The sequence below is a fragment of the Mycobacterium sp. IS-836 genome, assembly GCF_001954275.1.
Taxonomy (GTDB): domain Bacteria; phylum Actinomycetota; class Actinomycetes; order Mycobacteriales; family Mycobacteriaceae; genus Mycobacterium.
In genome coordinates, this window is record NZ_MBEU01000056.1 from 1 (window position 1) to 109,303 (window position 109,303).

Below are 109,303 nucleotides of genomic sequence, written 5' to 3' on the forward strand. Positions count from 1 at the left end.
GTCAGTGAGTCCGGGATCACTACCAGCCGCCCACCATGAAGCAACGGGCCCCAGATCTCCCACACCGAGATGTCGAAAGCAAGCGAATGACACTGCGCCCACACCTGTTTCGACTCGGCCAGCAGATCAGCATCCAAGCACCCCAACAGCTGGGTGATGTTGCGGTGAGTGACGGCCACCCCCTTGGGCGCCCCAGTGGTGCCCGAGGTGTAAATCAGATGAGCGATATCCTCAGCACCCGGGCCCGCCGCTAACGCGGTGCTGGGATAGGCATCGAGGGCGGGATCGGTGATGTCGATGACCGCCACGCCCAACCCGTCGAGGCGCCCAGCCAGATCCGCGGTGCTCAACACCGCCACCGGTGCGGCATCGGTGAGCATGAACTCGAGGCGCTCCCGGGGATGGCCCACGTCGATGGGCAGATACGCCGCCCCGGTTTTCAACACAGCGGTGATCGCGGCGATCGCGCGAGCCGAGCGCTCCAGCAACACTCCCACCACACACCCAGCACCCACACCGGCGCCGGCCAACAAATGCGCCAACCGATTAGCCGCCTCATCGAGTTGGCGATAAGTCCAGGACTGCTCACCACAACTGAGCGCCACCGCATCCGGAGTCCGGGACACCTGCGCGGCGAACAACACCGGAACCGACACCGTCGCGCTCACCGACTGGGTCACCGCCGTCGCATGCCCGATCTCCTGCAGCCGGGCATGCTCAGCCGCATCAAGCACATCCAGCGACGACACGCGCCGCCCCGCATCGGCGGTCATCGCCATCAACACCCGCTCGAAGCGGTTGATCAGCGCCTGGATGCTTTCCGGGTCGAATACGTCGGTGCGAAATTCCACCGCCCCACCGATCCCGGCGGGCTCACCAGCCTCGGTGAAACGCTCCCCCAACGAAAACGCCAGATCCATACGCGCGCTATGGGTATCCAACGGAATCGGGCTGACCTCAACACCGTCTAGCACCAAACCCGCCGCCGGATCCTCATGACCGGCGAAGTTCTGCCAGGCCAACATCACCTGAATCAGCGGATGATGGCGCAACGACCGAGCCGGGTTGAGCCGCTCCACCACCACCTCAAAAGGCACATGCTGATGTTCAAACGCCTCCAAACTGCGCGCCCGAACCTGCGCCAACAACTCCGCAAAAGTGGGATCCCCACCCACATCGGTACGCAACACCAAGGTGTTGACGAAAAACCCCACCAACTCATCGAGCGCCGGATCACCCCGACCGGCCACCGCGAAGCCCACGGCCACATCAGAACTGGCGCCGATCTTCGACAACAACACCGCCAACCCGGCCTGCACCACCATGAAACTCGTCGCATTATGCTCACCAGCCACCCGAGCAACCTGGCGCTGCAACCCCGCCGACCACTCCACACCCACACTGGCCCCACGCTGCTCAGCCACCACCGGATAAGGCCGATCAACAGGCAACTCCAAACGCTCCGGCATCCCCGCCAAAACCCGCTCCCAATAAGCCAACTGGCCCGCAACCGCACTACCAGGATCAGACTCCGACCCCAACCACCCCCGCTGCCACAACGCATAATCGGCATACTGCACCCCCAACGGCGCCCACCCCGGCACCCGACCCATCCGCCTCGCCCGATACGCCTGGCCCACATCCCTGACCATCGGCGCGGGTGACCATCCGTCAAAAGCTATGTGGTGCAACACAATCCCCACGACATACTGCTCGCGCCCCACCGAATAGATCTGCGCGCGAATGGGGATCTCGGCCGACAAATCGAATCGATACCCCGCCAGGGCCATCAACTCGCCGCGCACATCGCGCTCGGGCAACGACACCACCGCCGGGCCGCCACGCCGCCACATGCCAGCCTGGGCCGGCAACACCTCTTGAAACGGCACTCCGTCGATTGCGCGAAATATGGTGCGCAGCGATTCGTGGCGGGCGATGACGTCATCCAGGGCCGCACCCAACGCGTCGACATCCAGCGCCCCGTCGATCCGAAACGCGGTCGGCATGTTATAGGTCGCAACCTGGCCCTCGAACTGGTTGAGAAACCACAACCGCTGCTGGGCAAACGACAACGGAACCCGGGCCGGGCGCGGCATCACCCGCAGCGGCGGGACGCCAGGCCCGCCACGATAACGGTGCAGATAGTCGGCGAGCTGGCCGACGGTGGAAGCCTCAAACAGGTACCGCACCGGCACTTCCCTGCCCAACGCCAACTGAAGGCGCGCGGTCACCCGGGTTGCGATCAACGAATCGCCACCGAGGGCGAAGAAATCATCGTCCAGCCCGACCCGGTCCAGGCCCAACACTTCGCTGAATACCTGGGCGACGATTCTTTCGTTCTCGGACTGCGGCGCCCGGAAAGATGCGCCGGCAAATATCGGTGCCGGCAGGGCCCTGCGGTCGATCTTGCCCGAGGAGGTCAACGGGAACTCGTCGAGTGCCATGATCTGGGCCGGCATCATGTAATCGGGCAGCCGCGCGTTCAACCGCTCACGCACCGCGCTGATTTTTATGTTGGTTTGCGGGTCATTGGCATTGGTGCCGCGCCGGTGAGCCGTCGACAGATACAGGTCGGTGAGTGCTGGGGGCTGCGGGTCGATGGGGATGATGAAAACCGCCTCCACAGTGCCGGGTTGGGCACCCCAGGTCACCGCCACGTTGTATCCGCTGGTCTCGCCGAGGCGGTACAACGCTTCGGGCACAACGGCGTCGGCGGCCCCGGCGGTGCCATCGGCCAGCGCGTCGGCCGGAGACCGTCCGGCGGCCAGGGCGGCTTCGAAACGGACGTCGGTGATCAGTCCGGCGCGCGGGATGTCGGTAATGCGAACAGTGGCCGGATGTTGGGATATCAATCGGTCCTGCAACCCGTTCAGGCCTTCGCATTGGGCCCACGTCCAGGTGGGTGCGGTGGCCAGTGAGCGCACCGGGATGGGAGCTTTGTGGACGATGACGTCGTAGCGGTAGCGGTTGAGTTCGTTATCGGCCAATCCGCGTTTGACTTCGATGTCTAGCCCGGCCACGCGTGGATTGTCGGCGGCCCAGCTGGTGAAAAACTCTGGGGCCAATAGCAATTCGGGCTCACTGACCATGGCGCGATAGACGCGTGCCCGGATCTCAGCGGTGTCGGTGGCGGTGGTGCGGGCGAGCGCAACTCCCGTTTGCAATGCGCCTTGCAGCGTGTGGTTGCGTACATCGCCGATGAACAAGCTCCCGCCGGGGGCTAGCAGATCCACGGCATTATCGATGATCTCGGCCAGATAGTCCGCGTTGGGGAAATACTGGACGACCGAGTTGAGAATGATGGTGTCGAAATGGCCCCGCGGCAAACCCTCGGTGACGTGCGCGGGCTGGGTCAGTAGCTCCACCCGGTCACGCCATGGAATCTGCAATTGCTCCAGCACGCGGGCCAGGTTGTCGATGGCGACCGGCGAAATGTCGGTGGCGACATAGTGCTCACACTGAGGGGCGATCTGCGACAAGATCAGCCCGGAGCCCGCGCCGATCTCCAACACGCGTCTGGGCTCCAGTGCCATGATCCGATCCACCGCGGCCGAACGCCACTCGACCATTTCCTCGAGCGGGATCGGGTCGTCTGTGTAGCTGCTGTTCCAGCCCCGGAAATCCTTGCCGAAGTCCCCGACCTCGGCGCCGTAGAGCTGGTCGTTCACGTGTTGCCACTGTTCGACGCTTTCGACGACGTGATCCGCGATCGCGGTGTGGTCGAGGACGACATAGGCGATCAGGTGTGCGCCGGCGGAGTTTTGGTGCACGCTGACGGCGGCCTGGGTGACCTGCGGGCAGGCCAGCAGGGTGTTTTCGATTTCGCCAAGTTCGATGCGCTGTCCGCGCAGTTTGATCTGGGTATCGGGCCGACCGAGGTAATCGAGAGTGCCGGCGGGGGTCCACCGCACCAGGTCGCCCGTGCGATACATCCGTTCGCCACCACCTCCGTGGGGATTGGCCACGAACCGTTCCGAGGTCAACTCCGCGCGGCCCACGTAGCCGTGCGCCAGAGCGGGCCCACCCAGATACAGCTCGCCCACCACCCCGATCGGCGCCGGGTTCAACCGCGCATCGAGAACCAGCGCGCATACCCCCGGAATCGGAGCGCCGATGCTGACCGGCTGCCCCGCGGACAGCGGCGCGGTGGAGGTGGAGCAGATGGTGGATTCGGTGGGACCGTAGCCGTTGAACATCCGCCGGCCCGACGCCCAGGCGGCCACCACTTCCGTGGGGCAGGCCTCTCCCATCGTGATTAGCGTGTCCAGCCCGTCGAGCCGGGTCCGATCCAGGGACGACAGCGCCGTCGGGGTCAATGCCGCCGCGCTGACCCGCTGGTGCTGCATCAACTCGGTTAACGCCTCCCCGGCGTACACGTGCCTAGGCGCGACAACCAATGCCGCCCCGGATCCGACCGCCCACAACCAATCGAAGATCGACGCATCGAAGGTCGGTGCGGCCACCATCAGCACCCGGGCGCCCGCACTCAATCCATATATCGCGCGTTGCGCCGCGGCTAGCCCCAGCAGACCGGCGTGGCTGACCACCACCCCCTTGGGTGCGCCGGTGGACCCCGAGGTGAACATGACGTAGGCGGTGTTATCCACCCCCAGCGGCGCGAGGCGGTCGGCGTCGGTAATCGGATCGGCGGCGCGATCCGACATGTCGCGACGGTCGACGCGCAGCACCGGTCGCGTCCCGCCCCCGGGCACCGTGTCGACGCCACAGGTCAACAAACACACGGCGTCCACCGCGTCCAACACGGCGGCGATGCGATCAGCCGGGTGGCCAAGGCCGACCGGCACGTACACACCGCCGGACTTGACCACGGCCCACCACGCCGCGACCAATTCCGCACCGCGGTCCATCGCAACCCCCACAGCACGCTCGGGACCCACCCCGGCCTCGATCAGCACCCGCGCCAACCGCGTCGACCACTCGTCAAGCTCGCGATACGACAGCTCCCGGGTGCCGTCGATCACGGCCGCCGCATCGGGATCGGCGACGACCGTCGCCGCCAACAACTGCGGCGCCACCCCAATCGGCGCGTCCACCCCGGCACCGGACCATCCCGACAACATCAGCTCGCGCTCACCGCGATCCAGGACCGACACCTCTGCCACGACCAGCGACGCATCCGCCACCAAGAGGCGGTCCAGGAGCATTTCCAGACGCCTTGTGTGCCTACCGATTTCGTCGGGCGTGTAGCGGTCGGGATTCCACATCAACTGAATTCGTGGGGTGCCGTCGCCCAGTCGCGGATAGATGTTGACGGCAATGTCCTGAATGGGATAGATGCTCAATACGTTGTACGTCGTTTCCGACGGCCCGAAACGAAGCGGGGCAACGAAGTCGAGCACGTTGATCGCCGCGCCGAACTCGACGTTCATGTCGACACGGTTTGTACCGGCGACCAGGTCCGGCCAGTGCCGAAATTGTTGGTGGCGCAACGCACCGACCAAAGCCTTGGCGACTCGATCGGTCAGTGCGCCAAAGGTGTCGCGGTCATCGACGCCGATCAGCAGTGGCACCATGTTCGACACCATGCCGGCGCATGTTTTCAGCGCCGCGGTCGTGCGCGCGGAAACCGGCAGTGACAACGAGACATTTTGGCGCCCTGTGGTCTTCGCAATAAACACCGCCATGGCGGCGACGAACCTCGTGACATCGAACTGGTCATGCGGGGACGCCGAGAATCGCTGACCGCACACCAGTTCGTGCACCAGGGGGTGGCGTGGTGGCACCGACCTCCGCGTCCCCCTCAAGTCGATAATGTCCAGAGGTCCGCGCGCGACGCTCTTCCAATACTCGGCATCGGCACGACTGCGTGAGGACTGCTCATATTCCCGGTCCGCGTCGCGCAGCAATGCGAACTCAGAGAAGTCGACTTCGCCGATGTCGGGCGCTGATCCCGAGTACACCTCCGCGATGTGCCGGGCGAAATTGTTGGCGCCGTATCCGTCACAGAGAACGTGGTGGGTGCGCAGGTAGAAGTATGACAGGTTGTCGGTGATCCGCAGCAGTGCGAAATTGGTGAGTCGATCATGCGCCAGATCAATTGGGTGGCGGTAGTCATCGTTCATCCAGCTGCAAGCGGCGGCTATCGGGTCACTCTCCGCGCGCAGATCGATGCAGCGTGTGATCCCCGTCCTCGTAAGGGAGCGGTCGACTATGAAGACCGGCTCGCCGTCATCGAGGGATAGCCGCGCGCATGGCGTGCCGAATCGTGTTGCCGCCGATTCGCATGCGACCGTGAGCCTTTCGGCGTCGACATCGTGATCGATCGCCATAAAAGCGGCAAAGTTGTATGGGACTTCGGGATGGAGTTGTTGGGCAGCCCATATGGACCGCTGCGCGGCGGTTAGCGGCCCGACGAAGTCTGGTTGCGTGCCGTAGTTGAGCATGATGACGGCGAACCCCCTATTTAGGGCCGGCGTGCCCGCGGAATCGCAAGCGCCTTACTGGCTTTCGTGCAATAAGGGTCGTCGTTCGCCTGTCCGACGTCGATCAGCGACGCGTAGTCCTCGAGCAGCCGTACCAGATAACGGCTGCTGACCTTGAAACTCGCGTAAAGTTTCCGGGCCATCTCCCCGAAGGCCTCAAATCCCCGACGCCTGATACACCATTCGACGACCCCGTGCTGGATCTAGTGGTGCGGCGGCCCGGCCCCCCGCACGCCTGCGATGACACTTAATCCCCAACCACGTGTAGACACGAGCGCCCGCGCCTATCGGTTCAATCGAATGTCCGCGCCGCCGACATGTATCGCCGTGCAGCTGCTGCGCGCGTAGCCAGGCGGATGCTGCGCGCGGCGACGTCTGGCACAGATCGCTTGATCGTTGGCACGAAAGCCCGTTGACGACTCGGCTTTTCAGAACGCGGCGAATCCCGTTGTAAATGAACATGTGTACAGCAGCGTCGCGCCGCCGATTCGCCTCTGCTACAGCGGTGCCGTCAGAAATGGCTCAGCCATCGACGAACCGTCACGCCCCGCGCACCTCGGGGTCGGGTTGCGCCTCGCAGTCGGAGTGCGCGTGAGGCTTTCTGGGCCGACGGTTGGCTGCGACGAGCCGCATCAGGAGCGCGGGCTGCAAGAGCCTGGCTGGTGGGTCGACAAAATGCATCACGCGGAGGGTCGCTTCGGCGATCACCGGATCGTTCGCGGCGGCGGCCTGCGCCTTGTCCATTTGCCAATTGATCACGCCCTTGAGCGGCCGACGCCAACCACCTGCCTGCGACACGGTGAAATCGGTGAGCCGGTTTCCCCGCCACACGGGGGCGATCTGCTTGGCGGCCGCCTTGAAGAATCGCCGGCTCAGGTCGCCGTCGCGATCGGCCAGACAGTCTCGAAGCGCCACGGCCTGCAGCGCGGCCATGGTCATGCCCTGCATGTACACCGGGTTGAAGCTGCAGATCGCGTCGCCGATCACCAGCAGCCCCCCGGGGAATCGGCGCAGCTTGTCATAGCGCCGCCAGGTGCTCGCCGGGTACCGCTGCGCGGACAACGCACCGAGCGGCTCGGCCGCCCGCAGCGCATCGATCAGAAAAGCCGGCGCGAATTCCGCGGCGCAGTCGATGACGCCGGGCAGGTCGTCGGGCAGTTCGTAGCCGTCGATGCCGAACAGGGTCAGAATCCAGGTGCCGTGCTCGTAGGCCACCACCACCACGCCGACCGGGCGGTCGGGCGTGTGCCGACCGAGACGCAACTGTTCTCGTCGAGCATGCCTTCGGGAATGCGCAGAAATTGACTGGCGTAGCTCAGCTGCACCGGGTAGCGCTGCTCGACCGGCCGCTCGTAGCCGAGCTTGTCGAGGAACGCCGGCATGCGCGCCGCGCGGCCCGTCGCATCGACCACCATGTCCGCATCCAGCACGGTTTCCGCACCCGTGTCGCGGTTGACCACCCGAACACCGGTCACCCCGTCGGACTGGTCGGCGATCGGCTCGACGACATCATGGCCCTCCAGGAACGTCACCTTCGCCAGCGCGCGCACGCGTCGCCGGACGTGGGACTCCAAAAATGGCCGGCTCGGTTGATACAAGACCAGCGCTTCCGGGTCAACGAATTTGCCCGAGAGATCGAGCTCGTGCCGGCCCAACCGGATATACGCACGCGATGGCTCATTGTCGAGGACATTGGCGCCCCCGGCGACGAGTTCGTCGAGCAAGTCAGGGAATAGCTCGCCCAAGGTTTTCGAGCCCGTGCTCAGCAGGGCATGAAAATGTCGTCCCTGGGGCACGCCGCGCCGCTGTTCGGCGCCGTCGGGCAGCCGGTCGCGCTCGACAAGCGTGACCGTTTCGTAAAAGTCCGACAGCACTCGGGCGGCCAGCAGCCCGGCCATGCTCGCGCCGCAGACAACGGCTCGCTGTCCGCGCTTAATCATCGGCAATCCCCTTACAAGAATCCGATGACAGTGTCGGTCACAATGGCCGCCACCGTATTTATCACGATCCGGACCAGCCGCCGGTTCATTGAGTCCGAGCCGCCGGACGTTAAACTTTGCGCCCATGCGGAAACTGATTGCCGCAGCCGCCGCTGCGCTCACGGTCAGCACCTTCGGTGCCACTATCAGCCCGGCCACCGCGGGGGCCGACAGCATGCAGCCGGCCGGCTCGGTGCCGATTCCCGACGGCCCGGCCCAAACCTGGATCGTGGCCGACCTCGACAGCGGTCAGGTGCTGGCCGGCCGCGACCAGAACGTCGCCCACCCGCCCGCGAGCACCATCAAGGTGCTGTTGGCGTTGGTGGCCCTGGACGAGCTGAGCCTGGATTCCACCGTCGTGGCCGACGTCGCGGATACCCAGGTCGAGTGCAACTGCGTCGGCGTCAAACCCGGCCACAGCTATACCGCGCGCCAACTGCTCGACGGGCTGCTCCTGGTTTCCGGGAACGACGCCGCCAACACGCTGGCGCACCAGCTCGGCGGTGCGGACGTTGCCGTCGGCAAGATGAACGCCAAAGCGGCCTCGCTCGGGGCGACCAACACCCACGCGGCGACCCCGTCGGGGCTGGACGGGCCCGGCGGCTCCGGGGCCTCGACGGCCCACGACCTGGCCGTCATCTTCCGGGCCGCCATGGCCAATCCGGTGTTCGCGCACATCACCGCCGAGCCGTCGGCGATGTTCCCCGGAGATCATGGCGATGAGCCGATCACCAACCAGGACGAACTGCTGCAGCGCTATCCCGGCGCCATCGGCGGCAAGACCGGGTTCACCAACGCGGCCCGCAAGACCTTCGTCGGCGCCGCGGCCCGCGGTGGTCGCCGCTTGGTGATCGCCATGATGTACGGGATGGTGAAGCAGGGCGGGCCCACGTATTGGGATCAGGCGGCAAGCCTGTTCGACTGGGGTTTCGCGCTCAACCCGGAGACCGGTATCGGCGCGCTGTAACCGCTTGTCACACAGTCTCGTTCGGCAACAACCCGGTTATCAGCGCGGTCAGCAGCGCGATCCGGCGCTCCTCCAGATCCGGTTCTGGCAGCACCCCTCGCACGATTGCCGCCCCGTCGAAGACGTTGGTCAGCAATGCCACCAGAACCGGAAAGGTGTCCTCCGGGATGGTTTCCGCCCCGGGCAGGGTGCGCGCGGCGTCGAGAATCTTCGCCGAGTACTGGGCCATCACCTCGGCCAGATGCGCGTTGAGCTTCTCGTCGGTGCGCGCGGCGACCATCAGCTCGTACAGCACCGCGTTGGTCGGGCCGCTGGTGATGTCGCGCAGGATCGTCAGCGCGGCTTCCAGCGCCGGCCGGTCGGCCGGGATCTCGGCGACCTGCTTGGTGAATGACTCCACCTGTCGGCGCAGCACCTCCGATGCCGTGGCCGCCATGAAATCGCCCATCGTCTCGAAGTGCCGGAACAGGGCGCCCACGGAGACCCCGGCGCGCTTGGTGATCACGGCCGCCGAGGCGCGGGCATAGCCGACCTCGATGATGCTGGCGATGCATGCCTCGAGGAGCCGTCCGATGGTCTCCTCGCGGCGTTGCTGCTGCGTCCTGGCCATCTCAGTCGCTCACACCAGCGCGGCCGCGCGCTGCTCGCGCCGCTGCCGCGCACCGGCCCGCAGGTACCGGCCCGACTTCGCGGTCTGGCCGTAGCCGTCGCGGAATTGGCCCTTCTCGAAGACGACGGCGCCGTTGACACCAGTCGCGACGACGGCCTCGTCGTTGCGATTGACCATGCGCCGCAGGCCGCCGTAGAAGGGAACCTCCTCCTCGTAGTAGCCCTCGACCGAGTCGTTCAGGCCGGCCGGGTCGATCACCACGAAGTCCGCGCGGTCGCCCTCCCGCAGCGTGCCGGCGTCGAGGCCGAACCACTCGGCCAGCTCACCGGTCAGCCGGTGCACCGCGTGTTGGGTGGACATGAACGGCGCGCCCGCCCGGTGGGCGTCGCGAGTTCGCTTGAGCAGCTTGATCGGGAAGTTGTAGAAGGCCATGTTGCGCAGGTGCGCACCGGCGTCCGAGAAGCCCATGTGCACGCTTTCCTCCTTGGCGAGCGCGTTGAGCAGCTTGGGCCGGTGGTTGGCCACGATGGTTGTCCATCGCACGTTGCGTTCGCCGTTTTCGACCAGCACATCGAGGAACGCGTCCAGCGGGTGCAGCCCGCGCTCGTCCGCGATCGCGCCAAAGCTCTTGCCGATCAACGACTTATCGGGGCACTCGACGATGACCGCGTCGTGGAAGTCGCGGTGCCACAGCGACGGTCCGAGTTTGATGCGGTCGAACTCTTTCCGGAACTTGCGGCGGTAGTCCCGGTCGGCCAGCAGCTCGTTGCGCTCCAACTGGTCGCGCAGATGCAGGGCGGCCGTTCCGGCGCCGAACTCCTCGAAGACCGGCAGGTCGATCCCGTCGGAGTACAACTCGAACGGCACCGGGAGGTGCTGGAACCGCACGCTCGAGCCCAGCAGCTTGTTCGCCAGGCGAGTCGCCGGCCCGAATACGTAGACGGCGAGCGGGTTCGACTTGGCGTCGGCGGACACCAACAGGCTCATCCGAACTCCCTTGCGGCGTCCGAACATTCGGCTGCTGGTCAGGAAGAACATCAGCGCGGACGCGGGGTTCTCGACGTCGGGCGCGCTCTGCAGGATCCGCCCGCGCTTGCGCAGCACCTTGATCAGCCTGCGCCGTTCCCGCCACGTCGCGAAGGTGGACGGCAGCGCCCGCGACCGGAAGCGTTCGCCGTCGAGCTTGTCGATCGCCGCGTCCATGCCGGACATGCCTAGCATCCCGGCCTCGAGCGCCTCGTCGAGCAAAGTCGCCATCTTCTCCAGTTCGGCGTCGGTGGGCTTGACGGTGGCGTCGGTCGCCCGGTCGAGCCCCAGCACCGTGCTGCGCAGGTCCGAATGACCAAGCAGCGAGCTGACATTCGGCCCGAGCGGCAACGAGTCGACGGCCGCGATGTATTCGGCGGCGGTGGTCCAGGTCCGGTTGCTCTCCAGCGCGCCGTGGACGTACTCACGGGGCACGGCCTCGACCCGGCTAAACAGGTCGGCGGCATCCTCGGAGTCGGCATAGACCGTCGACAGCGAGCACATTCCCAGCAGCACGGTGGTCACACCGTGGCGCACCGACTCCCGCAGCCCGGGGTCCAGCAACACCTCGGCGTCGTAGTGGGTGTGCACGTCGATGAAGCCGGGCATCACCCACTTGCCCGCCGCGTCGATCACCTCGGGGCAACCGGTCTCGTCCAGCGGCCCGTCCGCGACCGTGGCCACCACGCCGTCGCGAATTCCGAGCGTGCGGGTTTGCGGGGCACCGCCGGTGCCGTCGAACCACAATCCATCGCGAATGATCACGTCGTAGGTCACTGTCTTCCTCCGGTTCGTTGGGGTTGCGACGACCGTAACATAGATAGCAAGCACTCGCAATCTTTTATTCGGATTTCTGCATCACCGTGTATACGCGCAGGTCAACCCCGGAACACGGCGCCACGCAGGATCACTAGGTCGGGCCGGTTCAGCACGCCGGGCCCCGTGCGTGGGTCGTCGGTGTAGCACAACAGGTCGGCCGAGGACCCGTGATCCAGACCGGGCCGGCCCAGCCAGCGACGCGCGTCCCAGCAGGCCGCGCCCAACGCCTGCGTCGGGCTCATCCCAATCCCCTTGAGGGCTTCGACCTCGTCGGCGATCCGGCCGTGCGCGATCATGCTGCCGGCATCGCTACCGGCATACATCGGGACACCCGCGTCCAGGGCGGCCGCGACCCGCTCACGGCAGCGGGCGTGCAGGTCGCGCATGTGGGCGGCGTAGGTCGGGTAGCGCTTGGCGTTGTCGGCGATACCCGGAAAGTTCTCGGTGATGTTGATCAGCGTGGGCACTAGTGCCGTCCCATGCTCGAGCATGAGGGCGATGGTGTCGTCGGTGAGCCCGGTGCCGTGTTCGATGCAGTCGATGCCGGCCTTGATCAGGCCGGGCATGGCCTCGTCGCTGAAGACGTGTGCGGTGACCCGGGCGCCGTGGGCGTGCGCGGTGTCGATCGCGGCCGCCAGCACGTCGTCGGACCACAGCGGGGCAAGGTCGCCGACGCCGCGGTCGATCCAGTCGCCGACCAGCTTGACCCAGCCGTCGCCGCGCTTCGCCTCCTCGGCCACCGCCGCCGGCAGCTGGGATTCGTCTTCGAGTTCGACGGAGAAGCCGGCCTGGTAGCGCTTGGGCCGGGCCAGGTGCTTTCCGGCGCGGATGATGCGGGGCAGGTCGTCGTGGTCGTCGAGGCTGCGGGTGTCGGTCGGTGCGCCGCAGTCACGCAGCAGCAGCGCGCCGACGTCGCGTTCGGTCTCGGCCTGGGCGATCGCCTCCTCGATCGGGATCTCGCCGTGGTGACCGAGGCCGACGTGGCAGTGCGCATCCACCAGCCCGGGCACGATCCAGCCGCCGTCGAAAACGGTGTCGGCCCCGGCGACCGGCTCGGCGCTGATGCGGCCGTCGACGATCCACAGCTGGATCTCGGTCTCGTCGGGCAGCCCCAGGCCTCGCACGTGCATCCGCACGGCGCGGCTACTTCCGATGGTGACGACCCGCGTCGCCCGGCTCCGCCGCGCTCGCGCTCGTCACGGTTTCTTGCCCGGGAACTTCAGCTTGGACAGGTCGAAATCGGCCAGCGCGGGCGGCAGCTCGTCGAGGCCCTCGGGCATCTGCGACAGGTCGGGGAACCCCGGGGGCATCCCCGCCATGCCCGGCATGCCGGCGGCCAGCGGGTTGCGGACCTTGGGCGGGGTCGGCCCCCGTCCGCCCTTCTTGCCCTTCTTGCCCTTGGCGCCCTTGCTCTTTCGCGTCGCGGACTTGCGGCCGATACCGGGGATTCCCATCCCGCCGAGCATGGACGACATCATCTTGCGGGCCTCGAAGAAGCGGTCGACCAGCTGGTTGACCTCGGACACCGTCACGCCCGAGCCGTTGGCGATGCGCAGCCGCCGCGAGGCGTTGATGATCTTGGGGTCGGCGCGCTCTTGTGGCGTCATCCCGCGGATGATGGCCTGCAACCGGTCGAGCTGGCGGTCGTCGACTTCCGCCAGCGCCTCCTTCATCTGCCCGGCGCCGGGCAGCATGCCCAGCAGGTTGCCGATCGGGCCCATCTTGCGGATGGCGAGCATCTGCTCCAGGAAATCCTCGAGCGTCAGCTCGCCGGCGCCGATCTTGACCGCGGCGGCCTCGGCCTGCTCGGCGTCGAAGACCTGTTCGGCCTGTTCGATCAGGCTGAGCACGTCGCCCATGCCCAGGATGCGGCTGGCCATGCGATCGGGGTGGAAGACGTCGAAGTCCTCGAGCTTCTCACCGGTGGAGGCGAAAAGGATTGGGACACCGGTGACCTCGCGGACCGACAGCGCGGCGCCACCGCGGGCGTCGCCGTCGAGCTTGGTCAACACCACGCCGGTGAAGCCGACGCCCTCGCGGAACGCCTCCGCGGTGGTGACGGCGTCCTGGCCGATCATCGCGTCGAGGACGAACAGCACCTCGTCGGGGTCGATGGTGTCCCGGATGGCCGCCGCCTGGGCCATCAGCTCGTCGTCGATGCCCAGCCGGCCGGCGGTGTCGACGATGACCACGTCGAAGTGTTTGGCCCGGGCCTCCTCAAGACCCGCGGCCGCGACGGCGACCGGGTCGCCGGGTCCGGACTCCGGGGACTCGCCGGGATGCGGCGCGAACACCGGTACGCCGGCGCGCTCGCCGACGACCTGCAGCTGGTTCACCGCGGCGGGCCGCTGCAGGTCGCAGGCCACCAGCAGCGGCGTGTGCCCCTGCCCGCGCAGCCAGGCGGCCAACTTCCCGGCCAGCGACGTCTTACCGGAACCCTGCAGGCCGGCGAGCATCACCACGGTCGGCGGCGCCTTCGCGAACGCCAGCTGGCGGGTTTCGCCGCCCAGGATGCCGATGAGTTCCTCGTTGACGATCTTGACGACCTGCTGCGCGGGGTTGAGCGCGCCGGACACCTCGGCGCCCCGGGCGCGGTCCTTGATCCGGCCGACGAAGGCCCGCACCACGGGCAGCGAAACGTCCGCTTCCAGCAGCGCGAGCCGGATTTCGCGGGTGGTGGCCTCGATGTCGGCGTCGGTCAGTCGGCCCTTGCCGCGCAGCCCGGCAAGGGCGCCGGTCAATCGGTCGGACAGCGATTCAAACACCCCGTCAGCCTAGCGGCTGGGAAGGTTGGCTCGAGTGTGCGGCCAGCCGCACATTCGACGCCGAGCGTGCGGCCAGCCGCACGTTCGGATGGGTTCTAGACTGCGGATTCATGCTCGAGACGATCGACAAGGGAAGCTGTACCGACGCGCATCCGGTGCCGCTGCTTTTCGTCCACGGCGGCTGGCACGGCGCCTGGTGCTGGGACGACGGCTTCCTGGACTTCTTCGCCGACGCCGGCTATCGCGCGGTCGCGATGAGCCTGCGCGGGCACGGCACCAGCCCCACGGCCAAGCCGCTGCAGCACGTTTCCATCGCCGACTACATCGACGACGTCCGTTCTGTCGCCGACGACCTGGGTGGCGCGCCGGTGCTGATCGGCCATTCCCTGGGCGGCTACACGATCCAGCGCTATCTCGAGGACCGAAACGCACCGGCCGCCGTGCTGGTGGGCTCCCTGCCGCCGCAGGGTGTGCTCGGGGCGGCCCTGCGCGTCTGGCGTCGCCGGCCGTGGATGACCGTGCACTCGTTCCACGACCCCACGTTGGTCAAGTTCCTGCGCACCCAGGCGCTCGCCCGCGAATACCTCTTCTGCGCCGACACGCCCGACGCCGTCGTCGAATCCTGCTGGAAACGCGCCGGGCCCGAGAGCATCCGCGCGGCGATGACCGATCCGATGTTGCGCCGGGTGGATACCGCGCGGGTGACCACCCCGATCCTGGTCCTCGGCGGCCTGCACGACGGCTTCGTCAGCGTGCGCGCGGTGCGTGCGACGGCGCGCGCCTACCGGACCGAGCCGGAGTTCTTCGACATGGGACACAACATGATGCTCGAACCGGGCTGGCCCGACGTCGCCGCACGAATCGACGAGTGGCTGCGAACCCGTGACCTGGCGGGCCACGCCGTCTAGCTCGCGTCGCATCAGCACCGAAAAGCGTTGGCATGCTACATTTCACACCCGCCGCCGCGTCGCGGGCCGGGCGCAAGACTTGTCAGGGCGTGACCAGCTACGGGGGGAAGTTTGTCGGTGCAGCCGGTCGGCGCCCAGGCGTTGCGGGGCTGGCAGCGCCGGGCGTTGGTGAAGTATCTGGCCGCCCAGCCGCGCGACTTTCTCGCCGTGGCCACCCCCGGTTCCGGCAAGACGACGTTCGCGCTGCGGGTGGCCGCCGAATTGCTCGCCCATCGCGCCGTCGAGCAGATCACCGTCGTGGTCCCCACCGAGCACCTGAAGGTCCAGTGGGCGCAGGCCGCGGGGCGCCACGGTCTCGCCCTGGACCCGCGATTCTCCAACACCAACCCGCGGACCTCGCCGGAGTATCACGGCGTGATGGTCACCTACGCCCAGGTCGCCGCGCATCCAACGCTGCACCGGGTGCGCACCGAGCAACGCAAAACGCTGGTCATCTTCGACGAGATCCATCACGGCGGTGATGCCAAGACCTGGGGTGATGCCATTCGCGAAGCCTTCGGCGACGCCACCCGCCGACTTGCCTTGACGGGCACACCTTTTCGCAGCGACGACAGCCCCATCCCGTTCGTCACGTACGAGCCGGGCGCCGACGGGACGCTGCGGTCGCAGGCCGACCACACCTACGGCTACGCCGAAGCGCTCGCCGACGGTGTGGTCCGGCCGGTGGTGTTCCTCGCCTACTCCGGGCAGGCGCGCTGGCGCGACAGCGCCGGCGAGGAGCACGCGGCACGCCTCGGCGAGCCGCTGTCCGCCGAGCAGACCGCCCGGGCGTGGCGCACGGCGCTGGACCCCGCCGGCGAGTGGATGCCCGCGGTGATCGCCGCCGCCGACCAGCGGCTGCGCGGGCTGCGCACCCACGTGCCCGACGCCGGCGGCATGATCATCGCCTCCGATCAGGCCGCGGCGCGCGCGTACGCCGCCCTGCTGAAGAAGCTGACCTCCGAGGCGCCGACGGTGGTGTTGTCCGACGATCCGGGATCCTCGGCCCGCATCACGCAATTCGCCGAAGGCACCGGCCGCTGGCTCGTCGCGGTGCGCATGGTCTCCGAAGGCGTTGACGTGCCCCGGCTTTCGGTCGGGATCTACGCGACGAGCGCCTCGACACCGCTGTTCTTCGCGCAGGCCGTCGGCCGGTTCGTGCGGTCTCGGCGGCCTGGGGAATCCGCGAGCATCTTCGTGCCGTCGGTGCCCAACCTGCTCCAGCTGGCGAGCGAGTTGGAGGCGCAGCGCAACCACGTGCTCGGCCAGCCACACCGCGACAACGGCGACCCGCTCGACGGGGATCCCGCGGTGCGGGCACAAACCGAAAAGACGGAAACCGACCAGGGTTTCACGTCGTTGGGCGCCGACGCGGAACTCGACCAGGTCATCTTCGACGGCTCCTCGTTCGGCACCGCCACCCCCGCCGGAAGCGACGAGGAAGCCGATTATCTCGGCATCCCCGGCTTACTCGACGCCGAGCAGATGCGCGCCCTGCTGCACCGCCGCCAGGACGAGCAGCTGCAGCGGCGGGCGGCCGCCAATCAAGGCGCGCCGATGGCCTCGGTGACCGTGCACGGGCAACTGCGCGAACTGCGCAGCGAACTCAACACTTTGGTGTCGATAGCGCATCACCGCACCGGGAAACCGCACGGGTGGATCCACAACGAACTGCGGCGCCGCTGCGGGGGGCCGCCGATCGCCGCCGCAACTCGCGAGCAGCTCAAGGCGCGCATCGCCGCTGTGCGGCAACTGAATTCGGAGCACTCGTGATTGCGGCCTAGATGACCGCGACCTCGTCGGCGGCACCCAGGACGGCAAGCAGATGTTTTTGCACCTCGGCACGCGCGGTGTCGTCACCGCCCGGCTCGGGCCCGGGCGGCAGCACCACCGAGAACACGTCGGCCGCCGTCGACCCGAACGTATTGACCTTCGCCCAAACGATATCCGCCCCAGCCCTTTCCAGCGCCCGGGTCAGCAGGGCCAGCAGGCCGGGCCGATCCATCGCGCGCACCTCGACGGCCAGCTGCCCGTCGGCGGCGGTGTCGAGCCACAGGATGTGCGGTGGGGCGGTGGAACGCGTCAGGGGCGCTCCCGCCTGTACCTCACCCGCCCGCGCCGACGCCGTGGCCTCGGCGTGACGTTTCTCCACCATCGCCAGGACATCGATATCGCCGGCGAGGGCGCCCACGAACTGCTGGCGCAGCAATTCCGCCGCGGGCGGGGAGCCGAAGTGCGGCGACACTACGAATTCGGTGACCGCGACGCCTTCGTGGCTGTTCACCGTCGCCGAATGGACACCCAGCGAATTCAGCGCCAGCACGGCGGCCGCCTTGGACACCAGTCCCCGCTGGTCCGCGGCGACCATAACGACGTGATAGGCGCGCGAGCCGTCGGCGGGGGTGATTTCCACGTGTACCCCGCGGTCGGCGGCCAGCGAAAGATAATGTGGCGCAGTCGGTTCGGCCCGCGGAAGGGGCTCACCCGCCATCACCATCCGGCAGCGACTCACCAGATCATCGACCAGCAGGGCCTTCCATTCGCTCCACACCCCGGGGCCGGTGGCCTTGGAGTCCGCCTCCGTCAGCGCGTGCAGCACGTCGAGCAGTTGCGGATCCCCGCCGAGCGCCTCGGATACGCCTTCGATCGTGGCGGGGTCGTTCAGGTCGCTGCGGGTGGCCACGATCGGCAGCAGCAGGTGGTGGCGGGCCAGCTTCGAGAGCAATTCGACGTCGGGCGGCGCGAGCCCGAGCCTGGTGCCGATCTCCCGTGTCATCTCGGCGCCGAGCACACTGTGATCGACGCCCCGGCCCTTGCCGATGTCGTGCAGCAGCGCGCCGAGCGCGAGCAGATCGGGGCGTGCCACGCGGGTGGACAGCGGCGCCGCGTGAACGGCGGTCTCGACGACGTGACGATCGACCGTCCACTTGTGCGCGACGTCGCGGGGCGGAAGGTCGCGAATCGCCGCCCATTCCGGCAACAATCGCTCCCATATCCCGGTGCGGTCGAGCGCTTCGATCGTCGCCACCGTCGTGGGCCCGGCGGAAAGCACAACCAGCAGGTCGTCCAGCGCCTCGCGCGGCCAGGGCGTGGGCAGCTCGGGCGCCCCGGTCGCCAGGCGGTTCAATGTGGCGGCGCCGATGGGCAATCCGGTGTCGGCCGATGCGGCCGCCACCCGGAGCACCAGGCCGGGGTCGGTTTCGGGTTGCGCATCGCGGGCGAGCACGATTTCGCCGGCGTACTCGACGACGCCCTCGTCGAGTGGTCGCCGTTTCGGGCGCCGCACCAAAGCCGACACACCGCGGCGCGGCAGCGCGTTTTCCGCGGTACGCATGCCGGTTTCGGCGTGGTAGCCGATGGTGCGACCGGCGCTGGAAAGCTTGCGCGACAGGTCGAACCGGTCCCCGATGTGTAAGGCGGCGCTGATCTCGTCCGCGAACTGGGCCAGCAGCTGATCGCGTCCGCGGCCCGACACCCGGTGCAGCTCGGTGCGCACATCGAGCAGCGTCAGGTAGGCGTCGTCCAGTGAACCCCCCGGTGTTTCCGGGCGGCCCATACCGTGGCGGTCGATCAGCTGGGCGACCCCCAGCGCGTCGAGCAGTTGCACGTCGCGCAGGCCGCCGCGGCCCGATTTCAGGTCCGGCTCGGCACGTTGCGATATCCGGCCGCAACGCTGCCAGCGGGCCTGCGTTATGTCGACGAGCTCGTCCATCCGGGAACGAATTGCGCTGCGCCACTGCTTTCTTGCGCCCGAGATCAATTCGTCGGACAGCTCGGGATCGCCGGCGATGTGGCGGGCATCCAACATGCCAAGGGCCGCGATCATGTCGGCATTGGCGACGCCGAGCGCCCCGGAGACCGTACGCACGCTGTGGTCGAGCCGCACGTTGGCGTCCCACAACGGATACCACAGCTTGTCGGCGACCCGCTGCAGCACGTCGGCAGACTTGTTGTCGTGCAACAGCATTAGATCCAGATCGGAATACGGCAGCAGCTCGTGGCGGCCGATGCCGCCGATCCCGACGATCGCGAAGCCACTGGTGTCGGTGATCCCGATCTCGGCGGCCTTGTCGGTCAGCCAGGACTCGTGCAGATCCAGCCATGCGTGCCGCAGCTCGGCCGCATGCAGTCCAACACCATCGGAGAGCAGCTTGCGCCGCGCCTCGGCCAAATCGCCGGCCTCGCAGGCGTTTTCTGCTACGTTCCCGGACGGATCGGGTGGGTCCGGATTCATACCCTCCCGGCCCGTCCGGGTCGGATCAGCAATGTGCGGCTGGCGTCACAGCGCATCGGTTCCGCGTTCACCCGTGCGGACCCGCACTATGGTTTCCACGGGACTCACCCAGACCTTGCCGTCACCGATCTTGCCGGTGCGCGCCGAGCGAACGATGCTGTCCACGACCTTGTCGACGATCGAGTCGTCGACAACGACCTCGATCCGCACCTTCGGCACGAAGTCGACCGAGTATTCCGCGCCCCGGTAGACCTCCGTGTGGCCCTTCTGCCGTCCGTAGCCCTGAACTTCGCTGACCGTCATCCCCAGGACGCCCGCCTCCTCGAGGGTGGTCTTGACGTCATCGAGGGTGAACGGCTTTACGATCGCGGTGATCAGCTTCATGCGTGCTCTGCCTCCACTTTCTCGTCCACCCGCTCCTCCGCACCGTTACGGTCGTCCAGCGCAGTTCGTGTCGTAAGCCCAGACCCCTGGCCGCCGATCACTCCAAAATCGTAGCCGCTCTCCGCGTGCTCGGCCTCGTCGATACCCGAGGATTCCGCCTCGGGGTTGAGGCGCAACCCCATGGTGTACTTCAGGATCAGGGCCAGGATGAGCGTAACGATGCCGGAGTAGAACAGGACGGAGAACGCGCCGACCGCCTGCCGTTCCAGCTGCGCCCAGCCGCCGCCGTAGAACAGCCCCTTCGATACCCCGGCCACGCCGTTGATCGCCGGGCTCTCCGGCGCGGCGAGCAGGCCGACCAGCAGTGTGCCCGCCAAACCGCCGACGAGGTGCACCCCGACCACGTCGAGCGAGTCGTCGAAGCCCAACCGGAACTTCAGCCCGACCGCCAGCGCGCAGACCACGCCGGCCACCGCGCCGACCACGATCGCGCCCAGGATGTTGACCGACGAGCACGACGGGGTGATGGCAACCAGCCCGGCGACGATGCCCGACGCCGCGCCCAGCGTCGTGGGCTTCCCGTCGCGGATGCGCTCGGTCAGCAGCCAGCCGAGCATGGCGGTGGCCGTGGCGACCGTGGTGGTCATGAACGTCGATCCGGCGGCGCCGTTCGAGCTGGTCGCCGACCCGGCGTTGAACCCGAACCAGCCGAACCACAGCAACCCGGCGCCGAGCATCACGAACGGCAGGTTGTGCGGCCGGAACAAAGTGGTCGGCCAGCCCTTGCGCTTGCCCAGGACGATCGCCAGCATCAGGCCGGCCACACCGGAGTTGATATGGACCGCGGTACCACCGGCGAAGTCGATCGCGTGCAACTTGTTGTTGATCCAGCCGCCGTGCTCGGAGGCGAAGCCGTCGGCCGCGAAGACCCAGTGCGCGACCGGGAAGTAGACCAGCGTCGCCCACAGCCCGGCGAACACCAACCACGCGGTGAACTTCAGCCGGTCCGCCACCGCGCCCGAGATCAGCGCGACGGTGATGATCGCGAACATCAGCTGGAAGGCCACGAAGACGGTGGCCGGCATGGTGCCGGCGAGCGGGATGTCGACCTGCGCGACGCCCTTGGTGGCGTCGGCCTTCACGGCATTTCCGCCGATCAGCTTCGCCAGACCCCAGTAGTCGGTCGGGCTGCCTACGACGCCACCCTTGTCGTTACCGAACGACATCGAGTAGCCGTACAGCACCCACAGAACCGTCACCACACCCATGGAGCTGATGCTCATCATGATCATGTTGAGCACGCTTCTGGTGCGGACCATGCCGCCGTAGAAGAAGGCAAGACCAGGCGTCATCAACAGCACCAGCGCGGAACTCGCCAACATCCAGGCGGTATCCCCGGTATCTGGTTGGCCCAATTGCGGGAAACTCACTCGCTTTCACCTCCGGTCGACATGAGTAGGCCGACAGGCAGGTGCCTGTGGCCTGCGAGAACTGTGCGCAATTGTTGTTTCGGCAATGGGGCCGCCATGTTTCGGCGGTATTAACGTCCCGCGTGCCGTGTAAGCGGTCTCAGCCGAGCAGCGCGTCCACGAATGCGGCGGGTTCGAACGGCGCCAGGTCGTCGGGTCCCTCGCCGAGTCCGACCAGCTTCACCGGCACGCCGAGCTCTTGCTGAACACGGAAAACGATGCCGCCCTTGGCCGTTCCGTCCAGCTTGGTCAGTACCGCGCCGGTGATTTCCACGACCTCGGCGAAGACCCGCGCCTGCGCCAGCCCGTTCTGCCCGATGGTGGCGTCGAGCACCAGCAGTACCTCGTCGACCGCTGCGCGCCGGGTGACCACCCGCTTGACCTTGTCGAGTTCGTCCATCAGGCCGACCTTGGTGTGCAACCGGCCGGCGGTATCGATGACCACGACGTCGGCGCCCGCGGCGATCCCCTTGTCGACCGCATCGAAGGCCACCGACGCCGGATCGGCGCCTTCGGGGCCGCGCACCACCTCGGCGCCCACGCGGGCCGCCCAGGTCTGCAGCTGATCGGCGGCCGCGGCCCGGAACGTGTCGGCGGCGCCCAGCACGACGCGGCGCCCGTCGGCCACCAGCACGCGAGCCAGCTTGCCGACGGTGGTGGTTTTTCCGGTGCCGTTGACGCCGACGATCAGCAGCACCGAGGGGTGGTCGGCGTGCGGTAGGGCGCGGATCGACCGGTCCATCGCGGGTTGCAGTTCGGTGATCAGGACGTCGCGCAGCACGGCCTTCGCGTCGGCCTCGGTGCGCACGTTGCCGCTGGCCAGACGGCTCCGCAGCTGCGAGACCACCGCATCGGCGACCACCGGGCCCAGGTCGGCGACCAACAGCGTGTCCTCGACCTCCTGCCAGGAGTCCTCGTCGAGGTCGCCGCCGCCGATCAATCCGAGCACGCTGCGGCCCAAGGCATTCTGCGAGCGGGCCAGCCGGCCGCGCAGTCGTTCCAGTCGGCCTTCCGGCGGCGCGATGGCCTCGATCTCAGCGGCGGCCGGCGCCTCCGGGGCCTCTGCTGCCACCGGCTCGGGTTCGGGCGCCGCGGGTTCGGGCGCCACCTCCGGGAGGTGGACGTCGGAGATCGTGCGCCGCGGCGCGTCGCGGGGAACCGTGGCGTCGTCACCGACGGCGGGCAGCCCGCCGGTGTCGAGCGTCGGAGCGGATTGGCTGAAGGTGATGCCCGACGACGCGGTGTAGCCGCCCGAGCGGTCTATCGCGCCCGGTTCGGCCGTCGTCGTCAGGCTGATGCGGCGGCGGCGGTAACGGCGCAGACCCAGGACCAACGCGACGATGACGACCAGGGCGGCGATGGCGCCCAGGACCGCGATGGCGATCCCAAGACCTTGCGACACGCTGACATTCTTCCAAGCGGCCGCGCGCCGGTGGGACCGGCCCTAGTTGGAACTGGAGACCAGCTGCTCCACCTGCTGGCCGCGCATGCGCTGGGAGATCACCGCGGTGATGCCGTCGCCCTGCATCGTCACGCCGTACAGCGCGTCGGCGACCTCCATCGTCGGCTTCTGGTGCGTGATGATGATGATCTGCGACTGGGCGCGCAGCTGTTCGAACAGACCGATCAGCCGGCGCAGGTTCACGTCGTCGAGCGCGGCCTCGACCTCGTCCATGATGTAGAACGGCGACGGGCGGGCCCGGAAGATCGCCACCAGCATCGCCACTGCGGTCAAGGCCTTTTCGCCGCCGGACAGCAATGACAGCCGGGTGATCTTCTTGCCCGGCGGACGCGCCTCGACCTCGATGCCGGTGGTGAGCATGTCGTCGGGATCGGTCAGCCGCAGCCGGCCCTCGCCGCCGGGGAACAGCGCGGTGAACACGTCGGAGAACTCGCGCTCCACATCGTTGAAGGCGTCGGTGAACACCTGCAGGATGCGGGCATCGACGTCGGCGACGACATCCAGCAGATCCTTGCGGGCCGCCTTGACGTCCTCGAGCTGGGTGGACAGGAAGTTGTAGCGTTCCTCCAGCGCGGCGAACTCCTCCAGCGCCAGCGGGTTGACCCGGCCCAGCTCGGCCAGCTCACGCTCGGCGCGTTTGGCCCGGCGCTCCTGGGTGGCCCGGTCATACGGCATCGGTGCGGGCATGGTGACCTGTTCACCACGGTCGCGGGCCTGCTCGAATTCGGCCATCTCGAGATCCGTCGGGGGCAGCGCGACGTCGGGGCCGTACTCGGCGATCAGGTCGGCCGGCGCCATGCCGAACTGCTCCAGCACCATCTGCTCGAGCTGCTCGATGCGCAGGGCCGCCTGGGCGTTGGCCACCTCGTCGCGGTGCAGCGAATCGGTCAGGGTCGCCACCCGGGCCCCCAGCTGATGCACCTCGTCGCGGACCGCCGCCATGGCCACCGAGCGCTCCTGACGCTCGGCGACCAGCGCGTCGCGGATCCGCGACGCCGCGTCGACCACGCGGTCCAGCCTCTCGGCCAGCAGCCGCCCGGCGTCGGCCACCGCGGCGGCTACCGCGGCCGCGCGCAATCGTGCCGCGTGCGCCTGCTGGGCCCGGATCCGTGCCTCGCGTTCGGCGGCGGCCGCGCGTCGCAACGAATCCGCCCGCCCGCGCACCGCGTTGGCGCGTTCCTCGGCGGTGCGGACGGCCAGCCGCGCCTCCACCTCGGCGCCGCGCGCGCTTTCGGCGGCGGCGGCGATCTGCTGACGGTTGACCGGGTCGGCCACCTGGACATGCTGCGTCTCTTGGGCGTTGCGCAGCCGGGTCTCGAGCTCGGTGACCTCTTCGACCGTCTGCGCCCGCCCCGACTCCAACTCCTCGCGCTGGTGCAGGAGCCGGTTCCACTCCTGATCGGCGGTGCGGGCATCCTGGCCGAGCCGGCCGAGCTGCTCGTACATCGCCGAGATCGCGGTGTCGGATTCGTTGAGGGCGGCCAGCGCCTGCTCGGCGGAGTCTTGTCGGGCGCTCTGCTCGGCCAGCGCGCCGGACAGCGCCGCACTCAGCTGAGCCACCCGCGCCTCCGCCGCGGCGAGCTCGCTGCCGGCCTTGTCGATTTCCGAGGTGAGCTCCAGCGTGGACAGCTTGCGGTCGGAACCGCCGCTCACCCAGCCGGCGCCCACCAGGTCGCCGTCGAGGGTGACCGCGCGCAATTGCGGGCGCGCCGCCACCAGATCCAGCGCCTGGCCCAGGTCGCCGACTACCGCGACCCCGGAGAGCATGGCGACCATCGCGCCGCGCAGCCGCTGCGGTGCCTCGACCAGATCGAGCGCCCACAGGGCGCCGCCGGGTAGCTCACCGGCCGGCGCGGGATTGTCGGCGGGCCAATCGCCCAGCACCAGGGCCGCGCGGCCGCCGTCGGCCGCCTTGAGCGCGGAGACCGCCGAACGGGCGGCGCCAAAGCCCTCGACGGCCAGCGCGTCCGCCGCGGACCCGAGCACGGCGGCCAACGCCGTCTCGTAGCCGGACCGGACCTTGACCAACTTGGCGACGGGACCGAAAAGCCCTGCGACACTGTAGTTTTGCGTAAGCCACGCGGCGCCGTCCTTGCGCTCGAGGCCCACCGAGAGCGCGTCGATGCGGGCCCGCAGGGACGCGACCTGACGTTCGGCCTCCCGCTCGGCGGACTGCAGCTCGGTGACGCGTTCGTCGGCCAACCGCAGCGCGGCCACCGTGCGTTCGTGGTGCTCGTCCAGGCCGACCTCGCCCTGATCCAGTTCGCCGACGCGGCCCTGCACGGTTTCGAACTCCGCCTTGGTCTGCTGCGCGCGGGTGGCGGCGTGTTCGATTCGTTCGGTCAGGCGCGCGACGCTGTCGTCGATCGATTCGACGCGCGCTCGCATCGTCTCCACCTGACCGGCCAGCCGCGCCAGGCCCTCCCGCCGGTCCGCCTCGGCCCGTACGGCCGCCAGGTGGGCGCGGTCGGCCTCGGCGGCCGCGCGCTCGCGTTCGGCCAATTCCGCGCGGGCGGCATCCAGCCGGGTGCCCGCCGCGGCCAGCTCCGCCAAGAGCCGCTGCTCGGTGGCCGCAACCTGCTCGGCCTCGGCTTCCAGCGCGTCGGGGTCGGTGTCTCCCGTCGTCGCCGGCTCCAGGTCGAGATGCTGGGCGCGCTCGTTGGCGATGCGCACCGTGGCGCCCACGCGTTCGGCCAGAGCGGACAACCCGAACCAGGTGTGCTGAACCGACTCGGCGCGGCCGGAAAGGTCGGCGAGCGCGGTCTCGTGCGCGGTCAGCTCCTCGGATGCCACCGCGAGGCGGGCGGCGGCCTCGTCGTGTTCGCGGCGCATCGCCGCCTCGGCCTCCAAGATCGCCTCGCGCTCCACCTGCCGGCTGACCAGGTCGTCGGCGGCCAGGCGTAGTTTGGCGTCGCGCAGATCGGCCTGGATGGTTTGGGCGCGACGGGCCACCTCGGCCTGCCGGCCCAGCGGTTTGAGCTGGCGGCGCAGCTCGGTGGTGAGGTCGGTGAGCCGGGCCAGGTTCGCCGACATCGCTTCGAGTTTGCGGAGAGCTTTTTCCTTGCGCTTGCGATGCTTGAGCACGCCGGCGGCTTCCTCGATGAAAGCCCGGCGATCCTCGGGACGCGACTGCAGGATCTCGTCGAGCTTGCCCTGCCCGACGATCACGTGCATCTCTCGCCCGATACCCGAATCGCTCAGCAGCTCCTGCACGTCCATCAAACGGCAACTGGCGCCGTTGATTTCGTATTCACTGGCGCCGTCACGGAACATCCGCCGAGTGATCGACACCTCGGAGTACTCGATCGGCAACGCGTTGTCGGAGTTGTCGATGGTGACGGTGACTTCGGCGCGGCCCAGCGGCGCGCGCGACGAGGTGCCGGCGAAGATGACGTCTTCCATCTTTCCGCCGCGCAGCGTCTTTGCGCCCTGCTCCCCCATGACCCACGCCAGGGCGTCGACCACGTTGGATTTGCCGGAGCCGTTGGGGCCGACGACGGCGGTGATGCCCGGCTCGAAGCGCAGAGTCGTCGGCGATGCGAAGGACTTGAAGCCCTTCAGCGTCAGACTCTTGAGGTACACGGCTCGCCAGACTACCGGTCAAATTGGCCCCGACCCCGCTCACCGAGGGGTGTCGGCTGGCACGAAATTTGCCTGGCGTTCACGTGTCGACGCACTGGCCACAGGGGCCACATCAGTCACTGAGCCGAGGGGTGTCAGCGCTCGACGAAACCCTCGAACTCCTCGGTTGGCGCCGACCAATCGGCGACAACCTTGTCGACATGCCCGGGCGTGCCCCCGCCGTCCAGCAGCTGCAGCAGTTTCTCGCCCGCCTCGCGCGGACCCTGAGCGACCACGCGCACGCGGCCGTCGGACTGGTTGGCCGCGTACCCGGTGAGGCCTAGTTCCAGGGCGCGGCAGCGGGTCCACCAGCGGAAACCGACGCCCTGGACCCGCCCGTGCACCCAGGCGGTGAGCCGGACGTCAGGATCCGACGTTGGATTCGACACTGGCGACCTCGAAGTTGACTTCTGTGCCGGATTTCAGCGTGCGCCCGACCGTGCAGACCAGGTCGATGGCCCGGTTCACCACCACCAGCAGGCGTTCCTTCTCCTCGTCCGACAATCCCGACAGGTCGAGCTCGAGGGTCTCATCGAGCCGCGGATAACGCTCCTGTTCCCGGTCGGCGGGTCCGGACACCTTGACCACCGCGTTGTAGTCGTCTCCGAGCCGGCGGGCCAGCGGCTCGTCGCTGGCCATCCCGCTGCATGCGGCGAGTGCGATCTTGAGCAGCTCGCCGGGGGTGAATACACCCTCGACGTCATCGGAGCCGACGAGAACCTGCGCACCCCGTGAGCTGTGTCCGGTGTAGCGGCGCGATCCGGTGCGTTCGACCCACAGTTCCGTCATAGGTCATTTCTACCGGGCGGGCATACTGCGTTGCATGGCCACTGTCGTCGCGTTCCACGCCCATCCCGACGACGAGGTAATCCTCACCGGCGGAACACTCGCGCGGGCGGCGGCGGCGGGGCACCGCGTGGTTCTTGTCACGGCGACCGACGGGCGGGTGCACAACGAGGACGATGGCGTCCGGCTGAACGAATTGCGTTCGAGCGCGGGCATTCTCGGCGTTCACCGGGTCGAGTGCCTCGGTTACGCCGATAGCGGCTACGGTCCCGATTTCTACCCGGATCCACCCGGCCGGGTCAGGTTCGGGCGAGCCGATGTCGATGAGGCGGCGCAGCGGCTGGCCGGCATACTTAGCGAGGAAGACGCGGACCTGCTGCTCAGCTACGAGCGCAACGGCGGCTACGGCCATCGAGATCATGTGCAGGTACATCACGTCGGCGCGCGGGCAGCCGAGCTCGCCGCGACCCCGCGGGTGCTCGAGACGACCATGCCGCGCGAACTACTGCGCCGGACCAGCGATCTGGCTCATCTGCTGCGGCTACCAGCACCATACGAGCGGGACATCGTCCGCACTGCATATGCTCCGCGGGCGAGCATCACCCATCGCATCAACGTCTTTCGTTTCGCGCGGCAGAAGCGGGACGCGCTCGCCGCACACCGCTCGCAGATCGGAGGCTCTGGCCGGGCCGCGCGCCTGTTCGAGGCGCTGCTTCGAGTGCCACCCCAACTCTTCGGTCTGATATTCCCGTGTGAGTGGTTCGTGGACCCGGCCCTATCACCAAGTTCGCCAGGAGCTTTGCGCCGCGACATCTTTGATTGATCGGCATGTACCCTCAACGCCGCGGCCGCGGCTGGCATTTCGGGCAGTAGAACGACGAGCGGTTCATGAACCTCTCCCGGCGCATGACCGCGCCGCAGCGCCGGCAGCTTTCGCCTTCACGGCCATAGGCGTCCAGGGAGCGGTCGAAGTACCCGGACTCGCCGTTGACGTTGACATACAACGAATCGAACGATGTCCCGCCCTGCGCCAGGGCTTCGCGCATCACCTCCGCGGCCGAATCCAGCACCGCGCCAAGCTGTTTGCGGGTCAGCGTCGCGGCGATTCGCGAACCGTGCACCTTGGCCCGCCACAGCGCTTCGTCGGCGTAGATATTGCCGATCCCCGACACCACCTGCTGATCCAGGAGCTGGCGCTTGATCTCGGAGTGCTTGTGCCGCAACACTTTTACGACAGCGTCGGCATCGAACCGGGAATCGAGCGGGTCACGCGCCAGGTGCGCGACGGGCTGCGGCACCACACTGCCGTCCACTTCCACGAGGTCGGCGAGCATCCAGCCGCCGAACGTCCGCTGGTCCGCGAAGCTCAGCACGGTCCCGTCGTCGAGCAGCGCGGAGATGCGAACATGATCGGCGCGCGGGACGGTCCCCAGCAGCATCTGCCCGCTCATGCCGAGGTGAACCACCAGCGCCTCACCGGATTCCAGCGTCAGCCACAAGTACTTGCCCCGACGATCCGTTCCGGTGATCCCCACGTCGAGCAGGCGGGCGGTCAGGTCGGCGGGCCCGGCCTCGTGGCGGCGCACCGCGCGGGGATGGTGGACCCGAACGGCGGTGATCGTCTTGCCCACCACATGGGCCTGCAAGCCGCGGCGCACCACCTCGACTTCGGGTAGTTCAGGCATCTAGTGATGATCGCAAGCGCGGCGAAGCCGAGCGCTGCGGGTCATCACCGTCGAATTGGGCATGATCGCAAGCGCGGCGAAGCCGGGCGCTGCGGGTCATCACCCTCGATCTATGCGGACGATTTCCCCACGGTGTCCAGCACTTCCAGTGCTTTCCAGGTCGCGGCGGCGGCCTTTTGCTCGGCTTCCTTCTTGGAGCGGCCCACCCCGGACCCGTATTCGGTTTCCATTACGACCACCACAGCGGTGAATTCTTTGTCGTGGTCCGGCCCCGTGGATGTGACCACGTAAGACGGCGCGCCCATGCCGCGCGCCGCGGTCAGTTCCTGCAGGCTGGTCTTCCAGTCCAGCCCAGCGCCCAGCGTGGGTGCGGCGTCCAGCAGCGGGCCGAAGAGTCGCAGGATCACTGCGCGCACCGTGTCGATGCCATGCTGCAGGTAAATCGCGCCCAGCAGCGACTCCATGCCGTCGGCAAGGATGCTCGACTTGTCGGCTCCGCCGGTGTTGGCCTCGCCGCGGCCCAGCAGCAGATGAACGCCGAGCCCGCCTTCGGCGAGGTTGCGTGCCACGTCGGCCAGCGCCTGGGTGTTGACCACGCTGGCGCGCAGTTTGGCGAGATCTCCCTCCGAACGGTCGGGATGACGGTGGTAGAGCTCGTCGGTGACGGTCAGGCCCAGGACCGCGTCGCCGAGAAACTCCAGCCGCTCGTTGGTCGGCAGCCCACCGTGCTCGTAGGCATAGCTGCGGTGCGTCAATGCCAACGAGAGCAGCTCCTCGGGCAGCTCGACTCCGAGCGCGTCGAGCAGGACCTGCCGCGAGCTCACTGCTCACCCCGCGAATCCGGCTGGGACGCTTCGGGTTCCAACATCTGCCTCAGCTTCGCCCATCGCGGGTCGATGCGGTCATGGTGATGGCCCGGCTCCGCGGCCAGCGAAACACCGCATTCGGGGCACAATCCCGGGCAATCCGGCCTGCACAGCGGGGCGAACGGAAGCTCCAGTCCGACGGCGTCGACGATGGGCTGCTCGAGGTCGATGGTGTCCTCGACGATGTGGCCGACCTCGTCTTCCTCGGTGGTCGCCTCGGTCGTGCTGTCGGGATACGCGAAGAGTTCGGTCAGCGCGACCTCGACGCGGCCGGTGACCTCGGTCAGGCAGCGGACACACTCGCCGACGGTCGGCCCGGCCACCGTCCCGGTGACCAGGACGCCTTCCGACACCGACTCGACCCGCAGATCCAGCTCCACCGGCGCGCCGGGTTGGATCGCGATCATGTCCCGCCCAATGCGTGACGGGCTGGGCACGGTGTCGCGCAGGGTGACCATTGCGCCCGGGCGTCGCCCGAGCCGGGTGATATCGATCGCCATCGGCGAGGTCGGGTGTCGCCGCGCCGTGGTGCTGTGCTGCCGCGCCATAGGGGAAATCCTACGGCGCGCGCCGCCCGGCGCGAGGGCGCAACGAAGCGGTCAACGGCTGCCGCGGGGGCTAGCGCGTCGCGTAGTCGTGCGTGCCGGCCGCCGTGCGCAGCTGGTGGCGGCCGCGGCCGACGGAGCGCAGCGTGCCGTTGAGGAACTCCTCGAACTCGGCGAGCTTGTTGTCGACGTAGATGTCGCACTCGCCGCGCAAGCGATCGGCCTCGGCGTGCGCCGTGTCGATGAGGCGGGTGGATTCCGCGTTGGCCGCTTGCACCACCTCGTTCTGCGACACCAGGCGCTGCTGTTCCTTGATGCCCTCTTGGACGGCCTTCTCGTAGGAGATGTTGCCGTTTTCGATCAGCCGGTCGGCTTCGGCCTGGGCGCGCCCGACGCTGGCTTCGTACTCGCGTTTCGCCGCGGTGGCGATGCGGATCGACTCCTCGCGGGCTTCACCGAGCATCCGCTCGCTGTGCTGGCGCGCCTCGCTGACCATGCGGTCCGCCTGGGCTTTTGCGTCCGAAAGGATGCGGTCGGCCTCGGCGCGGGCGTGGTTGAGCATCGACTCCGACTCGGTGGTCGCCGACGACACCATGGATTCGGCATGCGTCTTGGCGTCGTGCAGCATCGAATCGCGCGCGTCCAGCACATCCTGGGCGTCGTCCAGCTCGCCGGGGATTGCGTCTTTGATGTCGTCGATCAGCTCGAGGACGTCACCGCGGGGCACCACGCATCCGGCCGTCATCGGCACGCCGCGGGCTTCCTCGACAATGGCGCCCAATTCGTCCAGCGCTTCAAACACTCGATACACGGCCATGCCCTCCTGGCGTCTTGCAAAAGCTCCTGTTGTTACCAGTGTGCCTGGTGTTACGTCTGTGACGGCGGTGGCGAGGCCGGTGTGTCGGGCATTTGCTCGGGGAACAAACGGGAAAACCCCAGCACACCGGCGTTGACCAGATCGTTACCGTCCATATTTGCGGCAGTGCCGGAGTTGGCAAAGTCCGGTTATTTTGCCGTCAGTATATGAGCCTTCGCCAGCATCGATCTTGTTGCCGGCGAAGGTTCAGGCGGTCGGCCCCTAGCGTTTGTCCCAGTCCCAACGCGGGGTGGTCAGCAGGCTCTGGCCGGTGATGCGGGTCTCGCCGAAGTCCTTGTACAGCTCGATGCCGACCGCCGCGTCCTCCAGGAATCCCAGCAGCGAACGCGAATGGGTGACGACAACCACCTGGGTCTGCGACGCCGCCGCGCGGATCAGCGACGCCAGCGGACCCACCAGGCTCGGGTGCAACGAGGTTTCCGGCTCGTTGAGCACCATCAGGGACGGCGCCTGCGGGCTCAGCAGGGCGGCGGCCCACAGGAGAAACCTCAGGGTGCCGTCGGACAGCTCGGCCGCCCGCAGCGGTCGCAGCATGCCGCGCTGGCCCAGCTGCAGGTCGAACAGCCCGTCGTTGGCGACCACCGAGACCGTCGCGCCGTCGAAGGTGTCGGCGACGATGCGGCTCAAATCATCGATTTCGGCCTCGATGATCGTCTGGATGGCGGCGGCCAGATCATGGCCGTCATCGGAGAGCACCGGGGTGCGGGTGCCCACCTGCGGGCGCCGCGCGGGCGCCCCGGCGTCAACCCGGAAACCGTCGTAGAAGCGCCAGCCGCGCAGCCGCTCACGCACGGCGGCGAGTTCGGGAAGCGCTTGCGGGTTGGCATATTCCGCCAGCACGCTGCGATACGACGGCAACGTTCGGCACAGCTCGTCGAAGCCACTGCCCGATTGCGCGCTGACTTCGGCGAAGGTGCGCGTCCTGCGCACCAGGGTGGTCGCCGCCCGCAGTACCGGGCCGACGAACAGCGCCTCTCGCTTGATCTCCGGATCACGCGCGAACGCCGACCGGGCCCGGCCGGTCGACTGCGGCAGCCCGAGATCCACCAGATAGCCGAAATCGTCCGCGGCGAAACCGAGTTCGAGAGACACCGGCCGGTTGTTGCGCGCGGTTCCTTGCGCCTTTCCCGTCCGGCGCGCGGCGCCGAGTTGCTCGGGCCCGGCCCACAGCACGGATTCCAGGCCGCCCTCGCGGGCCAACGACCCGATCACCTCGCCGCGACCGCAATCGGCCAGCAATCGCAGCGCGCGATACAGCGACGACTTTCCGACGCCGTTTTCGCCCGTGATGATCGACAGCCGGCCCAGTGGCAGGATTACTTCCCGCAGCGAGCGGTACCCGCGGATCGCGACCGTTTGCAACACGTGCCCGACTCTAACTTCGCCGACCGACAGCACGCGGGATATACCCCTGTAGGGTATTATCGCCGCAGTATCGCCGCGGAACCAACCGGAGCGGAGGACCAGTGACAGGCAAGGTGCTACCGGCAATCGGGCATGCGTTGGCGTTGGCGGGGTCGATGACGTGGGAGATCACCTGGGCGCTGATCCTGGGCTTCGCGTTGTCGGCGGTGGTCCAGGCCGTGGTGCGCCGCTCAACCATCGTGAGGCTGATGGGCGACGACCGGCCCCGAACGCTGGCTGTGGCAGCGGGGCTGGGAGCCGCGTCGTCGTCGTGCTCCTACGCCGCGGTGGCCCTGGCCCGATCGCTGTTTCGCAAAGGCGCCAACTTCACCGCCGCCATGGCGTTCGAAATCGGTTCCACCAATCTCGTGGTCGAGTTGGGCATCATCCTCGCCCTGCTGGTGGGCTGGCAGTTCACCGCCGCGGAATTCGTCGGCGGCCCGCTGATGATCGTCGTATTGGCCGTGCTGTTCCGGCTTTTCGTGCGCTCTCGCCTGATCGACGCGGCCCGCGAGCAGGCCGAGCGGGGAATCGCCGGATCGATGGAAGGCCACGCCGCCATGGACATGTCCATCCAAGGCGACGGCTCGTTCTGGCGGCGGCTGTTCTCCGGGCAGGGCTTCACCTCCGTTTCGCATGTGTTCGTCATGGAGTGGCTTGCGATCCTGCGCGATCTCGTGCTGGGCCTGTTGATTGCGGGTGCCCTCGCGGCGTGGGTTCCCGAAAGCTTTTGGCAGAGCTTCTTTTTGGCCAGTCATCCGGGCTGGGCGGCGCTGTGGGGACCGCTCGTGGGGCCCGTCGTAGCGATCGTGTCCTTCGTCTGTTCGATCGGCAATGTGCCGCTGGCCGCGGTGCTTTGGAACGGCGGCATCAGCTTCGGCGGTGTCATCGCGTTCATCTTCGCCGACCTGATCATCCTGCCGATCTTGAATATCTATCGGAAGTATTACGGCGTCAAAATGGCGCTGGCACTGCTCGGCACCTTCTACGTCGCGATGGTCGCCGCCGGGTACCTTGTCGAATTGATTTTTGGCACAGCCGATCTCATCCCACACTCCCGCAACGCCACGGTCATGGAAGCGTCGATCTCGTGGAACTACACCACCTGGCTCAACATCGCCTTCCTCGGCCTCACGGCCGTCCTGGTGCTGCGGTTCGTCACCTCAGGGGGACTTCCGATGCTGCGCATGATGGGCGGTTCGCCCGAGGCAGCGCCGGATCAGAGTGGCCACAGCCACCACTAGCGTTCTCGCAGGAAGCGGGAATCCCGTCTCCGGAGAATTTGGTCCTTCATGGCCGTGGAGGCTTCCTTCACGCTGGCTACCTGTCACCGGGCGGCCGGCTCAGAAGTTACCCGCAAACTTGGCCCATCTGTCCGTCATAGGGGCTGGCGCCCTCGCAATCGCCCAGCCGGTATCTGTGCCTGGGGTTATCGCGCTGGAATCCGTCGACGCAGGCCTGGTCGCCAGTGGCAGTGATGATGCTGAAACAGGGATCGGCGTGTGCTTGTGCTGGTGGAATGCAGAGCGGTACCAGCGCTATGGCTGTTGCCGCCGACACGCCCATTAGTGCCCTCTTCACCCTGACCCCTTAATGGCCGCAGTGTCGTTGGCACTTCAGGGTCCCCCAAGATTGTTGCCGTCATGTTCCAAAAGCCAACGAGTTTGTTACAGATTGCTCTCATTTGCTCGCGCGAAGGTGCATCGTTTGAAAACTCGTTGGCGACACCGCTAGGCCCAAATACCTCCCTTGGGCATTTCAAATATTTTGTGCGGCAGCATTTTTCGGTCCGATGCTCACGGAGAACGTCGACGACCCGTATGCAGGAGCGGACTCGTCAGTCCGTGCGATCGGACAACTGTTCGCGCAGTCGGCGATTCACCGGCTCGGGTAGTAGCTCCGACACGTCACCGCCCAGCGTCGCGACCTCTTTGGCCAGCGACGACGACACGAACGAATACCGCGGGGCGGTCGCGACGAAGAAAGTGTCGACGCCGGCGATGTGCTTGTTCATTTGCGCCATCTGCAGCTCGTACTCGAAGTCGGTGCCGGTGCGCAGGCCTTTGACGATGGCCGTCATCCCCCGCGACCTGACGAAGTCGACGACGAGACCTTCTCCGACCTCCACGCGCAGGTTCGGCAGGTGGGTGGTGGATTCTTCGATCATCGCGATTCGCGCGTCGATGTCGAACATGCCCTTCTTGGCGGGGTTGGTCAGGATCGCCACGACGACTTCGTCGAACTGGGCGGAGGCGCGCTCGAAAACGTCGATGTGGCCCAACGTCACCGGGTCAAACGACCCCGGGCATACCGCGCCGCTCATGACCACTGACGCTACACGCTGTCTCACAGCCGTTCGGCCAGCTCCAACCGGGTGTCGCCATAAACGCGCGACGGCCACGACGACCAGCCGGCCGGCCAGCTCAGCGGTGGCCCGGCGGCGGCACGCTCGACCACCGCGACGGTTCCCTCGCGCACCCAGCCGTGCGCGGTCAGTGCGGCCAGGACGGCCTCGATGTCGGCGGCCTCGATGTCGTAGGGCGGGTCTGCGAGCACCAGGTCGACCGGGGCAGGACTCCCGGCCGCCAAAACCGCAGCCACCGGGCCACGGCGCAGCGTCGCCCCGGTGAGGCCCAGCGACTCGATGTTGCGGGCGATGACGGCGGCGCTACGTTGGTCGGACTCCACCAAAAGCGCGGATGCCGCACCGCGGGACAGGGCCTCGAGCCCCAGTGCCCCCGAGCCGGCGTAGAGGTCCAGGACCGCCAGCCCGCTCAGCTCGCGCCGGGCGGTGACGATGTTGAACAGCGACTCCCGGACCCGATCGGTGGTCGGCCGGGTTCCCTTCGGCGGGACCGCGATACGTCGCCCACCGACGATGCCGCCGATGATCCGTGTCACTCGCCGAGGCTCACAAAAGCGTGGACCAATAGTCCCAGAACCGCGCCAAGATCAGCAGAAACACGGCGGTGAACCAGAGCGCGGCGATCGACCATCGCCACTCGAACAGCACCCGCACCACTGCGCGGTCCGTGTTCGCCAGCACCGGGCGCAGCACGACGGAGAAAATCACCACCAGCAGCGAGATGGTGACCACCCAGACCACCATGCAGTACGGGCACAACGCCCCGATTCGGTACAAGCTCTGGAAGATCAGCCAGTGCACGAATACCGCACCGACCAGGGTTCCCACCCCCAGCCCGACCCAATACCATTGGGGCAGAGGAATTTTCGCCACAGCGAGCACACCCGTGACGACCACGACGGTGAAGCCCACGATGCCCAGCAGCGGGTTGGGAAAGCCCAGCAGGGATGCCTGCGGTGTGACCATGACCGAGCCGCACGAGACGATCGGGTTGAAGTTGCACGACGGCACGTAGGACGGATTGAGCAGGATTTTGACCTTCTCCACCGTCAGCGTCAGCGACGCGAACAAGCCGATCGCTCCGGCGATCAGCACCCACCATGCGCTGAGCGCGGGTACGGGCGCTACGGGCGACGATTCCGGCGTCAGGTCGTCGGGGGGCGCGGCGGCTTCTGCTGACACCGCAACCGTCACTACGCCGCGGGGGCGACGGCGTTGTCGAGCCCCGGCACGTCGCCCACGATGGACTTGATCTTGGCGACCAGTGCATCAGGCGTCGTCGGTTCGTAGTTCTCGCCGTTGATCTTGATCGTCGGGGTGGCGGTGATGTTTGCGGCCGCCGCTTCCCCGGTGACCTTGGAGAGGTACTTTCCGCTGTTGATGCAGTCCGGGACCTTGCCCACGACGCCGGCTTCGCGGGCGAGTTCGATCAGTTTCGCGTTGTCGGGAAAGCTGCTGCCGCGTTCGTCGGGTTGGACTCGGGTGGTGTACAGCGCCGTATGGAAGCGGCGAAACGCGTCCATGGACTCATCGGCGACGCACAGCGCCGCCGCGCCCGCCCGCGACGAATAGTTCTGGTTCCTCGAGTTGTCGAGGATGGCAACCATGGCGTAGTCGGCCGCTATCGCGCCGGTGTCGATGAGCTTGGAGACCGTTGGCCCGTAGGTGCGTTCGAAGTTGCCGCACGCCGGGCACAGGAAGTCCTCGTAGAAGGTGACGACGGCCTTGGGGTTGGACGTCCCGGGCTGGGTCACCAGCTTGCTCGACGTCACCCGCACCGTGTCGCCCTCGCCGCTGGCCGCGGCCTTCTTGTCGTGGTGGGTCATCACGATGTAGGAGACGATCGCGACCAGCAGGATGACGACGAAGGCGGTGCCGCCGATCTGGAAGAGTCTGCCGGATTTGCCGGTGCCGGACTTCAAGTCGTATCGAGGGGGACGGTTGGGTTTGTCGGCCACTGGTTCGGTGATCCTTCGGTGCGGGCTTGTGCGTGGGTCGGGCGGCGCGCCTCTACATTACCGGCGGGCGACGGTCAGGCCCGGCTCAGATGAGCGCGCAGGGCCGAGATCAGTTCGCTGGTGGCCGCGGCACTGCCGCCACCAAGCGGGAACAGGTTGGCGAAGCCGTGGGTCAGCGAACCCATGGGCCGCAGGTCCACCGGCGTGCCGGCAGCCCGCAGCGCGGTCGCGTAGCTCTCGCCCTCGTCGCGCAGGGGGTCGAAACCCGCGACCGCGATCAGGGCCGGCGCCAGCCCCGACAGCGACTCGGCCAGTAGTGGGGAAAGCCGCGGATCGGTCCGGTCGAGCGTGGAACGCCGCAGGTATTGCGATTCGAACCAGTCCATGTCCCGTTTGGTCAGCAGGAAGCCGCGGGCGAACAGGCTCATCGACCGGGTCTGCGCGGTGAAATCGGTCCGCGGGTAGAGCAGCCACTGCAGCACCGGCGCGGGTTCCCCCGCGTCGCGCGCCAGCTGGCACACGACGGCGGCGAGGTTGCCGCCGGCGCTGTCGCCGCCCACGGCGACACGCCCGGGAATCGCACCGAGTTCGCCGGCGTGCTCGTATGCCCAGGTGAAGGCGGCGTAGGCGTCCTCCACCGCGGCCGGCGCCACATGCTCGGGGGCCAGCCGGTAGTCCACCGACAGCACGTGGATGCCCGCATCGCGGCTGGTCAACCGGCACAGCGCGTCATGGGTGTCCAGGTCACCGATCGACCAGCCACCGCCGTGATAGAAGACCAGCAACGGCGCCGCCGCACCGTTGGGCGGGCGATAGTGCCGCGCCGCGATCTCACCGCCCGGCCCGGGCAGCGTGATCTCGTCCACCTCGACATGAATCTGCGGACCGGAAAATCTGAGCAGGCCCTCGCGCATCTGGGCGCGGGAGGCCGCCGCGTCGTCGTCGACGACCAGGCCGTCGATGCCGACAACCCGCTGGCCCGTCAGCATCAGCTGGAGCGTCGGATCCAGCGTGTTGCCGTCGATCATGATCGCCCGCCCGCGGACCAGCATCCGCTGGGCGGCCGTCGGGATCCATGGAATGACCTTGACACCGGCCGTGGTGGCCAGGCCCTGCAGGCGGCTGGTCCATCCGATCGGCGCCTGTCTCGCTCCGAGGTCCAGGTCCCACGCGCCTGGCAGACTCTGTGTCATGGCAGCTCCCTTGGTGACGCTGAATGACGGAAATTCGATCCCCGCCGTCGGGCTCGGAGTCTTCCAGATCCCGCCGGCAGACACCGAACAGGCGGTGGCTGCAGCCCTGCGCGCCGGTTACCGACATATCGACACTGCCGCGGCCTACCGCAACGAGCGGGAGACCGGACGCGCGGTTGCCGCCTCCGACGTGCCGCGCGACCAACTGTACGTGGTAACCAAATTGGCGAACCCGGACCAGGGCTACGACAGCACGCTGCGGGCATTCGACGCCAGCATGGACCGGCTCGGGCTGGATTATCTCGATCTCTATCTGATCCATTGGCCGCAGCCGGCGCTGAACAAGTTCGTCGACACCTTCAAGGCATTCGCGCACCTGCGCGACCAGGGCCGTATCCGGTCCATCGGAGTCAGCAATTTCGAACCCGAGCACCTCTCGGTTCTCATCGATGCCATTGGCATCGTTCCGGCGGTCAATCAGATCGAGCTGCACCCACGATTCACCCAAAGTGAATTGCGCGAGGTGCACGCCCAACGCGGCATCGCGACCGAGGCGTGGGCGCCCCTGGGCCAGGGATCGCTGCTGACGCATCCGATGATCACCGCTGTCGCGGCGGAGTGTGGGCGGACAGCTGCCCAGGTGTTGATTCGCTGGCATATTCAGCTGGGTAATATCGTGATTCCCAAGTCGGTCAACCCCGCACGGATTGCGAGCAACCTCGACGTGTTCGATTTCGAACTGAGCGAAAACGAAATGTCGACGATCTCCTCGCTGGACGACGGAACCCGGCTTGGTCCGAATCCACGAACTTTCAATTTCGCAGGTAGGTGAATGACGTTGACTGGCGAGTCGGGCTCGGCCGGATCCTCAGCCATACCCTCGATAGCTCTCAATGACGAGAACACCATGCCGGTGCTCGGCCTGGGCGTCGCCGATCTATCCGACGACGAGGCCGAACGCGCGGTGTCGACGGCGCTGGAACTCGGTTGCCGGCTCATCGACACGGCCTCGGTCTACGGCAACGAAGCCGGGGTCGGGCGCGCGATCGCGGCCTCCGGGATTCCCCGCGCCGAGCTGTTCGTCACCACGAAGCTGGCCTGTGCCGACCACGGCTTGATGAAGGCCCAGGAGGCCTGCAACACCAGCCTGGAGCGCCTCGGCCTGGACTACGTCGATCTCTACCTGATCCACTGGCCGGTGCCGTCGGCGGGCAACTACGTGAACTCCTTCGGCGGCATGATCCAGTGTCGCGGTGAGGGCCATGCGCGCTCGATCGGTGTCTCCAATTTCACCGAGGAGTACCTGACGACCGTCATCGACCTCGCCTTTTTCACCCCGGCGGTCAACCAGATCGAGCTGCACCCGCTGTTCAACCAGGACGAGCTGCGCAAGGTGAACACGCAACACAACGTCGTCACGCAGTCGTACACGCCGCTGGCGCTGGGCAAGCTGAACGACAACCCAACGGTGGCCTCGGTCGCCGGCGAGTACGGCAAGACAGCCGCGCAGGTGCTGTTGCGATGGAACCTGCAACTGGGCAACGCGGTCGTCTTCCGGTCGGCCGACGCCGAGCACATCGCCGGCAACCTCGACGTGTTCGACTTCGAGTTGGCCGCCGAGCACATGGATGCGATCAGCGGCCTCAACGACGGCACCCGGTTGCGCCCGGACCCGGACACCTACGAGGGCCCGTAGCTTGTTGTCGCCGACTGTGAATCTGACGACGGCTGATCGGCGCGTCGCGTAGCAAGATTCACGGTCGGCGACGCGTCTGCTGTTCGGGCGGGTCGGCGACGAGGGCGACACCGGTCATCGCCTCGCGGGTGACGATCGCGACGAGGTCGTCCATGCTCCAGCCCCTGGTGTGGGCGGGCCGGCGGGGCAAGACGAGATAGCGGGTCTCAGCGGTGGAGTCCCAGACACGGATTTCGGTCGACTCGTCCAGGTGCACTCCGAACTCGGCGAGCACCGCGCGAGGCTCGATCACCACGCGAGCCCGGTACTCGGGAGATTTGTACCAGGTTGGCGGAAGACCCAGGAGTGTCCACGGGTAACACGAGCACAGCGTGCAGACGATCACGTTGTGGACACCATCCGTGTTTTCCACGACGACGAGCTCGGTTGGGGCGGTTAAGCCGAGTTCTTCCAAGGCGGCGTTGCCGTCCGCCAGGAGGCGCTCCTTGTACTCCGGGTCGCTCCAGGCGCGGGCTACGACTCGCGCACCGTTGAGCGGACCGATGTCGTGTTCGAGCATCGCGGCGACCGCGTCGATGGCCGCGGGTGTGATCAGTCCCTTTTCCAGCAGGAGTGATTCGATCGCGCGGGTTCGCAGGGCGGGATCCAATTGATCCGAATATTGTTGTCTGTCTTGATGATTCATGCTGGATCCAAATAGCTTTCCCACAGTCCGAGCTGGATTTTCAAATTGGGCTCTGCGGTGTCTCCCCACAGCTCGCGACTGTCGAAGCTCACCGTGTAGACGCGTTGCGGGTTCTCGCCCATGCCATGTGCGTCGGTGTCGGGAAACACCGCGGCGGAATGGACGTGGGCGACGACGCCGCGACGACCGCGCACATAACGGGGCAGCCTGGTGTGACCGCGGGGATGAATATTGCATGCGATGACCTCGTCGCCCACTGCGAACCGGCCCGGATGATCGGCCTCGCGGCGGTTACTCGGTTCACCGCCTCGTGTCGGCGGTCCCGGTGTGCCGGGCGAGTGAACGTCGCCGCTGCCGCCTGGCGGGTCTCCACCGCCGGTGAGCCGCTCGGTGCGATCGCGGATCTCGGCCGGGCCTAAGAGACCGCGGTCCACCAGCGCCCCTTCCAGCCCGTCAAGGTGGCGACCGAAGTAACCGTCCCGCAAGTAGCGAAGCGGCGGCAGGCTCTCGATGGCATAGCGCAACACGCCGCCACCGCCGAGGTGGCCCGCGACGAGCAGCGCCATCGTCATGGCCTCCACGCGACCCTCCCACGGGGCGTGAAATACCGGCTCGTCCTGTGGCCGCGGAATGCGTCCGAAGGACTGCATTCCGCCCAGGTCGTGTGCTCCGTTCACGGACCGATCCCCTTCGCGCCGGCTCGTGATCGCCTGCCGTTCAGTGCTTTTAGCGTCAAAAGCCGATTATGTCTACATCTGTAGACATATCGACGGTAACACCGTGTCATCCCCTTGTCTACAGTCGTAGACACACTCGGAGGAAACCGTGGGAAACGTGTAGGGTCAGCCCGCCGGGCAGGTGGCCGCGGCCCGGCGCAGCACGTCGGTCGAGGGCTGATCGACGGGCAACTGGTAACCGCGCAGCACGGCGATGAACTGCATGGCGTACTGGCACGCGAAGGCGGCGTTCGGCGGCATCCACTGGGCCGGCGGCGAATCGCCCTTGTCCTGGTTGGCCTGCCCCTCGACGGCCAGCAGGTTGGCCGGATCGTTGGCGAAGCGCCGGCGCTCGGGCTCAGGCCACGCGTAGGCCCCCATGTCCCAGGCGTAGGCGAGCGGGACGATGTGGTCGATCTGCACCGATTCGCCGACCTTGGCGCCGCGCTGAAACGCGACGGTGGCGTTGGTGTACGGGTCGTGCAGGGTCCCGCTGGCCACCGCAGTCGGGCAGCGCTTGACCGACACGTATGTCTTGTCGACGAGATCGCGGTCGAGGATGTCGTCGCGGGTGTCGCACCCGTTGTGGCCCAACGGGGCATCATTGTCGTCGTCCCACGCGTCGCCGTACGCCGCCCTGCGGTAGTCGTAGCGGTGGATCCGCTGCGGCAGCACGGGTATGCCCGCCAGCACGTCGGCGCCGGGCTGCACGGTCGGGACGTCCGCGCGGGCGGCGACTTCGGCGCGCTTGGCCGCCGAGGAGCCCAGCGTCTGGTAGGCGACCAGCACCGCGAGCGCCGCCGCGAGCGACAACCACAGCAGCACTTTGCGATTCACGACTTGTCCAGGTATTCGATGCGTTCGGTGTCGGTGAACCGCGCCGCCAGCACCTCCAGCCCAGGATGCGAATGTCCGTCCTCGTAGGCGCGCGCGCAGAAGTCCCGCGCGGCCTCGATGTAAGTCAGATGGTCGGCCAGCGACAGCAGCCGCAGCCCGATCGCCTTGCCGGACTGGTTGCGGCCCAACACATCTCCTTCGCGGCGTTCCTTGAGATCGAGGTCGGCCAGGGCGAACCCGTCCATTGTTGCGGCAACGGCGGACAACCGGTGACCGGCCGGCGAGCGCGGCGAAGCCCAGCTGGCAAACAGGCACAGGCTCGGATGCTCGCCGCGGCCGATGCGACCCCGCAGCTGATGTAACTGGCTGATTCCGAACCGATCGGCGTCCATCACCAACATGACCGTGGCGTTGGGGACGTCCACGCCCACCTCGATGACGGTGGTGCACACCAACACATCGATCTCGCCGGCGCGAAAGGCGGCCATAGCGGCGTCCTTCTCCTCGCCGGACAGCCGCCCGTGCATGAGCCCGAGCCGCAGGTTCGCCAGCTCGCCGGAACGCAGTCGGGCGTAGAGGCCTTCAGCGGTTTCCGGCGGTCGGGCGTTCTGGTCCTTCTGCTCCCCTTGCTGCGAGTCGCCTTTCGGCGGCTCGTCCGATTCGTCGATCCGGGGTGCCACCACATAAGCCTGGCGGCCGGCGGCGACCTCTTCGATGATGCGCTGCCAGGCACGGCCGAGCCAGGCGGGTTTGTCGTTGATGAAGATCACGTTGCTGGTGATGGGCTGGCGCCCGCGCGGAAGTTCGCGCAGCGTCGAGGTTTCCAGGTCCCCGTAGACGGTGAGCGCAACGGTGCGCGGGATCGGCGTGGCCGTCATCACCAACAGGTGTGGCGTGATGCCGGCACGAGCCTTGGCGCGCAACTGATCTCGCTGCTCCACCCCGAACCTGTGTTGCTCGTCGACCACCACCATGCCCAAGTTGTGAAAGTCCACCGCATCCTGCAGCAGCGCATGGGTGCCGACGACGATGCCGACCTGACCGCTGGCGATCTCGTCGCGGACCTGCTGCTTGTGAGCAGCGGTCATCGAACCGGTGAGCAGCGCCACCGTGGTGGCGTTCTCGGCCCCACCCAGCTGGCCGCCCATCGCCAACGGCCCCAGGACGTCGCGGATCGACCGGAGATGTTGTGCGGCAAGCACTTCCGTCGGCGCCAGCAGCGCACACTGGTAACCGGCGTCCACCATCTGCAGCATCGCCAGCACCGCGACGATCGTCTTGCCCGAGCCCACCTCACCCTGCAGCAGCCGGTTCAGTGGGCGGGTCGCGGCCAGCCCGTCGGACAACACCGCAAGCACCTCGCGCTGTCCCGCCGTCAGCTCGAAAGGCAACCGCCGCAGCAACTCCGCCGCCAGACCGTCCGGGCGCGGCGCGGCCGGCGGGCCCGACTCGGAGAGCTCACCGTGGCGGCGGGCGACCAACGCCCACTGCAGGCCGACGGCCTCGTCGAACGTCAACCGCTGCCGTGCGCGCTCCCGCTCTTCGCCGCTTTCGGACAGATGGATGGCGCGCAGCGCCTGGTCCTCGGAGATCAGGCCGAACCGGTCGCGCAGTTCGGCGGGCAGCGGATCGGGCACGGGATCCAGGACGTCGAGCACCTGGCGGACGCAGGCGAAGATGTCCCAGCTCTGCAGCTTCGCGCTGGCCGGATAGATCGCAAAGAAGCGGCGCTCGTACACCTCCACCACTTCTTCGCCGCTGGCGGCGTGCGATGCGTTGGCAATGGTTTTCAGCGACTTCGTGCCGCGGTTGCGTCCGTCCGGCGAGTCGAGGATCAGAAACGCCGGATGCGTGAGCTGCATGACGTTCCGGAAAAACCCGACTTCCCCGGAGAGCATCACCTTCGTGTCCTTGGTGAGGTCCTTCTTGATGTAGTTCGCGTTGAAGAATGTGGCGGTCACCCTGCCACGTCCGGAGCCGACGGTGATGCGGTGACACAGCTTCTTCCGGTTCTTCTTCATCGGGAACGTCTCGGTGGCGGTGATCGTGTCGACGATCGTGATGTGCTCGCCGGTTTCCGGCCGCTCGTCCTCCGCACCGCGCACGGCGGCGCCCTCGGTGTAGGCGCGCGGGTAATGCCGCAGCAGGTCGTCGACGGTCCGGATGCCGAAGACGTCGTCGAGATCGCCCGCGGCCTTGGCGCCCACGATGTAGTCCAGCCGGTCACCCAGTGACACCACGGCTACTCGACCCCGATCAGCAGGGCGTCGCCGCGATGGCCGGTGGGGTAGATCACCAGCTCGGTCCCCGGATGGTGGTCATGCACATGCTGTTGCAGGATGTCGCCGACAGCGGCGGCTTCGGTTTCGATGCCGGCCCCGACCAGCACCGTCACCAGATCGCCGCCCGACGCCAGCAGCAGATCGAGCAGGCCGATCGCCGCCCCGGCCGCATCGGCCGCCACGATCAGCACCTCGTCGCCCGCGATGCCCAGGCCGTCACCGGGCTGGCAGCGACCGGCCCAGGTCAGCGCGCTTTCGGTCGCGATGCGCACCGATCCGTGCCGGGCGGCCCCGGCGGCGCGGGCCATCGTGTAGCCGTCGTCGACGGCCTGGCGATCGGTTTCGTGCACGGCCAGCGCGGCCAGCCCCTGCACCATCGAGCCGGTCGGTATCGGCACCACGTCGATGCCCCACCCGATGGCGGTGGTGCAGCCGGCGACCAGCTCCTCGGCGGCCACATAGCCGTTGGGCAGCACCATGACCTGTGCGGCGCCGGTGTCGACGAGCGCGCGCACCAGCTGGTGGGCGCTGATATCCGTGGCCGGGTCGTCCGCCTCGCGACCTGGTTGCAGCACGCAGGCGCCCTCACCGGCGAACAGCTCGGCGGCGCCGTCGCCGTCGACCACGGCCAATACCGCCCGCTCCCGCGTCCAGCTGCCCGCCGGCAGCCCGGTGACGCCGGAGCTCAGGGCCGAGACCACGATCCGGCTCGGCCGCCCGCCCGCCAGGCCCGCTTCCACCGCGGCGCCGGCGTCGTCGGTGTGCACGTGCACCGAGTAGGTGCCGGGCGCGGTCGCGGGCGCGATGGCCACGGAATCACCCAATTCCGAGAGCCGGTCCCGCAGCGCGTCCGCCGCCGCGGGATCGCACCCGTCCAGGCGGTACATCACCTCGAACTGCGGCGCGGGGCGTTCGGCGGGGGCTTCCGGCTGCGGCGCGCGGGGCGCCAACTCGTACACCGTGCGGGCGGGCGCCTGCCCGATGACGGTGCTGCGCAGCGCGTCCAACAGGACCAGCAGGCCCCTTCCCCCGGCATCGACCGCACCGGCATCGGCGAGGACGTCGAGCTGTTCGGTGGTTTTCTCCAGCGCGACGACCGCCGCGTCGCCGGCGGCGGTGATCGCCGGGCCCAGCCCGTCGTCCGCGCATTCCTCGACGGCCTCGGCCGCGGCCCGCAGGACCGAGACGATGGTTCCCGGGACCTCCTGCCCGCCCATCGAGGCGATGACCAGATCGACGCCGCGTTGCAGCGCGCCGGCCAGGGTCGCGGCATCCATATCGGCCAATTCACCGCCGCGGTCGGCAGCCGCGCCGGCGGTGACATCGGCGATACCGCGCAGGATCTGGGACAGGATCACGCCGGAATTGCCGCGGGCCCCGTTCAGCGCCCCGGCCGACAGGGCGCCCGCGACGCGGGCCACGCATCCGGAGCCGCCGTCGGCGCGCGCGTTGGCCTCGGCCAGGGCGGAACGCATGGTGAACAGCATGTTGGCGCCGGTATCGGAATCGGCGACCGGGAACACGTTGAGCCGGTTGATCTCGTCGAGGTGGGTGATCAGGTCGCTGACGGCGGTGTGCGCCCAGTCGCGCAGGGCCACCGCGTCCAGCAAACGATCCCGCGACGACGTGCTCAGGGTGACCCACCTCCTCGGAGCCTCACTCGAGTAAACCGGCATATTGAGCCTAGCCAGCGCGGGCGACGGCGCCGGTCGTTGACGCCGGTGGACTGTTGACCGTTTTGGTGGTTGCCCGCAGCAGTCGGTATTCTGGGCTGGCCCGGGTCAGCCTGGGCCGTCCCGGCTCGTCGAGATCCATCCTGAGTGCCGGGCCCCCGAATTTTGAGGAGCTTGAAGAATGGCCGCTGTGTGCGATATCTGCGGGAAAGGCCCCGGCTTCGGTAAGTCGGTGTCGCACTCCCACCGCCGCACCAGTCGCCGGTGGGACCCCAACGTCCAGACCGTGCACGTCGTGACGCGTCCCGGCGGCAACAAGCAGCGGATCAACGCCTGCACGTCCTGCATCAAGGCCGGCAAGGTCGTCCGCGGCTAGCGAGCCGCATCACGGGTGGCGAACGCGCGCCGGTAGTCCGACGGCCTCAAGCCGACCGCACCCGAGAACAATCGGCGGAACGTGCCGGTGTCCCGGTAGCCCACCGACCGCGCGATCTGCTCGATGCTGAGGTCCGTCGCTTCCAGGAGCTGCTTCGCCCGGGACACCCGCGCCGCCTGGACGAAGTCCAGCGGCGTCTGACCGGTCTCGGCCCGGAATCGCCGAAGCATGGTGCGGGTGCTCACATGGTGTGCGGCCGCGAGCGCGGCCAGGTTGTACTCCCGATCCAGGTTGGCCAAGAGGTCGCGCCGCACATGGGTCGAGAACCCTTGCCGCACACTCCCATCGAGGGTCTCGTCGATGTAGGGCGACTGCAGCGCGCGGCCCGGTGTGGTCAGGGTGATCTTCGATGTGGTGCGGGCCACGGTGGCGCCCGCGCGCAAGCGGACGAGATGTAGCGCCAGGTCAAGTGACGCGCTGAACGCGCCGGTCGTCGTGATCGGCCCGTCTTCGATCAGGAGCGCATCACGGTCCACGATCGCCTCGGGGTGACGCCTGCCCAGCTCGTCGGCGAACAGCCACGCGGTCGTCGCGCGCCGTCCGTCGAGCATGCCGGCCGCGCCCAGGAGGAAAGCACCGACGCAGATGCTCGCGGTCGGGATGCCCCGCGCCGCAACCCGTCGAAGGAGCGCGATCTCGTCCCCCCACGTCTCGAGCCGGCCGTCGATGTCCTGAACCGGGCTGAGGTCGAATCCCGGAATCACGAGGAGGTCGAGGCCGTAACGCATTCGCGGAGCCCGCATTTCGATTCCGCCGCTCGCGGACACGGCGCCCGGGCGAGCGGCATGCAGCGTCGTGATGAACGGAACCGGTTGGCCGTTGAACTCCGCGACACGGTTGGCCAGGGTGAGCACGTCGAGCACGGCGAACGCCTCGGATGCGAAGCAATCCCGGTAGACGAGAATGCCCACCCGGCTGGCCGCATCCGCCATGTGGCGACAATAGCCGCTTTAGTGGCATTTTCGCCACTCGTGTCGTCCTCCTCCGCCCCCCACCATGAAAGGCACGTGTTGATGACGAGGAGGAAGACATGCGGCTGACGGTCGTGTTGTTCGACGGGTTCACGGCGCTGGACGTCGTGGGCGGCTACGAAGTGCTTGCCAACGTCCCGGGCATGGAGGTCGAATTCGTCGCGGCGGCCCCTGGCGTGATCGCGGCCGACACCCGCCGCCTCGGGCTGCTCGCCTACCGCGGCATCGATGCCATCGCCTCGACCGACATCCTTTACGTGCCGGGCGGACCGGGCGTCTGCGCGGCACTCGCCGACCCGGGGCTCCTCGGTTGGCTGGCGCGGATGCACGCGGCGACCACGTGGACCGTCGGGATCTGCAACGGGGTCGCGCTGTTGGCGGCCGCCGGGATCCTCGACGGCGTCAGCGTAACCACCAACTGGGGCTGGCGGGATCGGGTGGCGTCGTACGGCGTCGACGTCGTCCCCGACCGCTTCCACCGCGACGGGCGGATCGTCACCGGCGCCGGTGTTTCGGCAAGCATCGACGCGGGGCTCTTCCTCGCGGGGCTGATCGCCGGTGACGAGATGGCGCGCCTGGTACAACTCGGCATCGAGTACTTCCCCGCACCGCCGGCGTTTGCCCGTACGGCCGTCACCGAAGTGCCCGACTCCGAGAAGCAGCTCCTGCTGGCGTTCGAGAGCGGTCCCGCGATCGAACGGCTCGCGACCGCCGAGCCGCCCTGGTCGGGGGTGACGGCATGACCCGCATCGAACCCGTGCACGCCGATGCCGCGCTTCCTGCCTTCGACACCGCGCGGCGTCGATACGGTTGGCTGCCGAACACCATCCGGGTCATGGCGCGGGGAACCAACGCGGCCGATCTCTACCTCGCGGCGGGCGAATTCAACGCTCGGGGCGCAGTTTTGCCGCTGGCCCGCGAGCGCATCGCGATCCATGTCGCCGAGACGAACGGATGCGAGTACTGCCGGACGGCGCACACCCTCGCCGCACGCGCGCTCGCCCGTCCGGGCCATGCCGACAATCAAAGCGTCGACGCCCAGGTCGAGTTCGCTACGCGCATGCTCCGCAGCCGCGGCCGGCTGAGCGACGAGGACCTCGACCACGCGCGCGCGGCGGGGATCGACGCGCAAACCATGATCGACATCGCCGCGGTCATCGCGGAAAACATGCTCGGGAATCTGATCAACAACCTCGCGCGCACCGAACTCGACGCGATGCTGCGGCAGCGGATGACGGAAGGAACCGCATGAGCGTCGATACCCTGATCGAGCGTAACGCCCGGCGCGCCGAGGCCCTGTCCACCGCCGACCGCTCGCTCACCCCGGCACTGCGGACCATCGTCGTCACGTGCGCCGACCATCGCGTCGACCCGTCCCACGTACTCGGTCTGCAGCCCGGCGACGCGATCGTGCTGCGCAACCCCGGCGGCCGTGTCACCGCCGATGTGCTGCGAAGCCTCCTGGTCCTCGCCACCGTCGCCGCCGTCGAGGGCATCGACGCGGCGTTCGAGATCGTCGTCATGCACCACACCGACTGCGGGCTCGCTCGGCTCGACACCCCGGAACACGCCGCACTGGTCGCCGACTACATCGGCATCAACGAGGACGACGTGGCGAAGGTGACCGTCGCCGATCCTTGGCACGCGGTGAACTACGACGTCCACGTCCTGCGCGAGGTCGTGCGTGCGCCGGGAACGACGGTCACCGGCCTGGTTTACGACCTCGACTCCGGCACGGTGCGACGCTCGGAGTGAATGCCGCCGATTGCCCGTCAGCCCCGGACAACGATCACGGTCTTGCCGGGCCGCCGAACGGCGCGCTGACCGCTTTCGAACGCTTCCCGACCCTGCTCGAGTGGGAATGTCGCCGCGATTTCGACGCGCAGCCGGCCGCTGTCGACGAGGGCCGCGAGCTCACCGAGCTGGTCTCGATTGGGCTCGACGATGAAGAACGTCGCCCTGATCCCGTATTCGTCGGCTTTGCCCGCGGGCGGGGGCGCCGACAGGGTGATCAACCGCCCGCCCCGGCGCACCACCGAAAAGGATCGGTCCAGCGTCTCGCCTCCGACGGTGTCGATGACGACGTCGTAGGTATCACCGGTTTCCTCGAACCGTTGCGTTCGAACGTCGATCACGCGCTGTGCGCCGAAGCCGCGCAGCAGTTCGCCCGCGTCGCTGCGCACGGTGGCGGTGACCTCCGCGCCGAGGATCGCGGCCAGTTGCACCGCTAGGGCGCCGACCCCGCCGGCGCCGCCGTGGACCAACACGGCCTCCCCGGGTTGCACCGCGGCCTGGTCGACCAACGCTTGCAGGGCGGTGAGCCCGGCCAGCGGCAAGGCGGCGGCGACGACATGTGAGACCGCCGACGGCTTGGCGGCCAGCTCGGCCGCGGGAACGGCAACGAAATCCGCTGCCGCGCCGTCGCGGTCGAATCCGATCAACCCGTACACCTCGTCGCCGGGCGCGAAATCCCCGACGCCCGTGCCGATGTCGGAGACGACGCCGGATACCTCGTGCGACGGGATCACCGGAGTTCGGCTGACGCCGTCGCGGGTCCACGTTTCGTCCCATGTCAATTCGTCGAACGTGATGGCCGCGGCGTGTACCGCCACGACGACTTCGCCGGCGCCCGCGACCGGCGCCGGCGCCCGCTCGACCACGAGTACCTCCGGTCCGCCCCTGCGGTGCGCCCGCAGCGCCGTCATTTCGCTCACGGCAGCCGCCAATCGACGGGCTCGGCGCCCATGCCAGCGAGCAGCTCGTTAGCGCGGCTGAACGGCCGCGAGCCGAAGAACCCGCGCGACGCCGACAGCGGCGACGGGTGCGGCGACTCGATCGCCACGCAATCCCCTTCGGCCAGAATGGGTTTGAGCGTCGACGCGTCGCGGCCCCACAGGATGGCCACCAGCGGCCGGGACCGCTCGACCAGGGCGCGAATCGCGCATTCCGTCACCGCTTCCCAGCCCTTGCCCCGATGCGACGCCGGGTTGTTGGGGCGCACCGTCAGCACCCTGTTGAGAAGCAGCACGCCGCGCTGCGCCCAAGGCGTCAGGTCGCCGGACGAGGGCTGGGGATGGCCTAGGTCGGCGCTGTACTCGTCGAAGATATTGGCCAGGCTTCGCGGCAGCGGACGCACCTCGGGGGCCACCGAAAAGCTCAGGCCCACAGCGTGTCCCGGTGTCGGGTAGGGGTCTTGGCCGACGATCAGCACCCGGACGTCGTCGAAGGGAAACGTGAAGGCGCGCAACACGTTCGGCCCGGCGGGCAGATACCTGCGCCCCGCGGCGATCTCGGCGCGCAGGAATTGCCCCATCTGCGCGACCTGCTCGGCCACCGGCTCCAGCGCGGTCGCCCACCCCTGCTCGACGAGTTCCTTCAACGGGCGCGCGGTCACCGCAGTCCCTGCACCAGCAGCACCACCGTGTCCGCGCCCGCGCGCCGATCCTTCGCGATGTCCTCGTATTCGGGCGATTGCACAAAAGCGTGGAACGCCGCCTCGTCGGGAAACGACATCAACACCACCTTCTCGCGGTCCCACTGCCCCTCGGCGACCTTCGGCGACTCGTCGGCGGCCAGCAGTGTTCCGGTGTGACGGGCGAAGACCTCCATGAACCTCGCCTGGTAGCGGTCGTAGACCGCCCGGTCGGTGAATTTCAGCTGGGCGATCGCGTAGACGGTCACGGCGCCACACTAATACGACTGCCATCCGGCGTAGCCGCTCCACTCCGCTCCGTCGACGAGCACCCGGGCCGGCCCGTCGAGCACCCGGCCGACGACGCGCCAGCCGGCCGGCGCCGGGCCGGCGAAACAGGCCGCCAGGGCGTGGTCCTCGCCGCCGGCCAGCACCCACGACCATGGGTCGGCGCCCACGGCAGCCGCCGCGGCGGCCAGCGCGTCGCGGTCCACCGCCAGGGCGGCGGTGGACAGGTCGATCCCCACCCCGGACGCCGTGGCCACGTGGCGCAGGTCGGCCACCAGACCGTCGGAGACGTCGATCATCGCCTCCGCGCCCGCGCTCGCGGCCGTGGCTCCCGCGCCGTACGGCGGCTCGGGTACCAGGTGACGACGCCGAAGCTCGTCGAACCCACCAATGCCGTTGTGCCACAGGGCATATCCCGCAGCCGAGCGACCCAACTCGCCGGCGACGGCGAGCACCGAACCGGCGTGGGCCCCCGATCGCAGCACCGGCGCGCGTCCGTCCAGGTCGCCCAGCACGGTCACCGACAACACCCACTGGGGGCAGCTGACCAGATCACCGCCGGCGATGCCCGCGCCGATCCGCGCGGCCTCGTCCCACAGCCCGTCGACGAGCGCGTCCACGTCCGCCGCGCGGGTGTCACCCGGGGCGCCGAAGCCGACGACGAACGCCGTGGCCCGCGCGCCCATCGCCTCGATGTCGGCGGCGTTCTGCGCGACCGCCTTGCGGCCGACGTCGTGGGGCGTCGACCAGTCCAGCCGAAAGTGCCGGTCCTGCACCAACACATCGGTCGAAACCACGGTGCGGCCGTCGCCCGCCGACACCAGCGCCGCGTCGTCGCCGGGCCCGAGCAGCACCCCGTCGGGTTGCCGGCGTCCCCGCACCAACCGATCGATGACCGCGAATTCGCCGAGCCGTGCCAGCGTGGGGAACTCCCCCGATGCTCCGAAGTCAGAGTCCACGCACGCCACCTCCTCGGGCCACTCTGGGGTCGCCCCGACCTGCGGTAAGTTGGGTCTTTGCCCGACCGCGCCAGTGTAGGAGACAGGAGGTGCGCGGGCGGTGACGACCGACCCCAATACCGCAACCGATCTCGGCGGACCTCCGCGCGCCGCGATGATCGCCGCGGTCGCGCTGGCAGTCGCGGCGATCGGCGCGATCCTGGTCATCGCGGCGAACCGCGAGGCGCCACCACAACCCGTCGCCATTCCGGCCGTCCCCGCGCCGCAGGCCGCCAGCGCCGCATGCAAGGCGCTCACGGACGCGCTGCCGCAACGGCTGGGTAACTATCAGCGCGCGCCCGTCGCGCAGCCCGCGCCGCAGGGCGTGGCCGCCTGGCGGTCCGGACCCGATAGCCAGCCGCTGGTGCTGCGGTGCGGACTCGACCGCCCCGCCGAATTCGTCGTGGGATCCCCGATCCAGGCCGTCGACCGGGTGCAGTGGTTTGAGGTGGGCGCCCAGCAGCAATCCGCCGGCGACTCGGGCAGATCCACTTGGTACACCGTGGACCGGCCGGTGTACGTCGCGTTGACACTGCCGTCGGGGTCGGGGCCGACACCGATCCAGCAGCTCTCCGAGGTCATCGACCACACGATCGCGGCGGTGCCGATCGACCCGGCCCGTCCGGATTAGTGAGCCCGTTAGCGCAGACCCACGCCCCGCGCCAGCGCGGTCTCCACCATGGTCGCGAGCAGGGTGGGATAGTCGACGCCGCTGGCGGCCCACATCCTCGGGTACATCGAGATCGTGGTGAATCCCGGCATTGTGTTGATCTCGTTGATCACCGGCCCGTCGTCGGTTAGGAAGAAATCGACGCGGGCCAGGCCCTGGCAGTCGATGGCCTTGAACGCCCGGATCGCCAATTGGCGTATCGCATCGGCGATCTCGTCGTCGACCTTCGCTGGAACGTCCAATTCGGCTGCGTCGTCGAGGTATTTGGTCGCGAAGTCGTAGAACGAGTCCTCGCGGCCGCGCACCCCGGCCACCCGGATCTCCCCCAAAGTGCTGGCTTCCACTGTGCCGTCGGGCATTTCGAGCACACCGCACTCCAGCTCACGGCCGCTGATCGCCGCCTCAACGATCACCTTCGGATCGTGCCGGCGAGCGGTCGCCACCGCGGCCGGCAGCTCGTCCCAACTCGACACCCGGGTCACGCCGATCGACGAGCCGCCCCGCGCGGGTTTGACGAACACCGGCAGACCCAGCCGCTCGCACTCATCGAGGGGCAGCGCAGCCTGCGCTGGGCGCAGTACCGCGTGCGGGCCGACCGGAAGTCCTTCGGCGGTAAGCAGTTTCTTGGTGAATTCCTTGTCCATACCGACCGAACTGGACAGCACGCCGGCGCCGACGTAGGGCACACCGGCCAGTTCGAGCAGTCCCTGGATCGTGCCGTCTTCGCCGTACGGGCCGTGCAGCACCGGAAAGACCACGTCGACCGACGCCAGGACTTCACCGGCCTTGTCACCGGCACCGGCCCGGAGCGACACCAGCTGGCCGCCGCGCCGCGGATCGGCCGGCAGCGCCAGCTCGGTGCCCGAGGCGGTCGTCACCCCGGGCAGCTGCCGGTCGGTGATCGCCAGCGCGTCCGGGTCGCCGTCGGTGAGCACCCACGAACCCTCCGGGGTGATGCCGATCGCGACCACCTCGAAACGCTGCGGGTCGAGGTTGCGCAGAATGCTGCCGGCGGACACGCACGAGATGGCGTGCTCGTTGCTGCGCCCGCCGAAGACGACGGCGACGCGCACGCGGTCGCTGGCACTCACAACCTGGAGAGGCTACCGGGTGGAGCGCCCTCGGGTCGGGCGCCGGGCCGCTAGCTGGGGTTTCATTCGGGCTTGGTGCTGCGGCCCAGCAACAGGGCCATCGCCTCGTCCACCGAGAGCCCCTTGTGACAGACCCGGTGCACGGCTTCGGTCAATGGCATCTCGACGTCGTAGCTGGAGGCCAGCGCCAGCACCGCCTCGCACGAGGTCACCCCCTCGACGACGTGCCCGTCCCTCGCCTGCATCGCCGATTCCATGGTTCCGCCGCGGCCCAGGCACTCGCCGAAGGACCGGTTACGCGAATGCGGCGACGTGCACGTGGCCACCAGGTCGCCCACCCCCGCCAGGCCGGCCAGCGTCGCGCCCTTGGCGCCCAACGCCATCCCAAGGCGCATGATCTCCGCCAGGCCGCGGGTAATGATCGCCGCCACGGTGTTTTCGCCGAGGCCGACGCCGACCGCCATCCCGCAAGCCAGCGCGATGACGTTCTTGCACGCCCCACCGATCTCGGTGCCGACCACATCGCTGTTGGTGTACGGGCGGAAGTACCCGCTGTTCAGCATCCGCTGCACGGCGACGGCGCGGCCGGAGTCACTGCACGCGACAACCGTAGCGGCGGGCTGACATTCGGCGATCTCGCTGGCCAGGTTCGGTCCCGAAATCACTCCGACCTGTGCGGGGTCGACGCCCGTCACCGAAACGATGACCTGACTCATCCGCATCAGGGTGCCCAGCTCGATGCCCTTCGCCAGGCTGACCAGCGTCGCGCCGTCGGGCAACCAGGGCGCCCAGTGCTCGAGGTTGGCCCGCATCGTCTGCGCGGGCACCGCCAGCAGCACCGTCGACGAGCCGGCCAGCGCCTCTTTGGCATCGGCGGTGGCGCGGATGCCACCCGGCAGCAACGTCCCGGGCAGATAGGCGGGGTTGTATCGGGTGACGTTGATCTGCTCGGCGATCTCGGATCGCCGGGCCCAGAGCGTGACCCGCGCGTCCGGTCCTCCGGCGTCCACCAGCACCTTGGCCAGGGCGGTGCCCCACGCACCGGCGCCCATCACCGCGACGGCGCCCTCTGAACCGGGCATCGTGCTGGCCATTTACCACCCCGTCTGTCGTCGAGACCGTGTGCGGCGCCGCCTTCTGATCGCGTTGCCGGCGCTTCAGATTAGCCCGAGGCGGCATCGCGGGAATCGGCGCTGGCAGGATGGCCTCATGAGCGGCACACGCGCCGACGGCGCGGGCGAAAACGCAGCTGACGTTGCCCTGATCATCGCCGTCAAGCGGTTGGCCGCCGCCAAGACCAGGCTGGCCCCGGTGTTCTCGGCGCAAACCCGGGAGAGCGTGGTGCTCGCCATGTTGGTCGACACCCTGACCGCCGCGGCGGGCGTCGCATCGGTGGGCTCGATCACGGTCATCACACCCGACGACGCCGCGGCCGCGGCCGCGGCCGACCTCGGGGCGAACGTGCTGGCCGACCCGACACCCGAGGGACATGAAGACCCGCTGAACAACGCGATCGGCGCCGCCGAACGCGCGGTGGCCCGGTCGTTCTCGAATGTCGTTGTGCTGCAGGGCGATTTGCCGGCGCTGCAGACGCAAGAACTGGCCGAGGCGATCGCCGCCGCCCGGCAACATCGACGCAGCTTCGTCGCCGACCGGCTGGCGACCGGTACCGCGGCGCTGTGCGCGTTCGGTTCGTTTCTCGAGCCGCAGTTCGGGCCGGATTCCTGCGCGCGGCACCGCCGTTCGGGTGCGATCGAGTTGACCGGCGCGTGGCCAGGCCTGCGCTGCGACGTTGACACACCCGCCGACCTGGCGGCCGCACGCCACCTCGGGGTCGGCGCGGCGACAGCCCGTGCCGTCGCGCGGCACTGAGAGATGAAGTCCGATCCGGCGCGACAGCGAACCTGTCCGGCGGATGAACGACGCGCCAACGACGGATGGATGTCTGTCGGGCGCTAGCAGCACCAGCGGGTGATGCGGGATGATCGCATGGTGACCGAAACCGAAGCCGAGGCGCGCCTCGCAGAAACGGCATGGCAACCGGATGGTTCGGCGCTGGCCGCACCCCCGGCCGCGACCCCCGCAGCGATCAGCGATGCGCTGCCGGAGGACCGCTACCTCAACCGGGAACTGAGCTGGCTGGACTTCAACGCGCGCGTGCTCGCGCTGGCCGACGACAACTCGCTGCCTCTGCTGGAGCGGGCCAAATTTCTGGCGATCTTCGCTTCCAATCTCGACGAGTTCTACATGGTTCGGGTCGCCGGGCTGAAGCGCCGCGACGAGATGGGGCTGTCGGTCCGCTCGGCCGACGGTCTGACCCCGCGTGAGCAATTGGCCCGCATCGGAGAGCAGACGCAGCGAATCGCGACGCGGCACGCCCGCGTGTTCCTCGATTCGGTGCGGCCGGCCCTGGCCGAGGAAGGCATACACATCGTCACGTGGGCCGACCTGGAGCAGGCCGAGCGCGACGAACTGTCGACCTATTTCAACGAGCAGGTCTTCCCCGTACTGACACCGTTGGCCGTCGATCCCGCCCACCCGTTCCCGTTCGTGAGCGGACTGAGCCTGAATCTGGCGGTCACGGTGAAGCAACCCGAAGACGGCGGTCAGCACTTCGCGCGAGTCAAGGTGCCCGACAACGTCGATCGCTTCGTCGAACTCGGCAACCGCGAACCGGCCCGAGAGGGCTCCGGCGAAGCGCACGCCATGATCCGGTACCTGCCGATGGAAGAGCTGATCGCGGCCTTTCTTCCGGTGCTGTTCCCAGGCATGGACGTCGTCGAACATCACGCCTTCCGCATTACCCGCAACGCCGACTTCGAAGTCGAAGAGGATCGCGACGAAGATCTGCTGCAAGCGCTGGAGCGGGAATTGGCGCGGCGAAGATTCGGTTCTCCGGTGCGACTCGAGATCGCCGACGACATGACCGAGGGCATGCTGGAGCTGCTGCTGCGGGAACTCGACGTGAATCCCAGTGACGTCATCGAAGTGCCCGGGCTACTCGATCTTTCGTCGCTGTGGCAGATCTACGGACTGGACCGCCCGGCGCTCAAAGACCCGGCATTCGTTCCGGCCACCCACCCCGCCTTCGCCGACCGGGAAACCCCCAAGAGCATCTTCGCGACGCTGCGCGAAGGCGATGTGCTGGTGCATCATCCGTACGACTCGTTCTCCACCAGCGTGCAGCGATTCATCGAGCAGGCCGCCGCGGATCCCAACGTGCTGGCGATCAAACAGACGCTGTACCGCACATCGGGTGATTCGCCGATCGTCCGGGCGTTGATCGACGCCGCCGAGGCCGGCAAGCAGGCGGTGGCGCTCGTCGAGATCAAGGCACGCTTCGACGAACAGGCCAACATCCGCTGGGCGCGCGAACTCGAGCAGGCGGGTGTGCACGTGGTCTACGGGCTCGTCGGCCTCAAGACACACTGCAAGACTTGCCTGGTGGTACGTCGCGAGGGTTCGACGATCCGGCGGTACTGCCACATCGGGACGGGCAACTACAACAGCAAGACGGCGCGGCTGTATGAGGATGTCGGGCTGCTCACGGCGGCGCCCGATATCGGGGCCGACCTCACCGACCTGTTCAATTCGCTGACCGGCTACTCCCGAAAAGTGTCCTACCGCAACCTGTTGGTGGCGCCGGACGGCATCCGCACCGGCATCATCGAACGCGTCGAGCGTGAGATTGCGGCGCACCGTGAAAACGGCGGGGGGCGGATCCGGCTCAAGATGAACGCTCTGGTCGACGAGCAGGTGATCGACGCGTTGTATCGCGCGTCGCGGGCGGGCGTGCGGGTCGAAGTGGTGGTGCGCGGCATCTGCGCTCTGCGCCCGGAAACGGAAGGCTTCTCGGAGAACATTTCGGTCCGCTCGATTCTCGGCCGGTTCCTGGAGCACTCGCGGATCATCCATTTCGATCGCATCAACGAGTACTGGATCGGCAGCGCCGACATGATGCACCGCAATCTCGATCGCCGAGTCGAGGTGCTGGTTCAGGTCAAAGACCCAAGGCTCACCGCATATCTGGACGACTTGTTCGAGTCCGCGCTGGACCCGTCCACTCGGTGCTGGGAGCTCGGGTCTGACGGGCAGTGGACCGCGTCGCCTCAGGATGGTCAGAGCGTGCGCGACCATCAGGTATCGCTGATGGAGCTGCACCGTAGCGCCTGATGCCGTGTGCTACGTTTCGAGGTCACGCCCACGGCCGGAGCGACCCAGGCCGAATTAACCTGCAGGAGTGAGGTGTCCGACCAGAACTCGTCCTCCGGCCGGCGTTCGGGGAGCCGGCTCGTGTACGCCGCCGGCGCGGTGTTGTGGCGGCCTGGGACCTTCGATTCGGAAAACCCGGAGATCGCCGTCATTCACCGCCCCCGCTATGACGACTGGTCGCTGCCCAAGGGCAAAGTGGATCCCGGCGAGACCGCGCCTGTGGCCGCGGCGCGCGAAGTGTTGGAGGAGACCGGGCACCACTGCGTCCTGGGCAGGCGCCTTCCCGCCGTGAGTTACCCGATCGAGCAGGGCGTGAAAAAGGTGTACTACTGGGCGGCGCGCGCGTCCGATGGGGAATTCAGCGCGGGCAGCGAGGTCGACGAGCTGATCTGGCTGCCGCTCCGTGACGCGATGAAGAAACTGGACTACGTACACGATCGAAAAGTATTGCGCCGCTTTGCAAAACAGCCGGCAGATACGAAGACCGTGTTGGTGGTCCGCCACGGCACCGCCGGCCGCAAATCCCGGTTCTCCGGGGACGACACCAAGCGGCCGCTGGACAAAAGGGGACGCGCGCAGGCTGAGGCGCTGGTCCCACAGCTGATGGTCTTCGGCGCCACCGACGTCTACGCGGCCGACCGGCTCCGCTGCCACCAGACGGTGGAACCGCTCGCGGAGGAACTCGGTGTGACGATCCGCAACGAGCCCACCCTCACCGAAGAGTCGTACGCCAAGAACCCCAAACGCGGCCGGCACCGGGTGATGGATATCGCCGCGCAGGACGGCACACCGGTGATCTGCACGCAGGGCAAGGTGATTCCGGACTTGATCGCATGGTGGTGCGAACGCGACGGCGTGCGCCCTGACAAGTCCCGCAACCACAAGGGCAGTACGTGGGTGCTGTCGCTGGCGGCGGGCCGGCTAGTGGCGGCCAACCACATCGGCGGCTCGCTGGCCGCCAACGTACGGGCCTAAACACGCGAATACCCTTTGGGGGCACCGCTGCCCCCAAAGGGTATCTGCGTCTGGAATTCGGGTTAGTGCTTAGCGACGGCCGCGGCGCGCGGTCGCCTTCTTGGCCGGAGCTCTCTTCGCAGCCTTCTTGGCGGGAGCCCTCTTGGTCGCCTTCTTAGCCGGCGTCCTCTTGGTCGCGGCCTTCTTGGCCGGTGCCCTCTTGGTCGCCTTCTTAGCCGGCGCGCGCTTGGTCGCGGCCTTCTTGGCCGGAGCCTTCTTGGCGGCCTTCTTGGCCGGAGACTTCTTGGCGGCGGCCTTCTTGGCCGGAGCCTTCTTGGCAGCCTTCTTGGCTGCACCGCCCACAACACCACGCTTCACTGCAGGTCCTTCCGACGGGAGGCGCTGTGCGCCAGAGACAACCGCTTTGAATTGGGCACCCGGACGAAACGCCGGGACAGACGTCGGCTTCACTTTCACCGTCTCGCCGGTGCGCGGATTGCGGGCCACGCGCGCTGCGCGGCGGCGCTGCTCGAACACACCGAAGCCGGTAATAGTTACGCTGTCGCCCTTGTGCACCGCGCGCACAATGGTGTCGACAACATTCTCGACAGCAGCGGTCGCTTGCCGACGGTCCGAGCCCAATTTCTGCGTGAGCACGTCAATGAGCTCTGCTTTGTTCATCCAAAATCCTCCGAAGCCAGTGGTCCTCGTTTCGAACCAACTAGCGAACACGGTAAACCCTCACCTGGCAAATTGCCAAGCGCCACGCGCAATTTCAAGACGCGATGATCGGAATTTTCGCAATCCGGTTGCCGCCCTTGACCGGTGGCGCAGCCCGAATTCGACCCGCTTACTTAGCCGAGCGAGACGAAATTTCGCCCGGGTCAACCCGCATCAGGACCCGGGTAGAGTACGCGGTTTCCACTCTGGACGAGCCGCCTCAAACGATTCGATGTCACGGAGTTTTCGCAGCGTAAGGGCTATATCGTCAAGACCCTCGAGCAATCGCCACGCAGTGTGATCGTCAATCTTGAACGGCAGCACCGCCGTTCCCGCGGTGATATTTCGATCTTGAAGATTGGCAGTGATTTCCAAGCCCGGACTCTGCTCGATGAGCTTCCAAAGAAGTTCGACGCCGTCCTGGCCGACTTCTGCCGCGAGCAGCCCCGCCTTGCCCGCGTTGCCACGGAAAATGTCACCGAATCGAGACGAGATGACCACCCGGAACCCATAGTCCATGAGCGCCCACACCGCATGCTCACGCGACGAGCCGGTGCCGAAATCGGGGCCAGCCACCAGAACCGAGCCGCGGTCAAAGGGGCTGAGGTTTAGGACGAATGAGGGATCCGAGCGCCACGTCGCGAACAAGCCGTCCTCGAAACCGGTTCGGGTGACGCGCTTCAAATACACCGCGGGAATGATCTGGTCGGTGTCCACATTGGAGCGCCGCAGTGGCACTCCGATACCGGTGTGGGTGTGAAAGGCTTCCATGCTCATCCTCTATCGAAGTTGAATCAGTTCAAGTCGGCCGGCGAGGACAGCGTGCCGCGCACCGCGGTAGCCGCAGCAACGACCGGCGACACCAAATGCGTGCGACCGCCTTTGCCCTGCCGCCCTTCGAAGTTGCGGTTCGACGTCGCCGCGCAGCGTTCCCCCGGCGCAAGCTGATCGGGGTTCATGCCCAAGCACATCGAGCAACCCGCCTGCCGCCACTCCGCACCCGCGGCGGTGAATATCTCGCCGAGTCCCTCGGCTTCGGCCTGGGCGCGCACCCGCATCGAGCCCGGAACAACCAGCATCCGCACGCCCGAGGCCACCTTGCGGCCGCGCAACACCTCGGCCACCGCCCGCAGATCTTCGATGCGACCGTTGGTGCACGAGCCGACGAACACGGCGTCGACGGCGATTTCGCGCATCGGCACCCCGGGTCGAAGGTCCATGTACGCCAAGGCTTTCTCGGCGGCCTGCCGCTCGCCCTCGTCGGCCATCAGGTCGGGGTCCGGGACGTTCGCGGCCAACGGGACGCCCTGTCCGGGGTTTGTTCCCCACGTGACAAATGGGCTCAACGACGTCGCGTCGAGATAGACCTCGGTGTCGAAGGACGCGCCGGGGTCGGTGCGCAGCTGCTGCCAATAGGAGAGCGCGGCGTCCCATTGCGCGCCGCGCGGCGCGTGTGGACGATCGCGCAGAAACTCGTATGTGGTTTCGTCCGGCGCCACCATGCCCGCCCGGGCACCCGCTTCGATACTCATATTGCAGATCGTCATCCGGCCTTCCATGGACAGCGACTCGATGGCGCTGCCGCGATATTCGATGACGTGACCCTGTCCGCCGCCCGTGCCGATCTTTGCGATCAACGCCAAAATGATGTCCTTGGCGGTGACACCGGCCGGCAATTGCCCGTCGACATTGACCGCCATTGTCTTGAATGGCCGAAGCGGCAACGTCTGCGTAGCCAGTACATGTTCGACCTCCGATGTTCCGATGCCCATCGCCAGCGCGCCGAAAGCGCCATGAGTAGAGGTGTGGCTATCGCCGCAGACCACCGTCATTCCCGGCTGAGTCAGCCCCAATTGCGGCCCGACGACGTGGACGATGCCCTGCTCGATATCCCCCATCGGATGCAGCCGCACGCCGAATTCGGCACAGTTTCGCCGCAACGTCTCGACCTGGGTGCGCGAGATCGGGTCGGCGATCGGCTTGTCGATGTCGATGGTGGGCACGTTGTGATCCTCGGTCGCCAGCGTCAGGTCGGGGCGGCGCACCGGGCGGCCGGCCAGGCGCAGCCCGTCGAACGCCTGCGGGCTGGTGACCTCGTGCACCAGATGAAGGTCGATGTAGATCAGGTCGGGCCCGGAGCCCTCACCCGACGCCACAACGTGGTCGTCCCAAACCTTTTCGGCCAGTGTGCGCGGCATGCCTGCCATCTTCGATCGCCTCGATTCGTCCAGAACTGGCTGTCTCATAATGCGAGACGCTAGTATCTCCTTATGAGACAGGATAGCGGAATCGGCGTCCTCGACAAAAGCGTGGGGCTGCTGCACACCATCGCGGAATCTCCCTGCGGGTTGGCCGAGCTGTGTGAGCGGAGCGGGTTGCCCCGCGCGACCGCCTACCGGTTGGCCGCCGCACTCGAAGTCCATCGCCTGCTGGCACGCGACGACGAAGGGCGCTGGCGGCTGGGTCCCGCGCTTACCGAACTCGCGGCCCACGTCAACGATCCGCTGCTGGCCGCCGGCGCGACGGTGCTCCCGCAATTGCGCGAGACCACCGGGGAGAGCGTGCAGCTGTACCGCCGCGAGGGCACCTCGCGGGTCTGTGTCGCGGCGCTGGAACCGGCTGCGGGCCTTCGCGATACGGTCCCGGTCGGCGCCCGCCTGCCGATGACCGCGGGCTCGGGGGCCAAAGTGCTGCTGGCCTATAGCGACGCCGCCACCCAGAAAGCGGTGCTACCGGCGGCGAAATTCACCGACCGGGCGCTGGCCGAAGTGCGCCGGCGCGGTTGGGCACAAAGCGTGGCCGAACGTGAGCCCGGTGTCGCCAGCGTCTCGGCGCCGGTGCGCGACGGCCGCGGCATCGTCGTCGCCGCCATCTCGGTGTCCGGGCCCATCGACCGAATCGGGCGCCGGCCCGGAGCGCGGTGGGCCGCCGATCTGTTGTCCGCGGCCGAAGCGCTGACTCGTCGTCTGTGATTCGAATCGATTGTGCGTTCAGGGCGGCGAGTGTGCGTTCAGGGCGCCCTCAGCGCGCGCCCAAAAACGACCTGACAGACTGACGCCATGGGAACCAATCAGCGCGCGAGCATCGTCATGTCGGAGGACGAGATCGCCGATTTCGTCGTCAAGAGCCGCACCGGAACATTGGCCACCGTCGGCCCCGACGGCCAGCCGCATTTGACCGCCATGTGGTACGCCGTGGTCGACGGCGAAATCTGGCTGGAGACCAAGGCCAAGTCGCAGAAGGCCGTCAACCTCAAACGGGATCCGCGGGTGAGCTTTTTGATCGAGGGCGGCGACACCTACGACACGCTGCGCGGCGTGTCCTTCGAAGGCGTCGCCGAGATCGTTGACGATCCCGACGTCTCGCACCGCGTCGGCGTCAGCGTGTTCGAGCGCTACACCGGCCCCTACAGCGACGACATGAAGCCCTTCGTCGAGCAGATGATGAACAAGCGGGTCTGCGTGCGCATCGTGGCGGCACGTTCGCGTTCGTGGGATCACCGCAAGCTCGGTTTGCCGCCGATGCCGGTGGGCGGATCGACCGCACCAGCGGTCGTGGGGACCGGCCAGTAAGAATTTGTAGCCCCGATGGGATTCGAACCCACGCTACCGCCGTGAGAGGGCGGCGTCCTAGGCCGCTAGACGACGGGGCCTGAACCGATCCGAGCTGTCAGCATAGCTCACCCGCATATGCCCACCTAATCGCTTGTGGTGGCCGGATTTTGCTGGGGTACCAGGACTCGAACCTAGAATGGCTGAACCAGAATCAGCTGTGTTGCCAATTACACCATACCCCATTGGCTGCCTAAAGCCGCAGGTCAAAGCGCATTTTGCGGACTTAAGTGCCCGTGCGTGCGCGGCTGCCAGCGACCTTTGTAAACCGCAGTGCAGAGTACCAAAAACTTAGAGCGCGCCAGCGCGGGCGGCCCGCAGCCGGCGCAGGCTGCGCTCGCGACCGAGCAGCTCCAGTGATTCAAATAACGGCGGGCTGATCGTCGTCCCGGTAGCGGCGACGCGGATCGGGCCGAATGCTTTGCGCGGTTTGAGCGCCAGTCCCTCGATCAGCGCGGCCTTGAGGGCGTCCTCGATCCGCGCAGTCGTCCACTCCGTCACGCCGTCCAGCGCGGCCAGCGCCGCGTCGAGCACCGCGGCACCTGCCGCACCGAGTTCTTTGGCGGCGGCCTTGGGATCGATCGCGTACTCGTCGTCGTTGAGGAACTTCAGCAAGTCCCATGCGTCCGCGAGCACCACGATGCGGGTCTGCACCAGCTCGGCGGCGGTGGCGAACGAGGCGTCATCCAAGTCGAGGCGATGGCCGTGTGCGTTGAAGTACTCGCGCAGCCTGCCGGCGAAGTCGTCGGCGGTGAGCATCCGGATGTGCTCGGCGTTGAGCGCGTCGGCCTTCTTCTGGTCGAATCGGGCCGGATTCGAGTTGACGTCCACCACGTCGAAGGCGGCCACCATTTCGTCGAGGCTGAACAGGTCGTGATCGTCGGCGATCGCCCAGCCCAGCAACGCAAGATAATTCAGCAACCCTTCGGGAATGAAACCCCGGTCGCGGTGGGCGAACAGATTCGACTGCGGGTCGCGCTTGGAGAGCTTCTTGGTTCCCTCCCCCAATACCGTTGGCAGGTGGGCGAATTGCGGGATCCGCTCGGCGACCCCGATCCGGATCAGCGCCTGATACAACGCAATCTGACGCGGAGTCGACGGCAGCAGGTCCTCGCCACGCAGCACGTGCGTGATCTTCATCAGCGCGTCGTCGCACGGGTTGACCAAGGTGTACAACGGATCTCCGCTAGCCCGCGTCAACGCGAAGTCGGGCACGGTGCCAGCCGCAAAGGTGGTGGGCCCGCGCACCAGGTCGTGCCAGTGCAGATCCTCGTCGGGCATTCGCAGCCGTACCACCGGCTGGCGTCCCTCGGCGAGAAACGCGGCCCGCTGGGGATCGGTCAGCTGTCGGTCGAAGTTGTCGTAGCCCAGCTTCGGGTTGCGGCCGGCGGCGATGTGGCGGGCCTCCACCTCCTCCGGCGTCGAAAAGGCATGGTAGGCCTCCCCCGCCGCGAGCAGCTTGGCCACTACCTCTTGGTAGATGTCGCCGCGCTGCGACTGCCTATAAGGGCCGTAGGGGCCGCCGACCTCGGGCCCCTCGTCCCAGTCGAGGCCGAGCCAGCGCAGGGCGTCGAGCAGCGCCAGGTAGCTCTCCTCGGTGTCGCGCGCGGCGTCGGTGTCCTCGATGCGAAAAACGAAGGTACCGCCGGTGTGCCGCGCATAGGCCCAGTTGAACAGCGCGGTGCGCACCATCCCCACGTGCGGCGTGCCGGTGGGCGACGGGCAGAACCGGACTCGTACTTTGGCTGCTTCGGGGGAAGTCAAGACTTTCCTTTGCGGACTACGGGATTGGCGAGGCTGCCGATTCCCTCGATGCTGATGGAGACGACGTCACCGTCCTCGATGGGGCCGACACCCGCCGGTGTCCCGGTGAGGATGAGGTCGCCGGGCAGCAGGGTCATCACGGCCGAGATCCATTCCACGATGGCGCCGACGTCGTGGATCATCGACGAGGTTCGGGTGTGTTGCTTGACGTCGCCGTTGACCTCGGTGCGCAACTCGAGATCGGCCGGATCGACGTCGGTGACGATCCAGGGGCCGACCGGGCAGAAGGTGTCGTGGCCCTTGGCCCGCGTCCACTGCCCGTCGGCCTGTTGTTGGTCGCGCGCCGACACATCGTTGGCGATGGTGTAGCCGAGGATGTTGGCGGCGGCCTGGGCGGCCGGGACGTCCTTGCACGGGCGGCCGATCACCGCCGCCAGCTCTCCCTCGAAGTGCACCGGTGATGCGTTGGCGGGCAACCGAATCGGCACGTTGGGTCCGATGATGGCGGTGTTGGGCTTGAGGAATATCACCGGATCCGCCGGCACCGGGCCCGTTTGGCCACCCATCTCCGCGATGTGATCGGCGTAGTTCTTCCCGACGCAGACCACCTTGCCGGCCAGCATGGGCGCCAGCAGCCGGATGTCGGCCAGCGGCCAGGATCGGCCGGTGAACGTCGGCGTGCCGAACGGGTGCTCGGCGATCTCGCGGGCCGTCATCCCGCCGGGATCGTCCAGGGAACCCTCGATGCTGACGAAGGCGACGCCGTCCGGGCTGGCGATTCGACCAAGGCGCATTCGCACGAGCCTAGTAATCGCCGATCACGCCTGCCTCAGCCGGGCATCGTGCGAGCATGGGCGGATGCCGTCGGACCCGAAAGAGGCGGGCCAACTCAGCACCGGGGCGCGCTGGTCGATCGTGGTCGTCTCCCTGTGGGTAACGGCAAGTTCTTTTCTCTTCATCAACGGCGTCGCATTCCTGATCCCCTCGCTGCAGGCCTTGCGCGGCATTTCACTGCCCGAAGCCGGTCTGCTGTCGTCGATGCCCAGCTGGGGCATGGTCACCACGCTTATCCTCTGGGGCTACGTGCTGGATCGCATCGGCGAGCGGATCGTGATGACCGCTGGTTCGGCACTCACCGCGGCGGCGGCATACGCTGCGGCGTCGGTGCATTCGATGGTGTGGGTCGGTGTGTATCTGTTCCTCGGCGGCATGGCCGCGGCGAGTTGCAACACCGCCGGCGGCCGGCTGGTGTCCGGCTGGTTTCCGCCGCAGCAGCGCGGCCTGGCGATGGGGATCCGCCAGACCGCGCAACCGCTCGGAATCGCCTTCGGCGCACTGGTGATACCCGAACTGGGTGAACACAGCATTCGCGCGGGGCTGATGTTGCCCGCGTTGGTGTGCGCGGTAGCCGCCGTGGCCAGCCTGATCGGAGTCGCGAATCCACCGGGGAAGTCCCGCAAGACGGCCACCGTGGCCGAACTGGCCAGCCCGTACCGGGGGTCGTTAGTGCTCTGGCGAATTCACGCGGTGGCGGGCCTGCTGATGATGCCGCAGACCGTGACCGTAACGTTCATGCTGGTGTGGCTGATGAACCACCACGGCTGGTCGATCGGGGCCGCCGGGGTTTTGGTGACGCTCGCGCAGCTGCTCGGCGCGCTGGGCCGCGTCGGCGTCGGGCGGTGGTCGGACCGGGTCGGCTCGCGGATGTGGCCGGTCCGCATCATCGCCGCCGCCGCGGCGCTGACCCTGTTCCTGCTGGCGCTGAGCGACCGGGTGAATTCGCGATTCGACGTGCCGCTCATGATCGCCATCTCGGTGATCGCGGTGCTCGACAACGGTTTGGAGGCAACCGCGATCACCGAATTCGCCGGTGCGTTCTGGAGCGGGCGGGCGCTGGGTGTGCAGAACACCACTCAACGGCTGATGGCCGCCGCGGGGCCGCCGCTATTCGGCGCATTGATCGCGGCGGAGAAATATCCGTCCGCCTGGGCCTGGTGCGGGTTGTTTCCCTTGCTGGCGGTCCCGTTGGTGCCGACCCGGCTGCTGCCACCGGGTTTGGAAACTACAGCGCGGCTGCGATCCGTTCGCCGACTTCGCTGGTGGCGAGCCGTTCGTTCGGGCGGTTCGACAGATAGGTCGCGACGGCCCGGTCCACCCGGGCGGCGGCGTCGTCCTGACCGAGGTGGGCAAGCAGCAGCGCCACCGACATGATCGCCGCCGTCGGATCCGCGATGCCCTGACCGGCGATGTCGGGCGCGCTGCCGTGCACGGGCTCGAACATCGACGGATTGGTCCGGGTGGCATCGATATTTCCACTGGCGGCCAAGCCAATTCCGCCGCACACCGCCGCGGCCAAGTCGGTGATGATGTCGCCGAACAGGTTGTCGGTGACGATCACGTCGAAGCGCCCCGGGTCGGTGACCAGGAAGATGGTGGCGGCGTCGACGTGCTGATAGGCGACCTCGACGCCGGGATAGTCTTCGCCAACCTCCGCCACGATCCGCGTCCAAAGCTTCCCGGCGAAGGTGAGTACGTTGTTCTTGTGCACCAGCGTTAGATGCTTGCGACGCCGCTGCGCGCGCTCGAACGCGTCGGCCACCACGCGGCGCACACCGAACGCGGTGTTGACGCTGACCTCGGTGGCCACCTCCTGCGGCGTGCCCACCCGGATCGCGCCACCGGTGCCGGTGTAGGGCCCTTCAGTGCCCTCGCGCACCACCACGAAGTCGATGTCGGGGTTTCCGGCCAGCGGACCGCTCACCCCCGGATACAGCCGGGCCGGTCGCAGGTTGACGTGATGATCCAGCTCAAAACGCAAGCGCAACAACAGGCCTCGCTCCAGCACGCCACTGGGCACCGACGGATCACCGACCGCGCCGAGCAGGATGGCGTCATGCTGGCGCAGCTCGGCGAGCACCGAGTCCGGCAGTAGCTCACCGGTGGCGTGGAAGCGGCGGGCGCCCAGGTCGTAGTCGGTCCGCTGCACGCCCGGCACGACCGCGTCGAGGACTTTGAGGGCCTCGGCCACCACCTCGGGGCCGATCCCGTCGCCGCCGATCACCGCCAGTTTCACGACAGGTCAACCACTTCGAGCTTGTTGGCCCCCACCGCCGTCGAGATCTCCGACCGGACGGCGTCGGGCACGTCTTGGTCGAGCCGCAACAGGATCGTCGCGCTCGGACCCTCGGCGTCCTCGGACAGTTGCGCGGCTTGGATATTCACCCCGGCCGCACCCAGCAGGGTGCCGATCTTGCCCAATGCGCCCGGCTGGTCGATGTAGTTGATCACCAGGTTCGTACCCTGGGCGCGCAGATCGAAGTTGCGCCCGTTGATCTGGACGATCTTCTCGACCAACTGCGGACCGGAAAGCGTGCCCGCCACGTTGACGCACGAGCCATCGTGGGCGAGCGCCCGCACATCGACCACGCTGCGATGGTTGGGGCTTTCCGACGCGGTGGTGAGCTCGGCGGTGACGCCGCGTTCGGCGGCCAGCGCCGGCGCGTTGACGAACGTGACCGGATCCTCGATGACCGCCGAGAACAGACCGCGCAATGCCGAAAGGCGCAGCACCTCAACGTCTTCGGAAGCCAGCTCGCCGCGCACCTCCACGACCAACGACGCCGGCAGGCCGTCGGACAGGGCGGCGGCCAGCACTCCGAGCTTGCGCACCAGGTCCAGCCAGGGCGCCACCTCCTCGTTGACCACTCCGCCGCCCACGTTGACCGCGTCGGGGACGAACTCCCCCGCCAGCGCCAGCCGCACGCTTTCGGCCACGTCGGTTCCGGCCCGGTCCTGGGCCTCGGCAGTGGAGGCGCCCAGGTGCGGTGTGACCACCACCTGCGGCAGCTCGAACAGCGGGCTGTCGGTGCAGGGTTCGCTGGAGAACACGTCGAGGCCGGCGGCGCGCACATGGCCACTGCTCACCGCGTCGGCCAGCGCCGCCTCGTCGACCAGCCCACCGCGGGCGGCGTTGACGATGATGACGCCCGGCTTCGTCTTAGCCAGCGCCTCCTTGTCGATCAGGCCGGCCGTCTCCGCCGTCTTCGGCAGGTGCACCGAGATGAAGTCGGCCCGGGTCAGCAGCTCGTCGAGGGATAGCAGCTCGATGCCGAGCTGCGCGGCGCGTGCCGGCGCCACATACGGGTCGTAGGCGACGACGTGGGTGCCGAAGGCCGCGACCCGCTGCGCGACCAACTGGCCGATCCGGCCCAGCCCGACCACCCCGACGGTCTTGCCGAAAATCTCGGTGCCCGAGAACGACGAGCGTTTCCAGGTGTGTTCGCGCAGCGAGGCATCGGCCGCCGCGATCTGGCGAGCCGCGGCCAGCAGCAGCGCCAGCGCGTGCTCGGCGGCACTGTGGATGTTCGACGTCGGCGCGTTGACGACCAGCACGCCGCGCTCGGTGGCGGCGTCGACGTCGACGTTGTCGAGCCCGACGCCGGCGCGCGCGACGATCTTGAGCTTGGGGGCCGCGGCGAGCACCTCGGCGTCGACGGTGGTGGCCGAGCGCACCAGCAGCGCGTCGGCCTCGGGCACCGCGGCCAGCAGCTTCTCCCGGTCGGGACCGTCTACCCAGCGCACCTCGACCTGGTCTCCCAGGGCGGCGACGGTCGATTGGGCGAGTTTGTCGGCGATTAACACAACAGGCAAGTTCACCCGACCAGGCTATAGGCCGGGGTCTCCGCTCTAATTGACCGGTGGACGTCACCGTCGTCGGCAGCGGGCCCAACGGGCTGACAGCGGCCGTAATCTGCGCCCGTGCGGGACTCAAAGTGCAGGTCGTCGAGGCCCAGCCGACCTTCGGCGGCGGCGCCCGCACCGCGGCCGACCCAGAATTTCCCGGAGTCCAACACGACATCTGCTCGGCGGTTCACCCGCTGGCGCTGGCGTCGCCGTTCTTCGCGGAGTTCGATCTGGCCGCCCGCGGGGTGCGGCTGGAGGTGCCCGAGATCGCGTATGCCAATCCGCTGCCGGGCCGGCCGGCGGTGATCGCCTACCGCGATCTGGAGCGCACCTGCGCCGAATTGACCGACGGCGCGTCCTGGCGGCGGCTGCTGGGCCCGTTGGTATCGGACTCGCCCGAGGTGGTCGGACTGCTGCTCGGCGACAAGCGCTCGGTGCCCCGCTCGTTACCGTCCGCGCTGCGCCTTGGGCTTCGCATGCTGGCCCAGGGCACTGTTGCGTGGGGGTCGCTGGTCGGCGAAGACGCCCGGGCCCTGTTCACCGGCGTTGCCGCTCATGTGATTTCGCGGATGCCGTCGATGGCGGCCGCCGGCGCCGGGTTGATGTTGGCGACACTCGCCCATTCGGTCGGCTGGCCGATTCCGGTGGGCGGCAGCCAGGCGATCACCGATGCGCTGATCGCCGACCTGCGCGCGCACGGCGGCGAGCTGACCGCCCGCCACGAAATCACCGGGCCGCCAAGTGGTGTCGTCGCGTTCGACACGGCACCGACCGCGCTGTTGCGCATTTACGGCGACGCGCTACCGTCCCACTACGCTAAGGCGTTGCGCCGCTATCGTTTTGGGCCGGGAGTCGCCAAGGTCGACTTCGTGCTCAGCGGCGAGATTCCGTGGACCGACGAGCGGCTGCGCCACGCGCCGACCCTGCATCTCGGCGGCACCCGCGAGCAGATGGCGCGCGCCGAAGCCGACATCGCGGCCGGACGCCACGCGCAATGGCCGATGGTGCTGGCGGCCGCGCCCCACCTCGCCGACCCCGGCCGCATCGACGGCGGCGGCCGCCGCCCGTTCTGGACCTACGCCCACGTACCCTCGGGCTCCACCGTCGACGCGACGCAGGCGGTGACCGCGGTGATCGAGCGGTTCGCACCCGGCTTCCGCGACCTCGTGCTGGCGGCCCGCGCGGTGCCCGCCGCGCGAATGACCGACCACAACGCCAACTACGTCGGCGGCGACATCGGGATGGGCGGAAACTCGGCGTGGCGCGCGATCGCCGGCCCCACACCGCGCCTGAACCCTTGGCGCACACCTATTCCCAAGGCGTATCTGTGTTCCGCGGCCACCCCGCCCGGCGGCGGCGTGCACGGCATGGCCGGTTACTACGCCGCGCGTGCCCTGCTGCGCCGCGAATTCGGCCTGGGCATGCCTAGGCTGGGGCCATGACCAAACTCGCGATCATCTATTACTCGGCCACCGGTCACGGCACCACGATGGCGCGGCGGGTCGCCGCGGCAGCCGAGGCCGCGGGCGCCGAGGTCCGGCTGCGCCACGTCGCCGAAACGCACGACCCGGAGTCGTTCGCCCAAAACCCGGCCTGGACGGCGAACTACGAAGCGACCAAGGATCTTCCCGCGGCCACCGGCGACGACATCGTGTGGGCCGACGCGGTGATCTTCGGCTCGCCGACCCGGTTCGGTTCGCCCGCAGCGCAATTGCGCGCCTTCCTCGACTCGCTGGGTGGGCTGTGGGCTGACGGCAAGTTGGCCGACAAGGTGTATGCGGCCTTCACGTCCTCGAACACCCTGCACGGCGGCCAGGAAACCACGCTGGTCGCGCTGTATTTCACGCTGATGCACTTCGGCGGCATCATCGTGCCGCCGGGATACACCGATCCGTGCAAGTTCGTCGACGGCAACCCGTATGGGGCGAGCCTGGTCTCCACCCACGACAACATCCACGAGTTCGACGACGCGACCAACAACGCGCTCGACCATCTGGCGCGCCGCGTTGTGCGTACAGCCGACCGCTTCACGGCGTCCTAAGCCGCCGAACGTGTACTCACGGCGAAAAAATCGCCAAAATCTCGCGCTCAGTGCACGTTCGGCGCCAGACGCTATGCCGTCTCGGTGATCGGGCGGTCGACCCAGCTCATCAGGTCGCGCAGCTTCTTGCCGGTCACCTCGATGGGGTGCTCGGCGTTTTCCTTGCGCAGCTGCTCGAGTTGCTTGTTGCCGCCCTCGACGTTGGCGACCAGCTTCTTGACGAAGCTGCCGTCCTGGATGTCACGCAGGATGGCGCGCATCCGCTCCTTGGTGTCGGCGTCGATGACGCGCGGACCCGACAGGTATCCGCCGAATTCCGCGGTGTCGGAGACCGAGTAGTTCATCCGGGCGATGCCACCCTCGTACATCAGGTCGACGATCAGCTTCAGCTCGTGCAGCACCTCGAAGTAGGCCATCTCCGGCGGGTAGCCCGCCTCGACCATCACGTCGAAGCCCGTCTTCACCAGTTCCTCTGTGCCACCGCACAATACGGCCTGCTCACCGAACAGGTCGGTTTCGGTCTCGTCTTTGAAGGTGGTTTTGATGACCCCGGCCCGGGTGCCGCCGATGGCCTTGGCATAGGACAGCGCCAGCGCCTGGCCGTTGCCGGTGGGGTCTTGGTCGACGGCGATCAGGCACGGCACGCCCTTGCCGTCGACGAACTGGCGGCGCACCAGGTGCCCGGGACCCTTGGGGGCGACCATCGCGATGGTGACGTCGGCGGGTGGCTTGATCAAACCGAAGTGGACGTTGAGCCCGTGGCCGAAAAACAGTGCGTCGCCGGCGTTCAGGTTGGGCTCGATCTCGTTTTTGAAGATGTCGGCCTGCGCGGTGTCGGGCGCCAGCAACATGATGACGTCGGCCCACTTGGCGACCTCGGCGGGAGTGCCGACGTCCAGGCCCTGCTCGGAACACTTGGGCCGGGACTTCGAACCCTCCTGCAGCCCGATGCGGACCTGCACGCCCGAGTCGCGCAGGCTCAGCGAGTGCGCGTGCCCCTGGCTGCCGTATCCGATGACGCCGACCTTGCGGCCCTGGATGATCGACAGGTCTGCGTCGTCGTCGTAGAACATCTCTAATGCCACTGTGAATTTTCCTTCTATTCGATGAGTTACTTGGCGGTGCCGATGCCGCGTGAACCGCGGGCCATCGAGACCATGCCGGATTGCACGATTTCACGAATGCCGAATGGTTCCAGAACCCCCAGCAGCGCCTCGAGCTTGCCGCGGTCTCCGGTGGCCTCGATGGTCAGCGCCTCCGGCGATACGTCAACCACCTTGGCGCGGAAGAGATTTACGGCCTCGATCACCTGGCTGCGGGAACCGGCGTCGGCGCGGACCTTGATCAGGGCCAGCTCCCGCGACACCGAGTTCTCCTCGTCCTGCTCGATGATCTTGATGACGTTGATCAACTTGTTGAGCTGCTTGGTGACCTGCTCGAGCGGAGTGTCCTCGCACGAGACCACGATGGTCATCCGCGACATGTCCTTCTGCTCGGTGGCGCCGACCGCCAACGACTCGATGTTGAAACCGCGCCGCGAGAACAGCGCCGCCACCCTCGCGAGCGCACCGGGCTTGTCTTCGACCAGCACCGACAACGTGTGCGTCTTAGGCGATCCCATCATGCGTGCCCTTCGCTCTCGTCATCGAACAGCGGGCGGATGCCGCGGGCCGCCTGAATCTCGTCGTTGCTGGTCCCGGCGGCCACCATCGGCCACACCTGCGCGTCGGCGCCCACGATGAAGTCGATCACCACTGGGCGGTCGGTGATCGCGCGTGCCGCGTTGATCACGTCGACGACGTCTTCTTCACGCTCGCAACGCATTCCGACGCAACCCAGCGCCTCGGCCAGCTTTACGAAGTCCGGGATGCGGTGCGAGTGCGTGGCCAGGTCGGTCTGGGAATAGCGCTCCCCGTAGAACAGGCTCTGCCACTGGCGCACCATGCCAAGGTTGCCGTTGTTGATCAGCGCCACCTTGATCGGTATGCCTTCGATCGCGCAGGTGGCCAACTCCTGGTTGGTCATCTGGAAGCATCCGTCGCCGTCGATCGCCCAGACCTCCGCCTCAGGACGCGCGATCTTGGCGCCCATGGCCGCCGGGATCGCGAAGCCCATGGTGCCCAGCCCGCCGGAATTGAGCCAGGTGCGCGGCTTTTCGTAGCGAATGAACTGCGCGGCCCACATCTGGTGCTGACCGACACCGGCGACGTAGACGGCGTCGGGGCCGGCGATCTGGCCCAGCTTCTCGATCACATACTCCGGGCCGAGGCTGCCGTCGCTCTGCGGGCCGTAGCTCAGCGGGTAGGTGGACTGGACCTCCTGCAGGTATCGCCACCAATCGGCCATGTCGATCTTGCCCGGAATCTCGTAGTGCCGCAGCATCGAGATGAGTTCGGTGATAACGGCTTTGACGTCGCCGACGATGGGCACATCGGCGTGCCGGTTCTTGCCGATCTCCGCCGGGTCGATGTCGGCGTGGATCACCTTGGCCTCGGGTGCGAACGAGGCGAGCTGTCCGGTGACCCGGTCGTCGAAGCGGGTGCCCAGTGCGATCAGCAGGTCGCTGCGTTGCAGCGCGGCCACCGCGGCGACGGTGCCGTGCATGCCGGGCATGCCCAGGTTCTGCTCGTGGCTGTCGGGGAAGGCGCCGCGCGCCATCAGCGTGGTGACGACCGGAATACCGGTCAGCTCGGCCAAATCTCGCAGCTGCTCGGTCGCCTCACCGCGGATCACACCACCGCCGACGTAGAGCACCGGTTTGGTCGCGGCGCCGATCAGCTTGGCCGCCTCCCGGATCTGCCGGCTGTGCGGTTTGGTGTTCGGCTTGTAACCGGGCAGATCCATGCGCGGCGGCCAGCTGAACGTGCACTGCCCCTGCAGCACGTCCTTGGGGATGTCGACGAGGACGGCGCCCGGGCGTCCCGAGGACGCGATGTGGAACGCCTCCGCCAGGACCCGGGGAATGTCGTCGCCGGAGCGAACGAGGAAGTTGTGCTTGGTGATCGGCATCGTGATGCCCGAGATGTCGGCCTCCTGGAAGGCGTCGGTGCCGATCAGCCCGCGACCGACCTGCCCGGTGACGGCGACCACGGGGATCGAGTCCATCTGCGCATCGGCCAGCGCGGTCACCAGGTTGGTGGCGCCGGGCCCCGAGGTGGCCATGCAGACCCCGACCCGGCCGGTGGCGTGTGCGTAACCACTGGCGGCGTGACCGGCGCCCTGCTCGTGGCGGACCAGCACGTGACGCAGCTTCTTCGAGTCGAACAGCGGGTCGTAGACGGGCAGCACCGCGCCGCCGGGGATGCCGAAGATGACGTCGACGTCGAGCTCCTCCAGCGACCGGATCACCGACTGGGCACCGGTCAGTTGCTCCGGCGCGACGCGCTTCGACTGGGCGGCTTTCGCGGCGGGTTTCGGCGCGCCGTTGGCCGCTCCCTGCGACCCGGCGTGTGGCCTCGTGGGTGCGCTCACTCTCGTCCTCTTCGTCCTTGTTGTCTGTGGGCAAGAAAAAACCCCCGTCAGCTCAGCTGCTGCACGAGGGCGTTGGTGGGAGGATCGCTTCAAACGCTGAAGTGTTAGTCAGCCACCAACGCGCCGACTAATTACTACGAGCATTCCGGGCTTTCCGGCGGGTTCCATAGCCCCCGACGGTAGCCTTCGCACAGCTCAGCCGTCAAATCCGCGACCGCTCCGGCGGGGTGGAATGATGCTCGGGTGCCTACCGGTTCGTCCGCCTCCACACCCGCCGGCCCGCCCGTGGTGATCAAAATTTCGCCGATGGCGCACATCGCCGTCGGATTCTTGACCCTCGGATTGCTGATTCCGGTGCTGGCCTGGCCGCCCTCGGCGCCGCTGCTCATCATCCCCGTGCTGCTGTCGGCGATGGTCATCCGGCTACGTACGGTCGCCGACGGCCGGGGCGTCACGGCGCGGAGCCTGCTCGGCAGCCGGACGGTGCCCTGGGAGGACATCGACGGGCTGCGCTTTCACCGGGGTTCCTGGGCGCGGGCGCGCCTCAATAACGGTGCAGAACTGCGGTTGCCGGCGGTCACCTTCGCGACGCTGCCGCAGCTGACCGAAGCCAGCTCGGGACGGGTTCCCAACCCGTATCAGTAACCCGTCTCAGGCGAGCGGATTGACCCCGTTGAGCAGCGCCCACACGCCGATGCCGGCGGCGACGCCGGCGAGCAGGGCGGCGAAGGATCCGATGAACGGCCGATGCGCCCAGCCCCGGCGGGCGTCGAGGCCGTAGCGGCCCGGTCCGGCCAGGATCACCGCCACCGCGAGCACGATCAGCGTGATCTGGTATTCGTGCCCGTCCGGCAGGAAGAACGGGAAACTGTGCGAATGCGGCTTCGCCGACATGGTGACCAGCAGGCCGTTGATCAGGAACGCCAGCGCGCCGGCCGCGGCGAGCGGGGTGAACAGCCCCAGTACCAGCAACGCGGCCGCGACGAGCTCGCCCCCGGCGCTGACGTAGGCCAGGATGTCTGCGTGCTGATAGCCGGCGTCGGACAGTGAGTTCTTGAACCCGGCCACTCCCTGACCGCCCCACCACCCGAACAGCTTCTGCATCGCGTGGGCGCCGAGCACCACGCCGAGCCCGACCCGCAGAACCAGCAAACCGAGATGCTGGGTGCCACGCCTGCCGACCTCGGGATGGCGCTCGTCGTCATCGGCCGCATCGATCTCCGCGGGCTCCGCCGAGGCGCCGGACCCCGACTGCGGCTGGACGTACGGCAAGGGCTCCTGCTGGTCGAGCAGGTGATACCCGGAGCCGGCCGGACCGGGATCCTGGTACGGGATGACGGTGGTGGTTCCGAAATCACCCGGATACCCGACCGGCGTCAGGTCGTCTTCCGGGTCGACCACCCGCGCCGTGGCGGGGCGTGCCGGGATTGGCTCTTCGGCCTCACCGGGCCGCTGCCAAAGTCCGTCATTAGGTTGACTGGTCACGGGTGTCAGGGTAAGGGCATTTGGCCGGAAATCAGGGATTTGAGCGGCCCTTTCGCCAGGCAATCGGCACTTACCCCGCCAAATCGGCCCGGATTGTCCCCAAATGGTCTCGGCATCGTTTCGAAACGGTGAACTCCCGCCGAAACCGGCCGCCCGGCGGGTCGAATCGGCGGTGCTGTCCACGCCGCGACGGCAGGTCTGTGGCGCCCTTGCCCGCCATGTCCGTAGCCTGTCGATCATGCGACTCGGGCGATCAGGGCGGTCGGTTCGGTGCGCGCTCGCTGCGCTGTCCGCGGTGATGCTCGTATCGAGCGGCTGCGCGCGATTCAACGACGCCCAGTCCCAGCCGTTCACCACCAACCCGGAACTCAAGCCCCAGCCCAGCTCGACGCCTCCCCCGCCGCCGCCGCTGCCGCCCACACCGTTCCCCAAGGCGTGTCCCGCGCCCGGGGTGATGCAGGGCTGCCTGGAGAGCACCAGCGGCCTCATCATGGGGCCCGACAGCAAAACCGCGTTGGTCGCCGAGCGCACCACCGGAGCGGTCAAGGACATCTCGGTCAGCGCCGAGCCGAAGGTCAAGATGGTCATCCCCGTCGACCCGTCCGGCGACGGCGGGCTGATGGACATCGTGCTGTCGCCGACCTATCAGCAGGACCGTCTGATGTACGCCTACATCAGCACGCCCAGTGACAACCGGGTGATCCGCATCGCCGACGGGGACATCCCGAAGGACATCCTGACCGGGATTCCCAAGGGCGCCACCGGGAACACCGGAGCGCTGATCTTCACCAGTCCCACCACCCTCGTGGTGCTGACCGGCGATGCGGGCAACCCGGCCGCGGCCGCCGATCCCAAATCGTTGGCCGGCAAGGTCCTGCGCATCGAGCAGCCCACCACGATCGGTCAGGCGCCGCCGACGACGGCGCTGTCGGGCGTCGGTTCGGGCGGCGGCCTGTGCATCGACCCCGTCGACGGCTCGCTGTACGTCGCCGACCGCACCCCCACCGCGGACCGGTTGCAGCGCATCACCAAGACCTCCGAGGTCTCCACGGTGTGGACCTGGCCGGACAAGCCCGGCGTGGCCGGATGCGCGGCCATGGACGGGACCGTGCTGGTCAACCTGATCAATACCAAGCTGACGGTGGCGGTGCGACTCGCGCCGAACACCGGCGCGGTGACCGGTGAACCCGACGTGGTGCGCAAGGACACCCACGCCCACGCGTTCGCCCTCCGGATGTCGCCGGATGGAAACGTCTGGGGCGCCACCGTCAACAAGACCGCCGGCGACGCCGAGAAGCTCGACGACGTGGTGTTCCCGTTGTTCCCGCAAGGCGGCGGGTTCCCGCGCAACAACGACGACAAGACCTAGCCAGAGCCGCTCGGCCCCGTCCCTAGCCCTGGCCGCAGGCTGCCAGGACCAGCTCGCGCACCCGCGCCGCGTCGGCCTGTCCGCGGGTCGCCTTCATCACCGCGCCGACGATCGCCCCGGCCGCGGCGACCTTGCCGCCGCGAATCTTCTCCGCCACATCGGGATTGGCGGCAAGGGCCTCGTCGACGGCGGCCTGTGTCACCGAGTCGTCACGCACCAGCTCCAGACCGCGGGCGGCCATTACCTGGTCGGGCTCGCCCTCCCCGGCCAGCACGCCCTCGACGACCTCGCGGGCCAGCTTGTTGGACAGCTTTCCCTCGTCGACCAGAGCGATCACCGCGGCGACCTGGGCCGGGGTGATGGCCAGTTCGTCCAACGCGACATTCGCCTCATTGGCCTTCTGCATTAGGAAGTTTCCCCACCAGGCGGTGGCTTCCTTGCTGGACGCGCCGTGCTTGACCGTCGCGGCGACCAGTTCGACCGCGCCGGCGTTGACCAGATCGCGCATCACCTCGTCGGAGATACCCCACTCCTGCTGAATCCGCTTGCGGCCCAACCATGGCAGTTCCGGAATGGTCTCGCGCAACCGCTCGACAAGTTCACGGCTAGGTGCGACGGGCTCCAGGTCGGGCTCGGGGAAATAGCGATAGTCCTGGGCCGTCTCTTTCGCGCGGCCCGGGCTCGTGTACCCCGCCTCGTGAAAGTGCCTGGTTTCCTGGATGATTCGGCCACCCGACGCCAGGACTGCACCCTGGCGCTGCATCTCGTAGCGCACGGCGACCTCGACGCTTTTCAGCGAGTTCACGTTCTTGGTCTCGGTCCGGGTGCCGAACTCGGCGGTCCCCGTCGGCTTCAGCGATACGTTGGCGTCACAGCGCATCGAGCCCTGGTCCATTCGGACATCGGAAACCTCCAACGCGCGCAACAGATCTCGCAACGCCGTCACATAGGACCGGGCGATCTGCGGTGCCCGTTCCCCGGCCCCGACGATGGGCTTGGTGACGATCTCGATCAGCGGCACCCCGGCGCGGTTGTAGTCGATCAGCGAGGTCGTCGCGCCGTGGATGCGGCCCGTCTCACTGCCGATGTGGGTGAGCTTGCCGGTGTCCTCCTCCATGTGCGCGCGCTCGATGTCCACCCGCCATGAGGTGCCGTCTTCCAGCGGTACGTCGAGGTAGCCGTTGATGGCGATCGGCTCGTCGTACTGCGAAATCTGGTAGTTCTTCGGCATGTCCGGATAGAAGTAGTTTTTTCGCGCGAAGCGGCACCACGGCACGATCTCGCAGTTGAGCGCGAGCCCGATGCGGATCGCCGATTCCACCGCGGTCCGGTTGAGCACCGGTAGCGAGCCGGGCAGCCCCAGGCACACCGGGCACACCTGGGTGTTGGGCTCGGCGCCGAAGGTGGTCGCGCAGCCGCAGAACATCTTGGTAGCGGTGGACAGCTCGACGTGCACCTCGAGACCGAGCACCGGATCGAAGCGCGCGACGACGTCGTCGTAATCCAGCAGCTCAGCGCCCGAAGCGTGGGGTGCCCCCGCGGCAACAGTCATGCGGTCGATACTAGGGCGTCCTACTCGGCGCGCCGGCCGGGGACCATGTCGGCCAGCGCGGCCGCCAGCTCCAGGTAACTGCGCCGGCTTTGCTTGCTCAGCCGGTCCAGCCCGATCTCTTTGCCCTCATGCACGTGCCGATCGAATGGCAACTGCACGGTGGTGGCGACGCGAGCGGAGAGGTCCTCGAGTTCCTTGAGCGCGACGGCGTCCGGCTTGGCCCTCTCGACGTGGTTGACGGCGAGCGCGGTCGACTTCATCAGTCGCTGATATCCGTTGTTGCACAACCACTCCAGCGTCGTCCTGCTCTTCCGTACCGCATCGATGGAGGTGCTGGTGACCACCACGAGCGCCCGCGACTCCGGCAGCACCGCGTCCATCACGGCCGAGTTGACCGCCTTGACGCAATCGATCAGCAGCACCGAATAGTGGTTTCGCAGAATCGAGAACGCTTTGACGACGTCGCGGCGCTCCAGTCGCCAGTCGGCGCGCCCATAGTCAGGTAGCCCGAGGACTTCGAGCCCGAAGCTGTTCATGTAGGTATGCGCCCGGATGTCCCGGTATTGGGTTGCCGTGTCGTCCAACAACAGGTCGGCCATGGTCAGCGGGTTGCTGCGACCATGCCGCCCCGCCAGATCGCCGTCGTCGAGGTCGACGGCGAGCACCCGGTCGCCGCGCACGCTGGCGAACGTCGAGCCGAGCGCCTCGACCACGGCGGTCTTGCCGACACCGCCTTTGAAGTTGAGGACCGCGATGGGAAAGACACCGCCCAGGACCGTGCGGATGCGGTCCCGCAGCTGCTGTTCGTGGGTCGCGTCCTTGCCCGGACCCAGATCGATCCCGGTGACGCGACGGATCGCATCCCGCCAGTTGAAGCCGGCCGACTCCGCGGGGTCCTGCTCGCTGAGGATGTCGAGTGCCGTGCCGCCCCGCAGCAGCTCGGGGTGAAACCACGGCGGCGTCACCGGCCGTGCCGCGGCCGGCCTGGGCGGCCTCGCGGGCTGGGCAGCTCTGGCCGGACGGCGGCGTGGGGACGGGGCCTGGCGGTAGGGCTCCGGCTCGGTGTCCGCTGCGGGATCGGGACCGGGGCGCGGCGAAGGCGCAGGTGGCGGCCGGCGCCGGGGGCCTGCCGGCCCGCCCGGTGCGGCGGGTGGCTGAACGACTCCGCGAACCGAACCGCGGTTGCTCATACCCCGGTATAGCCGCTGAGGACATCCGGCTAAACCACGAAAATGTGCTGCTTACCGGGAGCGAACGATCTCGACAGCGGATCCGGGCGAGCGGTTCGCCACTTAGCCGAAGAAGGCGGCAGCGTCGTCGTAGCGGCTCTCGGGCACCAGCTTGAGCTGGCGGACGGCATCCGCGAGCGGCACCCGGCCGATGTCCTGGCCGCGCAGCGACACCATCTGGCCATACTCGCCGGCATGTGCGGCGTCAGCGGCGTTCACTCCGAACCGGGTCGCCAGCACGCGGTCGTAGGCCGTCGGGGTGCCGCCCCGCTGGACGTGGCCCAGCACGGTCACGCGCACCTCCTTGTTGATCCGCTTTTCGACCTCGGCGCCCAGCTGGGCGGCCACGCCCGTGAAGCGCTCATGGCCGAACTCGTCAATTCCGCCTTCGCGCAACGCAATCGAGCCGGGGATGGGCTTGGCTCCCTCGGCAACCACGCAGATGAAGTGCGAATCCCCGCGCTGGAAGCGCCTTTTGACGAGTCGGCACACCTCCTCGACATCGAAGGGCTGTTCCGGGATGAGCGTCATGTGCGCGCCGGAGGCCAGCCCGGCGTTCAGCGCGATCCATCCGGCATGCCTGCCCATCACCTCCACCAGCATCACGCGCTGGTGTGATTCGGCGGTGCTGTGTAACCGGTCGATGGCGTCGGTGGCCACCGTTAGCGCGGTGTCGTGGCCGAAAGTCACGTCGGTGCAATCGATGTCGTTGTCGATGGTTTTCGGCACCCCGACGACGGGCACGTTCTCCTCGGACAGCCAGTGCGCGGCCGTCAGGGTGCCCTCGCCGCCGATCGGGATGAGTACGTCGATGCCGTTGTCGTCCAGCGTCTGTTTGATCTGGTTCAGTCCGGCCCGCAGTTTGTCGGGGTGAACGCGAGCGGTGCCCAGCATCGTTCCGCCCTTGGCCAGCAGCCGGTCGTTGCGGTCGTCGTTGGCCAACTGCATGCGCCGGTTCTCCAGCAACCCGCGCCAACCGTCTTGGAATCCGACCACCGACGAGCCGTATCGGGAGTCGCAGGTGCGCACCACCGCCCGGATGACGGCGTTGAGCCCCGGGCAGTCGCCGCCCCCGGTGAGAATTCCGATCCGCATGCCCTTATCTTGCCCTGCCGGGCATGAGGGCGGGATCTCAGATGGCCGACGGCAGGGGTCCGCGGGCGACCTCGTAGGCCGCGCCCACTCGGTAGAGCCGATCGTCCGCCAATGCCGGCGCCATGATCTGCAGGCCCACCGGCAGGCCGTCATCCGGGGACAGCCCCGACGGCACCGACATGCCGCAATGGCCGGCCAGGTTCAGCGGCAGCGTGCACAGGTCGAACAGGTACATCGCCAGCGGATCGTCGACCTTCTCCCCCAGGCCGAACGCGGTGGTCGGGGTCGCCGGCGACACCAGAACGTCGACGGATCGGTAGGCCTCGTCGAGGTCGCGCGCGATCAACGTGCGGACCTTCTGCGCCTGGTTGTAGTAGGCGTCGTAATAGCCCGCCGAGAGCGCGTAGGTGCCGATCATGATGCGCCGCTTGACCTCCGGGCCGAAGCCGGCGGCCCGGGTCAGCGCCATCACCTCCTCGGCGCTGTGCGTGCCGTCGTCACCGACGCGCAGGCCGTACCGCATCGCGTCGAAGCGCGCCAGGTTGCTCGACACCTCCGACGGCAGGATCAGGTAGTAGGCGGGCAGCGCGTAATCGAAATGGGGACAGTCGACTTCGCTCACCTCGGCGCCCAGGGTCCGCAGCTGCTCGACCGCGGCCTCGAACGACGACAGCACCCCCGGCTGGTAGCCCTCGCCGCTGTGCAGCTGGCGCACCACCCCGATCCGCACGCCTTTCAGGTCACCGCCGGCACCGGCTCTCGCGGCGCCCACCACGTCGGGCACCTCGGCGTCGACGGACGTCGAATCGCGGACATCGTGCCCGGCGATCACGTGGTGCAGCAGCGCGGTGTCGAGCACCGTGCGCGCGCACGGGCCGCCCTGGTCGAGCGACGACGCGCAGGCCACCAGCCCGTAGCGGGACACCGTGCCGTAGGTGGGTTTGACACCGACGGTCGCGGTCAGCGCGGCCGGCTGACGGATCGAGCCGCCGGTGTCGGATCCGATGGCCAGCGGCGCCTGGAACGCCGCCAGCGCCGCCGCGCTGCCCCCGCCGGAGCCGCCGGGCACCCGCTCGATGTTCCACGGGTTGCGCGTCGGGCCGTAGGCGGAGTTCTCGGTCGAGGAGCCCATCGCGAACTCGTCCATGTTGGTCTTGCCCAGGATCGGGATGCCGGCGGCCCGCAGCCGCTCGGTGACCGTGGCGTCGTACGGCGAGCGCCAGCCCTCGAGGATCTTGGAGCCGCAGGTCGTCGGCATGTCGGTGGTCGTGAACACGTCCTTGAGCGCCAGCGGAACCCCGGCCAGCGCCGACGGCGGTTCTTCGCCCGCGGCCAGCGCCTTGTCGACGGCCGCCGCGGCCGACAGCGCCGCGTCCGCGGCGACGTGCAAAAACGCACCGTACTGCTCGTCGGTTGCCGCGATCTGGTCCAGGCAGGCCTGGGTGAGTTCTACCGACGAGACCTCCTTGGCGGCGATCTTGGCGGCCAGCGTCGCGGCGTCGGAACGGATGAGCTCGGTCACTGGGCCTCTCCCAGGATCTGCGGGACGGCGAAGCGGCCGTCGACGGCTTCGGGCGCCTCGGCCAGCGCCTGCTCCTGGGTGAGGCACGGCGCCGTCTCGTCCGGGCGCGTGACGTTGACGTCCTTGAGCGGGTTGTCGGTCGCTTCGACGCCGGCGACGTCGACCGCCTGGATCTGGCTGACGTGGGTCAGGATGGCGTCGAGCTGACCGGCGAAACTGTCCAGCTCGGCGTCGCTCAATGCCAGCCGGGCCAGCCTGGCAAGGTGCGCAACCTCGTCGCGGGAGATCTGGGACACGAGCGAAAAGCCTACCTAGGCGCGGACGTGCCGCTTTCGGGCCGGTCGCGCCCGCCGGCCGAAATGCCGCCGGCGCCCCGCTGTGCCAAAGTGGGCGCGTGCCGTCGTATCTGTTGCGCATCGAGCTGCTGGACCGCCCGGGCAGCCTGGGCTCGCTCGCGGTCGCGCTGGGTTCGGTGGGCGCCGACATTCTGTCGCTCGACGTGGTGGAGCGCAGCTCGGGCTATGCGACCGACGACCTGGTCATCGAGCTGCCGCTCGGGGCGATGCCCGACACCTTGATCACCGCCGCCGAATCGCTGCCCGGGGTCCGGGTGGACAGCGTGCGTCCGCACACCGGCCTGCTCGAAGCGCACCGCGAGCTGGAGCTGCTCGACCAAGTCGCCGCGGCCGCAGACAACGCGTCCCGGCTGCAGGTTCTGGTCGACGGGGCGCCCAAGGTGCTACGGGTGAGCTGGTGCGCGGTGGTGCGGGGTTCCGATGGCGAGCTGCATCGCCTCGCGGCCAGCCCCGGTGCCCCGGAAACCAAAGCGGATTCGGCGCCGTGGCTGCCGATCGAGCGGGCCGTGACGCTCGACGGCAACGCCGAGTGGGTGCCGCAGGCATGGCGCGAGATGGACACCACGATGGTCGCCGCGCCGTTGGGCGATCCGCACACCGCGGTGGTGCTGGGCCGTCCGGGCCCCGAGTTCCGGCCCTCGGAGGTGGCCCGGCTGGGCTACCTCGCCGGAATCGTGGCCACCATGTTGCGCTGAATTATCGAGCCACCGCAGGGGATTTGGGCGCGGCCGGGTCGCCGTCCTCCCACAGCAGCAATTGACGCACCGCCGAACGCGGCCCGTATGGCCGCAGCATGGTGCTGGCCGGGCGCGGGCGCACCCGTTGCGGCCACCAGAACCAGCGACCCAAAAGCGTTGCGACGGACGGTGTCATGAAGGAACGCACGATCAGCGTGTCGAACAACAGGCCGAGGCCGATCGTGGTCCCGATCTGACCGAGGACCTGGAAACCGCTGAACACGAACGCACACATGGTGACGGCGAAGACGATGCCGGCGGAGGTGACCACCGACCCGGAGCCGGCCATCGCCCGAATGATCCCGGTCTTCAACCCGGCATGGATCTCTTCCTTGAACCGCGAAATCAACAGCAGGTTGTAGTCGGATCCCACGGCCAGCAGCAGGATCACCGCCAGCGCCAGCACCACCCAGTACAGCTGGACCCCAAAGATGTACTGCCAGACCAGCACCGAGAGCCCGAACGACGCGCCCAGCGAAAGCGCAACCGTACCAACGATGACCAGCGCGGCGACCAGACTCCGCGTGATGATCATCATGATCAGCAATATCAGGCTCAGTGCGGCGAGCGCCACGATCATCAGGTCGTACTTGGCGCCGTCCTGGATGTCCTTGTACGTGGCCGCGGTGCCGCCGACGTAGACCTTGGCACCGGCCATGGGCGTGCCCTTCAGGGCCTCGTGCGCGGCCTTGGTGATCGGGTCGATGTGTGAGATGCCTTCCGGCGTAGCGGGATCGCCGTCATGGGTGACGATCATCCGGGCCGCCTTGCCGTCGGGCGAGACGAACAGTTTCAGCCCGCGCTTGAAATCGGGATTGTCGAAAACCTCGGGAGGCAGGTAGAAGCTGTCATCGTTCTTTGCGGCATCGAACGCGCGCCCCAGCGCCGTCGCGTTGTCGATCGCCGACTGCGTCTGCGCGTTGATACCGGACTGCGTCGCATGGCTCGCCAACGTCAATGCGCGATTGGTCTCCTGGCTGTCGATCTGCGGCGGTATGAGTGCCACCAGTTTCGGCTGCAGCTCGTCGAGCTTATCCAAAGTGGCCGTGAGGTTTTCGAATTTTTCGGTGAGCTGATCGATGCCGTCCAGGGCGTCCAGAACTGACCTGATCGCCCAGCAGGCGGGGATGTCGAAGCAGTGCTTCTCCCAGTAGAAATAGCTGCGGATCGGCCTGAAGAAGTCGTCGAAATTCGCGATCTTGTCGCGCAGGTCCCTGATTGTGTCGACCGTGTCGTGAAAGCTTTGGGTTTCGCTGTGGGTGGCGGCGGCCAGCTGCTGCTGCAGCACGTACTGCTGCCGCAAAATGTTGATCGTCTTCGACAATTCGCCGGCCTGCTTGAGTAGGTCGTCGGCCCGCTCTCGCTGATACGTCAGGTTTTGCTGCTGGGCCGCGCTCTGATTGCTGACCACAAAGGCAAGCGAGCTGTGGTCGATCGGCGTTCCCAGCGGGCGGGTGATGGTCTGGACCTGCGCGACGCCGGGCACGTGGAACACCGCCTTGGCCACCCGGTCCAGGATGAGCATGTCGGCCGGGTTACGAATGTCGTGATCCGTTTCGACCATCAACAATTCGGGCTCCAGCCGGGCGCGGGAAAAATGCCGCTCGGCCGCGGTGTAACCGACATTGGCCGGCGCGCTTTGGGGCATGTAGGGACGGGTGTCGTAACTCGTCTTGTATCCGGGCAGCGCGAGAAGACCCACCAGGGCCAACGCGCACGCCGCGGTGAGGACGGGAGCGGGCCAGCGGACGATGGCCGTGCCGATCCGTCGCCATCCCCGGGTTCGCATCGCGCGCTTCGGCTCGAAGATGCCCACCAACGCGCCCAGGGTAAGCACGGCCGGGCCGAGGGTAAGCGAGGCGGCCAGCGCGACGAGAATGCCCAGCGCGGCAGGGATTCCCAGACTTTGGAAGTAGGGCAGCCGGGTAAAGCTGAGGCAAGCCACAGCGCCGGCAACGGTCAGGCCCGAACCCAAGACGATGTGGGCCGTTCCGTGATACATCGTGTGGTACGCGGTTTCCTTGTCCTCGCCGGACCCGCGCGCTTCTTGATATCGGCCGACGAAGAATATCGCGTAATCCGTTCCGGCGGCGATGACCAGCAACGTCAGCAGATTCGTTGCGTACGTCGACAGCCCGATTATTCCTTCGTTGCCGAGAAACGCGACGAGCCCACGGGCGGCGGACATCTCGATGAGCACCGTGAAGAGCACGAGGAGCGTCGTGAGGATGGAGCGATACACGAAGAACAACATCAGCGCGATCACCCCGATGGTTATCGCGGTGACCTTTGCGGTGCCCTTGCTGCCGACGTCGAACTGATCGGAGATCAGTGGCGCCGCGCCGGTGACATAGGCTTTGACACCCGGCGGTGGTTGCATGTGCTCGACGATGTCGCGGACGGCGCCCACGCCCTCATTGGCCAATGCCGAGCCTTGATTGCCCGCGAGAAACAGCTGGACGTAGGCGGCCTTGCCGTCCGTGCTCTGGGATCCGGCCGCGGTCAGGGTGTCTCCCCAGAAGTCCTGGACGTGCTCGACGTGCTTCTTGTCCTGCTCGAGCTTGCGGATCATCGCGTCATAGAACTGGTGGGCGTCCGCGCCGAGCGGCTTGTCGCCTTCGAGCACGATCATCGCCGAGCTGTCGGTGTCGAACTCGTGGAACGCTTGGCCGATGCGCTTGATCGCCTTCAGCGATGGCGCGTCGGGCGAGTTCAGCGCCACATTGTGTGTTTTACCAACGTCTTCCAGCTGCGGCACCGCAACGTTGGTGATGGCGGCCAGCGCCACCCAGAACAACAGGATCGGCAGCGCAAGCCGGCGGATGGTGTGCGGCACCCGAGGCCGCGACTGTTGATGGTTGCTCATCCAGACTTATCCAGACTTATCCAGGCAGAAGGTGTAGGCGTCGACTTTGTTGACGGTGCGTTCGGCTTTGACTTCCCCGTTGACGGTGATGCGGCACCCGAGGGTGTCGCCATTTCCCTGCGCCACAACGTTGCCCACGACCGCGGGCTCGGTCGTGGTGATCGTGTACGACCATGGCAGGGGCGCGTTCTTGACTTCCTGCGGCTGGGCGTTGACGTCAAGGTAGTTGATGGTGGCCACCGCGCCCGGCGAGCCGAAGACCTCGAGGACCACCTGCTTGGGATTGAACGGGACGATCTCATTGGCGAGGCCGCTATTGGCCGTTGTGCTGTAGTGCGAGCCGAAGATTCCGTGCAGGCGGTAGATCGCAAATCCCACGAGGGCGACCACCAGCGCGGCGACCAGGACCATCCAGCCGCGTCTGACGACGGTAGCAATCGAAATCCCCTTCACCCGTTAGCCTTTCGATCATCGGGCGATACGGTCGACCTCGATGCTAGGGCGGCTGCCGGCGCTTCGCGGTCGATGGATAGCTCTGACAGTACGGTACTGAACCGTACTGCACAAGAGACGCGAGCGTACACATTCATCGTCCGAATCGGGTGAGCCCGGGCAGAAGGACGTCGTCGACGAGAACCTGCACGGTGCGACGGGTGGGCGGCCGGCCCGGCATGATGGACCGGAAGATGAGGTAGCCGGGCAGTAGATCCCAGAGTTCGTCGTTGATGGCCTCCTGGGCGATCTCGCCACGATCGACGGCCTGTTGCAGCACGTGCCGTATCAAGGCCTTGCGCTGATCGATGAATTGACGTTGCATCACCTCGTTGAGTGCCGGGTTGCGCGACACCTCGACCATCACCGCGCGGATCGTGCTGGCGAGCTGGCGTGTCTCCTGACAGCAGACCTCACCCAGCCGTAGCAAGTCGCCCCGCAACGTGCCGGTCTCCGGCGCGACCGCGACCTGACGGATGCCCTCGATGAAGGCGGCCAGCACCAGTTCGGCCTTCGACGGCCAGCGCCGATACACGGTGGCCTTGCTGGCGCGGGCGGCGCTGGCCACCTCGTCCACCGTCAACCGGTCATAGCCGTGCTCCTGCAGCAGCCGCAACGTCACCGCAAGCAACTCGGCTTCGCGGGCCGACCACGGTGATGGCTCGCCATACCGATCGGCAGCCTGGGTCATAGCGCACACACTAGGCCCGCCGGGGCTGTACGGTCCAGTACCGTACCTATCGCTCCGCCGCTTCGGCGGTTTCCTCCCCCGCGGGCGGTCCGTCCTCGAGCAGCCGGCGAAACCCGTCCTCGTCGAGGATCGGCACACCGAGTTCGACGGCCTTGTCGTATTTGGATCCCGGCGAGTCGCCGGCAACGACATAGTCAGTCTTCTTCGACACCGAACCCGCGGCCTTGCCGCCGCGCGACACGATGGCCTCCTTGGCGTCGTCACGCGAAAAGCCCGGCAGCGAGCCGGTAACCACGACCGTCAGGCCTTCCAGCGTGCGCGGCACGCTGGCGTCGCGCTCGTCTGCCATCCGCACTCCGGCGGCCCGCCACTTGTCGACGATCGCGCGGTGCCAGTCCACGGTGAACCACTCGGTGACGGCGGCGGCGATCGTCGGTCCCACGCCCTCGACGGCGGCCAGCTGTTCGGTCGACGCCCCTTCGATGGCTTGCAGATCGCCGAATTCGGTTGCCAGCGCGCGCGCGGCCGTCGGGCCGACATGCCGGATGGACAACGCGACCAGCACTCGCCAGAGCGGTTGCGACTTGGCCTTGTCGAGGTTGGCCAGCAGCCGCTTGCCATTGGCCGACACCGCGCCGCTCTTGGTGGTGAACAACTCGGTGCGCAGCAGGTCGTCCTCGGTGAGCGAGAACAGGTCTCCCTCGTCGGAGATCACTCCGGCCTGCAGCAGCGCGATGGCGGCCTCGTATCCCAGCGCCTCGATGTCGAAGGCGCCGCGACCGGCGACGTGAAACACCCGCTCCCGCAGCTGCGCCGGGCAGGAGCGCGAGTTGGGACAACGGATGTCGGCGTCGCCCTCCTTGGCGGGAGCCAGGGTGGTGCCGCACTCGGGACACGTTGTGGGCATGACGAATTCGCGTTCCGAGCCGTCGCGCAGGTCGACGACGGGACCCAGCACTTCGGGAATCACGTCGCCGGCCTTGCGGATCACCACGGTGTCGCCGATCAGCACCCCCTTGCGCTTGACCTCGGCGGCGTTGTGCAGCGTGGCAAGACCCACCGTGGATCCGGAGACGGTAACCGGCGTCATGAACGCGAACGGCGTGACCCGCCCGGTGCGGCCGACGTTGACCCGGATGTCGAGCAGCTCGGTCTGCACCTCCTGGGGCGGATACTTGTAGGCGATCGCCCACCGCGGGGCGCGCGACGTGGAACCGAGCCTGCGCTGCAGCGCCACGTCGTCGACTTTGACTACGACACCGTCGATTTCGTGATCCACGTCGTGACGGTGCTCGCCCCAGTAGGCGATGCGCTCGAGCGCACCGGCCGCGTCCTCGACCCGGGTGGTGCGGTCGGAGACGGGCAGGCCCCACGCCCCCAGCGCCAGGTACGCGTCGTGCAGGGTGGCCGGCCGGAATCCTTCGGTGTGCCCGACCCCGTGGCAGATCATCCGGAGCTTGCGCCGGGCCGTGACCGCGGGGTCCTTTTGGCGAAGCGAGCCCGCGGCGCTGTTGCGCGGGTTGGCGAACGGCGTCTTGCCGTCCTCGACCAGTGCGGCGTTGAGGGCTTCGAAATCGTCGAGCCGGAAGAACACCTCGCCGCGCACCTCGAGCACGTCGGGTATCGGATAGCCGTGGCCGCCCGTCAGCCGCTCGGGCACGTCGTCGATGGTGCGCGCGTTGAGCGTGACGTCCTCGCCGCTGCGCCCGTCGCCCCGGGTGGCCGCGCGCACCAGCCGGCCATTGCGGTAGACCAAAGCCAATGCGACACCGTCGATTTTGAGCTCGCACAGGAATGGGACGTCGTTGCCGACCTCGGCGCGGACCCGGGCGGCCCACAGGTCGAACTCTTCGGTGCTGAACACGTTGTCCAGGGACAGCATTCGCTCCAGATGTTCGGCGGACGTGAAATCCGTGGCGAAGCCCGCGCCGCCGACAAGCTGGGTGGGCGAATCGGGCGTGCGCAGTTCGGGATGCTCGTCCTCCAGCGCGCCCAACCGCCGCAGCAGGTCGTCGAATTCCGCGTCGGAGATGATCGGCGCGTCGCGCACGTAGTAGCGGAACTGGTGTTCGCGCACCTCGTCGGCCAGCTCACGCCACTGGCGCCGTACCTCGGATGGGACGGGGTCATCCTCTGGCGAGCTCACCTTCGCAGGCTATCGAAGGGCGATGACAGCGTCTGCGACGCCTTGGCGCACCGGACCGTTCACTCCCGTTCGACGAAAGCCCGCAACCGGTCCGCCGCGGCATCCCAGCGCCGCGACAACTGGTTCAGGTAGTCACTGGCCCGGGCCAGTGGCTCGGTCTGCACGGTCCAGATGCGCTCGCGACCCCGCCGGCTGCTGGCGACCAAACCGACCGATTCGAGCAGCTGCAGATGCTTGCTGGCCGCCTGCCGGGTAACCGGAATGACGCTGATGACTTGCGATGTCGAACTCGGACCGAGATCGCAGAGCCGAACGATGATGCGCAGCCGATTGGGGTCCCCGAGCGCGTCGAAAACCGGCGCGCCGACCGAAAGCTGTGCGGTCACACCCGCAGGCCTTCGGCGTATCTGCGAACCAGGTCGGCCTGAATCCCCCAGCCCTCGGAGTTGGCGTCGTACGACGCGAAGCGGCGCGTCTCGGGGATGGCGTCGAAACCGGATTCGGTGATGGTGAGCAGCACACCGTCGGGCGTCTCCGACAGGGCGAACTCGACCAGCGTGGTCGGTTCTTGGTCGTAGTCAACGTTCGGGTCGACGGCAAACGGATGCCAGCGGTAGGCGAACCGCCGCTGCGGTTCGATGGCAACGATCTGCCACGTGGAGCGGGTCCCGGCATGCGGCTGCTGGCGCTTGGCGACCTCTTCATCGACGGTGGTCGGGGTGATCGTCGCGCCGACGGGCTTGCCCTCGACGAAGGGCCCGTCGAAGCGGACGCCGAACCAGCGCCCGAACTCCTCGGCGTCGGTGATGGCCCGCCACACCCGGTCCAGCGGTGCTCGCAACAGTGCTTGCTTCTGGATTCGATCGGTACTCATATGCAACCTCCTAGTTGCCTTTCAGCCAAGCACACGGTGGCGCGATATGCAACCAATTGGTTGCCTATGTGATCGCGTCCGGGTCTTCGGCGAACGCGTCGGCGGCCTTGCGGGCCAGCCCGATCGCGGTGCGGGCCCACTGCGGCGTGGCCGTCGCCAGGCCGCAGGCGGGGGTGACACCGATGCGGTCGCGCAGCGCCGCGCGGTCGAATCCGAGCCGATCGGTCACCGCGACGACCGCGGCGGCGACCTCTTCCGCCGACGGCTTCTTGTCCGGTTGCCGCACGGGGACCACGCCGAGCATGACGGTGCGTCCAGATTCGACGAATGCCGCGACGCCGTCCAGGTCCGCGGCCCGCAACGTGTCGGCTTGCACCGATACGGCGCCAATGGTGCTGCGCTGCAACAGATTCCACGGCAACCCGGGTGCGCAGCTGTGCACCAGCACCCCAGCGCCCGCAGTTCCGGCGCCCACCGCCGCGACGCACGTATCGAGCAGCGCGCCGGCGACCGCCTCGTCGAGCGCGGCGACCGGGCTCAGCGCGGTCACCCCCCTCAGCTCCCCACCCAACGCCGCCGGCAGCGAGGGTTCGTCGAACTGGACCACGACCGGTGTGTCGAGCCGCCGCGCCAGCGCCGCGCGATGCGAGCCGACGCCTTCGGCCAGCGAGGCCGCCAGATCGCGCACCGCGCCGGAATCGGTGATCGCCCGGTGGCCGTTGGCCAGCTCGAGCTCGGCCGCCAGCGTGATCGGCCCGGGCGCCTGCACCTTGACCACGCGCCCGGCGCCGCGCAGGCCCGCGGTCTCCCACGCCTCCTCCAGGGCGTCCATGTCCTCGTCGAGGAGGCTGACGGCCCGGCGTGTCACCGCCCCGGGCCGGGCGGCGATGCGATAGCCGCGCGGCGCGGTGTCGATGGCCACGTCGACCAGGAGCGCGCCCGCGCGGCCAAGCATGTCGGCGCCGACTCCCCTGGCCGGCAACTCGACGATGTGGGCCAGCGCGTCCGCCAGCTCGCCGACGACGACCTCGGCGGCCTGGCGCGCCTGGATGCCGGGCCACGACCCGACGCCGCTGGCCCTGGCGAACGCGGTGCCGAAAACACTCACCCGGCAACCGTATTCGACCTCGCGTCGCGGGACGCCGGCCAGGGGGTGTCTGCCGCGGGGCCGGTCGAGTAGGTTCGAGCGAGAGAGGTACGTGCAAACGGTGTCGCAGATCCGGGGATTGGCGCGCCCGCTGCTGTTGTGCGGCGCGGCGCTGCTGATCGCGGCGTGCACCCGGGTGGTCGGCGGCACCGCGGTGCCGGGATTCGGCGCCCCCCACCGGGGTGTGCAGGGCGTCAATGTCGACACCATCCTGCTGGATCAGCCACGCATGCAAGCGATTACCGGCGCCGGCCAGCACCTGACGATCATCCCCACGATGGACGACACGTCTCCGGTGGACATCGACGCGCTGGCCGATAACACCCCGCGGGAGTGCCGGTTCCTGTTCGCCGAGACTGCGACGTTCGGGCCCGACATTCAGGAATTCCACAAGACCACCTTCCAGGACCCGCCCGACGGTGCGCTGATCTCCGAGGGCGCCGCGGCCTATCGAGACCCCGACGGCGCGCGGGGTGCGTTCGGTGCGCTGGTGAAGACCGTCGGAAACTGCGCGGACGGGGTGGCCGGTCAAATGTTCGTCGGCGAGTGGAAGGCCGACGCCAACTCGCTGCACATGCGGCCCGGCGGCTGCGGTCGCGACTACCGGGTGCTGTCGGTGGCCCTGCTGGAGGTCACGTTCTGCGGATTCCCGCAGACGGTGTCGGACATCGTGATGACCAACATCGTCGCCAACGTGCCGGGCTAGCCGCGGGTGCCGGTGATGGTGGCGCTGCCCAGCACCTCGTCGCCGCCGGGGTCCGGGCGATACATCACCAGCGTCTGCCCGGGCGCCACGCCGCGCAGCGGGGTACGCAACCGCACGTCGAGCTCGTCGCCGACCAATTCGGCTACCGCACTGGCGGTTTCGCCGTGGGCGCGCACCTGAACCGCGCACTCGACGGGACCCGAGAATGCGGCCCCCGCGGTGAAGACCGGCGCCCGTCCCCGCAACGCAACCACGTCGAGGTCGTCGGCCGCACCCACGTGCACGGTCGCGGTGTCGGCATCGATCGCCGTCACGTAGCGCGGCCGGCCATCGGGTCCCGGCCCGGCGATGCCCAGGCCTTTGCGCTGGCCGATGGTGAAACCGTGCACGCCGTCGTGCATGGCCAGCACCGCGCCGTCTGCGTTGACCACCGCGCCGCGGCGCACCCCGATGCGCTCTCCCAGAAACGCGCGGGTGTCGCCGGACGGGATGAAGCAGATGTCGTGGCTGTCCGGCTTGTCGGCGACCGCCAGGCCGCGGCGGGCGGCCTCGGCGCGGATCTGCGGTTTGGGTGTGTCGCCGATCGGGAATGCGGCGTGGCGCAACTGCTCGGCCGTCAACACGGCGAGCACATAGGACTGGTCCTTGTCCTCGTCGACGGCGCGACGCAGCCGCCCCTGCGACAGTCGGGCGTAGTGCCCGGTTGCCACCGTGTCGAAGCCCAACGCGAGGGCTCTCGCGGACAGAGCCGAGAACTTGATGCGCTGATTGCACCGCACGCAGGGGTTGGGGGTCTCCCCCCGGGCATACGACGACACGAAATCGTCGATCACGTCCGCTTTGAACCGCTCCGCGAAATCCCATACGTAGAACGGGATTCCGAGCACGTCGGCCACTCGGCGCGCGTCGGAGGCGTCTTCTTTTGAGCAGCATCCGCGTGAGCCGGTGCGCAGCGTACCGGGCGCACTCGACAGCGCCAGGTGCACGCCGACCACATCGTGCCCGGCGTCGACCATGCGTGCGGCCGCGACCGACGAGTCGACGCCACCGCTCATCGCAGCGAGGACTTTCATCGACCCGCTCCCGCCGCCGCCAGGGCCGCGCGCCGGGCCCGGTCGACTGCGCCGGGCAGCACGCCCAACACGGCGTCGATGTCGGCGTCCACACTGGTGTGCCCCAGCGAAAGACGCAATGAGCCGCGGGCGCTGGCCGGATCGGCGCCCATCGCGATCAGCACGTGTGACGGCTGCGCGACACCGGCGGTGCACGCCGAGCCGGTCGAGCACTCGATCCCGTTGGCGTCCAACAGCATCAGCAGCGCATCGCCCTCGCAGCCGCGGAAGGTGAAGTGCGCGTTGCCCGGAAGCCGCAACGGGTCGGCGGCGCCGTTGACGACGACGTCGTCGATGCCGGTGAGTACGCCCTCGACCAGTCGATCGCGCAACGTTCGCAGCCGCGCACCGTTGGCGGCGAGCCCGTCCACCGCGATCCGGGCCGCCGCCGCCATTCCGACGGCACCGGCCACATCGGGTGTGCCGGAACGGATGTCGCGCTCCTGCCCACCGCCATGCGACAGCGGTACACAGGCGACGTCCCGCCGCAGCAGCAACGCGCCCACCGCCGGCGGACCGCCGAACTTGTGTGCGGCCACGCTCATCGCCGATAGTCCGCTAGCGGTGAAATCGACGGGCAGCTGCCCGATTGCCTGAATGGCGTCGCTGTGCATCGGGACGCCGAATTCGGCTGCGACGGCCGCGAGTTCGGCGGCCGGCATGACTGTGCCGACTTCATTGTTGGCCCACATCACCGACACCAGCGCGACGTCGTCATGGCGGGTAAGGACCTCGCGCAGCGCGGCCGCCGACACCGACCCGTCGGGCGCGGTGGGTAGCCAGGTCACTTCGGCGTCCTCGTGTTCGACGAGCCAGTTCACCGAGTCGAGCACGGCGTGGTGTTCGACCTCACTGGTGACGATGCGCCGACGGCGTGGCTCGGCTCCCCGCCGGGCCCAATAGATCCCCTTGACGGCCAGGTTGTCGCTCTCGGTGCCGCCCGCGGTGAAGATCACCTCCGACGGGCGCGCGCCCAGCTTCTCGGCGATCAGCTCGCGCGATTCCTCGATCCGGCGCCGCGCCGCGCGGCCGCTGGTGTGCAGCGAGGAGGCGTTGCCCACGGTGCCCAGCGCAGCCGTCATCGCCTCGATGGCGGCGGGGTGCATCGGGGTCGTCGCGGCGTGATCGAGATAGACCATGACCCGCCCCACGATACCTGCAGGCCAGGGCTGCCCCGAACCTAGGAAGCCACCAGCACGTGGCCCCGACCCGACTGCTGCTCCGGGCGCCGCGACACTCCGACACCCACGGCCCACTGGCAGCGGCGGGCCAGCGCCCGCCGATCGGCGCCCGGTAGCTGCAGGGATTCGACGTGAACATGCGCCCAGGTGCGGCGCACGGTGAGCAACCGGCAGATCGACCGCCACAGGGTGTCGTCGCCGACGAAGGCCGGGGCGGTGGAAACGGCGCCGTCGGCGTGGTGGTAGGTCAACCGAATCGGCTGCACCGGGCGGCCGGCGTCGATCGCGGCCTGGAACATCGCCGGATAGAAGGACCCACAGGCGACACCGCACCAGGTAGTGCCTTCGGGGAAGGCCACCACGGTCTGACCGGCACGCAGCCGATCCGCGACGGTGTCGACCACCCCAGGCAGCCGCCGCAGACTGGCCCGCTCGATGGGGATGATCTTGAGCATGCGCGCCAGGGGTCCGGTGAACATGTCCGCGCGGGCCACGAACGCCCCCGGCATCACCGAACCGATGGCGAAGACGTCCAGCCAGGACATGTGCGGGCTGACCACCAGCACTCCGCGCAGGTTGCGAATCGGGCTGCCCGACACCCGAATCCGCGCGCCGAAACAGCGCAGCACCGCGCGGCAATAGAAGCGCTGTAGCCGCAGCTGGCCCGGCAGCGGCACCAGCGCCAGCGGCACCCCGGGCGCCAGCAACACGGCCAACATGACGCGAAGCGTCACCCGCAGCACCTCCCGCCACCGCGACGACGCGGTGCCCACACCCACGCAGCTGCTGTCGCACGTCGCGCGGGGCAGCCAGGCGTGGGCGGCGGTCATCGTGCGCCGGCCATCTCAGCGGCCATCTGAGAAGCCGCCGACACCGACCGCAGCCGCTTGAGATATCGGGTATCGGCCCGTCGTTTGTCCAGCAGCACGCAGAAGTCACCCACGCCGAAATCCGGGTCGTGCGCCGGCTCGCCGCAGACCTGCGCGCCCAACCGCAGGTAGCCACGCATCAGCGCCGGAACCGACGGCCGCGGCGGCGCGGGAATCTCATCGAGGGCCCGCCCGTCGACGCGCACCGGCAGGTGCGGCTGGACGCGGTACTGCGGCGGCGCGGCGTGCCGGCTCAGGATGAAGTCGCGGACGCCGCGCAGCTGGCTGCCCGGCACGTCACCGTCCGATTCGGCGCCGATGGGCACCGACACGCAGCCCGTCACGTAGTCGTAGCCGTAGCGGTCCAGGTAGGCCAGGATGCCCGCCCACATCAGCAGCACCACGCCGCCGTTGCGGTGACCGTCGCGCACCACGGCGCGCCCCATCTCCACCAGCGACGACCGCAGCGGGTCGAAGGCGCGCACGTCGAATTCCGTTGCGGTGTAAAGCCCCCCGGCCGCGATCGCCCCGGCCGGCGCCAACATCCGGTAACAACCCACCAGCTCACCTGTGTCGTCGTCGCGGACCAGCAGGTGATCGCAGTATTCGTCGAAGCGGTCCGCGTCGACGTGGTCGGCCGTCGGCAGCGCGAAGCCCGGTGTGCTGGTGAACACGTCGTAGCGGAGCCGTTGCGCCGCCTCGATCGAATCGGTGTCGGTGGCCAGCAGCAGCGAGTAGCGCGGTGCGGACGAACCGATCGCCTCCGGCTGGTCGCTGGCTATCAGGACAGAAGCAATGCTCATGTCAACAACGTCGCGCAGTCGATGTACCGATCGGCGTCGCCGCTGTGACGTGTCGGTGCACGTCAGGTGACGAAATGTCGCGGAAATAGTGGCGAAAACAACAGCCCCGCGGGTAATCCGCGGGGCCGTTGGTTAACTCGGGGGTGCCGTCAGCCCTTGCGGGCCTTGATCGCGTCGGTGAGCTGCGGGGCGACCTTGAACAGGTCACCCACCACGCCGTAGTCGGCGATCTCGAAGATGGGCGCCTCTTCGTCCTTGTTGACCGCGACGATGGTCTTCGACGTCTGCATGCCCGCGCGGTGCTGGATCGCACCGGAGATGCCCAGCGCGATGTAGAGCTGCGGCGACACCGTCTTGCCCGTCTGGCCGACCTGGAACTGGCCTGGGTAGTAGCCGGAGTCGACGGCGGCGCGTGACGCCCCGACCGCCGCACCCAGCGAGTCGGCCAGCGCCTCGACGACATTGAAGTTCTCGGCGCTGCCGACCCCACGGCCACCGGAGACCACGATGGTGGCCTCCGTCAGCTCCGGGCGGTCACCGGCGACGGCGGGCTCGCGCGACGTGATCTTCGTGGCGTTCTCGGCGGGAGCCGGCACCTCGACGGTGACCTGCTCGCCGGCACCCGCGGCCGGCTCGGCGTCGATGGCGCCGGCTCGGACCGTGATCACCGGGGTGTCGCCGTTGGCCTGCGCCTCGACGGTGAACGCTCCACCGAAGATGGAATGGGTGGCCTTGGCGCCCTCCTTGACGTCGACCACGTCGACGAGCAGACCGGAACCGATCCGGGCGGCGAGCCGTCCGGCGATCTCCTTGCCGTCGGCGTTGGCGGCCAGCAGCACGGCGGCCGGCGCGTTGGACTCCGCCAGCGCGGCCAGCACGTCGACCGTCGGGGTGATCAGGTAGTTGTCGACGGTGTCGGACTCGGCGACGTAAATCTTGGCGGCGCCGGCCTCCTTCAGCCCGTCGGCCAGCGGCGCGGCCGTGCCGGGCGCGCCGACCACGACGGCGGCCGGCTCACCCAGCGCGCGGGCGGCGGTGATCAGTTCGGAGGTGACCTTCTTCAGGGCGCCTTCGGCGTGCTCGACGAGCACCAATACTTCAGCCATGGGTTATATCGCTCTTCTCGTTGGATGACGGGCGTGGGGTTCAGATGATCTTCTGGCCGACCAGGTACTGGGCGATCTGGTTGCCGCCTTCACCCTCGTCGGCGACCTTCTCGCCCGCGGTCTTCGGCGGCTTCGGCGTCGACGACAGCACCGTGGTGCCGGCATTGGCCAGCCCGACCTCGTCGCCCTCGACCCCGATCTCGGCCAGCGTCAGGACAGTGACTTCCTTCTTCTTGGCGGCCATGATGCCTTTGAAGGACGGGAAGCGCGGCTCGTTGATCTTCTCGTTGACGCTCACGACCGCGGGCAGCGTGGCCTCGAGGGTGAACACGCCGTCGTCGGTCTCGCGCTCGCCGATGACCTTGCCGCCCTCGAGCGACAGCTTGCGCAGGTGGGTGAGCTGCGGCAGCCCGAGGTACTCGGCGATGATCGCCGGCACCGCCCCGCCGACGCCGTCGGTGGCCTCGTTACCGGCGATGACCAGCTCGGTGCCCTCGATGGTGCCCAGCGCGCGGGCCAGCGCCCACCCGGTCTGGATCACGTCCGAGCCGTGCATGCCGTCGTCCTTGAGATGGACGGCCTTGTCGGCGCCCATGGACAGGGCCTTGCGGATCGCCTCGGTGGCGCGCTCGGGACCCGCGGTCAGCACGGTCACCGACCCGTCGACGCCGTCGGCGGCCTCTTTCTCGCGAATCTGCAGCGCCTCTTCCACGGCACGCTCGTTGATCTCGTCCAGCACCGCGTCGGCGGCCTCGCGGTCCAGCGTGAAATCGCCGTCAGTGAGCTTGCGCTCCGACCACGTGTCTGGGACCTGCTTGATCAGGACCACGATGTTCGTCATGAGTGTGGTTCGTCCTCCTCGAAGGAGTTCCGCAGTGCGCGACTGCGGGAACTCGGTACACGTTTAGCAACGCACAGCGGTATTACTACGAGGTAAGTTTGTGCGTTCTGCACTCACACCATAGCGGGTCGTAGTGCACGTTCCTTCGGCCCGGTTCGCGAATCGGACACTTCGCGTTAGCCTCCCTATGCAATGAGCGCATTCGTCCCCGACGTCCCGCAACGCGTCGCCGGCAACACCTCGCCGGCGCCTGACGCGGTGTTGACGCTGACAGGCGAGCGCACGATCCCCGATCTGGACATCGAGAACTATTGGTTCCGGCGCCACGAGGTGGTCTACGAACGGCTTGCGCCGCGCTGCGCCGGGCGCGACGTGCTCGAGGCCGGATGTGGCGAAGGTTACGGTGCCGACCTGATCGCGGGCATCGCCCGCCGGGTCGTCGCGGTCGACTACGACGAGACCGCGGTGGCCCACGTCCGCGCCCGCTACGCCAGGGTGGACGTCATGCAGGCAAACCTGGCCGACCTGCCGCTGCCCGACGCGTCGGTGGACGTCGTGGTGAACTTCCAGGTGATCGAGCACCTGTGGGACCAGGCCCAGTTCGTGGCCGAGTGCGCCCGGGTGCTGCGCCCGTCCGGGTTGTTGATGATCTCGACGCCCAACCGCATCACGTTCTCCCCGGGTCGCGACACCCCGGTCAATCCGTTCCACACCCGCGAACTCAACGCCCGCGAGCTGACCGAGCTGCTGGTCGACGGCGGTTTCGGCGAGGTGTCGATCAGCGGTGTGTTCCACGGACCGCGGCTGCGTGAGATGGATGCCCGGCACGGCGGCTCGATCATCGACGCGCAGATCGCGCGGGCGGTGGCCGACGCGCCGTGGCCGCCCGAGCTGGCCGCGGACGTCGCCGCGGTCAGCACCGACGACTTCGACATCGTCGATTCCAGCGTGCGTGACATAGATGACAGCCTCGATCTCATCGCGATCGCGGTGCGCCCGTGAGCATCGACCGCGTGCCCGGGATGTTCACCCTGGTGCTGCACACCCACCTGCCCTGGCTGGCCCACCACGGGCGCTGGCCGGTCGGCGAGGAATGGCTCTACCAGTCCTGGGCCGCGGCGTACCTGCCGCTGTTCCGGGTGCTGCGCACCCTGGCCGACGAGGACCGGCACCGGAACATCACCCTCGGCGTCACGCCGGTGGTCAACGCCCAGCTCGACGACCCGTACTGCCTCGACGGCATGCATCACTGGCTGGCCAACTGGCGACTGCGGGCGTCCGAAGCGGCCAGCGTGCGATCCGCGAGCGGATCCAAGTCGGCCGACTACCAATCGTGCACACCGGAAGCGTTGCGGGCCTTCGGGATTCGCGAATGCGCCGAGGCCGATGACGCGCTTGAGGATTTCGCCACGCTGTGGCGGCACGGGGGCAGCCCGCTGCTGCGCGGCCTGATCGACGCGGGCACCGTGGAGCTGCTCGGCGGCCCGCTGGCCCACCCGTTCCAGCCGCTGCTCGCGCCCCGGCTGCGCGAGTTCGCGCTGCGCGAAGGCCTGGCCGACCCGCAGCTGCGGATGGCCCACACCCCCGGCGGCATCTGGGCGCCCGAATGCGCCTACGCCCCCGGCATGGAACATGACTACGCCCCGGCGGGCGTCACCCACTTCATGGTCGACGGCCCGTCGCTGCACGGCGATACCGCGCTGGGCCGGCCCGTCGGCGACACCGACGTCGTCGCGTTCGGGCGCGACCTGCAGGTCAGCTACCGGGTGTGGTCGCCGAAGTCCGGCTATCCCGGCCATGCGGCCTATCGCGACTTCCACACCTATGACCACCTCACCGGCCTCAAGCCGGCCCGGGTCACCGGCCGCAACGTGGCCTCGGAGGCCAAGGCGCCCTACGACCCCGAGCGGGCCGACCGCGCCGTCGATGTCCACGTCGCCGACTTCGTCGACGTGGTGCGCGCCCGACTGTTGTCCGAGTCGGAGCGCATCGGGCGACCCGCCCACGTGGTCGCGGCGTTCGACACCGAACTGTTCGGACACTGGTGGTACGAGGGCCCGACGTGGCTGGCGCGGGTGCTGCGCGCCCTGCCCGCCGCCGGTGTTCGGGTGGGCACACTGAGCGACGCGCTGGCCGGCGGATTCGTCGGCGATGCCGTCGCCTTGCCGCCGAGTTCGTGGGGCTCGGGCAAGGACTGGCAGGTGTGGGCCGGCGAGCAGGTCGCCGATCTGGTCCAGCTCAACACCGAAGTGGTCGACACCGCGCTGAGCACCGTGGACAAGGCCTTGGCACAAACGAGGTCGCAGACGGCATCGCTGGACGGCCCGCTCCCCCGCGATCGCGTCGCCGATCAGATCCTGCGCGAGACCCTGCTGACCGTCTCCAGCGACTGGCCGTTCATGGTCAGTAAGGACTCGGCCGCCGACTACGCCCGCTACCGTGCGCACCTGCATGCGCACGCGACCCGCGAGATCGCCGGGGCGCTGGCGTCGGGCCGGCGCGAGACCGCGGAGCGCCTGGCCGACGGCTGGAACCGCGCCGACGGCCTGTTCGGCGCCCTGGACGCCCGAAGGCTGCCCCGATGAAGATCCTCATGGTGTCGTGGGAATACCCGCCGGTGGTGATCGGCGGGCTCGGCCGGCACGTGCATCACCTGTCCACCGCGCTGGCCGCGGCCGGTCACGACGTCGTCGTGCTGTCGCGCCGTCCGTCGGGCACCGATCCCAGCACGCACCCGTCGTCCGACGATCTCAGCGAGGGCGTCCGGGTGATCGCGGCCGCGCAGGATCCGCACGAATTCAGCTTCGGTGCCGACATGATGGCCTGGACCCTGGCGATGGGTCACGCGATGATCCGCGCCGGCCTGCGGTTGAAGAAATACGGCAGCGACCGGGCGTGGCGTCCCGACGTGGTGCACGCCCACGACTGGCTGGTCGCCCATCCGGCCATCGCGCTCGCCGAATACTACGACGTGCCAATCGTTTCCACGATCCACGCGACGGAGGCCGGGCGGCATTCGGGCTGGGTTTCCGGGGCGATCAGCCGTCAGGTGCACGCGGTCGAGTCATGGCTGGTACGTGAATCCGATTCGCTGATCACGTGTTCGGCGTCGATGACCGACGAGATCACCGAATTGTTCGGTCCGGGTCTGGCCGAGACCACGGTGATCCCCAACGGCATCGACGCCGCACGCTGGCCGTTCGCGCCCCGTCGTCCCCGCACCGGGCCGGCCGAGCTGCTCTACGTCGGGCGGCTGGAGTACGAGAAGGGTGTGCACGACGTGATCGCCGCGCTGCCGCGGATCAGGCGCACGCATCCGGGCACCACCCTGACCGTCGCCGGCGAGGGCACCCAGCAGGACTGGCTCGTCGAGCAGGCGCGTAAACATCGGGTGCTCAAGGCAACTCGGTTCGTCGGGCATTGTGATCACAACGAGCTGCTGGCGTTGCTGCATCGGGCCGACGCCGCCGTGCTGCCCAGCCACTACGAACCGTTCGGGCTCGCCGCTCTGGAGGCCGCCGCGGCCGGCACCCCGCTGGTGACGTCGAACATCGGCGGCCTGGGCGAAGCGGTGATCAATGGCAAGACGGGGGTGTCCTGTCCGCCTCGCGACGTGGCCGGGCTGGCCGCCGCGGTGCGCGCCGTGCTCGACGACCCGCTCGGCGCGCAACGACGCGCCGACGCCGCCCGCGAGCGGCTCACCTCCGACTTCGACTGGGGGACCGTGGCCAAGGAAACGGCCCAGGTTTACCTGGCCGCCAAACGCCGTGAACGGCAACCACAGCCGCGGCTGCCCATCGTCGAGCACGCCCTGCCGGACCGGTAGGCATATCTGCGTCGTTGTTGGGTAGCTCTGCAACTACCGCCAAACCTGTTGAGCAGCAAGCGGACTTGGCCCGGCATGAACGGAGCACCGTATGAACAGCTCAACACTGGCCGCGACAACGCTGGCCGTCGGCGCGGCAGCCGGCACCGGAAGCATCGCCAGCCCACGCCGTGTCCCTACCTGGTACGCACGGCTGCGCAAACCGCGATACCAACCACCCGGAGTCGTCTTTCCAGTCGTCTGGACAGCCCTCTACACCGACATCGCCGCCACGTCGGCGGTGGCTATCGACGGGTTCCGCCAAGCAGGACAGCACGACAAGGCGCGTCGCTATGCCGCGGCGTTGGGAGTCAACCTGCTCCTCAACGCCGGATGGAGTTGGCTTTTCTTCAGGTATCACAAGCTCGGCGCATCCGCCCTCGGTGCAGCGGTCCTGACGGCCAGCAGCGCGGACCTCATCCGCCGCGCGACGCAGGCCAAACCGCAAGCCGGGCTGGCACTTTCGCCTTACGGATTGTGGTGTGCCTTCGCCACCGTTCTGTCCACCCATATCTGGCGGCTCAACCGCCCTACTGAAACCGGCCTCAGCCGGAAAGCTTGTTCTTGACCGCGCCGTCCTGTTGCTGGGCGACCGTAAGGGCGTAGTCGGTGGGCACGTCGTCGCCGGGCGCGCCGTCGAATTCCAGCGTGACGAACGCCTTGCCCTCGGTGAACAACAGCACCGTCACCTCCTTGGACCTATCCGGCGACGTGCCGGCGACGATCGTGCCCCCGTCGCCCACCGAAATCGGCTGCGGGTTACCGCCGGTCACCGTGTTGCCCAGCGACGCGACCGACCCGCTCATCGCGTTGGCCGCGGCCCCGGCGTCGGTCAGGATCAGGACCGTGTCGCCGATTCGGGTGCTGTCATCCTGGTTTTTGAAAACCACCGCCGCGCCGGGCATCGCGTTCGGGTTTTGGACGGGCGGCTCCGCCGGGGTGAAGACGTTGGGCGGTGTCGTGCTGACGTCGCTGCCCTGAATCAGCAGGGCGGTGTAGTCGGTGCCGGCGGCCGGCATCGACATCGACACCGCGGACGTCGACGTCGAGGGTGTCGACGCCATCGTGGACGTGCCGCTGCAGGCGGCCACCACCATGCCGGCCAACACCGTGGCCCCCGCGACGCTCGCAACCGCGATCACCCGGCTCGTCATTCGCGGCACCCCCTCCGCTGTGTTACCTCGGTACCGTAACCAACCGCCGCGCGGTTGGACCAGCAAAGGCCCCGGTGCGAGATCGCCGTTCGGCTGATGTTTACGCAATCCGCCCACCCGAAGATGTCTGGCATGCAATTATCAGCCGATTCACAGTTGCCCACAGTCGCACAGCCCACGGGAGGCGTTATGGCTCAGTCGATCGTTCGGACGTTGCTGGTTTCCGGAGCAGCAGCGGGCCTGATGGCCGGCGTAGCCGCGTGTTCGTGTTCGGTGTCGTCGTCGCACACTGTCAGCAAAAGCGATGTCGCCGGCCAGATCACCTCGAAGATGACGGACCCCGCGGGCAACAAGCCCGAGTCGGTGAACTGCCCCAGTGACCTGGACGCGAAGGTCGGGGCGCAGCTGAACTGCGAGATGAAGGCGGGCGGGCAGACCTACAACGTCAACGTCACCGTCACCAGCGTCAACGGCAGCGACGTCAAGTTCGACATGGTGGAGACAGTCGACAAGAACCAGGTCGCCAAGACGATCAGCGAGAAACTCACCCCGCAGCTGGGAAGCAAACCCGATTCGGTCACGTGCCCCGACAACCTCAAGGGCGTCGAGGGCGCGACGCTGCGCTGCCAGCTGACCACTAGCGGGAAGAACTACGGGGTGAACGTGACCGTCACCGGCGTCGACGGCGGGACCGTCAACTATCGCTTCGAGGTCGAAGACCAGCCCTCGTAAGACCCGAAATCGGTTAGCGGGCAGCCTTTTTGCGTTCGATATCGGCCAGCGCGGCCGCCAGTTCCGCGCGCTGCGCGGCCGAGCTCTCCCAGGACAGCTGCCGGTTCTTGACCACCTTGGCCGGCGCGCCGACCGCGATCGAGTAGTCGGGCACCACGCCGCGAACCACCGCGTGCGATCCCAGCACGCAGCCGCGTCCGATGGTGGTGCCCCGCAGCACGGTCACCTTGACCCCGACCCAGGTGTCGGGCCCGATTCGAACCGGGGACTTGACGATGCCCTGATCCTTGATCGGCAGGTTGATGTCGTCCATGCGATGGTCGAAATCGCAGATGTAGCACCAGTCGGCCATCAGCGCCGAATCCCCGAGCTCGATGTCGAGGTAGCAGTTGATGACGTTGTCGCGCCCCAGCACCACCTTGTCGCCGAAGCGCAGCGAGCCCTCGTGCGCGCGGATCGTGTTCTTGTCGCCGATGTGCACCCAGCGGCCGATCTCCAGCTGCGCCAGCTCGGGTGTGCAGTGGATCTCGACGCCCTTGCCGAGAAACACCATGCCGCGGGTGATGATGTGCGGGTTGGCCAGCTTGAACTTCAGCAGTCGCCAGTAGCGCACCAGGTACCACGGGGTGTAGGCGCGGTTGGCCAGTACCCACTTCAGCGAGGCCAGCGTGAGGAACTTGGCCTGGCGTGGGTCGCGCAACATCGATCCACGCCAACGGCGATGGAGCGGAGCACCCCACATGGTCGTCATGGCCGGAGAGCTTATCCGAGCCGCCACGGGTTACCCTCACCTGTACTCGATCGCTGCTCTGGAAACGAACCAACGGCCGCGGAAGGATTTGGGAAATCGAGGTGCTTGCCCGACAACTCGGTCTTCGGCGTTGGTCATTCGTGGGGGCGGCCGCCGCGCTGATCGTGGGACTCGGCGGTTGCGGCAACACCGACTCCTGGGTGCAAGCCTCGGCATCGCAAGGCTGGCCCGCGCAATACGCCGACTCGGCCAACAGCAGCTACACCCCCACCAGCGGCGCCACCAAGCTGTCGCTGCAGTGGACGCGGTCGGTCAAGGGCAGCCTGGCCGCCGGACCCGCGCTGAGCGCACGCGGTTATCTCGCCCTCAACGCGCAGACCCCGGGCGGATGTTCGCTCATGGAGTGGGAGAACGACAACAACGGCCGGCAACGCTGGTGCGTCCGGGTGGTCCAGGGTGGCGGCTTCGCCGGTCCGCTGTTCGACGGCTTCGACAATCTCTACGTCGGGCAGCCCGGCGCCTTCCTCTCCTTTCCGGTGACGCAGTGGACTCGCTGGCGCCAGCCGGTGATCGGAATGCCCACCACACCAAGGTTTTTGGGTGATGGTCAACTGTTGGTCATCACGCACCTGGGTCAGGTCCTGACGTTCGACGCCCACCGCGGCATGGTGGTGGGCAGTGCGCTGGATTTGGTCGACGGTGTGGACCCGACCGATGCGACGCGCGGGCTGGCCGATTGCGCGCCGGCGCGGCAGGGCTGCCCGGTGGCGGCGGCCCCCGCCTTCTCGCCGACCGGCCAGATGGCGGTGATCGGCGTCTGGCAGCCGGGTGCGGTGGCCGCGGAACTGGTTGGGCTGAAATACCATCCGGGCCAGACGCCGCTGCTGACCCGCGAGTGGACCAGCGACGCGGTCGGCGCCGGCGTGATCGCCAGCCCGGTGCTCTCCGCCGACGGGTCGACCGTCTACGTCAACGGCCGCGACCAACGGCTGTGGGCGCTGCACGCCGCCGACGGGAAGGTGAAATGGTCAGTGCCGCTTGGTTTCCTGGCGCAGACGCCGCCGTCGGTGACCCCGCAGGGGCTGATCGTGGCCGGTGGCGGACCCGATACCCGGCTCGCGGCCTTCAAGGATGCCGGCGATCACGCCGATCAGGCTTGGCGGCGCGACGACGTCGGCCCGCTGTCGTCGTCGAGCCTGGCCGGTGGCGGCGTCGGCTACACGGTGGTCGGCACGCCGCCCGGGCAGGGCGCGCCCGGCATGTCGCTGCTGGCCTTCGATCCGGCCAATGGCCACACCCTCAACAGCTATCCGCTGCCCGCGGCCACGGGATATCCCGTCGGGATTTCGGTCGGCGTTGATCGCAGGGTGGTGGCGTGCACCAGCGACGGCCAGGTCTACGGATTCGGGCCGGCATGAGCGCCGATCGACGCGGCAGGCCCGCGGACGTCGCCGCGACCGTTGTCCTGCTGATCGTGCACGGGGCGCTGTTCGGGGTGACCATCGTGCTGCTCGGCCTTTTCGTCATGGTCACCGACCCGTGCGGTTCCGTGAAATGCGGCGACCCGGCCTGGATCGACCGCGCCACGACCTTGGGGATCTGGGGCGGCGCCGCGGTCTTGGTCGCCGACTTCGTGGTCTCCGTATATCTCCTGGTGCGCCGGCGGCGGGCGTTCTTCGTCCCGCTCATCGGCTGCGTGGCACAGGTGGCGCTGGGCATCGGTGCCGCGGCGATGGAGTGGCTGGCCGGCCCGGTGCAGTGACCAGGCGGCTCTAGACGGCCAGGGGCGGGATCGCGTTGCGCGGCACCTGGGCCTGGACGGGACCGGCGACCGCCGGGAGCATCTCACCGGGGGCGAAATAGAAGATCAGCTGGTCGTCGGTGATGGCGAAGTTCTGGTAGTGCGACGGGTCGTGCCCCGTCGACGGCAGGATGGCGGCACCGAACGCGCTCTGATTTTCCAGGTCGCGCTGCACCAACGGGAAGATGCTGTCCAGCGGCGTCGTGCCGGGCGCGAACAGGTTGTCGAAGGTGATGGGCTGCTTGGTCGCCAGGTTGTAGTTGAACGCCTTGTACCAGATGGACGGATGCGATCCGCCGAGGTCCTGGAAGAACTTGAGCACCACGCTGCGGGTGCGGGGCGGCTGACCGGAGGTGCGTTGGTCGGCGCTGGTCTCCATTTGGTAGGGCTGGTCGCGCCCGCCGGACGTCTGGGCGACGTTGAGGAAGCCGTCGCGGTTTTGGGTGATGTAGTCGGTCAGCGCCTGTTCGTCGGGGTAGTCGGCGGGGAACGTCATGGTGATGGCGTAGGTGGACCCCGTGGTGTGCACGTGGCACAGCTGGGTGTCGTCGACGGTGCCGCCCATCCCGGCGCACGTCGCCGGCGCGGCGGCCGCCGGCCAGCCCAGCAGGGCCACCGCGGCCAGCACGGTGCTCACTATCAGGTAACGCATCGTTCGAATTTGTCCCTCGCAAAATTACGCAGGCGGGGCGCCTGGAAGATCGATGGCAGCCAGCCTACCTGGGCACTATCGAGAGGCGCGGCAGACGAAGGCCGTCGCATGGCTCGCGGGTCCGGAGCCGACCCGGGTGACGATAACCGACAGGGATTCCCCGCCGCGCAGCCGCAGGCGGCGCCGCAGCCCGTCGGGGTCGATCCGCACGCCCCGGACCAGGATCTCCAGCGCCCCGCAGTCCCGTGCGGACAGCGCCTGCCGAAGGCGGCGCTCGTCGAACGCCAGCTGCTCGAGCACCTCGAAGCCGCGGACCGCCGGCGGCAACTCGGCGCCGGACAGGTAGGCGATATCGGGATCGAGTTGCCACAGCCCGTGCCGCGCGCCGTAGTGGCGCACCAGGCCGGCCCGCACGACCGCGCCGTCGGGGTCGACGATCCATCGGCCGGCGGGCCGCGTCGGGCAGTCGGCGGGCTCAGCGTCGGTGATCTGCTCGCCGACATCCAGGACGCTCGCTCGACGACGCACACGCGGCTCGGCCAGCCCGGCCGAC

99 protein-coding genes, 2 tRNA genes and 2 pseudogenes are annotated in these 109,303 nt (G+C 68.0%); 31 read left to right on the forward strand and 72 right to left on the reverse strand.

Annotated elements, in window-relative coordinates:
- The 4 genes from A5747_RS15745 to A5747_RS24895 form a co-directional block, all read right to left on the reverse strand.
- A partial coding sequence (locus A5747_RS15745; protein WP_142245608.1) for a non-ribosomal peptide synthetase occupies positions 1–6,404 on the reverse strand: 6,404 nt, incomplete at its 3' end.
- Positions 6,405–6,424: 20 nt separating this feature from the next.
- A complete protein-coding gene (locus A5747_RS25110) occupies positions 6,425–6,586 on the reverse strand; it encodes a hypothetical protein (protein WP_158070276.1) in 162 nt (53 codons plus the stop codon).
- A 397-nt stretch (positions 6,587–6,983) separates the two neighbouring features.
- Positions 6,984–7,658, reverse strand: coding sequence for an NAD(P)/FAD-dependent oxidoreductase (locus A5747_RS24890; RefSeq protein ID WP_158070277.1), 675 nt, complete (start codon positions 7,656–7,658; stop codon positions 6,984–6,986).
- The gene (locus tag A5747_RS24895; protein WP_158070278.1) at positions 7,628–8,545 is read right to left on the reverse strand and encodes an NAD(P)/FAD-dependent oxidoreductase; all 918 of its coding nucleotides are present in this window, start codon (positions 8,543–8,545) and stop codon (positions 7,628–7,630) included. The genes A5747_RS24890 and A5747_RS24895 overlap by 31 nt, the downstream gene beginning before the upstream one ends.
- Between A5747_RS24895 and A5747_RS15755 the strand changes: the two genes are divergently transcribed.
- Positions 8,508–9,389, forward strand: a complete 882-nt coding sequence (locus A5747_RS15755) for a D-alanyl-D-alanine carboxypeptidase family protein (RefSeq protein WP_076125807.1) — start codon at positions 8,508–8,510, stop codon at positions 9,387–9,389. The two genes, A5747_RS24895 and A5747_RS15755, sit on opposite strands and share 38 nt — an antisense overlap.
- Positions 9,390–9,396: 7 nt before the next feature.
- Here A5747_RS15755 and A5747_RS15760 read toward each other — a convergent pair whose 3' ends face one another.
- The 4 genes from A5747_RS15760 to ffh form a co-directional block, all read right to left on the reverse strand.
- On the reverse strand, positions 9,397–9,999 hold the full coding sequence (locus tag A5747_RS15760; protein WP_076063164.1) for a TetR/AcrR family transcriptional regulator: 603 nt from the start codon (positions 9,997–9,999) through the stop codon (positions 9,397–9,399).
- Positions 10,000–10,008: 9 nt separating this feature from the next.
- Positions 10,009–11,847 carry an amidohydrolase family protein gene (locus A5747_RS15765; protein ID WP_142245613.1) on the reverse strand — a complete coding sequence of 613 codons (1,839 nt, stop codon included), beginning with the start codon at positions 11,845–11,847 and terminating at the stop codon, positions 10,009–10,011.
- A gap of 56 nt (positions 11,848–11,903) precedes the next feature.
- A complete protein-coding gene (locus A5747_RS15770; protein ID WP_142245614.1) occupies positions 11,904–12,974 on the reverse strand; it encodes an amidohydrolase family protein in 1,071 nt (356 codons plus the stop codon).
- A 66-nt stretch (positions 12,975–13,040) separates the two neighbouring features.
- Positions 13,041–14,609, reverse strand: coding sequence for a signal recognition particle protein (gene ffh, locus A5747_RS15775; protein ID WP_076125812.1), 1,569 nt, complete (start codon positions 14,607–14,609; stop codon positions 13,041–13,043).
- Between the two features lie 110 nt (positions 14,610–14,719).
- Between ffh and A5747_RS15780 the strand changes: the two genes are divergently transcribed.
- Entirely contained in the window at positions 14,720–15,517 is a 798-nt protein-coding gene (locus tag A5747_RS15780) for an alpha/beta hydrolase (protein ID WP_076125814.1), read from the forward strand.
- Between the two features lie 111 nt (positions 15,518–15,628).
- Entirely contained in the window at positions 15,629–17,329 is a 1,701-nt protein-coding gene (locus tag A5747_RS15785) for a DEAD/DEAH box helicase (protein ID WP_142245611.1), read from the forward strand.
- Between the two features lie 7 nt (positions 17,330–17,336).
- Here A5747_RS15785 and A5747_RS15790 read toward each other — a convergent pair whose 3' ends face one another.
- From A5747_RS15790 to A5747_RS15820, 7 genes are all read right to left on the reverse strand, one after another.
- Positions 17,337–19,790, reverse strand: coding sequence for a [protein-PII] uridylyltransferase (locus tag A5747_RS15790; RefSeq protein WP_076125819.1), 2,454 nt, complete (start codon positions 19,788–19,790; stop codon positions 17,337–17,339).
- 45 nt (positions 19,791–19,835) lie between these two features.
- Positions 19,836–20,174, reverse strand: coding sequence for a nitrogen regulatory protein P-II (gene glnB, locus A5747_RS15795; protein ID WP_076063176.1), 339 nt, complete (start codon positions 20,172–20,174; stop codon positions 19,836–19,838).
- Positions 20,171–21,556 (reverse strand): ammonium transporter, encoded by a 1,386-nt coding sequence (locus A5747_RS15800; RefSeq protein WP_076125821.1) that lies wholly within the window; start codon positions 21,554–21,556, stop codon positions 20,171–20,173. The genes glnB and A5747_RS15800 overlap by 4 nt, the downstream gene beginning before the upstream one ends.
- Before the next feature lie 187 nt (positions 21,557–21,743).
- On the reverse strand, positions 21,744–23,045 hold the full coding sequence (ftsY, locus tag A5747_RS15805) for a signal recognition particle-docking protein FtsY (protein ID WP_076125823.1): 1,302 nt from the start codon (positions 23,043–23,045) through the stop codon (positions 21,744–21,746).
- Between the two features lie 42 nt (positions 23,046–23,087).
- Positions 23,088–26,687, reverse strand: a complete 3,600-nt coding sequence (gene smc, locus A5747_RS15810; RefSeq protein ID WP_076125826.1) for a chromosome segregation protein SMC — start codon at positions 26,685–26,687, stop codon at positions 23,088–23,090.
- A gap of 134 nt (positions 26,688–26,821) precedes the next feature.
- Entirely contained in the window at positions 26,822–27,115 is a 294-nt protein-coding gene (locus A5747_RS15815; protein ID WP_076125827.1) for an acylphosphatase, read from the reverse strand.
- Positions 27,090–27,515, reverse strand: coding sequence for an OsmC family protein (locus A5747_RS15820; RefSeq protein WP_076125829.1), 426 nt, complete (start codon positions 27,513–27,515; stop codon positions 27,090–27,092). The genes A5747_RS15815 and A5747_RS15820 overlap by 26 nt, the downstream gene beginning before the upstream one ends.
- 34 nt (positions 27,516–27,549) lie before the next feature.
- On the opposite strand from A5747_RS15820, the gene A5747_RS15825 reads away from it, so the two are divergent.
- Positions 27,550–28,335, forward strand: a complete 786-nt coding sequence (locus A5747_RS15825) for a PIG-L deacetylase family protein (protein WP_076125831.1) — start codon at positions 27,550–27,552, stop codon at positions 28,333–28,335.
- A 13-nt stretch (positions 28,336–28,348) separates the two neighbouring features.
- Here the strand turns inward: A5747_RS15825 and mutM are convergent, their stop codons facing one another.
- The 5 genes from mutM to A5747_RS15850 form a co-directional block, all read right to left on the reverse strand.
- A complete protein-coding gene (gene mutM, locus A5747_RS15830; RefSeq protein WP_076125833.1) occupies positions 28,349–29,197 on the reverse strand; it encodes a DNA-formamidopyrimidine glycosylase in 849 nt (282 codons plus the stop codon).
- A gap of 110 nt (positions 29,198–29,307) precedes the next feature.
- Positions 29,308–30,021, reverse strand: a complete 714-nt coding sequence (gene rnc / locus A5747_RS15835) for a ribonuclease III (RefSeq protein ID WP_076125835.1) — start codon at positions 30,019–30,021, stop codon at positions 29,308–29,310.
- The gene (locus A5747_RS15840) at positions 30,018–30,611 is read right to left on the reverse strand and encodes a DUF177 domain-containing protein (RefSeq protein ID WP_198938204.1); all 594 of its coding nucleotides are present in this window, start codon (positions 30,609–30,611) and stop codon (positions 30,018–30,020) included. Before A5747_RS15840 ends, rnc begins: the two co-directional genes overlap by 4 nt.
- Before the next feature lie 70 nt (positions 30,612–30,681).
- On the reverse strand, positions 30,682–31,419 hold the full coding sequence (gene sepIVA / locus A5747_RS15845; RefSeq protein ID WP_076063359.1) for a cell division protein SepIVA: 738 nt from the start codon (positions 31,417–31,419) through the stop codon (positions 30,682–30,684).
- 267 nt (positions 31,420–31,686) lie between these two features.
- Positions 31,687–32,850: an AAA family ATPase gene (locus A5747_RS15850; RefSeq protein ID WP_076125838.1), complete on the reverse strand. Its 1,164-nt coding sequence runs from the start codon at positions 32,848–32,850 to the stop codon at positions 31,687–31,689.
- A 101-nt stretch (positions 32,851–32,951) separates the two neighbouring features.
- On the opposite strand from A5747_RS15850, the gene A5747_RS15855 reads away from it, so the two are divergent.
- The gene (locus A5747_RS15855) at positions 32,952–34,133 is read left to right on the forward strand and encodes a permease (RefSeq protein WP_076125841.1); all 1,182 of its coding nucleotides are present in this window, start codon (positions 32,952–32,954) and stop codon (positions 34,131–34,133) included.
- A 593-nt stretch (positions 34,134–34,726) separates the two neighbouring features.
- Here the strand turns inward: A5747_RS15855 and coaD are convergent.
- The 5 genes from coaD to A5747_RS15880 all read right to left on the reverse strand — a co-directional run bounded on the left by coaD (position 34,727) and on the right by A5747_RS15880 (position 38,405).
- Positions 34,727–35,212 carry a pantetheine-phosphate adenylyltransferase gene (coaD, locus tag A5747_RS15860; protein ID WP_076125844.1) on the reverse strand — a complete coding sequence of 162 codons (486 nt, stop codon included), beginning with the start codon at positions 35,210–35,212 and terminating at the stop codon, positions 34,727–34,729.
- A gap of 23 nt (positions 35,213–35,235) precedes the next feature.
- A complete protein-coding gene (rsmD, locus tag A5747_RS15865; protein ID WP_076125846.1) occupies positions 35,236–35,790 on the reverse strand; it encodes a 16S rRNA (guanine(966)-N(2))-methyltransferase RsmD in 555 nt (184 codons plus the stop codon).
- A 10-nt stretch (positions 35,791–35,800) separates the two neighbouring features.
- Positions 35,801–36,448, reverse strand: a complete 648-nt coding sequence (locus A5747_RS15870; protein ID WP_076125849.1) for a vitamin K epoxide reductase family protein — start codon at positions 36,446–36,448, stop codon at positions 35,801–35,803.
- A complete protein-coding gene (locus A5747_RS15875) occupies positions 36,448–37,212 on the reverse strand; it encodes a DsbA family protein (protein WP_076125851.1) in 765 nt (254 codons plus the stop codon). Before A5747_RS15875 ends, A5747_RS15870 begins: the two co-directional genes overlap by 1 nt.
- 74 nt (positions 37,213–37,286) lie before the next feature.
- A complete protein-coding gene (locus A5747_RS15880) occupies positions 37,287–38,405 on the reverse strand; it encodes an alpha/beta hydrolase (RefSeq protein ID WP_076125853.1) in 1,119 nt (372 codons plus the stop codon).
- On the opposite strand from A5747_RS15880, the gene A5747_RS15885 reads away from it, so the two are divergent.
- Both A5747_RS15885 and A5747_RS15890 read left to right on the forward strand, forming a co-directional pair.
- Complete coding sequence (locus A5747_RS15885; protein WP_076125856.1) at positions 38,404–39,237, forward strand: aldo/keto reductase; 834 nt, start codon at positions 38,404–38,406, stop codon at positions 39,235–39,237. The genes A5747_RS15880 and A5747_RS15885 overlap by 2 nt on opposite strands.
- A gap of 6 nt (positions 39,238–39,243) precedes the next feature.
- Positions 39,244–40,101: an aldo/keto reductase gene (locus A5747_RS15890; protein ID WP_175611248.1), complete on the forward strand. Its 858-nt coding sequence runs from the start codon at positions 39,244–39,246 to the stop codon at positions 40,099–40,101.
- Between the two features lie 58 nt (positions 40,102–40,159).
- Here the strand turns inward: A5747_RS15890 and nthA are convergent, their stop codons facing one another.
- The 5 genes from nthA to A5747_RS15915 all read right to left on the reverse strand — a co-directional run bounded on the left by nthA (position 40,160) and on the right by A5747_RS15915 (position 46,297).
- Positions 40,160–40,786, reverse strand: coding sequence for a nitrile hydratase subunit alpha (nthA, locus tag A5747_RS15895; RefSeq protein WP_076125860.1), 627 nt, complete (start codon positions 40,784–40,786; stop codon positions 40,160–40,162).
- Positions 40,783–41,463: a nitrile hydratase subunit beta gene (gene nthB / locus A5747_RS15900; protein ID WP_076125862.1), complete on the reverse strand. Its 681-nt coding sequence runs from the start codon at positions 41,461–41,463 to the stop codon at positions 40,783–40,785. Before nthB ends, nthA begins: the two co-directional genes overlap by 4 nt.
- A gap of 165 nt (positions 41,464–41,628) precedes the next feature.
- Positions 41,629–42,339, reverse strand: a complete 711-nt coding sequence (locus A5747_RS15905) for an HNH endonuclease family protein (RefSeq protein WP_076125865.1) — start codon at positions 42,337–42,339, stop codon at positions 41,629–41,631.
- The gene (gene recG / locus A5747_RS15910) at positions 42,336–44,579 is read right to left on the reverse strand and encodes an ATP-dependent DNA helicase RecG (RefSeq protein ID WP_076125867.1); all 2,244 of its coding nucleotides are present in this window, start codon (positions 44,577–44,579) and stop codon (positions 42,336–42,338) included. Before recG ends, A5747_RS15905 begins: the two co-directional genes overlap by 4 nt.
- A gap of 2 nt (positions 44,580–44,581) precedes the next feature.
- Positions 44,582–46,297: a DAK2 domain-containing protein gene (locus A5747_RS15915; RefSeq protein ID WP_083700484.1), complete on the reverse strand. Its 1,716-nt coding sequence runs from the start codon at positions 46,295–46,297 to the stop codon at positions 44,582–44,584.
- 178 nt (positions 46,298–46,475) lie between these two features.
- Here A5747_RS15915 and rpmB point away from each other — a divergent pair, with 178 nt between their 5' ends.
- The gene (rpmB, locus tag A5747_RS15920; protein ID WP_076125869.1) at positions 46,476–46,670 is read left to right on the forward strand and encodes a 50S ribosomal protein L28; all 195 of its coding nucleotides are present in this window, start codon (positions 46,476–46,478) and stop codon (positions 46,668–46,670) included.
- Here the strand turns inward: rpmB and A5747_RS15925 are convergent.
- Positions 46,667–47,662: a GlxA family transcriptional regulator gene (locus A5747_RS15925; RefSeq protein WP_076125871.1), complete on the reverse strand. Its 996-nt coding sequence runs from the start codon at positions 47,660–47,662 to the stop codon at positions 46,667–46,669. The two genes, rpmB and A5747_RS15925, sit on opposite strands and share 4 nt — an antisense overlap.
- Before the next feature lie 98 nt (positions 47,663–47,760).
- Here A5747_RS15925 and A5747_RS15930 point away from each other — a divergent pair, with 98 nt between their 5' ends.
- Genes A5747_RS15930 through A5747_RS25115 form a run of 3 tightly spaced genes read left to right on the forward strand, consistent with a single transcriptional unit; the run spans position 47,761 to position 49,456 of the window.
- The gene (locus A5747_RS15930) at positions 47,761–48,444 is read left to right on the forward strand and encodes a DJ-1/PfpI family protein (protein ID WP_076125873.1); all 684 of its coding nucleotides are present in this window, start codon (positions 47,761–47,763) and stop codon (positions 48,442–48,444) included.
- Between the two features lie 14 nt (positions 48,445–48,458).
- Positions 48,459–48,953: a carboxymuconolactone decarboxylase family protein gene (locus A5747_RS24900; RefSeq protein WP_158070279.1), complete on the forward strand. Its 495-nt coding sequence runs from the start codon at positions 48,459–48,461 to the stop codon at positions 48,951–48,953.
- Positions 48,950–49,456, forward strand: coding sequence for a carbonic anhydrase (locus A5747_RS25115; RefSeq protein WP_076125877.1), 507 nt, complete (start codon positions 48,950–48,952; stop codon positions 49,454–49,456). The genes A5747_RS24900 and A5747_RS25115 overlap by 4 nt, the downstream gene beginning before the upstream one ends.
- Before the next feature lie 17 nt (positions 49,457–49,473).
- Here A5747_RS25115 and A5747_RS15945 read toward each other — a convergent pair whose 3' ends face one another.
- The 4 genes from A5747_RS15945 to A5747_RS15960 are packed head-to-tail and all read right to left on the reverse strand — an operon-like array spanning position 49,474 to position 52,360.
- Entirely contained in the window at positions 49,474–50,406 is a 933-nt protein-coding gene (locus tag A5747_RS15945) for an NADP-dependent oxidoreductase (RefSeq protein ID WP_076126005.1), read from the reverse strand.
- A gap of 5 nt (positions 50,407–50,411) precedes the next feature.
- A complete protein-coding gene (locus tag A5747_RS15950; RefSeq protein ID WP_076125879.1) occupies positions 50,412–51,095 on the reverse strand; it encodes a uracil-DNA glycosylase in 684 nt (227 codons plus the stop codon).
- On the reverse strand, positions 51,092–51,382 hold the full coding sequence (locus tag A5747_RS15955; protein WP_076063218.1) for a DUF1330 domain-containing protein: 291 nt from the start codon (positions 51,380–51,382) through the stop codon (positions 51,092–51,094). The genes A5747_RS15950 and A5747_RS15955 overlap by 4 nt, the downstream gene beginning before the upstream one ends.
- Positions 51,383–51,391: 9 nt before the next feature.
- Positions 51,392–52,360: a thiamine-phosphate kinase gene (locus A5747_RS15960; RefSeq protein WP_076125881.1), complete on the reverse strand. Its 969-nt coding sequence runs from the start codon at positions 52,358–52,360 to the stop codon at positions 51,392–51,394.
- Between the two features lie 154 nt (positions 52,361–52,514).
- Here A5747_RS15960 and A5747_RS15965 point away from each other — a divergent pair, with 154 nt between their 5' ends.
- Positions 52,515–53,030, forward strand: coding sequence for a DUF3515 domain-containing protein (locus A5747_RS15965; RefSeq protein WP_076126008.1), 516 nt, complete (start codon positions 52,515–52,517; stop codon positions 53,028–53,030).
- 8 nt (positions 53,031–53,038) lie between these two features.
- Here the strand turns inward: A5747_RS15965 and A5747_RS15970 are convergent, their stop codons facing one another.
- Positions 53,039–54,160, reverse strand: coding sequence for a D-alanine--D-alanine ligase family protein (locus tag A5747_RS15970; RefSeq protein ID WP_076125883.1), 1,122 nt, complete (start codon positions 54,158–54,160; stop codon positions 53,039–53,041).
- Between the two features lie 62 nt (positions 54,161–54,222).
- Entirely contained in the window at positions 54,223–55,242 is a 1,020-nt protein-coding gene (locus A5747_RS15975) for an NAD(P)H-dependent glycerol-3-phosphate dehydrogenase (protein ID WP_233148067.1), read from the reverse strand.
- Positions 55,243–55,369: 127 nt separating this feature from the next.
- Between A5747_RS15975 and cofC the strand changes: the two genes are divergently transcribed.
- From cofC to A5747_RS15990, 3 genes are all read left to right on the forward strand, one after another.
- A complete protein-coding gene (gene cofC / locus A5747_RS15980) occupies positions 55,370–56,032 on the forward strand; it encodes a 2-phospho-L-lactate guanylyltransferase (RefSeq protein WP_076125888.1) in 663 nt (220 codons plus the stop codon).
- A gap of 99 nt (positions 56,033–56,131) precedes the next feature.
- On the forward strand, positions 56,132–58,333 hold the full coding sequence (locus A5747_RS15985; RefSeq protein ID WP_076125891.1) for an RNA degradosome polyphosphate kinase: 2,202 nt from the start codon (positions 56,132–56,134) through the stop codon (positions 58,331–58,333).
- A gap of 72 nt (positions 58,334–58,405) precedes the next feature.
- Entirely contained in the window at positions 58,406–59,347 is a 942-nt protein-coding gene (locus A5747_RS15990) for a bifunctional NUDIX hydrolase/histidine phosphatase family protein (RefSeq protein WP_076126011.1), read from the forward strand.
- A 69-nt stretch (positions 59,348–59,416) separates the two neighbouring features.
- Here A5747_RS15990 and A5747_RS15995 read toward each other — a convergent pair whose 3' ends face one another.
- From A5747_RS15995 to leuC, 3 genes are all read right to left on the reverse strand, one after another.
- Complete coding sequence (locus tag A5747_RS15995; protein WP_076125894.1) at positions 59,417–60,007, reverse strand: HU family DNA-binding protein; 591 nt, start codon at positions 60,005–60,007, stop codon at positions 59,417–59,419.
- A gap of 213 nt (positions 60,008–60,220) precedes the next feature.
- Positions 60,221–60,817 carry a 3-isopropylmalate dehydratase small subunit gene (leuD, locus tag A5747_RS16000; RefSeq protein WP_076125896.1) on the reverse strand — a complete coding sequence of 199 codons (597 nt, stop codon included), beginning with the start codon at positions 60,815–60,817 and terminating at the stop codon, positions 60,221–60,223.
- A gap of 23 nt (positions 60,818–60,840) precedes the next feature.
- Positions 60,841–62,253, reverse strand: a complete 1,413-nt coding sequence (gene leuC / locus A5747_RS16005; RefSeq protein WP_076125899.1) for a 3-isopropylmalate dehydratase large subunit — start codon at positions 62,251–62,253, stop codon at positions 60,841–60,843.
- 63 nt (positions 62,254–62,316) lie between these two features.
- On the opposite strand from leuC, the gene A5747_RS16010 reads away from it, so the two are divergent.
- Together A5747_RS16010 and A5747_RS16015 are read left to right on the forward strand one after the other, a co-directional pair.
- Entirely contained in the window at positions 62,317–63,018 is a 702-nt protein-coding gene (locus tag A5747_RS16010) for an IclR family transcriptional regulator (RefSeq protein ID WP_076125901.1), read from the forward strand.
- Between the two features lie 87 nt (positions 63,019–63,105).
- Positions 63,106–63,618, forward strand: a complete 513-nt coding sequence (locus A5747_RS16015; protein ID WP_076125904.1) for a pyridoxamine 5'-phosphate oxidase family protein — start codon at positions 63,106–63,108, stop codon at positions 63,616–63,618.
- 7 nt (positions 63,619–63,625) lie between these two features.
- Here A5747_RS16015 and A5747_RS16020 read toward each other — a convergent pair.
- The 4 genes from A5747_RS16020 to A5747_RS16035 form a co-directional block, all read right to left on the reverse strand.
- Positions 63,626–63,698 (reverse strand) — tRNA-Glu (locus A5747_RS16020).
- 72 nt (positions 63,699–63,770) lie between these two features.
- Positions 63,771–63,842, reverse strand: a tRNA-Gln gene (locus A5747_RS16025).
- A 106-nt stretch (positions 63,843–63,948) separates the two neighbouring features.
- Positions 63,949–65,421 (reverse strand): glutamate--tRNA ligase, encoded by a 1,473-nt coding sequence (gene gltX, locus A5747_RS16030; RefSeq protein WP_076125906.1) that lies wholly within the window; start codon positions 65,419–65,421, stop codon positions 63,949–63,951.
- Positions 65,418–66,215: a fumarylacetoacetate hydrolase family protein gene (locus A5747_RS16035; RefSeq protein ID WP_076125908.1), complete on the reverse strand. Its 798-nt coding sequence runs from the start codon at positions 66,213–66,215 to the stop codon at positions 65,418–65,420. The genes gltX and A5747_RS16035 overlap by 4 nt, the downstream gene beginning before the upstream one ends.
- 64 nt (positions 66,216–66,279) lie before the next feature.
- On the opposite strand from A5747_RS16035, the pseudogene A5747_RS16040 reads away from it, so the two are divergent.
- Positions 66,280–67,350: pseudogene (locus A5747_RS16040) on the forward strand (MFS transporter); the annotation flags it as partial.
- Positions 67,351–67,483: 133 nt separating this feature from the next.
- Here the strand turns inward: A5747_RS16040 and A5747_RS16045 are convergent.
- Positions 67,484–68,494: a 3-isopropylmalate dehydrogenase gene (locus A5747_RS16045; RefSeq protein WP_076125913.1), complete on the reverse strand. Its 1,011-nt coding sequence runs from the start codon at positions 68,492–68,494 to the stop codon at positions 67,484–67,486.
- Positions 68,491–70,077, reverse strand: coding sequence for a phosphoglycerate dehydrogenase (gene serA, locus A5747_RS16050; protein WP_076125916.1), 1,587 nt, complete (start codon positions 70,075–70,077; stop codon positions 68,491–68,493). Before serA ends, A5747_RS16045 begins: the two co-directional genes overlap by 4 nt.
- 41 nt (positions 70,078–70,118) lie before the next feature.
- Between serA and A5747_RS16055 the strand changes: the two genes are divergently transcribed.
- The gene (locus tag A5747_RS16055; RefSeq protein ID WP_076125918.1) at positions 70,119–71,546 is read left to right on the forward strand and encodes an NAD(P)/FAD-dependent oxidoreductase; all 1,428 of its coding nucleotides are present in this window, start codon (positions 70,119–70,121) and stop codon (positions 71,544–71,546) included.
- Positions 71,543–72,145 (forward strand): NAD(P)H:quinone oxidoreductase, encoded by a 603-nt coding sequence (wrbA, locus tag A5747_RS16060; RefSeq protein ID WP_076125921.1) that lies wholly within the window; start codon positions 71,543–71,545, stop codon positions 72,143–72,145. Before A5747_RS16055 ends, wrbA begins: the two co-directional genes overlap by 4 nt.
- A gap of 71 nt (positions 72,146–72,216) precedes the next feature.
- Here the strand turns inward: wrbA and ilvC are convergent, their stop codons facing one another.
- Genes ilvC through A5747_RS16075 form a run of 3 tightly spaced genes read right to left on the reverse strand, consistent with a single transcriptional unit; the run spans position 72,217 to position 75,616 of the window.
- Positions 72,217–73,218 carry a ketol-acid reductoisomerase gene (gene ilvC / locus A5747_RS16065; protein WP_142245615.1) on the reverse strand — a complete coding sequence of 334 codons (1,002 nt, stop codon included), beginning with the start codon at positions 73,216–73,218 and terminating at the stop codon, positions 72,217–72,219.
- A 38-nt stretch (positions 73,219–73,256) separates the two neighbouring features.
- A complete protein-coding gene (ilvN, locus tag A5747_RS16070; RefSeq protein ID WP_076125926.1) occupies positions 73,257–73,766 on the reverse strand; it encodes an acetolactate synthase small subunit in 510 nt (169 codons plus the stop codon).
- Positions 73,766–75,616 carry an acetolactate synthase large subunit gene (locus A5747_RS16075; protein WP_076125929.1) on the reverse strand — a complete coding sequence of 617 codons (1,851 nt, stop codon included), beginning with the start codon at positions 75,614–75,616 and terminating at the stop codon, positions 73,766–73,768. Before A5747_RS16075 ends, ilvN begins: the two co-directional genes overlap by 1 nt.
- Before the next feature lie 306 nt (positions 75,617–75,922).
- Between A5747_RS16075 and A5747_RS16080 the strand changes: the two genes are divergently transcribed.
- The gene (locus tag A5747_RS16080) at positions 75,923–76,261 is read left to right on the forward strand and encodes a PH domain-containing protein (protein ID WP_076126013.1); all 339 of its coding nucleotides are present in this window, start codon (positions 75,923–75,925) and stop codon (positions 76,259–76,261) included.
- Positions 76,262–76,267: 6 nt separating this feature from the next.
- On the opposite strand, the gene A5747_RS16085 is transcribed toward A5747_RS16080, so the two are convergent.
- Positions 76,268–77,101 carry a DoxX family protein gene (locus A5747_RS16085; RefSeq protein WP_076125932.1) on the reverse strand — a complete coding sequence of 278 codons (834 nt, stop codon included), beginning with the start codon at positions 77,099–77,101 and terminating at the stop codon, positions 76,268–76,270.
- A gap of 238 nt (positions 77,102–77,339) precedes the next feature.
- Between A5747_RS16085 and A5747_RS16090 the strand changes: the two genes are divergently transcribed.
- Positions 77,340–78,470: a sorbosone dehydrogenase family protein gene (locus A5747_RS16090; protein WP_076126015.1), complete on the forward strand. Its 1,131-nt coding sequence runs from the start codon at positions 77,340–77,342 to the stop codon at positions 78,468–78,470.
- Positions 78,471–78,492: 22 nt separating this feature from the next.
- On the opposite strand, the gene gatB is transcribed toward A5747_RS16090, so the two are convergent.
- From gatB to gatC, 5 genes are all read right to left on the reverse strand, one after another.
- A complete protein-coding gene (gene gatB, locus A5747_RS16095; RefSeq protein ID WP_076125935.1) occupies positions 78,493–80,022 on the reverse strand; it encodes an Asp-tRNA(Asn)/Glu-tRNA(Gln) amidotransferase subunit GatB in 1,530 nt (509 codons plus the stop codon).
- Between the two features lie 20 nt (positions 80,023–80,042).
- Complete coding sequence (locus tag A5747_RS16100; RefSeq protein WP_233148064.1) at positions 80,043–80,987, reverse strand: MinD/ParA family protein; 945 nt, start codon at positions 80,985–80,987, stop codon at positions 80,043–80,045.
- A gap of 327 nt (positions 80,988–81,314) precedes the next feature.
- Entirely contained in the window at positions 81,315–82,346 is a 1,032-nt protein-coding gene (locus A5747_RS16105) for an ATP-dependent 6-phosphofructokinase (protein ID WP_076063260.1), read from the reverse strand.
- Positions 82,347–82,383: 37 nt separating this feature from the next.
- Positions 82,384–83,868 (reverse strand): Asp-tRNA(Asn)/Glu-tRNA(Gln) amidotransferase subunit GatA, encoded by a 1,485-nt coding sequence (gene gatA / locus A5747_RS16110; RefSeq protein WP_076125938.1) that lies wholly within the window; start codon positions 83,866–83,868, stop codon positions 82,384–82,386.
- Complete coding sequence (gatC, locus tag A5747_RS16115; RefSeq protein ID WP_076063264.1) at positions 83,865–84,164, reverse strand: Asp-tRNA(Asn)/Glu-tRNA(Gln) amidotransferase subunit GatC; 300 nt, start codon at positions 84,162–84,164, stop codon at positions 83,865–83,867. The genes gatA and gatC overlap by 4 nt, the downstream gene beginning before the upstream one ends.
- A gap of 98 nt (positions 84,165–84,262) precedes the next feature.
- On the opposite strand from gatC, the gene A5747_RS16120 reads away from it, so the two are divergent.
- Positions 84,263–84,919 carry an amino acid-binding protein gene (locus A5747_RS16120; protein ID WP_076125941.1) on the forward strand — a complete coding sequence of 219 codons (657 nt, stop codon included), beginning with the start codon at positions 84,263–84,265 and terminating at the stop codon, positions 84,917–84,919.
- Between the two features lies 1 nt (position 84,920).
- Here the strand turns inward: A5747_RS16120 and A5747_RS16125 are convergent, their stop codons facing one another.
- The 7 genes from A5747_RS16125 to A5747_RS16155 form a co-directional block, all read right to left on the reverse strand.
- Positions 84,921–87,827 (reverse strand): RND family transporter, encoded by a 2,907-nt coding sequence (locus A5747_RS16125; RefSeq protein WP_076125943.1) that lies wholly within the window; start codon positions 87,825–87,827, stop codon positions 84,921–84,923.
- Positions 87,828–87,833: 6 nt separating this feature from the next.
- Complete coding sequence (locus A5747_RS16130) at positions 87,834–88,280, reverse strand: MmpS family transport accessory protein (protein ID WP_198938205.1); 447 nt, start codon at positions 88,278–88,280, stop codon at positions 87,834–87,836.
- 133 nt (positions 88,281–88,413) lie between these two features.
- Entirely contained in the window at positions 88,414–89,010 is a 597-nt protein-coding gene (locus A5747_RS16135; protein ID WP_076125948.1) for a TetR/AcrR family transcriptional regulator, read from the reverse strand.
- 46 nt (positions 89,011–89,056) lie between these two features.
- On the reverse strand, positions 89,057–91,156 hold the full coding sequence (ligA, locus tag A5747_RS16140) for an NAD-dependent DNA ligase LigA (protein ID WP_076125950.1): 2,100 nt from the start codon (positions 91,154–91,156) through the stop codon (positions 89,057–89,059).
- A 59-nt stretch (positions 91,157–91,215) separates the two neighbouring features.
- On the reverse strand, positions 91,216–91,542 hold the full coding sequence (locus tag A5747_RS16145; protein WP_076125953.1) for a helix-turn-helix transcriptional regulator: 327 nt from the start codon (positions 91,540–91,542) through the stop codon (positions 91,216–91,218).
- The gene (locus A5747_RS16150) at positions 91,539–92,030 is read right to left on the reverse strand and encodes an SRPBCC family protein (protein WP_076125955.1); all 492 of its coding nucleotides are present in this window, start codon (positions 92,028–92,030) and stop codon (positions 91,539–91,541) included. The genes A5747_RS16145 and A5747_RS16150 overlap by 4 nt, the downstream gene beginning before the upstream one ends.
- Before the next feature lie 64 nt (positions 92,031–92,094).
- Complete coding sequence (locus A5747_RS16155) at positions 92,095–93,138, reverse strand: methionine synthase (protein WP_076125958.1); 1,044 nt, start codon at positions 93,136–93,138, stop codon at positions 92,095–92,097.
- Positions 93,139–93,247: 109 nt separating this feature from the next.
- Between A5747_RS16155 and A5747_RS16160 the strand changes: the two genes are divergently transcribed.
- The gene (locus A5747_RS16160) at positions 93,248–93,883 is read left to right on the forward strand and encodes a sensor domain-containing protein (RefSeq protein ID WP_139333261.1); all 636 of its coding nucleotides are present in this window, start codon (positions 93,248–93,250) and stop codon (positions 93,881–93,883) included.
- On the opposite strand, the gene mnmA is transcribed toward A5747_RS16160, so the two are convergent.
- The 6 genes from mnmA to A5747_RS16190 all read right to left on the reverse strand — a co-directional run bounded on the left by mnmA (position 93,880) and on the right by A5747_RS16190 (position 99,795).
- Positions 93,880–94,956 (reverse strand): tRNA 2-thiouridine(34) synthase MnmA, encoded by a 1,077-nt coding sequence (mnmA, locus tag A5747_RS16165; protein ID WP_076125961.1) that lies wholly within the window; start codon positions 94,954–94,956, stop codon positions 93,880–93,882. The two genes, A5747_RS16160 and mnmA, sit on opposite strands and share 4 nt — an antisense overlap.
- Entirely contained in the window at positions 94,953–96,134 is a 1,182-nt protein-coding gene (locus A5747_RS16170) for a cysteine desulfurase family protein (protein WP_076125963.1), read from the reverse strand. The genes mnmA and A5747_RS16170 overlap by 4 nt, the downstream gene beginning before the upstream one ends.
- A 41-nt stretch (positions 96,135–96,175) precedes the next feature.
- On the reverse strand, positions 96,176–97,006 hold the full coding sequence (locus A5747_RS16175) for a 1-acyl-sn-glycerol-3-phosphate acyltransferase (RefSeq protein WP_076125966.1): 831 nt from the start codon (positions 97,004–97,006) through the stop codon (positions 96,176–96,178).
- Positions 97,003–97,848 (reverse strand): GNAT family N-acetyltransferase, encoded by an 846-nt coding sequence (locus tag A5747_RS16180; protein ID WP_076125968.1) that lies wholly within the window; start codon positions 97,846–97,848, stop codon positions 97,003–97,005. Before A5747_RS16180 ends, A5747_RS16175 begins: the two co-directional genes overlap by 4 nt.
- A gap of 149 nt (positions 97,849–97,997) precedes the next feature.
- Positions 97,998–98,954, reverse strand: coding sequence for an electron transfer flavoprotein subunit alpha/FixB family protein (locus A5747_RS16185; protein WP_076125971.1), 957 nt, complete (start codon positions 98,952–98,954; stop codon positions 97,998–98,000).
- A 40-nt stretch (positions 98,955–98,994) separates the two neighbouring features.
- Positions 98,995–99,795 (reverse strand): electron transfer flavoprotein subunit beta/FixA family protein, encoded by an 801-nt coding sequence (locus A5747_RS16190; protein WP_076125973.1) that lies wholly within the window; start codon positions 99,793–99,795, stop codon positions 98,995–98,997.
- A gap of 192 nt (positions 99,796–99,987) precedes the next feature.
- Here A5747_RS16190 and A5747_RS16195 point away from each other — a divergent pair, with 192 nt between their 5' ends.
- The 4 genes from A5747_RS16195 to A5747_RS16210 all read left to right on the forward strand — a co-directional run bounded on the left by A5747_RS16195 (position 99,988) and on the right by A5747_RS16210 (position 104,228).
- Positions 99,988–100,797, forward strand: coding sequence for a bifunctional 2-polyprenyl-6-hydroxyphenol methylase/3-demethylubiquinol 3-O-methyltransferase UbiG (locus tag A5747_RS16195; protein WP_076125976.1), 810 nt, complete (start codon positions 99,988–99,990; stop codon positions 100,795–100,797).
- Positions 100,798–100,817: 20 nt separating this feature from the next.
- The gene (locus tag A5747_RS16200) at positions 100,818–102,380 is read left to right on the forward strand and encodes a glycoside hydrolase family 57 protein (RefSeq protein ID WP_076126023.1); all 1,563 of its coding nucleotides are present in this window, start codon (positions 100,818–100,820) and stop codon (positions 102,378–102,380) included.
- A complete protein-coding gene (locus A5747_RS16205) occupies positions 102,377–103,621 on the forward strand; it encodes a glycosyltransferase family 4 protein (protein ID WP_076125978.1) in 1,245 nt (414 codons plus the stop codon). The genes A5747_RS16200 and A5747_RS16205 overlap by 4 nt, the downstream gene beginning before the upstream one ends.
- Before the next feature lie 91 nt (positions 103,622–103,712).
- A complete protein-coding gene (locus tag A5747_RS16210) occupies positions 103,713–104,228 on the forward strand; it encodes a TspO/MBR family protein (protein WP_076125981.1) in 516 nt (171 codons plus the stop codon).
- On the opposite strand, the gene A5747_RS16215 is transcribed toward A5747_RS16210, so the two are convergent.
- Positions 104,206–104,814 (reverse strand): hypothetical protein, encoded by a 609-nt coding sequence (locus tag A5747_RS16215; protein WP_076125984.1) that lies wholly within the window; start codon positions 104,812–104,814, stop codon positions 104,206–104,208. The genes A5747_RS16210 and A5747_RS16215 overlap by 23 nt on opposite strands.
- A 189-nt stretch (positions 104,815–105,003) precedes the next feature.
- Between A5747_RS16215 and A5747_RS16220 the strand changes: the two genes are divergently transcribed.
- On the forward strand, positions 105,004–105,546 hold the full coding sequence (locus tag A5747_RS16220) for a DUF4333 domain-containing protein (protein WP_076125987.1): 543 nt from the start codon (positions 105,004–105,006) through the stop codon (positions 105,544–105,546).
- A gap of 13 nt (positions 105,547–105,559) precedes the next feature.
- Here the strand turns inward: A5747_RS16220 and A5747_RS16225 are convergent, their stop codons facing one another.
- On the reverse strand, positions 105,560–106,297 hold the full coding sequence (locus A5747_RS16225) for an acyltransferase (protein WP_076125989.1): 738 nt from the start codon (positions 106,295–106,297) through the stop codon (positions 105,560–105,562).
- A 140-nt stretch (positions 106,298–106,437) separates the two neighbouring features.
- On the opposite strand from A5747_RS16225, the gene A5747_RS16230 reads away from it, so the two are divergent.
- Together A5747_RS16230 and A5747_RS16235 are read left to right on the forward strand one after the other, a co-directional pair.
- Positions 106,438–107,715, forward strand: coding sequence for a PQQ-binding-like beta-propeller repeat protein (locus A5747_RS16230; RefSeq protein WP_198938206.1), 1,278 nt, complete (start codon positions 106,438–106,440; stop codon positions 107,713–107,715).
- Positions 107,712–108,059, forward strand: coding sequence for a hypothetical protein (locus A5747_RS16235; protein ID WP_076125995.1), 348 nt, complete (start codon positions 107,712–107,714; stop codon positions 108,057–108,059). Before A5747_RS16230 ends, A5747_RS16235 begins: the two co-directional genes overlap by 4 nt.
- A 10-nt stretch (positions 108,060–108,069) precedes the next feature.
- Here the strand turns inward: A5747_RS16235 and A5747_RS16240 are convergent, their stop codons facing one another.
- Positions 108,070–108,750, reverse strand: a complete 681-nt coding sequence (locus tag A5747_RS16240; protein ID WP_076125998.1) for an esterase — start codon at positions 108,748–108,750, stop codon at positions 108,070–108,072.
- Between the two features lie 75 nt (positions 108,751–108,825).
- Positions 108,826–109,303: pseudogene (locus tag A5747_RS16245) on the reverse strand (class I SAM-dependent methyltransferase); the annotation flags it as partial.

Bases quoted from the DNA above. Each gene is read 5' to 3' on its own strand.
- ilvC (WP_142245615.1), bottom strand. From the start codon at position 73,218: ATGTTCTACGACGACGACGCAGACCTGTCGATCATCCAGGGCCGCAAG.
- A5747_RS16180 (WP_076125968.1), bottom strand. From the start codon at position 97,848: ATGAGCATTGCTTCTGTCCTGATAGCCAGCGACCAGCCGGAGGCGATC.
- A5747_RS16080 (WP_076126013.1), top strand. From the start codon at position 75,923: ATGGCGCACATCGCCGTCGGATTCTTGACCCTCGGATTGCTGATTCCG.
- A5747_RS15945 (WP_076126005.1), bottom strand. From the start codon at position 50,406: ATGACGGCGCTGCGGGCGCACCGCAGGGGCGGACCGGAGGTACTCGTG.
- A5747_RS15820 (WP_076125829.1), bottom strand. From the start codon at position 27,515: ATGACGGAACTGTGGGTCGAACGCACCGGATCGCGCCGCTACACCGGA.
- A5747_RS16175 (WP_076125966.1), bottom strand. From the start codon at position 97,006: ATGACCGCCGCCCACGCCTGGCTGCCCCGCGCGACGTGCGACAGCAGC.
- A5747_RS16215 (WP_076125984.1), bottom strand. From the start codon at position 104,814: ATGACGAGCCGGGTGATCGCGGTTGCGAGCGTCGCGGGGGCCACGGTG.
- nthA (WP_076125860.1), bottom strand. From the start codon at position 40,786: ATGAATCATCAAGACAGACAACAATATTCGGATCAATTGGATCCCGCC.
- A5747_RS15995 (WP_076125894.1), bottom strand. From the start codon at position 60,007: ATGAACAAAGCAGAGCTCATTGACGTGCTCACGCAGAAATTGGGCTCG.
- A5747_RS15760 (WP_076063164.1), bottom strand. From the start codon at position 9,999: ATGGCCAGGACGCAGCAGCAACGCCGCGAGGAGACCATCGGACGGCTC.
- ilvN (WP_076125926.1), bottom strand. From the start codon at position 73,766: ATGGGATCGCCTAAGACGCACACGTTGTCGGTGCTGGTCGAAGACAAG.
- A5747_RS15755 (WP_076125807.1), top strand. From the start codon at position 8,508: ATGCGGAAACTGATTGCCGCAGCCGCCGCTGCGCTCACGGTCAGCACC.
- rpmB (WP_076125869.1), top strand. From the start codon at position 46,476: ATGGCCGCTGTGTGCGATATCTGCGGGAAAGGCCCCGGCTTCGGTAAG.
- mnmA (WP_076125961.1), bottom strand. From the start codon at position 94,956: ATGAAAGTCCTCGCTGCGATGAGCGGTGGCGTCGACTCGTCGGTCGCG.
- A5747_RS16185 (WP_076125971.1), bottom strand. From the start codon at position 98,954: ATGGCTGAAGTATTGGTGCTCGTCGAGCACGCCGAAGGCGCCCTGAAG.
- A5747_RS15790 (WP_076125819.1), bottom strand. From the start codon at position 19,790: ATGAATCCGGACCCACCCGATCCGTCCGGGAACGTAGCAGAAAACGCC.
- A5747_RS15915 (WP_083700484.1), bottom strand. From the start codon at position 46,297: ATGCCGGTTTACTCGAGTGAGGCTCCGAGGAGGTGGGTCACCCTGAGC.
- gatB (WP_076125935.1), bottom strand. From the start codon at position 80,022: ATGACTGTTGCCGCGGGGGCACCCCACGCTTCGGGCGCTGAGCTGCTG.
- A5747_RS25115 (WP_076125877.1), top strand. From the start codon at position 48,950: ATGAGCGTCGATACCCTGATCGAGCGTAACGCCCGGCGCGCCGAGGCC.
- A5747_RS15800 (WP_076125821.1), bottom strand. From the start codon at position 21,556: ATGTTGGCGAGTTCCGCGCTGGTGCTGTTGATGACGCCTGGTCTTGCC.
- cofC (WP_076125888.1), top strand. From the start codon at position 55,370: ATGAGCGGCACACGCGCCGACGGCGCGGGCGAAAACGCAGCTGACGTT.
- A5747_RS15780 (WP_076125814.1), top strand. From the start codon at position 14,720: ATGCTCGAGACGATCGACAAGGGAAGCTGTACCGACGCGCATCCGGTG.
- mutM (WP_076125833.1), bottom strand. From the start codon at position 29,197: ATGCCTGAACTACCCGAAGTCGAGGTGGTGCGCCGCGGCTTGCAGGCC.
- leuC (WP_076125899.1), bottom strand. From the start codon at position 62,253: ATGGCAGGCATGCCGCGCACACTGGCCGAAAAGGTTTGGGACGACCAC.
- A5747_RS16195 (WP_076125976.1), top strand. From the start codon at position 99,988: ATGAGCGCATTCGTCCCCGACGTCCCGCAACGCGTCGCCGGCAACACC.
- A5747_RS16135 (WP_076125948.1), bottom strand. From the start codon at position 89,010: ATGACCCAGGCTGCCGATCGGTATGGCGAGCCATCACCGTGGTCGGCC.
- A5747_RS16015 (WP_076125904.1), top strand. From the start codon at position 63,106: ATGGGAACCAATCAGCGCGCGAGCATCGTCATGTCGGAGGACGAGATC.
- glnB (WP_076063176.1), bottom strand. From the start codon at position 20,174: ATGAAGCTGATCACCGCGATCGTAAAGCCGTTCACCCTCGATGACGTC.
- A5747_RS15975 (WP_233148067.1), bottom strand. From the start codon at position 55,242: ATGCCCGGTTCAGAGGGCGCCGTCGCGGTGATGGGCGCCGGTGCGTGG.
- A5747_RS16190 (WP_076125973.1), bottom strand. From the start codon at position 99,795: ATGACGAACATCGTGGTCCTGATCAAGCAGGTCCCAGACACGTGGTCG.
- coaD (WP_076125844.1), bottom strand. From the start codon at position 35,212: ATGAGCGGCGCGGTATGCCCGGGGTCGTTTGACCCGGTGACGTTGGGC.
- wrbA (WP_076125921.1), top strand. From the start codon at position 71,543: ATGACCAAACTCGCGATCATCTATTACTCGGCCACCGGTCACGGCACC.
- A5747_RS16105 (WP_076063260.1), bottom strand. From the start codon at position 82,346: ATGCGGATCGGAATTCTCACCGGGGGCGGCGACTGCCCGGGGCTCAAC.
- A5747_RS15825 (WP_076125831.1), top strand. From the start codon at position 27,550: ATGGCCACTGTCGTCGCGTTCCACGCCCATCCCGACGACGAGGTAATC.
- A5747_RS16205 (WP_076125978.1), top strand. From the start codon at position 102,377: ATGAAGATCCTCATGGTGTCGTGGGAATACCCGCCGGTGGTGATCGGC.
- A5747_RS16010 (WP_076125901.1), top strand. From the start codon at position 62,317: ATGAGACAGGATAGCGGAATCGGCGTCCTCGACAAAAGCGTGGGGCTG.
- A5747_RS15965 (WP_076126008.1), top strand. From the start codon at position 52,515: ATGATCGCCGCGGTCGCGCTGGCAGTCGCGGCGATCGGCGCGATCCTG.
- A5747_RS16210 (WP_076125981.1), top strand. From the start codon at position 103,713: ATGAACAGCTCAACACTGGCCGCGACAACGCTGGCCGTCGGCGCGGCA.
- A5747_RS15925 (WP_076125871.1), bottom strand. From the start codon at position 47,662: ATGGCGGATGCGGCCAGCCGGGTGGGCATTCTCGTCTACCGGGATTGC.
- A5747_RS16200 (WP_076126023.1), top strand. From the start codon at position 100,818: ATGTTCACCCTGGTGCTGCACACCCACCTGCCCTGGCTGGCCCACCAC.
- A5747_RS16090 (WP_076126015.1), top strand. From the start codon at position 77,340: ATGCGACTCGGGCGATCAGGGCGGTCGGTTCGGTGCGCGCTCGCTGCG.
- A5747_RS15880 (WP_076125853.1), bottom strand. From the start codon at position 38,405: ATGACACAGAGTCTGCCAGGCGCGTGGGACCTGGACCTCGGAGCGAGA.
- A5747_RS15930 (WP_076125873.1), top strand. From the start codon at position 47,761: ATGCGGCTGACGGTCGTGTTGTTCGACGGGTTCACGGCGCTGGACGTC.
- A5747_RS15885 (WP_076125856.1), top strand. From the start codon at position 38,404: ATGGCAGCTCCCTTGGTGACGCTGAATGACGGAAATTCGATCCCCGCC.
- A5747_RS16150 (WP_076125955.1), bottom strand. From the start codon at position 92,030: ATGAGTACCGATCGAATCCAGAAGCAAGCACTGTTGCGAGCACCGCTG.
- A5747_RS16170 (WP_076125963.1), bottom strand. From the start codon at position 96,134: ATGGTCTATCTCGATCACGCCGCGACGACCCCGATGCACCCCGCCGCC.
- A5747_RS16240 (WP_076125998.1), bottom strand. From the start codon at position 108,750: ATGCGTTACCTGATAGTGAGCACCGTGCTGGCCGCGGTGGCCCTGCTG.
- A5747_RS16220 (WP_076125987.1), top strand. From the start codon at position 105,004: ATGGCTCAGTCGATCGTTCGGACGTTGCTGGTTTCCGGAGCAGCAGCG.
- A5747_RS16235 (WP_076125995.1), top strand. From the start codon at position 107,712: ATGAGCGCCGATCGACGCGGCAGGCCCGCGGACGTCGCCGCGACCGTT.
- A5747_RS15770 (WP_142245614.1), bottom strand. From the start codon at position 12,974: ATGCACGTGCGAGGCCTGGGGCTGCCCGACGAGACCGAGATCCAGCTG.
- A5747_RS16125 (WP_076125943.1), bottom strand. From the start codon at position 87,827: ATGAGCAACCATCAACAGTCGCGGCCTCGGGTGCCGCACACCATCCGC.
- A5747_RS16035 (WP_076125908.1), bottom strand. From the start codon at position 66,215: ATGCGCCTTGGTCGAATCGCCAGCCCGGACGGCGTCGCCTTCGTCAGC.
- A5747_RS25110 (WP_158070276.1), bottom strand. From the start codon at position 6,586: ATGGCCCGGAAACTTTACGCGAGTTTCAAGGTCAGCAGCCGTTATCTG.
- A5747_RS16225 (WP_076125989.1), bottom strand. From the start codon at position 106,297: ATGACGACCATGTGGGGTGCTCCGCTCCATCGCCGTTGGCGTGGATCG.
- leuD (WP_076125896.1), bottom strand. From the start codon at position 60,817: ATGGAAGCCTTTCACACCCACACCGGTATCGGAGTGCCACTGCGGCGC.
- A5747_RS15840 (WP_198938204.1), bottom strand. From the start codon at position 30,611: ATGGCGCGGCAGCACAGCACCACGGCGCGGCGACACCCGACCTCGCCG.